Origin of the sequence: Pseudoalteromonas sp. CO325X (assembly GCF_004208955.1) — a bacterium.
GTDB classification, from domain to species: domain Bacteria; phylum Pseudomonadota; class Gammaproteobacteria; order Enterobacterales; family Alteromonadaceae; genus Pseudoalteromonas; species Pseudoalteromonas ruthenica.
Map to the genome: position 1 here is coordinate 1 of NZ_SGPG01000020.1, position 115,343 is coordinate 115,343.

At 47.3% G+C, this 115,343-nt stretch carries 111 protein-coding genes and 2 pseudogenes (1 of these 113 running past the window's edge); 85 read left to right on the forward strand and 28 right to left on the reverse strand.

Annotated features, from left to right (window positions below):
• On the forward strand, positions 1-93 hold a 93-nt coding region (locus tag EXT46_RS09900), incomplete at its 5' end, for a hypothetical protein (protein ID WP_130145475.1).
• A gap of 692 nt (positions 94-785) precedes the next feature.
• Here the strand turns inward: EXT46_RS09900 and lepB are convergent.
• Positions 786-1,859 (reverse strand): signal peptidase I, encoded by a 1,074-nt coding sequence (gene lepB / locus EXT46_RS09905; protein ID WP_130147014.1) that lies wholly within the window; start codon positions 1,857-1,859, stop codon positions 786-788.
• A gap of 358 nt (positions 1,860-2,217) precedes the next feature.
• Here lepB and EXT46_RS09910 point away from each other — a divergent pair, with 358 nt between their 5' ends.
• Positions 2,218-3,309: a hypothetical protein gene (locus EXT46_RS09910; protein ID WP_130147017.1), complete on the forward strand. Its 1,092-nt coding sequence runs from the start codon at positions 2,218-2,220 to the stop codon at positions 3,307-3,309.
• A gap of 455 nt (positions 3,310-3,764) precedes the next feature.
• Here EXT46_RS09910 and EXT46_RS09915 read toward each other — a convergent pair whose 3' ends face one another.
• The 3 genes from EXT46_RS09915 to grxB form a co-directional block, all read right to left on the reverse strand.
• Positions 3,765-4,166 carry a lysozyme inhibitor LprI family protein gene (locus tag EXT46_RS09915; RefSeq protein ID WP_130147019.1) on the reverse strand — a complete coding sequence of 134 codons (402 nt, stop codon included), beginning with the start codon at positions 4,164-4,166 and terminating at the stop codon, positions 3,765-3,767.
• A gap of 330 nt (positions 4,167-4,496) precedes the next feature.
• A complete protein-coding gene (locus EXT46_RS09920) occupies positions 4,497-4,955 on the reverse strand; it encodes a hotdog fold thioesterase (RefSeq protein ID WP_053909958.1) in 459 nt (152 codons plus the stop codon).
• 9 nt (positions 4,956-4,964) lie between these two features.
• Positions 4,965-5,600 carry a glutaredoxin 2 gene (gene grxB, locus EXT46_RS09925; RefSeq protein WP_130147021.1) on the reverse strand — a complete coding sequence of 212 codons (636 nt, stop codon included), beginning with the start codon at positions 5,598-5,600 and terminating at the stop codon, positions 4,965-4,967.
• Positions 5,601-5,698: 98 nt separating this feature from the next.
• Here grxB and EXT46_RS09930 point away from each other — a divergent pair, with 98 nt between their 5' ends.
• Positions 5,699-6,229 carry a DUF924 family protein gene (locus EXT46_RS09930; RefSeq protein ID WP_130147023.1) on the forward strand — a complete coding sequence of 177 codons (531 nt, stop codon included), beginning with the start codon at positions 5,699-5,701 and terminating at the stop codon, positions 6,227-6,229.
• Here EXT46_RS09930 and EXT46_RS09935 read toward each other — a convergent pair whose 3' ends face one another.
• Both EXT46_RS09935 and EXT46_RS09940 read right to left on the reverse strand, forming a co-directional pair.
• Entirely contained in the window at positions 6,230-6,595 is a 366-nt protein-coding gene (locus EXT46_RS09935) for an STAS/SEC14 domain-containing protein (RefSeq protein WP_130147025.1), read from the reverse strand.
• 65 nt (positions 6,596-6,660) lie between these two features.
• Positions 6,661-7,410, reverse strand: coding sequence for an HNH endonuclease family protein (locus tag EXT46_RS09940; protein WP_130147027.1), 750 nt, complete (start codon positions 7,408-7,410; stop codon positions 6,661-6,663).
• Positions 7,411-7,629: 219 nt separating this feature from the next.
• On the opposite strand from EXT46_RS09940, the gene lexA reads away from it, so the two are divergent.
• From lexA to EXT46_RS09965, 5 genes are all read left to right on the forward strand, one after another.
• Positions 7,630-8,247 (forward strand): transcriptional repressor LexA, encoded by a 618-nt coding sequence (lexA, locus tag EXT46_RS09945; RefSeq protein WP_022943698.1) that lies wholly within the window; start codon positions 7,630-7,632, stop codon positions 8,245-8,247.
• A gap of 318 nt (positions 8,248-8,565) precedes the next feature.
• Positions 8,566-9,699: a cytochrome c oxidase subunit II gene (gene coxB, locus EXT46_RS09950; RefSeq protein ID WP_130147029.1), complete on the forward strand. Its 1,134-nt coding sequence runs from the start codon at positions 8,566-8,568 to the stop codon at positions 9,697-9,699.
• Positions 9,696-11,270, forward strand: coding sequence for a cytochrome c oxidase subunit I (gene ctaD, locus EXT46_RS09955; RefSeq protein WP_022943700.1), 1,575 nt, complete (start codon positions 9,696-9,698; stop codon positions 11,268-11,270). Before coxB ends, ctaD begins: the two co-directional genes overlap by 4 nt.
• Positions 11,270-11,812, forward strand: a complete 543-nt coding sequence (locus tag EXT46_RS09960; protein ID WP_022943701.1) for a cytochrome c oxidase assembly protein — start codon at positions 11,270-11,272, stop codon at positions 11,810-11,812. The genes ctaD and EXT46_RS09960 overlap by 1 nt, the downstream gene beginning before the upstream one ends.
• A gap of 19 nt (positions 11,813-11,831) precedes the next feature.
• The gene (locus EXT46_RS09965; RefSeq protein ID WP_130147031.1) at positions 11,832-12,707 is read left to right on the forward strand and encodes a cytochrome c oxidase subunit 3; all 876 of its coding nucleotides are present in this window, start codon (positions 11,832-11,834) and stop codon (positions 12,705-12,707) included.
• Here EXT46_RS09965 and EXT46_RS09970 read toward each other — a convergent pair.
• Positions 12,607-12,909, reverse strand: a complete 303-nt coding sequence (locus EXT46_RS09970) for a DUF2909 domain-containing protein (RefSeq protein ID WP_081604362.1) — start codon at positions 12,907-12,909, stop codon at positions 12,607-12,609. The two genes, EXT46_RS09965 and EXT46_RS09970, sit on opposite strands and share 101 nt — an antisense overlap.
• 29 nt (positions 12,910-12,938) lie before the next feature.
• Here EXT46_RS09970 and EXT46_RS09975 point away from each other — a divergent pair, with 29 nt between their 5' ends.
• The 13 genes from EXT46_RS09975 to EXT46_RS10035 all read left to right on the forward strand — a co-directional run bounded on the left by EXT46_RS09975 (position 12,939) and on the right by EXT46_RS10035 (position 25,350).
• Entirely contained in the window at positions 12,939-13,673 is a 735-nt protein-coding gene (locus EXT46_RS09975; RefSeq protein ID WP_022943703.1) for an SURF1 family protein, read from the forward strand.
• Positions 13,660-14,163 carry a hypothetical protein gene (locus EXT46_RS09980; protein ID WP_045979081.1) on the forward strand — a complete coding sequence of 168 codons (504 nt, stop codon included), beginning with the start codon at positions 13,660-13,662 and terminating at the stop codon, positions 14,161-14,163. Before EXT46_RS09975 ends, EXT46_RS09980 begins: the two co-directional genes overlap by 14 nt.
• A gap of 10 nt (positions 14,164-14,173) precedes the next feature.
• A complete protein-coding gene (locus tag EXT46_RS09985) occupies positions 14,174-15,163 on the forward strand; it encodes a COX15/CtaA family protein (RefSeq protein WP_022943705.1) in 990 nt (329 codons plus the stop codon).
• Between the two features lie 14 nt (positions 15,164-15,177).
• A complete protein-coding gene (gene cyoE / locus EXT46_RS09990) occupies positions 15,178-16,086 on the forward strand; it encodes a heme o synthase (RefSeq protein WP_130147033.1) in 909 nt (302 codons plus the stop codon).
• Positions 16,076-16,681, forward strand: a complete 606-nt coding sequence (locus EXT46_RS09995; protein ID WP_130147035.1) for an SCO family protein — start codon at positions 16,076-16,078, stop codon at positions 16,679-16,681. Before cyoE ends, EXT46_RS09995 begins: the two co-directional genes overlap by 11 nt.
• 160 nt (positions 16,682-16,841) lie before the next feature.
• Positions 16,842-17,111 (forward strand): STAS domain-containing protein, encoded by a 270-nt coding sequence (locus tag EXT46_RS10000; protein ID WP_130147037.1) that lies wholly within the window; start codon positions 16,842-16,844, stop codon positions 17,109-17,111.
• 13 nt (positions 17,112-17,124) lie between these two features.
• Positions 17,125-17,487, forward strand: coding sequence for a response regulator (locus tag EXT46_RS10005; RefSeq protein WP_026110938.1), 363 nt, complete (start codon positions 17,125-17,127; stop codon positions 17,485-17,487).
• Positions 17,488-17,499: 12 nt separating this feature from the next.
• Complete coding sequence (locus tag EXT46_RS10010; protein ID WP_130147039.1) at positions 17,500-19,596, forward strand: chemotaxis protein CheA; 2,097 nt, start codon at positions 17,500-17,502, stop codon at positions 19,594-19,596.
• Positions 19,593-20,075, forward strand: a complete 483-nt coding sequence (locus EXT46_RS10015; protein ID WP_130147041.1) for a chemotaxis protein CheW — start codon at positions 19,593-19,595, stop codon at positions 20,073-20,075. The genes EXT46_RS10010 and EXT46_RS10015 overlap by 4 nt, the downstream gene beginning before the upstream one ends.
• A 31-nt stretch (positions 20,076-20,106) precedes the next feature.
• The gene (locus EXT46_RS10020) at positions 20,107-22,815 is read left to right on the forward strand and encodes a methyl-accepting chemotaxis protein (protein ID WP_130147043.1); all 2,709 of its coding nucleotides are present in this window, start codon (positions 20,107-20,109) and stop codon (positions 22,813-22,815) included.
• 59 nt (positions 22,816-22,874) lie between these two features.
• Complete coding sequence (locus EXT46_RS10025; protein ID WP_022943713.1) at positions 22,875-23,696, forward strand: protein-glutamate O-methyltransferase CheR; 822 nt, start codon at positions 22,875-22,877, stop codon at positions 23,694-23,696.
• Positions 23,693-24,310 (forward strand): chemoreceptor glutamine deamidase CheD, encoded by a 618-nt coding sequence (gene cheD, locus EXT46_RS10030; protein WP_022943714.1) that lies wholly within the window; start codon positions 23,693-23,695, stop codon positions 24,308-24,310. Before EXT46_RS10025 ends, cheD begins: the two co-directional genes overlap by 4 nt.
• An 8-nt stretch (positions 24,311-24,318) precedes the next feature.
• A complete protein-coding gene (locus EXT46_RS10035; RefSeq protein ID WP_045979087.1) occupies positions 24,319-25,350 on the forward strand; it encodes a chemotaxis response regulator protein-glutamate methylesterase in 1,032 nt (343 codons plus the stop codon).
• Here EXT46_RS10035 and EXT46_RS10040 read toward each other — a convergent pair.
• Positions 25,328-26,371 (reverse strand): polysaccharide deacetylase family protein, encoded by a 1,044-nt coding sequence (locus tag EXT46_RS10040; RefSeq protein ID WP_130147045.1) that lies wholly within the window; start codon positions 26,369-26,371, stop codon positions 25,328-25,330. The two genes, EXT46_RS10035 and EXT46_RS10040, sit on opposite strands and share 23 nt — an antisense overlap.
• A 39-nt stretch (positions 26,372-26,410) precedes the next feature.
• Here EXT46_RS10040 and dinF point away from each other — a divergent pair, with 39 nt between their 5' ends.
• Complete coding sequence (dinF, locus tag EXT46_RS10045; RefSeq protein ID WP_240701118.1) at positions 26,411-27,682, forward strand: MATE family efflux transporter DinF; 1,272 nt, start codon at positions 26,411-26,413, stop codon at positions 27,680-27,682.
• Here the strand turns inward: dinF and EXT46_RS10050 are convergent.
• The gene (locus EXT46_RS10050; RefSeq protein ID WP_130147049.1) at positions 27,627-27,923 is read right to left on the reverse strand and encodes a hypothetical protein; all 297 of its coding nucleotides are present in this window, start codon (positions 27,921-27,923) and stop codon (positions 27,627-27,629) included. The two genes, dinF and EXT46_RS10050, sit on opposite strands and share 56 nt — an antisense overlap.
• Positions 27,901-28,476, reverse strand: a complete 576-nt coding sequence (gene nfuA, locus EXT46_RS10055) for a Fe-S biogenesis protein NfuA (RefSeq protein WP_022943718.1) — start codon at positions 28,474-28,476, stop codon at positions 27,901-27,903. The genes EXT46_RS10050 and nfuA overlap by 23 nt, the downstream gene beginning before the upstream one ends.
• A 150-nt stretch (positions 28,477-28,626) precedes the next feature.
• Here nfuA and EXT46_RS10060 point away from each other — a divergent pair, with 150 nt between their 5' ends.
• Complete coding sequence (locus EXT46_RS10060) at positions 28,627-31,176, forward strand: M14 metallopeptidase family protein (protein WP_130147051.1); 2,550 nt, start codon at positions 28,627-28,629, stop codon at positions 31,174-31,176.
• A 29-nt stretch (positions 31,177-31,205) separates the two neighbouring features.
• Here the strand turns inward: EXT46_RS10060 and EXT46_RS10065 are convergent, their stop codons facing one another.
• A complete protein-coding gene (locus tag EXT46_RS10065) occupies positions 31,206-31,883 on the reverse strand; it encodes a ComF family protein (RefSeq protein ID WP_130147053.1) in 678 nt (225 codons plus the stop codon).
• A 95-nt stretch (positions 31,884-31,978) separates the two neighbouring features.
• On the opposite strand from EXT46_RS10065, the gene bioH reads away from it, so the two are divergent.
• From bioH to EXT46_RS10080, 3 genes are all read left to right on the forward strand, one after another.
• On the forward strand, positions 31,979-32,713 hold the full coding sequence (bioH, locus tag EXT46_RS10070) for a pimeloyl-ACP methyl ester esterase BioH (RefSeq protein ID WP_130147055.1): 735 nt from the start codon (positions 31,979-31,981) through the stop codon (positions 32,711-32,713).
• Between the two features lie 96 nt (positions 32,714-32,809).
• Positions 32,810-33,118 carry a hypothetical protein gene (locus EXT46_RS10075; protein WP_022943722.1) on the forward strand — a complete coding sequence of 103 codons (309 nt, stop codon included), beginning with the start codon at positions 32,810-32,812 and terminating at the stop codon, positions 33,116-33,118.
• A 2-nt stretch (positions 33,119-33,120) separates the two neighbouring features.
• Positions 33,121-33,924, forward strand: a complete 804-nt coding sequence (locus tag EXT46_RS10080; RefSeq protein ID WP_130147057.1) for a putative metalloprotease CJM1_0395 family protein — start codon at positions 33,121-33,123, stop codon at positions 33,922-33,924.
• Between the two features lie 161 nt (positions 33,925-34,085).
• Here the strand turns inward: EXT46_RS10080 and EXT46_RS10085 are convergent, their stop codons facing one another.
• The 3 genes from EXT46_RS10085 to EXT46_RS10095 form a co-directional block, all read right to left on the reverse strand.
• Entirely contained in the window at positions 34,086-36,410 is a 2,325-nt protein-coding gene (locus tag EXT46_RS10085) for a Tex family protein (RefSeq protein ID WP_130147059.1), read from the reverse strand.
• A gap of 133 nt (positions 36,411-36,543) precedes the next feature.
• Positions 36,544-37,122, reverse strand: a complete 579-nt coding sequence (locus EXT46_RS10090) for a hypothetical protein (protein WP_130147061.1) — start codon at positions 37,120-37,122, stop codon at positions 36,544-36,546.
• A gap of 34 nt (positions 37,123-37,156) precedes the next feature.
• Positions 37,157-37,471, reverse strand: a complete 315-nt coding sequence (locus EXT46_RS10095; protein WP_130147064.1) for a hypothetical protein — start codon at positions 37,469-37,471, stop codon at positions 37,157-37,159.
• 75 nt (positions 37,472-37,546) lie between these two features.
• Here EXT46_RS10095 and EXT46_RS10100 point away from each other — a divergent pair.
• Positions 37,547-37,663 (forward strand): annotated as a pseudogene (locus EXT46_RS10100) (transcription elongation factor GreAB); the annotation flags it as partial.
• Positions 37,664-37,853: 190 nt separating this feature from the next.
• On the opposite strand, the gene greB reads toward EXT46_RS10100, so the two are convergent.
• On the reverse strand, positions 37,854-38,333 hold the full coding sequence (gene greB, locus EXT46_RS10105) for a transcription elongation factor GreB (protein ID WP_130147066.1): 480 nt from the start codon (positions 38,331-38,333) through the stop codon (positions 37,854-37,856).
• A gap of 295 nt (positions 38,334-38,628) precedes the next feature.
• Between greB and EXT46_RS10110 the strand changes: the two genes are divergently transcribed.
• The 4 genes and pseudogenes from EXT46_RS10110 (at position 38,629) to envZ (ending at position 43,828) form a co-directional block, all read left to right on the forward strand.
• A complete protein-coding gene (locus EXT46_RS10110; RefSeq protein ID WP_130147068.1) occupies positions 38,629-41,289 on the forward strand; it encodes an insulinase family protein in 2,661 nt (886 codons plus the stop codon).
• 71 nt (positions 41,290-41,360) lie between these two features.
• Positions 41,361-41,702: pseudogene (locus tag EXT46_RS10115) on the forward strand (GreA/GreB family elongation factor); the annotation flags it as partial.
• A gap of 98 nt (positions 41,703-41,800) precedes the next feature.
• Positions 41,801-42,520 (forward strand): two-component system response regulator OmpR, encoded by a 720-nt coding sequence (ompR, locus tag EXT46_RS10120; RefSeq protein ID WP_022943728.1) that lies wholly within the window; start codon positions 41,801-41,803, stop codon positions 42,518-42,520.
• The gene (gene envZ, locus EXT46_RS10125) at positions 42,521-43,828 is read left to right on the forward strand and encodes a two-component system sensor histidine kinase EnvZ (RefSeq protein WP_022943729.1); all 1,308 of its coding nucleotides are present in this window, start codon (positions 42,521-42,523) and stop codon (positions 43,826-43,828) included. It abuts the gene before it with no gap.
• A 53-nt stretch (positions 43,829-43,881) separates the two neighbouring features.
• On the opposite strand, the gene EXT46_RS10130 is transcribed toward envZ, so the two are convergent.
• From EXT46_RS10130 to hslR, 3 genes are all read right to left on the reverse strand, one after another.
• Positions 43,882-45,420, reverse strand: coding sequence for a phosphoenolpyruvate carboxykinase (locus EXT46_RS10130; protein WP_130147072.1), 1,539 nt, complete (start codon positions 45,418-45,420; stop codon positions 43,882-43,884).
• A gap of 263 nt (positions 45,421-45,683) precedes the next feature.
• Positions 45,684-46,529 carry an Hsp33 family molecular chaperone HslO gene (hslO, locus tag EXT46_RS10135; RefSeq protein ID WP_130147074.1) on the reverse strand — a complete coding sequence of 282 codons (846 nt, stop codon included), beginning with the start codon at positions 46,527-46,529 and terminating at the stop codon, positions 45,684-45,686.
• An 8-nt stretch (positions 46,530-46,537) separates the two neighbouring features.
• Positions 46,538-46,942 carry a ribosome-associated heat shock protein Hsp15 gene (gene hslR / locus EXT46_RS10140; protein WP_022943732.1) on the reverse strand — a complete coding sequence of 135 codons (405 nt, stop codon included), beginning with the start codon at positions 46,940-46,942 and terminating at the stop codon, positions 46,538-46,540.
• Positions 46,943-47,154: 212 nt separating this feature from the next.
• Here hslR and gspC point away from each other — a divergent pair, with 212 nt between their 5' ends.
• Genes gspC through EXT46_RS10205 form a run of 13 tightly spaced genes read left to right on the forward strand, consistent with a single transcriptional unit; the run spans position 47,155 to position 59,069 of the window.
• On the forward strand, positions 47,155-48,081 hold the full coding sequence (gene gspC / locus EXT46_RS10145) for a type II secretion system protein GspC (RefSeq protein ID WP_022943733.1): 927 nt from the start codon (positions 47,155-47,157) through the stop codon (positions 48,079-48,081).
• 22 nt (positions 48,082-48,103) lie between these two features.
• A complete protein-coding gene (gspD, locus tag EXT46_RS10150) occupies positions 48,104-50,170 on the forward strand; it encodes a type II secretion system secretin GspD (RefSeq protein WP_130147076.1) in 2,067 nt (688 codons plus the stop codon).
• Between the two features lie 52 nt (positions 50,171-50,222).
• On the forward strand, positions 50,223-51,719 hold the full coding sequence (gspE, locus tag EXT46_RS10155; RefSeq protein ID WP_231658024.1) for a type II secretion system ATPase GspE: 1,497 nt from the start codon (positions 50,223-50,225) through the stop codon (positions 51,717-51,719).
• Complete coding sequence (gene gspF, locus EXT46_RS10160) at positions 51,719-52,951, forward strand: type II secretion system inner membrane protein GspF (RefSeq protein ID WP_045979098.1); 1,233 nt, start codon at positions 51,719-51,721, stop codon at positions 52,949-52,951. Before gspE ends, gspF begins: the two co-directional genes overlap by 1 nt.
• A 41-nt stretch (positions 52,952-52,992) precedes the next feature.
• Complete coding sequence (gene gspG / locus EXT46_RS10165) at positions 52,993-53,415, forward strand: type II secretion system major pseudopilin GspG (protein WP_026110940.1); 423 nt, start codon at positions 52,993-52,995, stop codon at positions 53,413-53,415.
• A gap of 5 nt (positions 53,416-53,420) precedes the next feature.
• Complete coding sequence (gene gspH / locus EXT46_RS10170; RefSeq protein WP_022943738.1) at positions 53,421-53,999, forward strand: type II secretion system minor pseudopilin GspH; 579 nt, start codon at positions 53,421-53,423, stop codon at positions 53,997-53,999.
• Positions 53,996-54,400, forward strand: coding sequence for a type II secretion system minor pseudopilin GspI (gene gspI, locus EXT46_RS10175; RefSeq protein ID WP_022943739.1), 405 nt, complete (start codon positions 53,996-53,998; stop codon positions 54,398-54,400). Before gspH ends, gspI begins: the two co-directional genes overlap by 4 nt.
• Entirely contained in the window at positions 54,387-55,043 is a 657-nt protein-coding gene (gene gspJ, locus EXT46_RS10180) for a type II secretion system minor pseudopilin GspJ (protein WP_130147078.1), read from the forward strand. The genes gspI and gspJ overlap by 14 nt, the downstream gene beginning before the upstream one ends.
• On the forward strand, positions 55,030-56,028 hold the full coding sequence (gene gspK / locus EXT46_RS10185) for a type II secretion system minor pseudopilin GspK (protein ID WP_022943741.1): 999 nt from the start codon (positions 55,030-55,032) through the stop codon (positions 56,026-56,028). Before gspJ ends, gspK begins: the two co-directional genes overlap by 14 nt.
• Positions 56,025-57,233 (forward strand): type II secretion system protein GspL, encoded by a 1,209-nt coding sequence (gene gspL, locus EXT46_RS10190; protein WP_053909915.1) that lies wholly within the window; start codon positions 56,025-56,027, stop codon positions 57,231-57,233. The genes gspK and gspL overlap by 4 nt, the downstream gene beginning before the upstream one ends.
• Positions 57,230-57,697 (forward strand): type II secretion system protein M, encoded by a 468-nt coding sequence (locus EXT46_RS10195; protein WP_130147080.1) that lies wholly within the window; start codon positions 57,230-57,232, stop codon positions 57,695-57,697. The genes gspL and EXT46_RS10195 overlap by 4 nt, the downstream gene beginning before the upstream one ends.
• A gap of 2 nt (positions 57,698-57,699) precedes the next feature.
• Positions 57,700-58,464 (forward strand): type II secretion system protein N, encoded by a 765-nt coding sequence (locus EXT46_RS10200; protein ID WP_130147082.1) that lies wholly within the window; start codon positions 57,700-57,702, stop codon positions 58,462-58,464.
• Positions 58,464-59,069: a UPF0149 family protein gene (locus tag EXT46_RS10205; RefSeq protein ID WP_130147084.1), complete on the forward strand. Its 606-nt coding sequence runs from the start codon at positions 58,464-58,466 to the stop codon at positions 59,067-59,069. The genes EXT46_RS10200 and EXT46_RS10205 overlap by 1 nt, the downstream gene beginning before the upstream one ends.
• On the opposite strand, the gene EXT46_RS10210 is transcribed toward EXT46_RS10205, so the two are convergent.
• Positions 59,066-59,221, reverse strand: coding sequence for a hypothetical protein (locus EXT46_RS10210; protein WP_240701119.1), 156 nt, complete (start codon positions 59,219-59,221; stop codon positions 59,066-59,068). The genes EXT46_RS10205 and EXT46_RS10210 overlap by 4 nt on opposite strands.
• Before the next feature lie 45 nt (positions 59,222-59,266).
• On the reverse strand, positions 59,267-59,608 hold the full coding sequence (locus tag EXT46_RS10215) for a hypothetical protein (RefSeq protein ID WP_130147088.1): 342 nt from the start codon (positions 59,606-59,608) through the stop codon (positions 59,267-59,269).
• A gap of 187 nt (positions 59,609-59,795) precedes the next feature.
• On the opposite strand from EXT46_RS10215, the gene ccoG reads away from it, so the two are divergent.
• The 4 genes from ccoG to EXT46_RS10235 are packed head-to-tail and all read left to right on the forward strand — an operon-like array spanning position 59,796 to position 63,514.
• Positions 59,796-61,229, forward strand: a complete 1,434-nt coding sequence (gene ccoG, locus EXT46_RS10220) for a cytochrome c oxidase accessory protein CcoG (RefSeq protein ID WP_130147090.1) — start codon at positions 59,796-59,798, stop codon at positions 61,227-61,229.
• A gap of 1 nt (position 61,230) precedes the next feature.
• Positions 61,231-62,208 carry a serine/threonine protein kinase gene (locus tag EXT46_RS10225; RefSeq protein ID WP_022943749.1) on the forward strand — a complete coding sequence of 326 codons (978 nt, stop codon included), beginning with the start codon at positions 61,231-61,233 and terminating at the stop codon, positions 62,206-62,208.
• A gap of 40 nt (positions 62,209-62,248) precedes the next feature.
• The gene (locus EXT46_RS10230) at positions 62,249-62,869 is read left to right on the forward strand and encodes a thiol:disulfide interchange protein DsbA/DsbL (protein WP_026110942.1); all 621 of its coding nucleotides are present in this window, start codon (positions 62,249-62,251) and stop codon (positions 62,867-62,869) included.
• A gap of 12 nt (positions 62,870-62,881) precedes the next feature.
• Positions 62,882-63,514, forward strand: coding sequence for a thiol:disulfide interchange protein DsbA/DsbL (locus tag EXT46_RS10235; protein WP_130147092.1), 633 nt, complete (start codon positions 62,882-62,884; stop codon positions 63,512-63,514).
• 66 nt (positions 63,515-63,580) lie between these two features.
• On the opposite strand, the gene trmA is transcribed toward EXT46_RS10235, so the two are convergent.
• The gene (gene trmA / locus EXT46_RS10240) at positions 63,581-64,678 is read right to left on the reverse strand and encodes a tRNA (uridine(54)-C5)-methyltransferase TrmA (RefSeq protein WP_130147094.1); all 1,098 of its coding nucleotides are present in this window, start codon (positions 64,676-64,678) and stop codon (positions 63,581-63,583) included.
• A gap of 195 nt (positions 64,679-64,873) precedes the next feature.
• Between trmA and EXT46_RS10245 the strand changes: the two genes are divergently transcribed.
• The 5 genes from EXT46_RS10245 to EXT46_RS10265 all read left to right on the forward strand — a co-directional run bounded on the left by EXT46_RS10245 (position 64,874) and on the right by EXT46_RS10265 (position 72,426).
• Positions 64,874-66,025: a DUF5610 domain-containing protein gene (locus EXT46_RS10245; RefSeq protein ID WP_130147096.1), complete on the forward strand. Its 1,152-nt coding sequence runs from the start codon at positions 64,874-64,876 to the stop codon at positions 66,023-66,025.
• A gap of 371 nt (positions 66,026-66,396) precedes the next feature.
• The gene (locus EXT46_RS10250) at positions 66,397-67,458 is read left to right on the forward strand and encodes an OmpA family protein (protein ID WP_045979110.1); all 1,062 of its coding nucleotides are present in this window, start codon (positions 66,397-66,399) and stop codon (positions 67,456-67,458) included.
• Positions 67,459-67,715: 257 nt separating this feature from the next.
• Positions 67,716-70,313, forward strand: coding sequence for a bifunctional aconitate hydratase 2/2-methylisocitrate dehydratase (gene acnB / locus EXT46_RS10255; RefSeq protein ID WP_130147098.1), 2,598 nt, complete (start codon positions 67,716-67,718; stop codon positions 70,311-70,313).
• 229 nt (positions 70,314-70,542) lie between these two features.
• Positions 70,543-71,175 (forward strand): 2OG-Fe dioxygenase family protein, encoded by a 633-nt coding sequence (locus tag EXT46_RS10260; RefSeq protein WP_022945502.1) that lies wholly within the window; start codon positions 70,543-70,545, stop codon positions 71,173-71,175.
• Positions 71,176-71,184: 9 nt separating this feature from the next.
• On the forward strand, positions 71,185-72,426 hold the full coding sequence (locus EXT46_RS10265) for a cysteine desulfurase-like protein (protein WP_053909908.1): 1,242 nt from the start codon (positions 71,185-71,187) through the stop codon (positions 72,424-72,426).
• 40 nt (positions 72,427-72,466) lie between these two features.
• On the opposite strand, the gene EXT46_RS10270 is transcribed toward EXT46_RS10265, so the two are convergent.
• Positions 72,467-73,171, reverse strand: a complete 705-nt coding sequence (locus tag EXT46_RS10270; protein ID WP_053909907.1) for a 2OG-Fe(II) oxygenase — start codon at positions 73,169-73,171, stop codon at positions 72,467-72,469.
• Between the two features lie 27 nt (positions 73,172-73,198).
• Here EXT46_RS10270 and EXT46_RS10275 point away from each other — a divergent pair, with 27 nt between their 5' ends.
• A complete protein-coding gene (locus EXT46_RS10275) occupies positions 73,199-73,591 on the forward strand; it encodes a thioesterase family protein (protein WP_053909906.1) in 393 nt (130 codons plus the stop codon).
• A 137-nt stretch (positions 73,592-73,728) separates the two neighbouring features.
• Here EXT46_RS10275 and EXT46_RS10280 read toward each other — a convergent pair whose 3' ends face one another.
• The 3 genes from EXT46_RS10280 to EXT46_RS10290 are packed head-to-tail and all read right to left on the reverse strand — an operon-like array spanning position 73,729 to position 74,461.
• Positions 73,729-73,956, reverse strand: coding sequence for a hypothetical protein (locus tag EXT46_RS10280; RefSeq protein WP_053909905.1), 228 nt, complete (start codon positions 73,954-73,956; stop codon positions 73,729-73,731).
• Positions 73,953-74,222, reverse strand: coding sequence for a hypothetical protein (locus EXT46_RS10285; protein ID WP_130147100.1), 270 nt, complete (start codon positions 74,220-74,222; stop codon positions 73,953-73,955). The genes EXT46_RS10280 and EXT46_RS10285 overlap by 4 nt, the downstream gene beginning before the upstream one ends.
• A gap of 11 nt (positions 74,223-74,233) precedes the next feature.
• Positions 74,234-74,461, reverse strand: coding sequence for a hypothetical protein (locus EXT46_RS10290; protein ID WP_130147102.1), 228 nt, complete (start codon positions 74,459-74,461; stop codon positions 74,234-74,236).
• Between the two features lie 266 nt (positions 74,462-74,727).
• Between EXT46_RS10290 and EXT46_RS10295 the strand changes: the two genes are divergently transcribed.
• A complete protein-coding gene (locus EXT46_RS10295) occupies positions 74,728-76,863 on the forward strand; it encodes a winged helix-turn-helix domain-containing protein (RefSeq protein WP_130147104.1) in 2,136 nt (711 codons plus the stop codon).
• Between the two features lie 45 nt (positions 76,864-76,908).
• On the opposite strand, the gene uvrA is transcribed toward EXT46_RS10295, so the two are convergent.
• Positions 76,909-79,731, reverse strand: coding sequence for an excinuclease ABC subunit UvrA (uvrA, locus tag EXT46_RS10300; RefSeq protein ID WP_130147106.1), 2,823 nt, complete (start codon positions 79,729-79,731; stop codon positions 76,909-76,911).
• A 242-nt stretch (positions 79,732-79,973) separates the two neighbouring features.
• Here uvrA and EXT46_RS10305 point away from each other — a divergent pair, with 242 nt between their 5' ends.
• From EXT46_RS10305 to EXT46_RS10315, 3 genes are all read left to right on the forward strand, one after another.
• Positions 79,974-81,341 carry an MFS transporter gene (locus EXT46_RS10305; RefSeq protein ID WP_130147108.1) on the forward strand — a complete coding sequence of 456 codons (1,368 nt, stop codon included), beginning with the start codon at positions 79,974-79,976 and terminating at the stop codon, positions 81,339-81,341.
• Positions 81,342-81,360: 19 nt separating this feature from the next.
• Positions 81,361-82,068, forward strand: a complete 708-nt coding sequence (gene ssb, locus EXT46_RS10310) for a single-stranded DNA-binding protein (protein WP_130147110.1) — start codon at positions 81,361-81,363, stop codon at positions 82,066-82,068.
• Positions 82,069-82,221: 153 nt separating this feature from the next.
• Positions 82,222-83,817 carry an EAL domain-containing protein gene (locus EXT46_RS10315; protein WP_130147112.1) on the forward strand — a complete coding sequence of 532 codons (1,596 nt, stop codon included), beginning with the start codon at positions 82,222-82,224 and terminating at the stop codon, positions 83,815-83,817.
• On the opposite strand, the gene EXT46_RS10320 is transcribed toward EXT46_RS10315, so the two are convergent.
• A complete protein-coding gene (locus EXT46_RS10320) occupies positions 83,804-84,712 on the reverse strand; it encodes a pyridoxal-phosphate dependent enzyme (RefSeq protein WP_130147114.1) in 909 nt (302 codons plus the stop codon). The genes EXT46_RS10315 and EXT46_RS10320 overlap by 14 nt on opposite strands.
• A gap of 91 nt (positions 84,713-84,803) precedes the next feature.
• Here EXT46_RS10320 and EXT46_RS10325 point away from each other — a divergent pair, with 91 nt between their 5' ends.
• The 26 genes from EXT46_RS10325 (at position 84,804) to tldD (ending at position 114,074) form a co-directional block, all read left to right on the forward strand.
• On the forward strand, positions 84,804-85,739 hold the full coding sequence (locus EXT46_RS10325) for an MSHA biogenesis protein MshI (protein ID WP_130147116.1): 936 nt from the start codon (positions 84,804-84,806) through the stop codon (positions 85,737-85,739).
• The gene (locus EXT46_RS10330) at positions 85,736-86,329 is read left to right on the forward strand and encodes a PilN domain-containing protein (protein ID WP_130147118.1); all 594 of its coding nucleotides are present in this window, start codon (positions 85,736-85,738) and stop codon (positions 86,327-86,329) included. The genes EXT46_RS10325 and EXT46_RS10330 overlap by 4 nt, the downstream gene beginning before the upstream one ends.
• A complete protein-coding gene (locus EXT46_RS10335; protein ID WP_130147120.1) occupies positions 86,326-86,982 on the forward strand; it encodes an agglutinin biogenesis protein MshJ in 657 nt (218 codons plus the stop codon). Before EXT46_RS10330 ends, EXT46_RS10335 begins: the two co-directional genes overlap by 4 nt.
• Positions 86,960-87,277 (forward strand): hypothetical protein, encoded by a 318-nt coding sequence (locus EXT46_RS10340; RefSeq protein ID WP_022945518.1) that lies wholly within the window; start codon positions 86,960-86,962, stop codon positions 87,275-87,277. The genes EXT46_RS10335 and EXT46_RS10340 overlap by 23 nt, the downstream gene beginning before the upstream one ends.
• Positions 87,261-88,952: a pilus (MSHA type) biogenesis protein MshL gene (mshL, locus tag EXT46_RS10345; RefSeq protein ID WP_130147122.1), complete on the forward strand. Its 1,692-nt coding sequence runs from the start codon at positions 87,261-87,263 to the stop codon at positions 88,950-88,952. The genes EXT46_RS10340 and mshL overlap by 17 nt, the downstream gene beginning before the upstream one ends.
• Positions 88,952-89,854, forward strand: coding sequence for an AAA family ATPase (locus EXT46_RS10350; RefSeq protein WP_130147124.1), 903 nt, complete (start codon positions 88,952-88,954; stop codon positions 89,852-89,854). Before mshL ends, EXT46_RS10350 begins: the two co-directional genes overlap by 1 nt.
• A complete protein-coding gene (locus EXT46_RS10355) occupies positions 89,851-91,062 on the forward strand; it encodes a tetratricopeptide repeat protein (RefSeq protein ID WP_130147126.1) in 1,212 nt (403 codons plus the stop codon). The genes EXT46_RS10350 and EXT46_RS10355 overlap by 4 nt, the downstream gene beginning before the upstream one ends.
• Positions 91,062-92,774: a type II/IV secretion system protein gene (locus tag EXT46_RS10360; RefSeq protein WP_269432182.1), complete on the forward strand. Its 1,713-nt coding sequence runs from the start codon at positions 91,062-91,064 to the stop codon at positions 92,772-92,774. The genes EXT46_RS10355 and EXT46_RS10360 overlap by 1 nt, the downstream gene beginning before the upstream one ends.
• On the forward strand, positions 92,774-94,000 hold the full coding sequence (locus EXT46_RS10365; RefSeq protein ID WP_053909890.1) for a type II secretion system F family protein: 1,227 nt from the start codon (positions 92,774-92,776) through the stop codon (positions 93,998-94,000). The genes EXT46_RS10360 and EXT46_RS10365 overlap by 1 nt, the downstream gene beginning before the upstream one ends.
• Before the next feature lies 1 nt (position 94,001).
• Positions 94,002-94,490: a hypothetical protein gene (locus EXT46_RS10370; RefSeq protein WP_053909889.1), complete on the forward strand. Its 489-nt coding sequence runs from the start codon at positions 94,002-94,004 to the stop codon at positions 94,488-94,490.
• A 78-nt stretch (positions 94,491-94,568) separates the two neighbouring features.
• Complete coding sequence (locus EXT46_RS10375) at positions 94,569-95,147, forward strand: prepilin-type N-terminal cleavage/methylation domain-containing protein (RefSeq protein ID WP_130147128.1); 579 nt, start codon at positions 94,569-94,571, stop codon at positions 95,145-95,147.
• A 24-nt stretch (positions 95,148-95,171) separates the two neighbouring features.
• Entirely contained in the window at positions 95,172-95,705 is a 534-nt protein-coding gene (locus tag EXT46_RS19105; RefSeq protein WP_130147130.1) for a prepilin-type N-terminal cleavage/methylation domain-containing protein, read from the forward strand.
• A 3-nt stretch (positions 95,706-95,708) separates the two neighbouring features.
• Positions 95,709-96,167, forward strand: a complete 459-nt coding sequence (locus tag EXT46_RS10385) for a type II secretion system protein (RefSeq protein ID WP_130147132.1) — start codon at positions 95,709-95,711, stop codon at positions 96,165-96,167.
• Positions 96,157-96,663, forward strand: a complete 507-nt coding sequence (locus EXT46_RS10390) for a prepilin-type N-terminal cleavage/methylation domain-containing protein (RefSeq protein WP_130147134.1) — start codon at positions 96,157-96,159, stop codon at positions 96,661-96,663. Before EXT46_RS10385 ends, EXT46_RS10390 begins: the two co-directional genes overlap by 11 nt.
• On the forward strand, positions 96,663-97,394 hold the full coding sequence (locus EXT46_RS10395; RefSeq protein WP_130147136.1) for a prepilin-type N-terminal cleavage/methylation domain-containing protein: 732 nt from the start codon (positions 96,663-96,665) through the stop codon (positions 97,392-97,394). Before EXT46_RS10390 ends, EXT46_RS10395 begins: the two co-directional genes overlap by 1 nt.
• The gene (locus tag EXT46_RS10400) at positions 97,366-97,821 is read left to right on the forward strand and encodes an agglutinin biogenesis protein MshP (RefSeq protein ID WP_130147138.1); all 456 of its coding nucleotides are present in this window, start codon (positions 97,366-97,368) and stop codon (positions 97,819-97,821) included. Before EXT46_RS10395 ends, EXT46_RS10400 begins: the two co-directional genes overlap by 29 nt.
• A 65-nt stretch (positions 97,822-97,886) precedes the next feature.
• Positions 97,887-102,101 (forward strand): DUF6701 domain-containing protein, encoded by a 4,215-nt coding sequence (locus tag EXT46_RS10405; RefSeq protein WP_165381104.1) that lies wholly within the window; start codon positions 97,887-97,889, stop codon positions 102,099-102,101.
• Between the two features lie 109 nt (positions 102,102-102,210).
• Positions 102,211-103,122, forward strand: coding sequence for a hypothetical protein (locus EXT46_RS10410; RefSeq protein ID WP_130147142.1), 912 nt, complete (start codon positions 102,211-102,213; stop codon positions 103,120-103,122).
• Between the two features lie 454 nt (positions 103,123-103,576).
• Positions 103,577-104,620 (forward strand): rod shape-determining protein, encoded by a 1,044-nt coding sequence (locus EXT46_RS10420; protein WP_022945533.1) that lies wholly within the window; start codon positions 103,577-103,579, stop codon positions 104,618-104,620.
• The gene (mreC, locus tag EXT46_RS10425; protein WP_022945534.1) at positions 104,620-105,465 is read left to right on the forward strand and encodes a rod shape-determining protein MreC; all 846 of its coding nucleotides are present in this window, start codon (positions 104,620-104,622) and stop codon (positions 105,463-105,465) included. Before EXT46_RS10420 ends, mreC begins: the two co-directional genes overlap by 1 nt.
• Complete coding sequence (mreD, locus tag EXT46_RS10430; RefSeq protein ID WP_022945535.1) at positions 105,458-105,937, forward strand: rod shape-determining protein MreD; 480 nt, start codon at positions 105,458-105,460, stop codon at positions 105,935-105,937. The genes mreC and mreD overlap by 8 nt, the downstream gene beginning before the upstream one ends.
• A 2-nt stretch (positions 105,938-105,939) precedes the next feature.
• Complete coding sequence (locus EXT46_RS10435) at positions 105,940-106,497, forward strand: Maf family protein (protein WP_130147144.1); 558 nt, start codon at positions 105,940-105,942, stop codon at positions 106,495-106,497.
• 2 nt (positions 106,498-106,499) lie between these two features.
• Complete coding sequence (gene rng / locus EXT46_RS10440) at positions 106,500-107,972, forward strand: ribonuclease G (protein ID WP_022945537.1); 1,473 nt, start codon at positions 106,500-106,502, stop codon at positions 107,970-107,972.
• Complete coding sequence (locus tag EXT46_RS10445) at positions 107,972-111,811, forward strand: YhdP family protein (protein WP_130147146.1); 3,840 nt, start codon at positions 107,972-107,974, stop codon at positions 111,809-111,811. Before rng ends, EXT46_RS10445 begins: the two co-directional genes overlap by 1 nt.
• Complete coding sequence (locus EXT46_RS10450) at positions 111,808-112,638, forward strand: carbon-nitrogen hydrolase family protein (protein WP_240701121.1); 831 nt, start codon at positions 111,808-111,810, stop codon at positions 112,636-112,638. Before EXT46_RS10445 ends, EXT46_RS10450 begins: the two co-directional genes overlap by 4 nt.
• The gene (tldD, locus tag EXT46_RS10455) at positions 112,635-114,074 is read left to right on the forward strand and encodes a metalloprotease TldD (protein WP_130147148.1); all 1,440 of its coding nucleotides are present in this window, start codon (positions 112,635-112,637) and stop codon (positions 114,072-114,074) included. The genes EXT46_RS10450 and tldD overlap by 4 nt, the downstream gene beginning before the upstream one ends.
• A 70-nt stretch (positions 114,075-114,144) precedes the next feature.
• Here tldD and yjgA read toward each other — a convergent pair whose 3' ends face one another.
• Complete coding sequence (gene yjgA / locus EXT46_RS10460; RefSeq protein ID WP_022945541.1) at positions 114,145-114,657, reverse strand: ribosome biogenesis factor YjgA; 513 nt, start codon at positions 114,655-114,657, stop codon at positions 114,145-114,147.
• A 100-nt stretch (positions 114,658-114,757) separates the two neighbouring features.
• On the opposite strand from yjgA, the gene pmbA reads away from it, so the two are divergent.
• Positions 114,758-115,343, forward strand: partial view of a metalloprotease PmbA gene (gene pmbA / locus EXT46_RS10465; protein ID WP_130147149.1) — the 5' end (the start) only. The gene runs 764 nt beyond the window's last position; 586 of the gene's 1,350 nt are visible here — the first part of the coding sequence; its start codon is at positions 114,758-114,760; the stop codon falls past the right edge of the window.

Below are 115,343 nucleotides of genomic sequence, written 5' to 3' on the forward strand. Positions count from 1 at the left end.
TGCCCAATCGCGATGGATGAAGGTCTACGCTTCGCAATCCGTGAAGGTGGCCGTACAGTTGGTGCTGGTGTTGTAGCTTCTATCGTTGAGTAATCAATGATATAGCTAAAACGCTAAAAAAGAGGTCGCTTAGGCGGCCTTTTTTTATGCCTGAAATTCGGGTGTTATTGAAGGTTAGGCTAAAGCCCAACCCACAGGGGTGATGTTGTAGGCAAGGCTTCAGCCTTGCAACCGCCAAAGGCGGTCACATTCCAGAGGCCAGTACCTAGACACAACCGTGTTTTTATATGTTTCTCACACATGGTTAGGCTAAAGCCCAACCTACAGGAGTCGATGTTGTAGGCTAAAGCCCAACCCACAGGGGTGATGATGTAGGCAAGGCTTTAGCCTTGCAACCGGCAAAGGCGGTCACATTCCAGAGGCCAGTACCTAATCACAACCGTGTTCCTTACCTGTTTCTCATACATGGTTAGGCTGAAGCCCACCCTACAAGGGTAGATGTGGTAGGCAAGGCTTTAGCCTTGCAACCGCAAAAGGCGGTCATATCCCAGAGACCGGGACCTAGTACACAATCAATAACTCCCCAAAATGGTTAGGCTAAAGCCCAACCTACAGGTGCTGATGTGGTAGGCAAGGTTTTAGCCTTGAAACCGCCAAAGACGGTCACATTCCAAAGGCCATTGCCTAGTCACAACCAATTATTCACAGCGTAGTGAGATTCAACTTTATCTGCGAATCTATACTCAATCATTTCTCCTGATATCATTGCGTTGCAATGAGAGCATCTACCAGCTCAATGCTACTTCACCTATGATGTTGTCTACCGGAACGAAGCCCCAATAGCGACTATCTAAGCTATTATCACGGTTATCTCCAAGCACAAAGTAGTGGTGATCCGGCACTTTCCACTTCGATTTTCCTTGATAATACCGCTCAGTTCGTGGGGAGGCATGTTTGTTTAGCCATATGTTATAAGTGTGTTCTCCTATCGACTCTGAATAACCCTGATACGGCGGCTCGCTTATTGCGCCTTGCTCAATTTGATGTAGAGCTCGCATAGGTGCACATTGAGCTTCGAGCGTGTCGCAGGCGGGTTGAATGAATACTTGCTTGCCCTTCAGCGCTATCGTATCCCCGGGCAGGCCAACAACGCGACTTATGTAGTTGATACTAAGCTGTTCTGGGAACTGAAAGACAATAAGACTACCTCGCTGAGGCCTTTTGGAAGGGGATTCTTTTTTTAGTTGAATGCCCGCTAAGCGATGATTTTCATAACCGAGCTTATTTACCACCACTACGCTATTAGGCGTTAACGTAGGGCTCATCGAAGAGGATGGTGCAGCAAACAATTCAAATGCATTGATTCGCGTAAAAAATATAAGTATCAGAAATAGGGTGAAACCTAACAGCGATGTCCACCAGTTAGCGTACCAACTACGGTGTTGGCTGCTGTCATAGGTTTTTGCGAGCCAAAGAGTGTGGATGAACATCAATACAAGTAATAAAAATGCGAGATCGATGTAGCTAGGTAAAAAAGGTGTCAGCTTGGAGCCTATTAGAGCGACCAGTGCAAAAAGGCTCAAATATGCGAAAAATAACCGTCCTCTGTTAACATAAAGGAACGCGAAAGGTTGCATAAAAACCCCTAAAATGACCGAAGCCCAAGTATTTGGTTTCCACAGCTGTTTTTGAGTTGTCATACTTATCCTTGTATATCTTGTTCTCCATGGTGGGAATCGTGACTCTACAACAATTCCCATTAAAGACCAAAGATTCGGTGTTTTTTCAGTCAGGTTGAAGCCCGGTGTTTCTATTAGCTGTTTACTGAATACCTTAAACTTTATTTTCCATGTATCCATGTCGATGCAGAGGAATTGGGCTGATACATTGATGCTTATAAAAAGAAGTGAGCATATGGTTGTAGGTCAGTCTTTAGCCCAGCCATATTTAGCATGTTCATACACTAGAAATAGAGGTGCAAATACGGATGCCATAAGCTCATTACTTCTGCAACTCCTTCTAATGCGTTAATAGCTTGGTTATGCTGCCTTTTTGTTTTTCCTTTGATGAATTGGAGCAGTATGAAAGCAAGGCGATCGAGTTACATGTTGCGACATGGGGTATGTCGAAAGGAAAGCTGCCATTACATTCTGTTAACCCTCAACGATCACTTACCTTTTCAGACTTTATGACTTATTACTATGGATTTGTGGCAGCATGATAAACCCCTTATTCCTAGCTCTTATTTTATGCTTTTTGTCATTTGGTCTCTCGGCGGGTCAGCTGACAATTAAGCATGAAATTGCGATGCCTAAAACTTTGGATGCAAAGGTGTCTTATTTAGGGTACAGCCCGAACGGAGGGGCTTTGCTGTTGTCCTCTTTTGTGCGAAAGGAGGCCTTTGTTATCGCTTCTGATGGAAGTTTAAAGGCACTCTCTTTAACGCCAGCAATAGATGAGCAAAGAATGGCTTACACTGATGAAGCCTTATATTTTTTTGCGGGCTCGCAACTGTATAAATTGTTGGATAATGGAGAGCTGGTATCTATTAGTCAGGCTGAGCCTGCTTTAGGTTATGATCTCGATGTCAGTCGCTCAGGCCGCTACGTACTTTCAGGTAATTATGAATTGTTGGGCATTAACTCCTTGGATGCAGCAGCTAGAATGCTTAATGTATCGGGAGTTCACCCCAGCGATGACTTTAATATGGAATATGAAGTGCTATCGATGCAACGTCAAGTATCAATATGGTTAAGTGATAAAACTTTGCTTAGGGCGTGGAAGTTAGCTGATGCCCAAACGATCAATGACATTGAAGTTAGAGGCAAAGTGCGGACACATATTATTCTGAATGAGGCAGAATCTATCATTGCATACATCGTAGGCGATACAGTACGCTTTTGGAATTACAAAACCAATACGCTATTAAAGCAACAACTGGAATTTGGTAATGATATCAGCTTAGGTAAATGGAATAGTAAAGTTTGGCTACTTAGCGGCAAAACGCTCTATAGGCTTATTTGGGAAGGAAATAGTGCCACTGCGCAGAAAGTATATCAAAGCAATGCTGATGAAATCATTGACACTTTCAGTCGGCATAATTTTTCTAGTGATGGTAAATATGCTGTGTTAACCGAGCGCAAGGGGGAGGAGTTTGACACTGCACTCTATCAGCAGGATCGCGATAGACAGTTTGTTAAGCTGAGTGAGCTTACTTTCGGACCTGGTCGTCTCAGCCTTCATCCAACAAAACGGGAGCTGGCATACTTCAGCTATGACGATAATACTCTGCGAATATACAGCTTTTAACGAGGTTGTATCTCACTCGTATCATAATTGAGATGAGTGTATTGCACTACCTTGTAGGCGATGCTTTCAGCCCTGCAATCGACAAAGGTGGTCATATTCATCAAAACTAGGACTTTAGCGTCGAACATGTTTTTCACATAACGGTTAGGCTAAAGCCCAACCTACAGGGAGAGGTTGCTCTATAGGCGAGGCTTTCAGCCTTGCAACCGGCAAAGGCGGTCACATTCCAGAGTTCGGGGCCTAGTACACAATCAATAACTCCCCAAAATGGTTAGGCTAAAGCCCAACCTACAAAAGAGGTTACTCTATAGGCAAGGCCTTCAGCCTCGACAAATACAATCCAGATTTCTGGGCTGAGAACACAAATGTGTTTTTCACATAAAGGTTAGGCTAAAGCCCAACCTACTGGGGAGGCCGCTCTGTAGGCAAGGCTTCAGCCTTGCTACTCCAAAGGGCTAATTAAGTATCTGGGAAAGAGCCTTTATCCTAGTTTGGTTCATACGCAACTCACAATTATTTATAGCGGTCTCATACGCACTTGTGCCTTGCTCAATCTCGAATGCCTCAAGTTGACAACTTTGAGCCTTAAAATCGCTCCATGCCAATTGAGTTTTTTCTACTTGGTCGATTAATGTGTTACCTAATTGAGTCTCTGCAGCATAAGCCATCTGAATTTGCTCCCGTAAAAGCCTTAACTCGTTTGTTAGGCGGTGTTCAGACTCGTCTTTTTTCTGCGCTATGCATTGCTCGAATTCAAGACTGTTGGTGGCATCTTCGCAAGGGAGCTTTGTATTACTGGAATTAGCAGCACAACTAAATGTAATCAGTGTCATGATAGCCAAGTATAATGCTTTCATTAGTTCACACCTCCGGTGGCTTTAGGTTTACGCTGTTCAAAATACTTCACACGATTTCTACCCGGTTCATAGAGCCTTAAAGTAGTGGAGTTGCGAATACAGTCGATGAGCTCATTAAAATCGTTATTCATCCCTGCTTTCATCGAGGGATCATAGTAGAGTCTTGGTATAAGAAGTTTACAAAGGCGTCTCTAATTAGAGGCTCTAAACGTTGCTCTCCGATCCTGAGAAACGTTCCGAAAAAGCTCAATTCAAAACACCTTTCGCAGGGCTAAAGCCTTGCCTATTTATTTTCAGACTGAAGTCTGACCTACAGGTGATCATCCCGCTTTAAAGCCCTGTGCCTTTTGAACGCTTCTCAACCACCGCAGCCGTCATCCTTGAAATACAACACAAATCGCCGGCGCTGTTGTAAATTTTTATCTCCCACACTGATGAGCGGCCGCCTAGATGCACGGGCTTGGTCACGGCTTTAAGTGTGCCGGTGCGTGAGGCTTTAAGGTGGTTGGCGTTGATCTCCTGGCCGACGCAGTAGTATTTGCGGGTATCGACCACAAAATTGGCGGCGTAGCTGGCCACGGTTTCGGCTAATGCCACGTAAACGCCGCCATGAACAATGCCCATGGGGTTATATAATTCGTTGCTCACAGGGAGGCAGGCGACCAGGTAATCGTCGCCTATCTCTGTGATCTCAATGCCGAGTTTAGTCATTAAGGTGCCTTTTTCACCTACACCTAAATCAAGCTTTTTACATAAGGCTAAATCAATCTCTTGGGCCCAAATACTCATCTGTATTCCTTAAACAGCAACGCGGGTAAAGGTTTTAATTCGGTGTTCAGTGGCTAATGTATCGACATAGTCGCGTACATGCTCTGGAAAGGTTAAGTCTTTGACCACAGTGAGGTTGCGCAGAAACGGAAACAACGCCACATCGGCCCAAGTAATATGTTCTGGGGTTTGCAGCCATGTTAACTCACTCAATGCGTGTTCCATTGTGGCGATATCAGCGTCGCTGTTGGCTAACACGCTATCGAAAGATTCGCCCAGGCGCTGCTCTTTCTTCTCGCGAAAATAGCTGATAGCGGTATCAATCGCGTATTCCGGTAGAGCCAGCTGCGGCCAGCGCACAAAGGTCAGCCGTAAAAAGGTTTCAAGATGCTTTTCAACCCACTGTTGGGCTTGATTAAAGTGCTCTCCCTGTGACAGCTCCTTGTTGGCAAGAGTGCAGAAATACTCGGCAATATCTAAGCTTTCGGCCATCGCGGTATCATCATCTTTGACCAAAATAGGCACTATTTTTTTGCCCACTAACTGGTTTGGGGTGGCCTCGTCATCGTTGAGGAGGAAGCGTACGTCCACCTCTAAGCCCAAGGCGCGTGCAACCAGTAACGACTTTATACAATAGGGGCAATGTTCAAATATAAACAGCTTCATAAAAAATACCTCAGAGCTTGCGAATTACTACCTTTTGGCCTTAGCTGTAACTAAACAATAGTTGCCGGACGAAAGCAAACTTTCGCCATTAGATCATCATGCAATATGAATCCGTTTACGAATTTTGGTTTACTCACAGCAGTCCACAGGATTGGTTTAAAAAAAGCGCCGACTTTGACGCCACAATAAAAAAGCAATTTTTACCTACTTACGAGGCAGCGCGCCAAGGCGAGCTTTATTCTTGGCGAAAATCTGCTCGAGGCGCGTTATGTGAAATTATAGTGCTGGATCAGTTTCCTCGTAATATGTTCCGCGATACGGCCCAAGCGTTTGCAACCGATACACTGGCTTTATGTTTGGCGCAGAATGCGGTGGAAAAAAAGTTTGCTTTGGAACTTGATGATACCGAGCGTAGTTTCTTATACATGCCCTATATGCACAGTGAGAGCCAGGCGATTCATGTGGTGGCCGAGCAGCTTTTTCGGCCCTTGAGTAATTATAAATATGAACTGGCTCACAAAGAAATCATTGACCGTTTTGGGCGTTATCCACATCGTAATGATATTCTCGGTCGGCAATCGAGCGACGCTGAGCAGGCGTTTTTAAATCAGCCCGGTAGCCGCTTTTAGTTAAGGGCTTTGTGCCCACTGCTTCGCTTGCTCACGTTGTTCATAACGAAAGGATTTAACCTCTGCATGAATAAAGTGTGCGCCTAGTTGCTGGGCAAAGTCACCAAGCAACGAATTGGTGGCAATGGCTACTTTGTTCACCTTTTTATGATGGTCACGCACAAATTGCAGATGAGAGAGTAACGCGGCAAATGAGTCCCACCCCGGAAAGTGTTCAGTAGCAATAATGAGAGCATGTAGCTTTGCATGCTGTTCAATGTAAGGGTCGATAATACGCACTGCTGCTGCAAAGTCTTCTGCTGTCAGCTGGCCTTGTGGTTCGAGTAGGGCAGTATTGTGTGTTTCGTTTATAGTGATATTGAGCATATATCCTCGCCAACGAGTTCATTGGATGCTCTATCAATATAGAATATTTACTTTCAAACGGTTGGTTATTGGTGCACGGTTGAGGGCAGTGCGCTGAGGTTTAAAGTTTCACCTACGCAGCTTTGCAGCAAACTCTGAACTTGGTCTTTTTCGCTTTGCGAGTAGCGAAGGTCATACTTGCTCATGATGTAATTAAAGCGCTGAATGTACTGACAACGGTAATCTTGGTGCGGCGGCAACCATTGCCAAGGACCTTTTGCTCCTTTGCTACGATTTAGGCCATCATCAACAGCAAGCAAGTTCTCCATATCGTTGGCAAATTGTGCCTTTTGCGAACGACTCCAGGTGGCAGCACCGTGTTCATAGGCAAATTTAAGCGGCACAATATGGTCTATATCTAAGTCATCGTCATTGCGTAGTATCTGCCCTGAATAAGGGTCATGCCACTGACCGCTGGTGACGGTGCAGCGCGCCTGGGTGGTGTAGCTTACATTAGTGTGTGATTGGGCAATCAGCACTTCAGCACGGGCGTCTTGGCAGTCGTGATCGGTGTCTAACCAATGTGGCCAGTTATCCCGATGATAACTATTTTCTGATGTGTGTTTAGTGTAGTTCTTTGGTAAACGTCCACCGTCTGCTAGACAGCTTTCTAAGTTCGCATAGGGAGTGAAAGATTGAGTGCGTTGATAATGAGCAGAGTCTTCAGGGTGACAAAGGCCGCTGCGCGACATCTTGACCGTATCGGCTTTGCACGCACCTATCGTCAGTGCCGAAATAAGTAAAAGGAACGCTGAAAATACACCTTGGCGAGTCATCTAACTGCTTAATAATATGACTAAAACAGCGCTACTTTAAAGCATTGTCGCGCATTCGTCACCTATCACTTTATGAGTATGAGGTGAGGTTGCATATGAACAAAAGCGAAGTTGCATTAATTAAGGTTGCAACAGTCAGCAAATTCCCTGATTTTATTTGCGATTTTCATTTAACTGTATATACTCACAGTTAAATGTACTGTATGGAAACCCAGTTGTATGCGCCCATTAACTAAACGCCAATCGCAAATTCTTGAGCTGATTAAAGTCTTTATTAAAGATACCGGCATGCCGCCGACGCGTGCAGAAATTGCACAAACACTGGGGTTTCGCAGTGCTAACGCCGCAGAAGAACATCTTAAGGCGTTGGCTAAGAAAGGCGTAATTAAAATGAAGCCTGGCGCGAGTCGAGGTATTCAATTGGTCGAGGAAGAAGAACCCGAACAATTGGGCCTGCCTTTAATTGGCCGCGTTGCTGCGGGCGAGCCTATTCTTGCCCAACAGCATATAGAGAGTCACTGCCAGATAGACCCATTGTTGTTCAAGCCTGCTGCAGATTACTTGCTGCGCGTAAATGGCATGAGTATGAAAGACATCGGCATCATGGATGGCGACTTATTAGCGGTACATCGCACTCAGGTGGCTGAAAACGGCCAAGTGGTGGTCGCGCGGGTTGATGAAGATGTCACCGTGAAGCGCTTAGAAAAAGCTGGGCGTAAGGTTCTGCTGCATGCAGAGAATGAAGAATTCACACCCATTGAAGTCGATTTAGAAAACGAATCCTTTAATATTGAAGGCTTAGCTGTAGGTGTGATCCGAAACGCCGACTGGATGTAATTAAATTTACTTATTTTGCCTCTAATAGGTCGGTTATTAGGGGCTTTCCCCACGTTCCCTCCTTAGCCACAGTGCTTTCTAACAGTTTGAATCTCCCTGTTAATTTATTAATAAAACGTAAACAAAAATAGTGTATTAACTTGCTATTAGCTCAATCTTTGACTAATTGGTTATATTACAGGCTTTGCTGGTCGGTTTTTCAACAGTTTGTTTAGGGTCAAAGTTGTCGACTGGTAAAAGCATAATAATAACGAAGATTGGGTATTAAGCTGTAACCGCCTCTTCCTTGCATTGCGCAACAATAAGGAGATGGTACACATGAAGAAGCTGAGCTCCCTCATGTTGCTATGTCTGTTATTCCCTCAATTGGTGTCCGCGAATAGCAAGTACAACTTGCGCCAAGGGGTAACTGACATTAGCGAAAATGTTTACCAACTACACATGACCATATTTATTATATGCTGTGTGATTGGTGTGGTTGTTTTCGCGGTGATGTTTTGGGCGCTGCTCAAACACCGCAAGTCAAAAGGGGTCACCCCCGCTACCTTTCATGAAAGCACCAAAGTAGAAATACTTTGGACAGCGATTCCATTTGTTATTCTCATAGCCATGGCTGTTCCGGCCACCAAAACCCTGATTGCTATGGAGGATACATCAAAGGCCGATATCACCATTAAGGTGACTGGATCACAATGGAAATGGCACTACGAGTATATGGGTCACGATGTGGGCTTTTACTCACTGCTGTCTACGCCTCAAGAGCAAATCAAAAATGCGCAAAATAAGGGCGACAATTACCTCCTCGAAGTAGATAAACCCTTGGTCATTCCCACTAATCAAAAAGTACGTTTTTTAATGACCTCGGATGACGTCATTCACTCTTGGTGGGTGCCCGATTTTGCAGTAAAGAAAGACGCTAACCCTGGGTTTATCAACGAAGCTTGGACGCGCGTAAACGAACCGGGTACGTATCGCGGCCAGTGCGCCGAGTTATGCGGCAAAGACCACGGCTTTATGCCGGTGGTCGTAGAAGCAAAACCCCCTGAAGAGTTTGACGCTTGGCTGGCAGAGCAGAAACAAGCGAAGCAAGCTCAGGCGCAGGCTGATGCTGAGCTGCTAGAACAAATCCTCTCAGAAGATGAGCTTATGGCATCGGGCGAGCAAGTGTACATCACTCGCTGCGCAGCTTGTCATCAGCCTACGGGGCTTGGTTTACCTGGAGTCTTCCCCGCCATTAAAGGCAGTCCCATAGCCACCGGCGATATTAACGACCATATCGATATTGTGCTGCACGGTAAGCCAGGGACTGCGATGCAGGCATTTGTCGGTCAACTTACGCTTAAAGAGTTGGCAGCGGTGGTTACTTACCAACGCAATGCCTTTGGTAATGAAACCGGTGACATCGTTCAACCAAGCGTGATTCAGGCCTATATTGATGGGGAGGAACAATGAGTACAGCAGCTGCAACACATGAACATCACGGGCCTGCAACCGGAATTAAACGCTGGCTTTTTACTACTAACCACAAAGACATCGGCACCTTGTACTTATTATTTTCGTTGTTGATGTTTTTAACCGGTGGCGCCATGGCAATGGTGATCCGAGCCGAGCTATTCCAACCAGGACTTCAGCTGGTTGACCCTCATTTTTTCAACCAAATGACCACAGTACACGGTTTGATTATGGTCTTCGGCGCCGTGATGCCTGCCTTTACGGGCTTAGCTAACTGGATGATCCCCATGATGATTGGCGCGCCAGATATGGCTTTGCCGCGAATGAATAACTGGAGCTTTTGGATTCTGCCATTCGCTTTTGCCATCTTATTGCTGTCGCTGTTTATGGAAGGCGGCGGTCCGGCCTTTGGGTGGACCTTCTATGCGCCCTTATCGACCACCTACAGCAACGACAATACTGCCCTGTTTGTATTTGCCATTCACATTATGGGGATAAGCTCCATCATGGGGGCCATTAATGTCATTGTGACTATCGTTAATATGCGTGCTCCAGGGATGAAGTGGATGAAATTACCGCTGTTTGTGTGGACCTGGTTGATCACTGCGTTTTTATTAATTGCAGTGATGCCGGTGTTGGCGGGTGCGGTGACCATGGTGCTCACTGATAAGTATTTTGGCACTGATTTCTTCAATGCCGCCGGTGGTGGCGACCCTGTGATGTTCCAGCATATCTTTTGGTTCTTTGGTCACCCGGAAGTGTACATTATGATTTTGCCAGCGTTTGGCATTATCTCCACCATAGTTCCTACCTTTTCACGCAAAAAACTGTTTGGCTATTCGTCCATGGTATATGCCACGGCCTCCATCGCCTTGCTGTCTTTCGTGGTGTGGGCCCACCATATGTTTACCACCGGTATGCCACTGGCCGGGGAATTGTTCTTTATGTACTCGACCATGTTGATATCGGTGCCAACGGGAGTAAAAGTATTTAACTGGGTAGCCACTATGTGGCGCGGTGCCATCAGCTTTGAAATACCAATGATGTTTGCTATCGCCTTTATTGTGTTGTTTACCCTCGGGGGCTTCTCAGGGTTGATGTTGGCAATTACCCCAGTGGATTTCCAGTACCATGACACCTACTTCGTGGTGGCGCACTTCCACTATGTTTTAGTGACCGGGGCGGTGTTCTCGATTATGGCCGCTGCTTATTACTGGCTGCCAAAATGGACTGGGCACATGTATAGCACCACGTTGGCGAAATGGCATTTCTGGCTGTCGTTAGTCAGCGTTAATGTGCTGTTCTTCCCCATGCATTTTGTAGGTTTGGCGGGTATGCCACGGCGTATTCCAGACTATGCGCTGCAGTTTGCTGATTTTAACGCCATTATCAGTATTGGTGGTTTCGCCTTTGGACTCTCTCAACTGCTGTTTGTTGCCGTGGTGTTCAAGTGCATCAAGGCTGGAGAGCAAGCACCAGCGAAAGTGTGGGATGGCGCAGAAGGCTTGGAGTGGGAGGTAGCATCTCCGGCACCCTACCACACCTTTGAAACGCCACCTAAGGTGCAGTAATGAACCACGCACCGTTATTAAAGAAACTAGTCATCAGCGTCATCGGCATGTTTGCGTTCGCCTTTGCCTTGGTGCCGCTTTACGACGTGTTCTGCGAAGTAACAGGGCTTAATGGTAAGCCCTCACTCGAACAGGCGCAGCAAAGCGAGCATGTGGATGACTCTCGCGAAGTGACGGTGAGCTTTACAACCCATGCGCAAAGTGGTGCCCCCTTTGAAGTGTTAGCGCAAAAGCAAGAAGTGGTGGTGAAACCCGGGGCGATGACAGTGGTGACATTTGCCGCAGCGAATACCAGTGGTGAGCCGCGAGTCATGCAGGCTATTCCATCTGTTTCTCCAGGGCTCGCAGCCAAGTATTTACACAAATTGGCGTGTTTTTGCTTTGACCAGCAGCCGCTACAAGCCAATGAACGGCTTGAATACCAATTGCGCTTTTATGTCGACCCTGCGTTGCCGCAGGAGTATGAGGAATTAACGCTGTCTTACACCCTCTTTGATATCAGCGCTAAGCGACAAGACTTACTCGCAGCGCAAGCGCGATAAACCGAGCGAGGTTAACGAAATGAGTAATCAATACGAAAAATATTATGTTCCGGAGCAAAGCCCCTGGCCGATAGTGGGAGCTGTTGCGTTGTTTTTTATCGCTGTGGGCGCGGGTCTTAGCGTTATGCAGTTAGAGCAAGGCGGTGGCTCTGGTACCTATTGGCTTATTGCTGGTATTGCGGTGCTGGTGTACATGCTGGTGGGGTGGTTTCGCAATGTGATTAATGAGTCACAAAGTGGCTTGTATTCGGCGCAAATGGATCGTTCTTTTAAACAAGGGATGAGCTGGTTCATTTTCTCAGAAGTCATGTTCTTTGGCGCTTTTTTTGGGGCACTATTTTATGCCCGTATGTTGGCTGTACCTTGGCTTGGTGGCGAAGGTAATAACTTGATGACCAACGAAGTGTTATGGCCTGAATTTAGCGCCTCATGGCCGCTAGAGTTAACACCAGGCGGTGATACAACTCAGGCTATGGGATGGCAAGGTTTGCCGCTAATTAATACCATTATTTTGCTAGTTTCTTCGGTGACTTTACAGTTTGCGCATACTGCAATTGAGAAAGACAACCGTAAACAGCTTACGGTATTTCTTGCCCTGACGGTGATACTCGGCGCGATATTTCTGTTTCTTCAAGGTGAAGAATATATTCACGCATATCAGGATTTAGGCCTTAAGTTAGACTCGGGTATTTATGGCAATACCTTCTTCTTGCTCACAGGCTTCCACGGTATGCATGTCACCTTAGGGGCGATCATGCTTACCGTGGTACTCATTCGCGTAATCAAAGGGCACTTTAGCAGTGAAAAGCACTTCGCATTTCAGGCTGCGGCTTGGTATTGGCACTTTGTTGATGTGGTGTGGTTGTGTCTATTCGTATTTGTGTATGTGTTGTGATCGGAGAAGGGTTAAAGCGCAGCAAGCCAGCTTGCTGTGCGAGCAGAATAATAATCAGGACGATGGCGCACAAGGCAACACGTTTGCCTAGGTAGTGCGACATCGGCACCTTGGAGTCAGACTTCAGCATAGCCAACATGGCACGGAATAAGGTGTATATGACAAAAAGTAGCAGCGCAACAATAATAATTTTTATAAGCACAGTGCAGTTTTCCTCTAATTGGTGTGCGAGTGAATACTCATAAGCTTAGCGCATTTTTGTGGAGTAGCATTGTCGTGTTAGTAGTAAGTACTTGTGTAGGCTTGGGTTTCTGGCAGTTAGATCGCGCCGAGCAAAAGCAAGAGCGCGAGCAGCTATTGCAGCAATGGGCCAGTAAAGGGCGCATTCCTTTTACCCAAGCTCAGCGCCTGATCAATTCAGATGTTGATGCCACAGGTATGCAAACCGCAGTGTCTGGTCGTGTGCTACAGCACTACTGGTTGCTTGATAACCAGGTTTATCAAGGCCGGGTTGGCTACGACGTATTGGTGTTGGTTATGCCTCAAGGAGCTAGTCGCTGGCTACTGGTCAACCTTGGCTTCATTGTTGCGCCAACAACACGTGAGCAACTGCCTCAGTTGCAGCTACCGACACAGATAACGCTTGATGATGTGCTCATTAAAGAAGGCCCGTTAGGGTCAATTACCTTGGCGCAAAGCTCACCATCAATGGGTTGGCCTAAGCGTGTACAGCAAATCGATATAACACAAATCGCGAATCAAGCGAGAGTCCCCGTTTATAATTTTATGGCGTATGCGCAAACGCCTTCGCCGTTAGTTGCTACCGAGCCACATTACCAGCCTGTGACCATGCCTGCAGAAAAGCATATAGCCTATGCATGGCAGTGGTTTCTCATCGCCTTAGCGGCGTTATTGATTGCGCTTACCGCCTTTTGGCGTGCAAGGAGAGGGTATGACAAATCGTAAACCATTAGTGATTTTTATTGCTTGTTTCATTATTCCCGTTGTTGCGGCTATTGCCGTTCTTAAAAGTGGCTGGCTACCAGCAAGTACCAGTAATAACGGCACTTTAATGAGTGAGCAGGTGGAACTTGAACAGTGGGGCCAGTACCCCGTGTCGCCCTGGACTATCGCGCTAGTGAATCAAGCTGATTGTGACCCTTGCCAAGCCCAGTGGCAAGACATGCAGTCGCTCTATGTAGCGCTCGGGAAAAACCAAAGTAAGGTGCGCATGGCAGTATTAGGGGAGAGGCCACGCAGCGCCGAGGTACCCGAGGTGTTGCATGTGGATTCAGTGCCCAGTGCATTAAAAGCAGGTCATCTGTACTTGATAGATCGCCATGGTTTGGTGGTATTGGAATATGACTACGCTGAGCAGGAGCAGCAAAACCGACTTATCCACAAAGGATTACTAAAAGACATTAAAAAACTACTTAACTATTCTCGCAGCAGCTAACGAGGCCAGTATGACAAAAAATTATAAAACTCTGGTGTTATGCACTGCCATTCTCGCAGTGTTGGTGGTGGGCTTGGGCGCTTATACACGTTTAAGTGATGCAGGACTAGGGTGCCCTGACTGGCCCGGTTGTTATGGCTTTCTCACCGTACCCGATCAAGCCCATGAAATACAAAAAGTGCAGCAGCACTTTCCTGGTGCGCAGGTAGATCAAGGTAAAGCCCTCAAAGAGATGGTGCATCGCTATTTTGCCGGCGGCCTAGGCTTATTGATCCTAGCTTTAGCAGTGTATGCATTACGCCATGCAAAGTTACCTCATGTCCCGTTGCGTCTACCAATGGTGTTGTTGTTACTGGTTATTTTCCAAGCCTTACTGGGCATGTGGACGGTGACCATGAATTTACAACCTTTGGTGGTGATGGGGCATCTTCTTGGTGGCTTTTCCATTGCTAGCTTACTGTGGTTACTTTACCTGCGAACCCATTCTCAGCCCGTATTTGGTGGCGACCCCGGAGCGCGAGCAAGTCTAGGTTGGAGCCTGTCCGCGTTAGTTGTGGTGGTGATACAGATTGCCTTAGGGGGATGGCTCGCGGCAAATTATGCAGCCACACATTGTATTGGTTTCCCGATGTGTGCGGGCAGTGAGGCGTTCTCACTCAGTAGTGTTTTCCAGCTACCTACCGAGCACAGTAATTATGAGTTTGGGGTGTTGTCGTTCGAATCGCGTATGTCTATTCATCTATTGCATCGCTTTGGCGCACTCATTACCGCCGTGGTGTTGCTCAGTGCCATGTGGCAGGTATTTCGCAGTGCGCAATCACAGATGATTAAACAGGCGTGTGGCTGGGTTGTGGCGGCCTTAGTGGCGCAAATAAGTTTAGGTATCGCGTTAGTACAGATGAGTATTCCGTTAAATGTGGCACTTGCCCATAACTTGATGGCGCTATTGCTATTACTGACCTTAGTGCGGTTGTGTTATCTACAAAAATCAAAAAGTTAATAAGGGAGCAGGCTATGAGCAAAGCGATTTATTGGCAGTACGGAGATAGTAAAGACACCACATGGCGTGATTATTTAGCCATGTGCAAAGCGAAGGTTGTGCTGATGTTGGTATTAACCGCTTGGGTTGGCGTAGCTTTAGCTCCCGACATGGGGCGCAGTTGGTTATTGCAAGCAGTGAGCTTACTGGGTATCGGCTTATTATCAGCAGCCGCAGCGGTGATTAACCATATTGTGGACCGAGAAATTGATATGAAAATGGCTCGCACTCGCCATCGCCCGGTGGCCCGTGGCAGAGTGAGTGAGCGCAATGGCTTTATGTTTGCAGCACTGATTGGTGGGCTTGGGTTTGCTGCTTTGGTTAGCGCTGCTAACTGGCTGTGTGCCATTTTAACGCTGATGGCACTGGTGGGTTACGCAGTTGTATATACATTATTTCTAAAGCGGGCGACGCCTCAAAATATTGTTATTGGTGGGCTTGCAGGGGCGATGCCTCCTTTGCTCGGTTGGGTTAGTGAAACGGGGCAACTTGCTGCAGCACCATGGCTCTTGGTGATGATCATTTTTACTTGGACCCCTCCGCATTTTTGGGCTTTAGCTATTGCTAGAGAGGCAGATTATCGTCGAGCGAATGTGCCTATGCTACCTGTGACGCACGGTATCGATTTTTGTAAAACATGTATATTGGCGTATACCGTGATTCTCGCCTTAGTGTGCATCTTGCCCTATTTAATTGGTATGTCAGGGCTATTTTACTTGTTATCAGCAGTTATTCTTAATGGTGTGTTTATTGCCTACGCTTGGCGTTTAAAGCGCGAACAGGACCATCGCAGTGCAATGGCCGTTTTTAAGTTTTCAATTGTGCATTTAATGGTACTCTTTGTCGCATTATTTATAGATAAGTGGATGTTTTATGTGGCGTAAATTAGGCACGGCCGCACTATTTTCTGTTCTGCTACAAGGGTGTTCAAAGCCGACATTAGAGGTTGATGCGCTGGTGTATGAGCCAGCCAAAGTCGTGAAGCCATTTAAGCTGAAAAATCAACACGGCAACGATGTCGGCGTTGATGACTTAAAATCGCAGTGGGATTTGCTGTTTTTAGGTTACACCAGTTGCCCTGATGTGTGTCCCATGACCTTGGCAAAGCTCCGGCAGGTAGAAAAAAAGCTTGCCATAGAAGATATAAACGTTTGGTTTATATCAGTAGATCCTAATCGCGATACTGCACAAAAGCGTCTACAGTATATTAATTACTTTAATCCTAATTATCAGGCCGTGTCGGGACCGCACAAGGCGCTTTACCCCTTTGTCCAGAATTTAGGGCTAATTTATGCAGTGACTGAAGAGCAAATAGGAGACTATTTAGTGGACCACAGTGCCTCGGTGGCACTGGTCGATCCGCATGGGAAAATACGGGCTATCTTCAAACCTGAATTTAAAGCTGGCAGTGTACCAACTATTAATACAGACACCATGATCAAGGACCTTAAATCTATACTCAGCTACTACGGTGGCTGAGCCTGTACCAGCGTGTCCCCCTTCGGTTGTCTATACATAGGCAGCCAACTCACCTAACTCTCTATTTATTTAAAGATTTTTTTACAAAAATGCGCTGGCAATCTAACTAACTAGGTCTAAGCTTTTGATATGAGAAATGTTAAATGCTCAAGCATAATTTATGTTTAGGTTGCCTAACGAATTAACCATTTCACAAGTTGAAAATTTACAGACAGAGCTACTGAAGCAGCTCCAGCAGGGCAGTGATCTCTGTTTGGATATGAGCGATGTAACTCGCGCCGATACTGCCTGTATTCAGCTCTTGTGTGCGTTACAAAAAGCATTACAACTTGGCGATCACAGCATTACATGGGAAGGCTCGAGTGAAGCGCTCATAAACGCTTGTCAAAGCTTGGGTGTAGCCAATTATTTAGCGCTAAATGGAAACTAAATTAGGGGTGGGTATGACGAAGATTCTAGCCGTGGATGACTCAGCTTCAATGCGTCAAATGGTGAGCTTTACCTTGAAAAAGGCAGGTTATGAAGTCACTGAAGCGAAAGATGGCAGTGAAGCGTTAGCGATCGCCAAAAAGGATAAGTTCGATGCCGTGATTTCAGACGTCAATATGCCGGTTATGGATGGCATCACCTTGATTCGAGAGCTAAGAACCTTAGGTGATTACAAATTTACCCCTTTGCTTATGCTTACTACCGAATCCGGGCTAGATAAAAAGTCTGAGGGCAAGGCTGCGGGGGCTACCGGCTGGATAGTTAAACCCTTTAATCCAGACCAACTACTTGCAGTAATGAAAAAAGTAATTCGCTAAGGCTGCGCGGCTATGAGTATCGATCTCAGCCAATTTTTCGAAGTCTTCTTTGAGGAGAGTTTCGAGGGCCTTGATGCCATGGAGAGTGAGCTGTTAAATCTTACTCCAGGCGAAGCCGATAGCGAAACGCTCAATACCATCTTCCGCGCAGCCCATTCAATCAAAGGCGGCAGTGGTACTTTTGGGTTCACTTCAGTGTCCGATTTTACCCACGTTTTAGAAACCTTGCTGGACCAAATACGCCAAGGTCAGCGTCAACTTGAAGCACAGCACGTAAACCTGCTATTGCGTTCGGTCGACTGCTTGCGAGAGATGTTGCAGGCACTGCAAAGCGAACAAGAGCCAGAGCTAGACACTGCCAAGGAGCTACAGCAACAATTTGAGGAAATTCTTGGTCTAAGTGAAGGGGAAGTGGCGGCCAACGAAAATGAAGCAAGCGCTTCACCGTCGCAGCAAGCAGAAACTAACACCTATCAAATTTTATTTAAACCGCACCATCATTTATTCAAAACAGGCAACGAACCTCTGTTTATGCTCAGTGACTTGGGGGATCTCGGATCCATTGAAGTTGAAGCTGATTTATCCGCCATCCCTGAAATTCAGAATCTTCAGGGTGATGAATGCTTCATGTCTTGGAAAGTATTTTTGCAAACTGAAGCAACACAAGAGCAAATTAAGGAAGTGTTTGAGTGGGTAGAAGATGATGCTGATATCGATATTAGTCTGTGCGGAGGCTTGTTCTCAGAGCAGGAATCATCCGCGCCGACTGAACCACTGGAGCGCGATGATGCTGCACAGCAATCAAGTGAAAACGAACCGGTGGCCCAAGCGACTCAAGCACCGGCAAGTAAAGGCAAAGCAAATAAAGCTAAATCTAATGAGTCGACTTCCATCCGTGTTGGCATAGATAAAATTGACTCGTTAATCAATATGGTGGGTGAACTGGTTATTACGCAATCCATGCTCAGCCAACTGGGTGAGCAGGAAGTGACCGAAAATACCCTGGCTGCGCTGCAGGAAGGGCTTGCACAGTTAGCGCATAATACCCGCGATTTACAAGAAAATGTCATGCGTATTCGCATGCTGCCAATTAGCTTTGTATTCAGCCGATTCCCACGTTTAGTTCGAGATATATCGCAAAAACTCGGTAAGCAGGTGGAGTTAAAGATTCTTGGCGAGGGTACCGAGCTTGATAAAACAGTGATGGAGAAGATCTCTGATCCCATGGTGCATTTAGTGCGCAATTCGTTAGATCACGGCCTAGAGACGCCAGAACAGCGTAAACAAAGTGGTAAACCTGAAATTGGCACGGTGACACTCAACGCCTTTCACCAAGGCGGCAATATTGTGATTGAAATAATGGACGATGGCCGAGGCCTAAATACCGAAAAAATCAGAGAAAAAGCCATCGCTAATGGCCTAATCGATGGCAATGAAGAGCTCAGTGACGACGACGTTAACGAGCTCATTTTCGAACCAGGGTTCTCCACAGCCGACGAAGTGAGTGACATCTCCGGGCGCGGTGTCGGGATGGATGTGGTGCGCCAGAACATTAGCTCCTTAAGCGGTTCTATCGAGGTGGTGTCGACACCCGGTACGGGGTCAACTTTTACCATCCGTTTGCCACTAACGCTCGCTATCTTAGATGGTCAACTGGTCCGCATTGCCGAACATACCTATATCGTGCCGCTCATTACCATCGTTGAGTCATTACAAATTGATACGAATAAGGTCAGCCGGGTCGGCAAAAGCTTGGAGGTACTGCGGCTGCGTGATGAATACATTCCCATTTTACGGTTATACCAATTGTTCAATCATCATGATGCCATTACCGAACTTGATAAAGCTCTTCTGGTCGTGGTCGAGTGTGATAACCAAAAAGTGGGTCTGCTGGTGGACGACTTACTGGCGCAACAGCAAGTGGTAATAAAAAGTTTAGAGGCGAACTATCAGAAGGTTGATGGTGTTTCCGGTGCAACTATTCTCGGAGATGGGCGGGTATCGCTGATCGTTGATATTGCCGGGTTAACCAAAATGGCCGGTTTGAAAAAGCCAGGTGCACAAGAGGTACTCATTGATGCTGCAGCCCTGCATGAGGAGCAGGTATGAAAGTAGAAGGCATTAACGAACATATTATCTTGCAGAATAATCAGGGTCACATTCAGCAATACCTGACATTCATGATGGCTGACGAAGAGTACGGCATGGATATCCTGAGTGTACAAGAAATACGTGGTTGGGAGGAAATAACCGCGATTCCTAATGCCCCAGATTATATCAAAGGGGTCATTAACCTCAGAGGAACTATTGTACCGATCATTGACTTGCGTTTGCGCTTTGGGATTAAAGCTCAGCCTTACGGGCCACTGACGGTCGTCATCGTGGTTAAAGAGCAAGTAAGAGAGAAAACTAAGGTAATGGGCTTGGTGGTTGACGCTGTGTCCGATGTTTACGCAATTAATCAACAGGATGCGAAAGGGATCCCGGAATTTAACGATTCAAGCGACAACGAATTGGTGGAGCGACTCGTTAATGTAGGGGAAGCCATGGTCATTCTTCTGGATTTGCCAAAAATACTCGATTGTTAATGGCGAACAAGTACTAACAGGGTGGAAAAGCATGGGCTGGTTTACTAAGGAATCTAACACTTCAAGCGAAGACACAATGCTATTAAAAGCATTAAACAGGTCTCAAGCAGTGATCGAATTCACCCCATCGGGGAACATCTTAACCGCTAATGATAACTTCCTGCGCGTGATGGGTTATAACCTTGAAGAAATCCAAGGTCAACATCACCGATTATTTGTCGACGCCAAGGAGGCTTCAAGCCCCGAATATAAACGTTTTTGGCAGCGCTTGAGCGCCGGCGAATATATTGCTAATGAGTTTCGGCGTGTAGGTAAATCCGGGGAAGATGTCTGGATCCAAGCATCGTATAACCCCGTCATGAATCAGCAGGGTGAGGTCGTTAAGGTGGTCAAGTTTGCCACTGATATTACCGAAATTAAGCTCAAGCGCGCTGAGCTAGAAGGACGGGCAAAAGCGATATCACGGGTTCAAGCAGTGATAGAGTTCGAGTTAGATGGCACCATTATCACTGCCAATGATAACTTCTTATCAACCTTGGGCTACCGCTTGGAAGAGATTAAAGGCCAGCATCATCGCATGTTTGTCCCCCCTGAGGAGGCGGCAAGCCCTGAGTATACCGTGTTTTGGCAGCGCTTAAGCCAAGGTGAGTATAATTCAGGACAATACAAACGTATCGGTAAGAATGGCGCAGAAATATGGATCCAAGCATCCTACAACCCTATTTTTGATATGAATGGTGACCCTGTAAAGGTAGTGAAATATGCCACTGACATCACCGAGCAGCGCCAACAAGAACGACAAGCACGGGAGTCAGCGCGCCTAGCAAGTGCATTAAAGGTTTGCCAAGCCAATGTCATGATGGCTGACAACGACCTTAATATTGTGTTTGTTAACGAACAAGTCAAAGCCATGCTGCGCAATCGCGAAAAACAAATTCAATCAGCATTGCCTAACTTTAAAGTGGATGACTTGATAGGAACGTGTGTGGATGACTTCCATGCTAAACCATCGCACCAGCGAGCAATGCTGGCAAAACTTGATGACCCCTACAACACTAACCTTAAACTTGCCGGGCTGACTTTCAACCTAATAGCATCGCCTTGGGTTGACGAAGATGGCAAGCGTTTAGGAACCATTGTTGAATGGCAGGATTTGACCGAAGAGCTTGCTCGTGAGGAGAAACAAAAACAGGCAGCACGAGAGAACCTACGTGTACGCCGTGCCTTAGATAATGTCTCGACCAATACCATGATTGCCGACAATGACCATAATATTGTGTATTTGAACGAGGCGGTGGTCAACATGATGCGCAATGCTGAGCGAGACTTACGCAAAGACTTACCCAACTTCGACAGTAGCAACTTGCTTGGTCAAAACATTGATGTATTCCATAAAAACCCAGCGCATCAACGCTCAATGTTAGAGAAACTCTCTACCACCTACAGTACAGAGATTGTCGTCGGTGGGCGGACCTTCGGATTAGTTGCCAACCCAATATTAACCGAGGAAGGTGAGCGTGCGGGAACCGTAGTCGAGTGGGACGATCGCACCGCCGAGGTCTCTATTGAGAAAGAAATTAATGACTTAGTAGGCGCTGCTCGCCGAGGGGAGCTGAACGCTCGCGTGAGTTTAGATGGCAAAGATGACTTCTTCCTGCGTTTATCTAAAGGCCTTAACCAACTGGTAGAGGTGGTAGATGAAGCAGTGGATGAAACGGCCACTATGCTGGATTCATTAGCTCATGGTGATTTAACGAAGCGTATTGATAGTGACTTCCAGGGGGCCTTCGAAAAGCTCAAGCGTGATGCCAACAGTACCGCTGATAAGCTCACCGAGATGATTGAGAAGATCACCAGCTCAGCCAACTTGGTGGCAACTGGAGCGGAGGAAATCTCGCAAGGGAACACCGATTTAAGCCAGCGTACCGAGGAACAAGCCTCATCGTTGGAAGAAACGGCATCAAGTATGGAAGAGATGACCAGCACGGTGAAGCAAAATGCCGATAATGCCAAGGTTGCTAGTGAGCTTGCAGAGAAAACATGCGACAAGGCCAAGCAAGGTGGCGACGTGGTTAATCGTGCCGTCTCAGGCATGGCAGAGATTAACGAAGCGAGTAAGAAAATTGCCGATATTATTGGTGTCATTGATGAGATTGCTTTTCAAACCAACTTACTTGCGCTTAATGCCGCCGTGGAAGCGGCCCGAGCTGGTGAGCAAGGTCGCGGCTTTGCGGTGGTTGCCGGTGAAGTGCGTAACTTAGCACAACGCTCAGCGGGTGCGGCCAAAGAAATTAAGGAGCTTATCCGTGACAGTGTCGGCAAGGTTGAGGATGGCACCGTATTAGTGAATGAATCAGGTGCAACGTTGCAGGACATTGTTGAGTCGGTGCAAAAAGTAACGCAAATGATCTCTGATATTTCAGAAGCCTCAATTGAGCAAAGTTCAGGTATTGAACAAGTAAATAAAGCCGTGGCGCAAATGGATGAGATGACTCAACAAAATGCAGCCTTGGTTGAACAAGCCTCTGCTGCTAGCGAATCGATGGCGGAGCAGGCCAATAGTATGCGCCAGCTACTGAGTTTTTTCTCCATCAATATGCAAGCAGCTCTTCCGGATATGAGTACGAGCCCAAGTAGTGCAGTGAAACGGTTGAACGGAGCTAAAACGCAAGCAAATAAATCACCTGCCCCCTCAGGGAATAACTTTGTTGACGATGGAGACGAGTGGGAAGAATTTTAATAGCGTAGTGGCTACATGACGTGCCCAACTAAAGTGCGTATTGGCGAGGAGGCCCAGCAATGTCGGAGTTTATTTTTACAGATAAAGACTTTAAAAGTATTGCTGGGCAAGTTTATCAAGCGTGCGGCATCGTGCTCGGACCGCATAAACGAGAAATGGTGTATTCGCGGCTGGCAAAACGGTTGCGCCAATACGGGTTTACCAAATTCAAGCAATATCTAGCGTTTTTGGAGCAGCATCCCGAGCAGGAGCTTAGCCACTTTATTAACGCATTGACCACCAATCTAACGTCATTTTACCGTGAGAAGCACCACTTCGATTACCTAGAAAAGGAGCTGCTCCCGCGAGCGTTAAAAGAAAATACTCGCGATCATAAAATTCGTATCTGGTCGGCAGGGTGTTCCACAGGCGAGGAACCATACTCCATTGCGATGTCGGTTGCCAAAGTTTGTCCGCGTGTTGGCTGGGATATCAAGATTCTCGCGACCGATTTAGATTCCAATGTGCTGCACAGCGCACAACAAGGAGTATACAACCAGCGACAGGTCACAGGGATCCCGGAGCCACTGTTGAAAACATGGTTTTTAAAAAGTCGCAGTGGCGAACAAATGAAAGTGAAGCAGGCACTACAAAAGTACATAACCTTTAAGCGCTTAAACTTACTCGAGCCTTGGCCTATGAAGGGCCAATTCGACGTTATTTTTTGCCGAAATGTAGTGATTTACTTCGACAAAGTGACCAAAGAGCACCTCTACAATTTATTTGCACAGCGGCTCAAACCCGGAGGGCACCTATTTTTAGGTCACTCCGAAACCATGGGTAAAGAGCAAACTCAGTTCAATAACCTAGGTCGCACTATGTATTCTAAGGTCGGTTCATGAACCCAGCATTCAAGCCAACCTTACGCGGGTTTGAGCAAATAAAACGGTTTTGGGACTCAGGCCGCAATAAAGTGATGGCTAAGGTGTTGCCCGGTGAGTTTTATGTCACCAAGCAAGATGAGTTGGTGTCAACGGTACTGGGGTCATGTATCGCCGCGTGTATCTACGACCCGGTAATGGGAATCGGTGGTATGAATCATTTTATGTTACCCAGCTCTTTGCAGCTGGAGCAAATAGATCCCGATAGCACCGACTGCCGCTATGGGAACTGGGCAATGGAATTTTTGATTAATGAAATTGTTAAAAATGGTGGATTGCGCAAGAACCTACAAGTGAAACTATTTGGTGGCGGTAAGATTATTCGCTCTATGACCGATGTCGGTATGGGCAATATCCGCTTTGCCAATGCATATCTAAAGGAGGAAGGGCTCAACTTGGTTGCACATGATGTAGGTGGCCCTTGGCCGAGAAAAGTGCTCTTTCACCCAGAGTCAGGCGCAGTGAAGGTGAAAAAGCTGCGCACAATGCACAACGACACCATTCAGAAACGAGAACTGAAATACCTGCGCGATCTTGAGCAGACAGACAGCAATACCGATATTGAGCTGTTTTAGGAGTGACCATGATCCGTGTATTAATTATCGATGACTCAGCGCTAATCCAGTCACTATTAAAGGAAATTATCACTGACGCCCATGATATGGAGGTGGTGGGCTGTGCCAGCGATCCCTACCAAGCAAGGGAGATGATAAAACAGCTCAACCCCGATGTGCTCACTCTCGATATTGAAATGCCAAAAATGGATGGCATCAGCTTTTTAAAAAACCTCATGCGCTTGCGACCAATGCCGGTGGTGATGATTTCGACACTGACCCAGCAGGGCGCACCTATTACACTCGAAGCGTTGGAGTTGGGAGCTGTAGACTTTGTTGCTAAGCCCACCAATAATGTTCGCGCCCAAATGCAAGCTTATGCAGGTTCAGTACAGCAAAAAGTGCGCACTGCGGCTAAGGCCAACATTCGTCGTCACTCCAGCAAAACACTTGCGCCGGTAACCGTTCAAAAAGACCAACAGTTTAAACTCAACCACCTCGTAGCCATAGGTGCATCTACCGGTGGTACAGAAGCTATTAAAGAAGTGATCACTCGCTTACCTGAAAACTTCCCTGCGGTGGTTATCACCCAACACATACCACCGGTATTCAGCCAGTCTTTTGCCATACGTATGAATAATGTTTGTGCGATGCAGGTGCATGAGGCAAGTGATGAGCAAGTCATTAAGGCGGGCAATATCTATATCGCGCCAGGTGGCGAGCACCTGATGGTGCAGCGTAAAGGCGGTAAACTGGTGTGTCGGTTGTCATCAAGCGAACCGGTTAATCGTCATCGTCCAGCGGTGGATGTGATGTTTTCGTCCATTGTTGAGCAACAACTAGCTAAGCACACCTGTGCACTATTACTAACGGGCATGGGGGCTGATGGTGCCAAGGGGCTGTTACAGTTAAAACAGGCAGGAGCAGTAACAGCGGCCCAGGATCAGGCAAGTTCAGTGGTTTGGGGCATGCCCAAGGCCGCCATTGACCTTGGGGCCGCACAGGTAACCTTGAGCTTAGCTAAATCTCCGCAATGGCTTATTGAGCAGGCGAAGAAGTGATCACCCAAGGTTGTGAAAACCAAAAGTAGCGCCCGCTCGCTTGTTGTGAAGGCGCAGTGCAGTTGTAACGGGCACGCCCGTCTCCCAACTCTTGTTTAGCGGTGATTTTAACCTGCTTAGCAGAGAGCCAGTTGAGTTCGGCCCGACCTTGACCAGACACATAGCAAGCGAATTGATTTTGATGAAAGCCTTTTTCTTTGAAAGAGATCGTCAGTTCAGGTTGGCGTTTTGTCGTGACTGTATCGTCATAGATTAAGGTATCGATATGAAACGGCAGGGATGCCAGTTTAGTAGACAGGGTATCCAAGTCTGCATAAAAACCAGATGCAGGAAAACGTGGTAAACGCGTAAAGTCGTTGTCTGGGCCTACGGCCCCTGAATGTTGTCCTATGCCAACATAACCCATGTCTTGCACCAGCTGTTGCAAGGCTCGGTCAAATTCGCCATAAGGGTAGGCTAAATACTTTAAGCTGTAACCCACCTCTTCCTCTATACGTTTTTCTGAATACTGTAAATCCGCGCGGATACGCTCTTGCCATTGGGCGTCAGTCTCGCCATCTAAGCGGTGGTGCAGATAGTCATGCTGAGCGCTATGATTGGCGATAAGGGCACCTTGCTGACTGAGTGTCTTGAGCTGCTCCCAGGTCATGACATAGCTGCGCTGCTCATCAATAAGTTTGGGGTTAACAAATATGGTATAGGGGTAGCCGAACTCGTTAAGAATAGGCGCTGCTTGCTCAATGTTGTTGTCGTAACCATCATCAAAGGTAATGGCCACGGTTTTATCATTATAGCTTTCGCCCTTTTTGAGTCCTTCAATCAGAGTGTCTAACGCAATGACTTCAAAATCATTTTTTTTAAGGTACTGCATATGAGCACGAAATGTACTGGCATCAACACTGGTGACCTTAGGCAAGGTTTTACTTACGTGATGATACTGTAGAATAACGGCAGCTTGAGCCGATGCGCACGCCAGTGCAAAGAAAGAGAAAATTACTACATGGGACACTTTTTTAAACATAATACCCACCATAAAAGCTTATTGATGCTTGCTGGGCCTATGATTCTATCGAATATCACCGTGCCATTACTAGGCTTGGTTGATACGGCGGTCATAGGTCACCTCGGGAGTGCCCATTATTTAGCAGGTATAGCCCTAGGTGCAACGGTTATTTCTATGTTGTTTTGGCTGGCGGGCTTTTTGCGCATGAGTACCACCGGGCTTATTGCCACGGCTTATGGCGAACAGAACAAGCGCCAGCTTGTGGCATCGCTACAGAAAAGTATCATGTTAGCGCTGCTGGTGGCGCTACTACTCATTGTTTGCCAGCATCCTTTAGCCTGGTTAATGGCACAACTCTCCGATGCCTCGGCGCAAACAATTGAGCAAGCCAATCATTACTTTTATATTCGTATTTACAGTGCCCCCGCAGCACTGAGTAACTTGGTGTTGTTGGGTTGGATGCTCGGTGTACAGTATGGTCGTGGCCCTTTTCTGCTGGTGTTATTAACCAATGTGGTCAATATAGCACTCGATCTTTACTTCGTATTGGGCCTAGAAATGGGAGTCAAAGGTGCGGCCTTAGCATCCGTGATGGCTGATTACTGTGCTCTCGTGTTTGCACTGTGGTTAGTGAGCCGTTTATTTAAACGCCATCAATTGCAATGGCACTGGTATTTATCCCCTAAACTACTGCAGTTAGGCGCCTTGCTGCGTCTCAATGGCGATATTTTCTTTCGTTCGCTGATGCTGCAGCTGTGCTTTAGCTTTATGACTTTTTACGGGGCGCGCCTTGGTGATGTGGTGTTGGCGGCGAACGCGGTGTTAATGAATTTCTTATTGCTAATCAGTTTTGCTATGGATGGTATTGCTTATGCAGCGGAGGCCAAAGTGGGACAGGCTAAAGGCGCTAAAGATGAGCAACGTGTGCGTATGTGGGTGCGTATCAGTATGCAGTGGGGCTTAGTTTTTGCGTTGCTATATGCACTTATCTTTCTACTCGGTGGTGCGCACATTATTCGTCTGCTGACCGATGTGCCCGCAGTTAACGCCATGGCGATTACTTATTTACCTTGGCTAATCGCCATGCCACTTATCGCTATGGGCTGTTTTCTATTCGATGGTGTTTTTGTGGGGCTAATGCGGGCCAAGGATATGCGCAATACCATGATCTTCTCAGCGGCTGTGGGCTTCTTTGGTGTTTTTGCCCTCACTCAAGGTTTAGGTAACCACGCATTGTGGGCGGCGATGACCGCTTTTATGGGCCTTAGAGGGGTTACTTTGGCGCTGCGTTATCATCGTCTGGCCAAGTCACATCAGTTGCTGATATAACCTGCGAAAAGCGATTAGCAAAAATTCCCAGATAGCCCCAAAAGGCAAAAAATAGGGCAACGGCGAGTAGAATAAGGCCAGGGATTTGTAACAGCGGTACATAAAAGTAGCCTGCCGCAATCAGGCCCATGGCGATGGCAAATAAGCCTAAACCGATAAAAAATCGCTTGAGGCTTAGCTTGGGCTCGCTGCCCAAGCTATATACTAGGCGTTTAAACTTAGTAGTATGAGTGTTCGCCACGGCTATGCTCGGTGATATCACGCACGCCAGAGATTTCGCTAAATTTAGCGACCATTTCCTTCTCGATCCCCTCTTTGAGGGTCACATCAATCATTGAACAACCATTACAGCCGCCGCCGAATTGTAAAATGGCAATGCCATCAGCGGTAATTTCTACTAGCTGTACTTGACCGCCGTGATTCGCAAGCTGTGGGTTCACATCAGTTTGCAACATGTGCTCTACACGCTCCTCTAATGAGGCATCGTCAGACAACTTACGTGCTTTAGCATTAGGGGCTTTGAGAGTGAGTTGTGTGCCCATTTGGTCGGTAACAAAGTCGATTTCGGCATCTTCCAAAAAGGGTGCACTCTCACTGTCGACAACAGCATCGAAGCCATTGAAGTTCAGACGAATGTCACCTTCCTCTACGGCATCGGCAGGGCAGTAAGACACCCCGCACTCAGCTTGAGATGTGCCAGGATTGACAACAAATACACGGATGTTGGTGCCTTCGGCTTGCTCACTAAGCAATTTGGCAAAGTGGCTTTGAGCAGATTCTGAAATTGTGATCATAGTAACAACGCTATACTTGACTATTTTACTCGGTTACTGCGTATCATACTCTGCTCATCGCGTTGTCGCCAGTGTTGACCGTAAAAAGTTGGCTTAATTTTAATCGGGTGGTAGCGTGAGGACTATGGTCCTCTAACAGCAATAAATTCCATGCGTCGAATACTTTTTCTAGTGGTGCTTTTATTTGCATCTTCACTGAGTGCTAAGCCACTCGATTACTACTTTAACAATGATATTCAGTTCGATCCTAATGTCCCAACACCACAGTCGGTGCTTGGGTATGAAGTCGGTGAATGGCATGTACGCCACGATCAACTGGTTTACTATATGCGTGCTTTGGCCGATGCCAGCGAACGAGTCAATATTGAAACCATTGGTTACACCCATGAGCAGCGACCACTGCTGATGTTAACGTTTGCCGCACCACAACGCCTAGCCGATATTGAACAAGTTCGCTCACAACATTTAGCGCGCTTAGAGGGTGAGCCAAGCACGAACGATGACCCAGCTGTGGTTTACATGGGTTATAGTGTTCATGGTAATGAATCTTCAGGCAGTAATGCGGCATTATTAGTGGCGTATTACTTGGCCGCAGCACAAGATCAGCGTGTTGAGAAGCTACTCAATGACACTGTGGTGCTGTTGGACCCGTCGCTGAACCCAGATGGCTTGGCACGTTTTGCAAACTGGGCAAACTCAAACCGAGCCATGACACCCAGTGCCGACCCTCACACACGCGAACACGATGAAAACTGGCCGAGTAGTCGCACTAACCATTATTGGTTTGACTTAAATCGCGACTGGTTACTACTACAACACCCTGAGTCTCGGGCACGTATTGCTCAGTTCCATAAGTGGCAGCCCAATGTGCTGACCGACTTTCATGAGATGGGGCCAAACAGCACTTATTTCTTTCAGCCAGGTATACCATCACGGAAAAACCCGCTGACACCCAATGGCAATGTTGATCTAACCAAAGCCATCGCGAAACATCATGCTCGCATCCTTGATAGTGAAGAGCGCTTATATTTTACCGAAGAAGCATTTGATGATTTTTATGTTGGTAAAGGCTCCACTTACCCAGATGTGAATGGCAGCATCGGTATTCTCTTTGAGCAGGCGAGTAGCCGAGGCCATGTTCAAGACACTGTTAATGGTCAAATGGACTTTGCTTTCACCATAAAAAACCAGCTCCTCACTAGCTTCTCTACTTTTGACGCGGTGCTTGAAAACCGTCAGCAGCTACTTGATTATCAGCAGGACTTTTACCAACAAGTAGGTAAGCTCGCAGATAAAGACAAGTTGAAAGGTTATGTGGTGAGCGCACCTAAGGATGCTACCCGTTTAGATTATTTCTTAGAGTTACTCGCGCAGCATCAAATTAAGGCTTATGCACTTGAAGAACAAACCACTGTTGATAAGCACACTTTTGCTGCGGCCAATAGCTACTTTGTGCCACTGGCGCAACGCCAATATCGACTGATTAAGTCAATTTTCTCTGAGCAGCAAAGTTTTAACGACAATACCTTTTATGACGTATCTGCTTGGACACTCGCCCATGCCTTTAACCTTGAGTTTGCGCCATTAAGTAGTACTTGGGGACTGGAGCTTGCAGAGCAGCCATGGCAACAGGAGGCAAAGCCATCAGCAGAAGAACTAACAAGGCACTATGCGTTCGCCTTTGAGTGGTTCGACTATGATGCACCTAAATTATTAAGCCACTTGCTGCGTGAGGGAGTCAACGCTCGCGTTGCCTTAGCACCACTGAGTGCAAAAAGTGGTAACGCGACAAAACAGTTTGCGGCGGGATCTATTGTTATTCCAGCAGGCATACAACAACACGAACATTGGCTAGATATTTTAAATGAGGCGCAACAACGCTTTGCTATACCTATCGTTGCCTTGGATTCAGGATTAACCAGTAAAGGCGTTGATTTAGGTTCGCGGCAGCTTGCTCCTGTGCACTTGCCAAAAGTCTTGCTGGTGGGCGGTAAGCAAACCAGCCAGTACGAGGTGGGCGAGCTGTGGTATTACTTAGATCGCCATGTGGGTATCACGCCAAGCATTATTGAGCTAGACAACCTAAGTGGTGTGAATCTAGATAATTACACCCATATCGTGCTCGCCAATGGTCGCTACTCGGCAATGAGTAAAGCGCAAAAAGTAGCACTACAAAAGTGGGTTAAACGCGGTGGTGTTATCTGGGGCCAAAAAGGTGGAGCTAAGTTCTTGGTTGATCAGCAATTACTAAAAGCCAGTTATGTATCGCGTAAAGATATGGCTGCAGTATTCGCAACCGAAGGTCTCAAATATGGTGACCAAGATATGCTTGCCGGTAAGCAGCGTATCGCCGGGGCTATTTTTAATACGGAAGTCGATTTAACGCACCCGCTGAGCTATTCGTTAACTCGTAAGCAGCTGCCAGTATTCAAAAACAGCACCTTTTTGCTGGAGCAATCCAGTGCTCCGTTTGTTAACGTAGCGAAATACACCGAGAAGCCGTTATTAGCTGGGTTTACCCATGATAATAACGTAACGCAAATCGCTAATGCGGGAGCCATTGTTGCGCACTCATATGGGCAAGGTACGGTGGTCGCGATGACAGATAACCCGGTTTTCCGAGGTTTCTGGTATGGCACTAGCCGTATCTTTAGTAATGCCTTATTCTTCGGTGAGCATATTCACGCTCGCGGTGAATAACCCAGAGAGCCGGCTTTAGCCGGCTCTTTTTACTTTGCGGTTAGGCACACAACCCAAGCTGATACCTCTTTTGCCCCAGCCTCTTTTAACTTACGAGCAGCACTGTCTGCGGTAGCGCCAGTGGTCATGACATCATCAACGATGGCAACGTGCATCCCCTGAACATGCCTTTTAACGGTAAAGGCGTTGGCTAAGTTTTTGCGTCGTGAACGCGCTCCCAGCTTGGCTTGTTGCTTTGTGCTCAATGGTCTGGCAAGAGCATTGGCTACAAATAAACCTTGTGGCACCGCCTGCTGCCAAAGCAGCACACATTGATTGAAGCCGCGCCAAACAAGCCGAGGATGAGCCAAAGGGATAGGCACGATACTATCAGGCCATTGCCAATCCTCAGCACGGCTAAGGGTATGTAAATGCTGCTGTAAAAGCTGTGACACGGCGACCTGGTAGTGCAACTGATGGGCGTACTTGTATTGTTTTAGCCAAATACTCACGGGTGGCCGATACCACTGCAAAGCCACTAAATGATCAACATAGCGCAATGGAAACAGTCGTTGAATATCGGCACGAACTAATAAGTCCGGCTCAGTGAAGGTGCTGAATGTCGCGCAACAGTGTTGACATAACTGTGCTCCCATAGGCAGAGACTGTGAACAAAGCTTGCAGTACTGCGGAAATAGCCAACTGCGCAGGTGTGATAGAGCATCCATTGCATAACCTTTAAATCCCGTTATTATTGCTACATTGCGCGCTTGGGCTCTTAGCCCAGGCGATCCGTTTTAATAGTGGGTGTGGTCGTTAGAAAATGCAAAAACAATTGGTGTTACTGCACGGTTGGGGAATGAATAATAAGGTATGGGAGCTTATTCGCCCAGAACTCAACTTTCTATTCGATGGCGAGGTACGTGCGTTGGACTTGCCAGGATATGGTGAGAGTCAGCAGTTACACACTTATGATTTACCGACTATGAGTGCGGTGCTTGCAGATCAACTGCAGGACAACAGCGTTATCGTGGGGTGGTCTTTAGGTGGGTTGATGGCGCTTTACCTTGCCTATTTTTACCCGCGTAAGGTCAGCAAAGTTATCCTTGTGGCATCAACTCCATTTTTTGCCCAACAAACCGACTGGCCGGGCATAAAAGCACAGGTTTTAGAAGATTTTAGCTCGCAACTGTTGAGCAACAGCGCAAAAACCATCGAACGCTTTTTGGCTATTCAAGCAATGGGTAGCGATACCGCCCGTGCCGATACAAAGCAATTAAAAGCGTTACTTAAGCGAGCACCACCGCCTCAGGCTGAGGCATTGCGCCAAGGCCTAGATGTTTTACAACACCATGACTTACGCCACGAGTTTGCCCATATTAAGCAACCAGTGGGTGCTATTTTTGGTCGTTTGGATGCCTTGGTTCCCTACAAAGCTATTGCACAAATGCAGGCGTTGCGTAGCGATTTAGATATCGCCGTGCTTGATAAGGCCTCTCATGCGCCTTTCATATCTCATAAAGATGAATTTTTAGCTACTTTAAAATCAATGCTTTGACCTAAAACCAGCGCGACAAAGCCGAAACACCTTTATTTAGTCTACTTTTTGCGCAATAATACTTATAAGTGTAATTGTAATGTAGGTGTGAAAGTTATGCCTGTAGGAGCTATTTTTAATGCCGGTGTAGAAGGCTTTAATCGCGCTCAACAAGATGTGGAGCAAGCGACCGCTAACATTAATCGCGCCACCATTGAGCGCCAAGACCAACAGCAAACTCAACAGGGGCGTCAACTTCAAGGTGCCAATGCTGATGAAGCGGTAACGGCCCCGGTTTCACAGGCTCCCCGCGTAGATGAGGAGCTGGTGAATCTTAAAGTAGCTGAATTCAACGCTAAAGCTAACACTGAGTCAATTCGTACTGCCGATGAAGTGTTAGGGACAATTATCGATATTCGTGCATAGACATGAACATAGTCACGCCAACGCCAACTATTAATTTTAATACCGCAAACGTTTACACCGAGAGTGTAAGGCGTGACAACCAGCTGCGCGAAGTGATCCCCGAGCCTAAGCAGCCAGCACAGAGCGCAACCGATAATAAAGCTGCATCAGACGCAGACAAGGCACGTAATCCCGGTCAGAGTAAAGATGCGCAAAGTAGCGAAAAAGAAACAGTTGCCCAGCAAAAAACGATTAACGAGCGCGACAGTGAGGGTTCTGAGGAGCAATCTAGCGAGCAGCAGCAACAGCAGCGCGAGCAGGAACAGCAACAAATCCAAGAGCTTGCAGATCGTGACCGTGAAGTTCGAACCCACGAACAGGCCCATGCATCGGTAGGGGGTCAATATGCCGGCTCACCGAGCTATGACTATCAACGTGGTCCAGATGGCAAAAATTACGCGGTGGGTGGAGAAGTACAAATAGATGTGGGCGAAGTTCCGGGCGACCCACAAGCAACCATCGAGAAGATGCAGCAGGTGCGATCAGCAGCGTTGGCGCCAGCAGAACCCTCCGGTGCTGATCGAGCCATAGCGAATGAAGCAACGCAAAAGCTGGCCCGGGCTCAGGCTGAGTTGGCTGGGCAACAGCTCAACGCCTCTGAAGAGGACGAAACGCCAACACCGCCAGCATTCGCAACCAATGAGCCTGCTCGTCGTTTCGAGCGTGACCAAGAGGTTGAATCAAGAGCCCTGCGTATTGCTGATTTTTATCAGCAAGTCAGTGCGCCGCAAGAGCGCAAGCAATCGGCTTTTATGGCGCAGGTGTAGCACTACTTTTCCCCTTACTCGTCATCCCTATACTAGACACACTTCCTATTTCTGCCTGAAATGGTTTCTTTAAAAGCAACGGCACCATCATAGCGACTGCTGATGCGTTAGTGAGGGCAAAAAAAACGCAGCGTTTGCTGCGTTTTCTATCTTAAAAAAGCTTACTTTTTAAGTTTGGCAAAGGCCTCAGCGAAAGCATTGCCCATAGCGGCGTTATTCGCTTCTTTAGGCTTGCGCGGTGCGCCTTTACCTTTGTTTGTAGCGCCTTGAGGCTTTCTCGTTTGTTTGCGCTCCGCTTTCGGGGCACCAGCAGCTGGTAGCTCATCGTTTAAGCGCATGGTGAAGCTGATGCGCTTACGCGACACATCCACTTCCATTACTTTTACTTTAACAATATCACCGGCTTTGACCACTTCGCGTGGATCGCTAATAAATTTGTCGGTTAACGCAGAAATATGAACTAAACCATCTTGATGGACGCCAACATCAACAAAGGCGCCAAAGTTGGCAACATTGGAAACGACTCCCTCAAGCACCATGCCCGGCTTTAAATCGGCTATGGTATCAACACCGGCTTTAAAGGCCGCAGTCTTAAACTCAGGGCGTGGGTCGCGGCCCGGTTTGTGTAGTTCTGCAATAATATCGGTGACCGTAGGCAGGCCAAACTTATCATCGATATATTCTTGTGGATTGACGTCTTTCAATGCTTCTGCATTGGCTATCAGGGCATCAATGGGCTTACCCGTTTTTGCGCAAATGGCCTTTACGACTGGGTAGGCTTCTGGGTGCACAGCTGAAGCGTCCAGAGCATCTTTACCACCGACAATACGCAAGAATCCGGCACTTTGTTCAAAGGCTTTAGGACCTAGGCGCTCTACTTTTTTCAGCTCAGAGCGACTTGCAAAGGCACCATGCTGGTCACGGTATTGAACGATGTTCTGCGCCAAGGTTTTATTCAGTCCGGAAACTCGAGTTAATAGGGGCGCAGATGCGGTATTTACGTCAACACCCACGGCATTTACACAGTCTTCAACAACTGAAGTCAGGGTTTGCCCAAGCTGACTTTGTGATACATCGTGCTGGTATTGGCCAACACCGATGGATTTTGGTTCAATTTTTACCAGCTCTGCTAGAGGGTCTTGCAAGCGACGGGCAATAGAAACCGCGCCACGTAATGAGACATCTAAATCCGGGAACTCTTGAGCTGCAAACTCAGACGCAGAATACACTGAAGCGCCCGCTTCACTGACCATCACTTTATTCAGTTTGAGCTCCGGTTGTGCCTTGATCAGTTCCGCGATGAGTTTATCGCTCTCACGGCTGGCGGTGCCATTACCAATGGCAATTAACTCGACTTTATGTTGACGACACAGTTGCTCAATCGTGCGTAGCGATTTATCCCATTGATTTTGTGGGGCATGAGGGAAGATGGTGGCGGTCGCTAAGACTTTGCCGGTGCTATCGACAACGGCCATTTTACACCCGGTACGCAAGCCAGGATCAAGGCCTAAAGTGACTTTCGCACCTGCTGGCGCAGCCATTAATAAATCTTTTAGGTTCTTGGCAAACACATCTATGGCACCGGTTTCTGCATGCTCACGCATCGCCGCTAAAAACTCATTCTCTAGATGCAGTGATAGCTTCACTTTCCATGTCCATTGCGCCACTTGTGCGAGCCAGGTACTGGCTGCTTTGCCTTCCAGCGGCAAATTGAAGTGCTCGGCTATCATCGACACACATAAAGCATGGCCATCAGCACTCTCGGCGTCTGGGTTAATACTCAGTGCTAGTACGCCCTCGTTGCGCGCACGAAGCATGGCTAAAGCGCGATGAGAGGGAACACTCGCCACACCTTCGCTGTGTTCAAAGTAATCTTGGTATTTGGTTCCTGACTGCTCTTGGCCAGCAATAACCTTACTTTCAATATGACCATGTTGCTTAATATGTGCACGCAACTTGGCAAGCAGCTTGGCATCTTCGGCAAAGCGCTCCATCAGAATAGCGCGGGCACCATCTAATGCAGCCTTATTATCTGCGACTCCTTTATCGGCATCGATATATTCTGAAGCTTGGCTTTGTGGGTCAAGATCAGGGTTCTCGAATAAGGCATCGGCCAAGGGCGCCAGACCCGCTTCGATAGCAATTTGCCCTTTTGTGCGGCGCTTGGGTTTGTAGGGAAGGTAGAGGTCTTCAAGCTCTGTTTTAGTCGTTGCTGCGGCGATGTCGGCTTGCAGTTCGCCAGTGAGCTTATCTTGCTCTGCAATGGTTTTAGTAATGAATTGACGACGCTCTTCGAGCTCACGCAGGTAACCTAATCGCTGCTCTAGGGTGCGTAATTGAGTGTCGTCTAATCCACCAGTAACTTCTTTTCGGTAACGTGCGATAAACGGTACTGTTGCCCCTTCATCAAGCAACTTGGTTGCTGCGATCACCTGTTGCTCTTGCGCTTGCAACTCTTGCGCAAGCAAAGTTGTGAGATTGCCCATTGAAAACCTTTACACTTGTTGCCCTAATACGGGCACATTAATCATAATTGCATTGGATAATATCACAGCCAACAGTGAACAGAAGGGCAAATTTCGCCGTCCCTGGCGAGGTGTTTCGCTTTGCAAAACTTTGTTAATGCGGATGCTCGACGCTGGCTACAACCTCTTGAAAAGATTGTGCGACAGGAGTGATATCTAATGCGATACCTAACTTTCTGGCAATAGCACGGGCGCAGAAAACTCCAGTTACTTGCTCTTTGTCAGTCACTAATAAATAGAAACTGCCACGATGTTCCATAGTGCTGAGTACATTACCCAAGGTGGTATTGCGTGCAGCAAGCATACTGATACAGGGCAGGGTATGCAGCGAACGCATAATATCATGAACCTGTAGCTCACTGGGGTTGATGCCCATCTGCGCTGCTTGAGTTGTGACTCGCGCGCTCTGTAATTCGACGCTAGAAGTAACGCCTAGCACGTTATTCTGTTCATCGACCACTAACAGTGCGTCGGTGGGGGTAGCGCTTGCAAGTTTTCGTGCAGCGTTCAAAGGGGTGTTAGCCAAAATGCGAATAGGCGCTTGGGCTGTAAAATCTTGCAGTAATGTCATGGCATTACTGTTGGTGTTTAACGCCTCTGGTACAACTTGGGGAGCAGTAAATTGGCTCGCATTTGTTACGTAATGAGTACGTAGGGTTTTAAAATCAGTCATGATCTTCTCCAAATAATTGTTAATAAAAAACAGCTTATTTAAAGAAAATAGGGGGTGCTCGTTGTTGTGGACGTAAATTGCATAGTGCACCTTTGCCCGGCTCAGCGTGAGCCGCTCTAAGTGCTAAGGATTGATATGTATTTGTTGAAATTGAAGCAGCGGTAAAGTCAAAATCTTTCTCGCTGTCTTTATCTTGAGCAGGGCTTGATGTAGCTTCTAACTCGAGGGCGACACTAAGCTGATCAGTGACGCTACAAGACTGCGAGTGAGCATTGGCAACACTCCAGCTGTTAAGCACAAGCAGGCTGAGTACCAATAATATTATGTGTTTTACACTGTATTTGTGCATCACTATACTCGCCTAAAAATACCGCTACATTTAACTATGGAATGTAGACTGTGAATTAAAACTGAACAAAAAGCAATGAAAACCAAATTAATTACACGCCGTGGATACCAGCAGTTGCAACGAGAGTTAGACCTCTTATGGCGCACCGAGCGCCCAGAAGTAACGAAAAAAGTCGCTTGGGCGGCGAGCTTAGCCCCTCTTTATCGCATGCTTCCATTAAATTAATGATGGTTACAGGAAAAAGCAGTACTTAAATGAGATGGTGTTACTTTTGCGGAAAATCGAACAGCGCATCACATCAGTTGATATGGACTCGAGGGGCCTTAATCTTGATAGAGTATTTACTCAATTTATAAAGTTGCATTATTTAATTTAATAGATTTCAGTTCTTATCATATTCAATAGAGTTCACATACCACTCTTTGTAGCCTTCAGGGGTTTTTACCTGAAATTCGTCATCCACTTGCTTGCCTAATAGAGCTCTCGCCATTGGAGAGTCGATAGAAATGTATTCCTTATTATCACCATAAATCTCTTCGGGGCCTACGATTCTGAAGCGTTTTACTTCGCCTTCGTCGTTTTCTATTTCTACCCATGCACCGAAGAATACTTTCCCTTCCTGCTCTGGTGAGTAATCTACAATTTTAAGATCTGGAAGTAACTTTCTTAGGTACCTTACGCGCCGATCAATTTGGCGTAGCAATCGTTTGTTGAAGGTGTAGTCAGCGTTTTCAGAGCGATCACCCAAGCTTGCAGCCCAGGAAACAATTTTTGTGACTTCAGGGCGTTTTTCAAACCATAAATGATCATGTTCTTGAGTGAGTCTCTGATACCCGGCTCGCGTGATTAGCTTTGTTTTCATCTAGCTTTCCAAGAGGAACTTATCATCTGGGGGGTAATTTAGAGATTTTCTAGAGCTTTTTCCAGAGCAATAAGGGTTGCTAATTGGAATATGTATTGCCAGTATCTTTGGCTAACTAAGTTTCTGTTCCTTACAAGGGCTCTTGTCAAAGATGGTTTGGAGCTTAGTTAGCGAATTAGAAGTAAATATTCGCATTGCTTGGTAAATATATAAGAGTATTTTTTGCTTTGCGAAGTACCAAAACCAATATCACGGATAGGTTAGTCGTTCAGATTAATAAAAAGGAATTAATGGCATGCAAATTATATTGAAGTCAGCTTTTGTATTAGCTTTTTTCTTCTGTAGTTATTGTATAGCTGACTCTATTCAAGAAAGCTTGGTAGAGTTGGATAATGGAATCGAGGTGCTTTTAATACATGCTCCTAAATCGAGTAAATCAGCTGCCTCCTTAATTGTGGAAACTGGCTCATATGATGACCCTGACACTATTCAAGGGCTTGCCCACTTACTGGAACACTCGGTTTTACTTGGTAGTAAGAGTTACAAAGAGATTGGCAGTTACAACAAATATTATAAATCTAATCATGGCTGGTCTAATGGCTCTACCAGAGGAGACAATACGCGCTATCACTTTCAAATGTTAAGTTCTTCTTTCGGTGAAGGTGTGAGCAGATTGGCAGATGCTATTTCTAACCCTTTACTGACTCGTGAGATCATCTCAAAAGCTGTCCTAGAGGTTGACTCAGAGTTTCAGGGAAAAATTAATGACGAGTGGAGAGGAACTTTAGAGATCGTCAGGGAGCAGATGAATTCGGGACACCCTTCTTCACAGTTTGATGTTGGAAACAAGCTTACATTTAATCTCGCCGATGATTCCTTGTATGAAGAGCTAAGGAAATTTCACAAAGCATATTATGTTAGTAGCAATATCAAAATAGTGCTGTATTCGAGCTTGCCTTTGGTAGAGCTTGAAAAAATTGCGATAGCAGAGTTTAGCGATATCCCGCGAGGTGAGGAAAGGAAATATCGGGAAAACCATTTAGTTTGGGGTGAACGCAAAAGCAACCTTGTAGAGATTAAGTCAAACAGCAGTGCTAAATCTTTAGATATTATGTTTCCATTCCCTTCGAAGTATTATGGTGAAACTGATGGGACGCTTACCTTTTTACTCAACTATTTGGGGGCAGAAACCAAAGGATCTTTGTTTAACAGACTTTCAGAAATGGGCTACATCACTTCATTAAATGTAAATATGATAGGGGATGCTCATTTTGGAATTTTGGATCTATATTTTAAACTTACACCTGACGGCGTAAAAAATATTCATCGAATAATTATTGAATTAAATACCTACATTGACCAGTTGTCAGTGACTAAAGAAACAAACAGGTATTACGCGGAGCTGCAACAAAAAAGCAAAATTGATTCACGTGTGGCAGCTAAATCTGAACCAGGAGATTGGATCTCAGATATCAATGAAAGAATGTTTAGACTACCGAGAGCAGCTTGGAAAGATCCGTCAACGTTGTTTTTGAAAAGTGGTCTAAATAAAGCTAGCTTAGATAGCTTTGTTCAGTTTCTTAACCCAGATAAAATGCTAATTGTTAAAGCAGATTCTGACACACAAAACGCGACCATTACCCCTACTTATTATCAGTTACCCTACAAGTTAGGGAGCCTAAACCTTAACGATGCAAAGTATTTAAGCGAAAGCCATTATCAGATACCACCGAGAAACCCTTTCATTGCCTTAGGTGGTCCTGATCAATCGCGTAATTTAGATTCTAATAAAAAGTTAATTCAAAGAAAAGAAGGTGGGCTTAGTGTCCTGATAGATAATAGACAGACCTTTTCCAGTCCTAGTGCTTACGCGACGATTTTTATAAATCAGCCAAGCTTACCCAAGAACATGCAGAGCTTCATGAATAGGCTGATTCATACAAGAGAAATCACGTTTCAGTTGTCCGATTTCACACACTTCGCGAAACAAGCAGGATATGCGATCAGGGTTGGAGCTGGGCAAAATGGCTATATATTGTCTATCGCTGGAGAACCTGAAAAATTTGAGGTGATTTTAGAAGAAGTTTTTCGAAAAATGTTTACAGGAAAGACAATGGAGCGTGACTTCGTCATTGCTGTAGAGGAGTCAAAGTCCACTATAAATCGTGTCCTTCAAGGGCAACTTCAACGACGAGTTAGATTAGCGGTTTCCTCGAATATTAATAATGGATACACAATAGATAAAGGGTCGCTTGTATATTTGAATGATATTGCGATTGATAATTTTGGCAAGTGGAAACAGCAAAACCTACAAGTCCTAAATGTTGAGGCTGTTTTTACTGGCAACTTCGAGCAAAAAAGGCTTTTTAATCAACTTAAAAGTTGGGTACCTGCCAATGTTTCTCTAAAACGAGAACAACAGGAAAAAATCGGAAATAGGGTTTTAAAAAGCGATTATAAAGATAGTTACGTGAGTTATGGCATCGATTTATCTGAAGATGTTGGTTTTTTGTATTTATTAGATAGTTTCATAAGCAAAGCGTTTTTCCAAACAATTCGGACTGACCGAGAGATTGGATATTTTGTAGACTCAAGAGTAGTACAATCAAATGGTAAGGCTGTTTTGGTGCTTTCTGTCCAGTCTGAAAAACACTCAGCTGAGTTCTTAGAGAATGAAATCATTAGCTTTTTAACAGAGTATAAAGTGAAGATAGAGCAGCTTGAAGGTGATGAGTATAAGGAACAGGTGGCTTCATTAGTCGCCGCCCAAAATGCTCCCTCTACATCTATTGTGGACTATGCTAGAAGCAAGGTAGATGAACTTTTGCATAACTCACTATCTGAAAATGAGCGCATTCAAAAGATAGAGAGTATTAATCATCGCGAATTTATAGCTCGTTACAACAAGATGATTTCAGCTTTAGAGGAAAACTCCTTCACAATCAGAGTCAATTAGCATTTATTTGATTAGCTACTTTATGTAACGCTATGAAAAGAGAAAAAGTATGAAATTGGTAGGGGTAATAATATCAGTATAATAAAAAGCGTCTGAGGGAAATAGACAGGCGCGTGCGCTACTTGCGTAAGCGCTTAGAAGACCTTCAAGTTGTTGATTACAGCCCTCAGCAAGAAGGAAAAGTATTTTTTGGCGCCTATGTCGAAGTGGAAGATGAACAAGGCGAAGTGTTACGCTTTCAAATTGTCGGTCCAGATGAAATTTATGAGAGCAAGACTGTCATCTCAATCGATGCACCAATGGCACGAGCGTTGTTAAAAAAGCAGGTTGACGATGAAGCCTGGGTATCTACCCCGACAGGGCGCAAACTTTGGTACATCAACGACATTCACTATCGCAGTGACGATAGTTAGGCCGACAACAAATGTAACAATCTAATTGGTGTTGTACATTTCCCCTGCCCGCTATTTCGAATATAGTTAATGGAGGAAAAACAACGAAAAGAAAAATAATGGGACAGGAAACAACAAAAATCCTCGTTGTCGATGATGACATGCGCTTACGCAGCCTTTTGGAGCGCTATCTAGTTGAGCAAGGATTTATCGTACGCAGCGCCGCCAATGCCGAACAAATGGATAAGCTATTAGAACGAGAAAACTTTCATTTGATGGTTTTAGACTTAATGTTGCCCGGCGAAGATGGCCTTTCAATTTGTCGTCGTTTGCGACAAAAAGAAAATGAAATCCCTATCGTGATGTTGACCGCCAAGGGTGATGAGGTTGACCGCATTATTGGCCTCGAGTTAGGTGCTGACGATTACATTCCTAAACCGTTTAACCCACGCGAACTATTGGCTCGAGTGAAGGCTATTTTGCGTCGTCGCGCTAAAGAAGTGCCTGGTGCGCCTTCATCAGAAGAAAACTTAGTTAAGTTCGGTGATTTTGCGCTAAATCTGGCGACGCGAGAAATGACTCAAGGGGATGAGGTTATTTCACTGACCAGTGGTGAGTTCGCGGTGCTGAAAGCCCTCGTTTCACACCCACGTGAACCACTGAGCCGCGATAAGCTTATGAACTTGGCTAGAGGCCGTGATTACAGCGCTTTGGAGCGCAGTATCGATGTGCAAGTATCACGTTTAAGACGGATGATCGAAGCCGATGCCGCGAACCCTCGTTATATTCAAACAGTATGGGGACTGGGCTATGTATTTGTGCCCGACGGCAACAAGTAAATGAGCTTATTTCCCAAAAGCGCATTTGGGCAAACGGTATTTTTAGTTGGTGCTTTGCTACTTATAAACCAAGTGGTGTCCTATGTTGCGGTGAGCTTCTACGTGGTCAAGCCGACCATCGAGCAAGTGAATATCATGCTCGCAAAGCAGGTGAAAACGGTATTCATTGGTGTCGATGATGGCGTCGAGGTCAGTGATGAAGTGTCGAAACGCTTCTTAGAAGAAACAGGAATCGAGTTACTCACCCAGCGCGAGGCTTACATTAACGGGCTAGGGCAAGCTCGTGAATATTCAATGCTCTCCAACATTATGTCGGAACAGCTTAATGGCTCGGCCCGTGTGCGTATTAGTCAAACTAATCCATTGGTGTATTGGATAGAACCGCCTCAGGCTCCAGGATACTGGGTGCGGGTGCCACTATCTGGCTTCACCGAAGCCAATATTGAGTTTTTAACCTTCTACCTAACCAGTATTGGCTTTCTCAGTGTGCTGGGAGGGTGGTTATTTGCGCGGCACCTAAACCGCCCACTCAAAGCACTCCAAGAAGCGGCGATGAAGGTGAGTAAAGGCGACTTTAGCACCGTTGTTGATGAGCAAGGTTCGACTGAAATGGTTGAGGTAACGCGAGCCTTCAATCAGATGTCGCGTAGCATTGCTGCGCTAGAGCAAGATCGGCGCTTATTAATGGCTGGGGTATCACATGACTTGCGAACGCCGTTGACCCGTATTCGCCTAGCCACTGAAATGATGTCTGATGATGAGGACTATCTGCGCGAAGGTATTATTCACGATATAGAAGATATGAACGCAATCATTGATCAGTTCATTGAATATCTACGCCACCATGACAAAGGGGATAACCAACCTGAAGATCTCAACGCTTTGGTTGAAGAGGTGGTCCATGCTGAGCAACAGCATGGCCGAGATATCACACTCACTTTGAACCCCAGCCTTCCCAATGTGCCGATAAGTTGTGTGGCAATCAAGCGTGTACTCACCAATATGATAGAGAATGCCTTGCGCTATTCTGATGACAGCATAGAGGTGAATACTCACTTTTGTGCGCGCAAGAAATACGTCTGTGTCAGTGTGTTAGATAAAGGGCCTGGCATCCCTGAATCTGAGCTGGAGAAGGTGTTCGCGCCTTTTACCCAAGGTGATCAGGCACGAGGCAGTGAAGGCAGCGGTTTAGGGCTGGCGATTATTAAGCGTATCGTTACTATGCACAATGGCAAGGTTGAGCTCAAGAACCGTGAACAGGGCGGCTTGTGTGCAACTATATACTTACCAATAAAAACGCCAGCGTAATGCTGGCGTGGGATTGAATTCTCAGCGCAATGGCTAAGTATAAACAGCAGCCCTTAGCTTTGCGGGCCGGCTTGTTTAATCGCATCAGAAACATCGTATTTAGCGAAGTTCTGATTAAAATCGTCTGCGAGTTTCTTCGCGTATTCGTTGTATTTGCCTTTATCAGCCCAGGTGTTGATAGGGTTCAGTACCTCAGTGTCGACACCAGGTACCGCCACCGGCACGTCTAGGTTTAATACATCGATATGTTGGGTCTCTACATCGGCTAAGTTGCCTGACACAATCGCATCAACTACAGCACGCGTGGTTGGGATATCAAAACGCTTACCAATACCGTAAGGACCGCCTGTCCAACCAGTGTTAACCAAGTATACTTTAGCGCCGAACTCACGCACGCGCTTCATTAATAGTTCCGCATAAACACCCGCTGGGCGAGGGAAGAATGGCGCGCCGAAACAGGTTGAGAAAGTAGATTCAATATCAGACGTTGAGCCAATTTCTGTTGAGCCTACTTTAGCGGTGTAGCCACTTAAGAAGTGGTATGCTGCAGCTTCTTCACTTAATACTGATACTGGTGGTAATACACCGCTCACATCACAAGTTAAAAACACCACGGCTTTTGGTTCGCCGGCGCGATTTTCTTCTTTGCGCTTGGCAATGTGCTCTAGTGGGTAAGCGGCACGGGTATTTTGCGTCAAGCTAGCATCGCTGTAATCAGGCGTACGGGTGTCGTCTAGTACCACGTTCTCTAAAATAGTACCAAAGCGAATAGCATCCCAAATAACCGGCTCGTTCTTTTGCGATAAGTCGATACACTTGGCGTAACAACCGCCTTCAATATTGAAGACGCTACCAGGCGCCCAACCGTGCTCATCATCGCCAATCAAGAAACGACTGGGATCGGCAGACAGGGTGGTTTTACCCGTGCCTGAAAGGCCAAAGAACAAGGCGGTATCGCCATTCTCACCCACGTTTGCAGAGCAGTGCATAGGTAAAACACCTTTCCCTGGCAGTAAGAAGTTCTGTACTGAGAACATCGACTTCTTCATTTCACCAGCATAGTGCATACCAGCAAGTAACACTTTTCGCTCAGCAAAGTTAATGATCACAGTACCGTCACTATTAGTGCCATCGCGCTCTGGATCGCATACGAATGAAGGTACATTCAAAATCTGCCATTGCGGTAAATTCGCGGCATTGAACTGCTTTGGCTCAATGAACATATTTTTCGCGAACACGTGGTGCCATGCAGTTTCTGTAGTGACAACAATAGGTAAATAATGCTCTGGATCAGCGCCTACTTCTAAGTGAGAGACAAAGTGATCGTTTTCAGCAACGTGGTTTTCCACACGTTCCCACAACGCATTAAATTTATCAGCATCGAATGGGCGGTTAACATTGCCCCACTGAATATCATTTTCAGTGCTTGATTCTTTTACGATAAAGCGATCTTGAGGAGAGCGACCAGTGCGACGGCCTGTTTTAGCAACAAATGCACCGTTAGCGGCTAGAGTACCTTCGCCGCGACGAACTGCCTGCTCGATCAGTTCTGCGGTTGTAAGATCAACAAAACGAGTAGCGCTTGAAGTCATTTTTTTACCTAAAATTGTGAGAGGTTGAACGGGTTAATCTAAAGCTGTGTGAGAGTGCTTTATGGATTTTATAGTAACAGAAGGTTTGCTTGTATACGAGCAGTGAAAGCCCTAAAAATGGCGGTTTTATATGAAAAAACGTGAATAATTTCAGTGATACCGGTGTCATAAAAAAGCAAAATTTTATGATACCGGTGTCATTATTTTACACAAAAAAGCTCGAGTTTTTCGTACTCGAGCTTTTTAAATGAATGAACGCTTAATTAATTGAAGATTGCTTTAATTTGCTCTTCGTTAAAGCGGTATTCACTGAGGCAATAATGACAGTTAATAACAATTTCGCCATTCGCCTGTACGTCAGCAAGTAATTCATCTTTGCCGACATTAACGAGTGCATCGATGGTTTTCTCGCGACTACAGGTACATTTAAACTGCACTGGCTGTGGCTCGAACAGTTTAGGGTTGTCTTCATGGTACAAGCGAGTCAATACGGTGTGTGCATCTAAATTTAATAACTCGTCTTCGGTTACTGTATCGCTGAGCGTCTCTAAATGACTAAAATCAGCAGTCGCTTTGTCTTGGTTGACGGGAAGCACTTGCAGGAAAAGGCCCGCTGCACGTTCTTGACCAGGGCTGATATCCGTGGCGAACCACATCCGTGTTTTTAGTTGCTCAGATTGAGCAAAATATTGTTCCACGCATTTAGCTAAGCTGTCATGCTCTAGCGGCACAATCCCTTGATAGCGTTCGCCTTTGATTGGGGTGATAGTAATAATCATATGACCTTTACCCATCAGCGCCAGTAACCCATCTCCTTTTACTTCACCTTGCATGCGAGCGACACCGCGCAGGTTTTGCTCATGATCGCCGTTGATGGCTGCAAACTTTACGGGTCCATCACCTTGGATTTGCACATTAATATGGCCTTGAAACTTGAGTGTCGCAGTCAACAACGAAGTGGTTACGAATAGCTCGCCCAAGAGCTTTTTTACGGCGTCAGGGTAGTCGCGGTCTTTGATCACTTGCGCGAAAGCATCGCTTACTTGAACGAGCTCACCACGAACATCGTGTTGCTCAAAAATATAACGGTGTAATAAATCGTTTTGCATGAGTTTCTCTATTTGGCTTTCATCTTAATCAGTTCACGGCGCTGCTTTTTGTCCGGTTTCTGATTAGGGTGTGGCGCAAAGAAGGCATTGTTTTTACGCGCAATGGCATTTTCTTCGCGTTTTAACTTACTTTGCTCGGTTTCTTCGTAGCAGGTCAGAGCAATGGGGGCACCCACACGCTTTTCAAGTAGTTTAAGCACTTTAATATGTTTTTCATCGAAGCCTTGAGCAAGGCGGATACTCGCTCCCACTTCGACCTGACGACTAGGCTTGCAACGTTGACCGTTATAATGGACCTTACCCCCTTGCACCATTTCTCGTGCTATGGCACGAGTTTTGTACAGGCGCACGGCCCACAACCATTTGTCTAAGCGCACAGATTCGCTGTGTTCGTTCGCTGCTGACTTGCTCACTTTACCTCGGTACTATTTTCTCTAAGTTAAGGGCGAAATTTAGCACAACACAACGACCAAAAAAAGCACAGAACGCTGTCATATTGCTGTCTTGCGCGGAGGTTATACTAGGCTACATGTTTTTACATTAATGCTACATGGTGTGCTTGTTGTCACTCAGTGATAGATGTACTATGTGGCGTTAACGACTACAATAATAATAGTATAGAGTTTTGGATTCAGCCCAACTACAACAATGGCTTAAGCAGCTTCCACAGAAAAAAATCGTGGCCACTATCGTGCTGGTTGCGGTGTTGTATTGTGGTTATCTAGCCGCTGGGTTGCTTTGGCTGGTATGGCCACAACCGCAAGCAAGCACGGTGATGCCGCCTGTGAGCCAAGCAAACAAAGGCGCAGAGCGAGCAAATATTGCCGCCATCCGTTCAGTTAATTTGTTCGGTGATGCCGCCGCTGTCGAGCAAGCTGAACCTAAACAGGAAGTTATCAGCGACGCCCCTGAAACACGTCTAAGCATAAACCTAACCGGCGTAGTAGCAGCTACCAACGACAAAACCGCCGGGCTCGCCATTATTGAATCCCAAGGGCGCCAAGAGACCTACGGTATTGATGATGTCATCAAAGGAACACGCGCTAAACTGGCAAAAGTACTTCCTGATCGAGCTATTTTGGATGTCGGTGGGCGCTTTGAAACACTGATGCTTGACGGCTTGAGCTTCACTAAAACCGTATCTATGCCTGTGCCAGCAAGTCGGCCACAAGCTGATAATGCCCCCAAAGCGAGTGCCGGTAAGGCGAAAACCATTAATGCCACAGCCAGTGCCGAGGCCAAGCAAGCTCTACAGCAAACACGCAAACAAATTCTTGCCGACCCAGGAAAGTTATCGGAGTATCTACGCATCACTCCGGCACGTAACCAAGGTCGTCTACAAGGGTATAAATTAAGCCCTGGAAAAGATCCGGCCCTATTTAAACAAATGGGCCTTGAAAATAATGACATCGCCATTGCTATAAATGGTTATCAGCTAACCGATATGAAACAAGCCATGGCAGCATTGCAAGAGCTGCGCAATAGCACCGACGCATCTATTACCGTGAACCGCAACGGGCAACTGTTCGATGTGCAATTTAGCCTGCAATAATCACACGTTTGGAGTAAGAACAATGGGCGCGAAATTTCGCACAAAAATAATAAAAGGGCTTGCCAAGTATGGCGCGCTACTTTTCGCCGCTGGGGTAAGTTTAAATCTATACGCAGTCGAATATGCGGCAAATTTTAAGGGCACAGATATCAACGAATTTATCAATATCGTTGGTAAAAACCTTAATAAGACGGTGATCATTGACCCCAATGTACGTGGCAAAATTAATGTGCGTAGCTACGAGCTCATGGATGAACAGCTGTACTATCAATTCTTCCTCAACGTTCTCGAAGTGCACGGCTATGCTGCTGTGGAAATGCCAAGTGGTATCATTAAAGTAGAGAAAAGCTCAGACGCGAAAAAGTCTAATGTGCCGGTCATCGGCGAAGATGACGGCATGGGCGGTGATATGCTGGTAACTCGGGTTGTGCGAGTGAAAAATGTAACCGTCCAAGAGTTGGGTCCACTGATCCGTCAGTTTAGTGACCAAAAAGATGGCGGCCATGTTACCAACTTTAACCCTTCTAACGTCATGATGCTGACCGGCCATGCCGAGTCGGTCAACCGCCTAGTAGAAATTATTCGTTTGGTTGACCAAGCCGGTGATAAACGTGTTGATATTGTGCGTCTGAAACACGCCACGGCCTCTGATGTGGTGTCTGTTGTCGATAATATTTTTAAAGACAATGGCAAAGGCAGCGTCCCCGACTTTTTGATCCCTCGGGTCGTTGCAGATGAGCGTACCAACAGTGTGATTGTTAGTGGTGAAGGGCAGGCCCGCACGCGCGCCATTGAATTAGTCAAGCGCTTAGATAACGAGCTAGAGACAACCGGAAATACCAAAGTATTCTACCTTAATTACGCTAAATCAGATGAGCTGGTTAAGGTATTACAGGGGGTTAGTAAGTCTTTAAAAGAAGAGCAGCAAGGCAATGGTAATGCTGCGCGCACCACACGTCGCGGCAGTGATGACATCAGCATTGAAGCGCACGAGGCGTCGAACTCCTTGGTGATTACCGCCCAACCCGACATGATGCGCTCACTTGAAAAAGTGATTGAACGATTAGATATTCGCCGTGCGCAAGTCTTGGTAGAAGCCATTATTGTTGAGGTTTCTGAAGGCGATGGTGTTAACTTTGGTTTGCAATGGATCACCGAACAAGGTGGCATGTTGCAGTTTAACAACGGCACTACCGTGCCCGTTGGCTCACTGGCAGTGGCAGCAGAGCAAGCCCGTGATAAAACCGTAAAACGCACTGTGGTAGGTGATGAAACCGGTAATGCCAGTGAGTTTGAAGAAACGATAGAAGGTGATTTAGGTCCTCTTGGTACCCTTTTAGGTGGAATCAATGGCTTAGCCATGGGTATCGTTAAGAATGACTGGGGCGCGATAGTCCAAGCCGTTTCTAATGACACGAATTCGAATATTTTGGCGACCCCTTCGATTACTACGATGGATAATGAAGAAGCGTCGATGATTGTCGGCCAAGAAGTACCCATTATTACCGGCTCGTCGACCGGCAGTAACAATGAAAACCCATTCCAGACTGTTGATCGTCAGGAAGTGGGTGTGAAGCTTAAAGTAACACCGCAAATAAACGATGGCTCGGCAGTGCAGCTAACCATTGAACAAGAAGTATCGAATGTCGCGGGTTCAACGGCGGTGGATATTTCCATTAACAAACGTGCCATTACCACCACAGTGCTAGCCGACGATGGTGGTATGGTTGTGCTCGGCGGTCTTATCGATGAAGATGTCCAAGAAAGTGTCTCTAAAGTACCGTTACTCGGTGATATTCCTGTGCTTGGCCACTTATTTAAATCCACCAGTACGTCAAAGCGTAAACGCAATCTTATCGTCTTTATTCGGCCCACAATTTTACGCGATATTGAGAGCATGAACCGTTTGAGCCACAGTAAATATAAATTTATCCGTGGTGAGCAGCTCAAACAAAGCGATGACGGTATCGACTTGATGCCAACCGAGCAAGTGCCATTACTCCCTGAGTGGAATGACGCGCTTGTATTGCCACCTACCTATGAAGAGTATCTGAAAGAGCAAAATAAGGCTGAGCGAGACAATGACTGAGCAAATCGCCGCCCAAAGCAGCGCCGAGGTGCCCGTCACTGACGAAGCGCTGATGGAGGTATCAGAAACCGTTGCCACAGCGCCGCTGCGACTGCCATTTGCCTTTGCGCGCCGCTTTCAAGTGCTATTGGTGGAGCATGATGAGACGTTACTGCTTTACCATAGCCATGATTTAGAGCCTCAGGTTATGTTGGAGGTGCGCCGCTTCGCAGGCCGAGGGTTTAGCGTAGAGCGGTTGCCGGAGGACAAATTCGAACTCGTCCTTGAGGCGGCCTATCAACGCGATAGTTCGGAAACCCAGCAGTTAATGGAAGATATCGGCAATGAGGCCGATTTATTCTCTCTCGCCGAGGAGCTACCGCAAACCGAAGACCTGCTTGCTGCTGACGATGATGCGCCGATTATCAAGCTGATTAACGCCATGTTGGGCGAGGCTATCAAAGAGGGTGCATCGGATATCCATATCGAAACCTTCGAGCAAGAGCTTGTGATTCGTTTTCGCGTCGATGGCGTGCTCAAAGAAGTGCTCAAGCCTAATCGCAAGCTAGCTTCGCTGCTCGTATCGCGTATTAAAGTTATGGCTAAACTGGATATTGCTGAAAAGCGTGTTCCTCAAGATGGTCGTATCAGCCTACGCATTGCTGGGCGCGCGGTTGACGTGCGGGTGTCAACGATGCCATCAAGCTTTGGTGAGCGGGTGGTGCTGCGTCTACTTGATAAAAACAATGCCCGCCTTGATTTACAAGACCTGGGAATGACGCGACGCAACCAAGAACTGTTTGCGGAGCTCATTCGTAAACCCCATGGCATTATTCTCGTAACCGGCCCAACAGGTTCGGGTAAAAGTACCACCCTGTATGCCGGAATGACGGCTATTAATAGCCGAGACCGCAATATCCTCACTGTTGAAGATCCTGTTGAGTACGAGATCCCCGGTATCGGCCAAACTCAGGTCAATCCGAAAGTGGATATGACGTTTGCGCGCGGTCTGCGAGCTATTTTGCGTCAAGATCCAGATGTGGTGATGGTAGGTGAAATCCGTGATTTAGAAACCGCGCAAATTGGTGTTCAGGCGTCACTCACCGGTCACTTAGTACTGTCAACTTTGCACACCAACACCGCAGCCGGGGCGATCACCCGTATGGAAGATATGGGGGTAGAACCTTTCTTATTGTCCTCGTCGCTGTTAGGAGTCTTGTCTCAACGTTTAGTGCGCACCTTGTGTAATAATTGTAAGCAGGCCCATGAAGCAGATGAAAGTGAATGCCAGCTATTGGGTGTGCCCGCTGAAAACCCACCCACTATCTATCGCGCCCAAGGCTGTGAAGAATGTAACTATAACGGTTATAAAGGGCGTACCGGTATTCATGAGTTATTAGTGGTGGACGACCATATTCGTGAGCTGATTCATAACGGCCATGGCGAGCAAATGGTTGAGAAATATGTGCGTCAGCACAGCCCAAGTATTCGCCAAGATGGCTGCTCTAGAGTTCTTGCTGGAAAAACGACTTTGGAAGAAGTGTTACGGGTTACCCGTGAGGAGCAATAGTGGCGGCATTTGAATATCGCGCGTTAGATGGGCGAGGCAAAGAAAAAAAAGGCCTTTTAGAGGCCGATACGGCAAAGCAAATACGTCAGCAATTGCGTGACAAAGGACTGATGCCTGTTGCCGTGGAACTAGCTGCTTCCCAAGAAAAGGCCAGTGCTGCCAATAAAGGCTTATTAGGCAACGTATTTAAAGCGAAAATATCGACGTCAGATCTTGCCCTTATTACCCGTCAGCTTGCCACCCTTATTCAATCCGCTTTGCCAGTTGAAGCTGCGGTCATGGCCGTGGCCGAGCAATGTGAGAAGCCGCGCCTGAAGAAAATGTTGATGGCGGTACGCTCGAAGGTAGTTGAGGGTTACACCCTAGCCGATGGCCTCGCGGAGTTTCCTCACGTGTTTGATAATCTGTATCGGGCGATGGTCTCAGCAGGTGAAAAATCAGGGCATCTAGACCAGGTTTTAAACCGCTTAGCGGATTACACCGAGCAACGTCAACACATGCGCTCACAGATTACCCAGGCCATGGTATACCCTATCATTTTGGTGATTTTTGCCGTGGCCATTGTTTCCATTCTTCTGGGAACTGTGGTGCCCAAGATATTGAAAACCTTTGAAAAGTCAAAGCAAGCTTTACCTTGGACCACCGAGTGGGTGATGGCCGCCAGCCACTTCGTGCAAAACTATTGGTTTGTGTGCATCGCAGTATTTGTGTTGCTTACAGTCGGTATTAAGCAAGCGCTGAAAAAGCCCAATATTCGCTTTTGGTATGACAGCAAGTTGCTGACCTTACCCGGTATCGGCAAAGTGAGTCGGGGCTTAAATACTGCGCGTTTTGCTCGTACCCTAAGCATTCTTTCTTCCAGTGCTGTGCCGCTGCTTGAGGGTATGAAAATTTCAGGTCATGTGCTTGCCAACGAGAAGATTAAAGCGGCCGTTGCCGAGGCGGCTACCCGAGTCAGTGAAGGGGCTAGCCTTCGTGCGGCGCTTGAGCAAACTAAGCTTTTCCCGCCCATGATGCTACATATGATAGCCAGTGGTGAGAAGTCAGGCGAGTTAGAGCAAATGTTAGAGCGCGCCGCCGACAACCAAGATCGTGAGTTTGAGACCATGGTCAATGTGTCACTTAAACTTTTGGAACCCGCGATGATAGCAACCATGGCTATTATCGTGTTATTTATCGTAATGGCCATATTGCAACCGATTATGGCGATGAACAAGGCCATTGGCTTATAAGCTAAGGCGCAGATGGATTTAAGCAATTAGAGGTAATGACAGTGAGAAAGCAATCTGGTTTTTCATTATTAGAAGTGATGGTAGTTCTGGTCATTATTGGCATGATCATGTCAATTGTGGCACCCAACATTATGGGGCAACAGGAAGAGGCCGCATTAGACAAAGCAAAGCTAGATATTCAACAGCTTGAAGATGCATTGAGCCTGTATAAATTAAAAAATAAGACCTATCCAACCACGGAGCAAGGTCTTGAAGCTTTGGTGACCAAAACAAGTATTGAACCGGTGCCAAAACGTTTCCCTGATGGTGGTTTCATAGAGAACTTACCAGAAGATCCATGGGGTAATCCGTATCAGCTTATTTACCCCGGAGAAGTCGGTAAGATTGACGTATTTTCAATGGGTCCGGACGGTGAAGCGGGTACTGAGGACGATATTGGTAACTGGGACGAAGAAGAGCGTTAATTTGTATGGCAGTTGCTCGTCATCGTGGCTTTAGTTTAATCGAGATTTTAGTGGTTTTAGCGATCATCGCTTTTACCGCTAACCTCGTGGTATACAGCATCGATGACTCACATGAGGATGAGCTCGAGCAACACGCCCTCGCGCTGCAAACCAGTATTAATTATGCCTCTGAGTACGCCATTTTAAATCAGCGTCAATTAGGGCTGTATGTTGCCGATAATGGCTATGAGTTTTTAACCTATGCTGAGCAGGAATGGCGGCCATTGGAAGATGCCGAAGGAGTACTGAAAGGCAAGCAATTCGAACCGCCTTTTGAGTTGACCCTGAATCAAGAAGATTTGCCATGGGCGCAAGATAGCCTGCTCAATGCCGTCGACTGGCAGCAGCTTTTAGGGGTCGATGAAGAGGACTTCCTTGAGCTGGAAAAAATGAAAATCCCGCAAGTGATGATCCTTTCCTCTGGAGAGGTCAGCCCGTTTGAGCTGGCGTTGGCCGTGGATAGCCGTGAAGAAGAGCTTATGCCCTACACTATTACCGGTGAGTTTATGGCTCCTGTTGCACTTGATAGAGAGCAGTGGCCATGAATCGAGGCAGAGGTTGGCGGTATCAGGGCTTTACGTTGTTGGAAGTGATGGTGGCCTTAAGTATATGCGCCATGGCTGGCATCGCGGCGATGCAAATCAGCGGCGAGCATATTAATCACTTAAGTACCATCGAAGAGCAAACCTATGCGTCTTGGGTGGCAGAAAACCAGTTAGTTGAAATTCGTGCTCAAGGTGACAAGTGGGCTGCTAAAAATAACCATAAAGGCAAAGTCGAGTTGGCTGGACAAACCTGGTATTGGCAGCAAAAAGTCACGCGCACGGCGGACAGTAGCTTTGTAAAAGTGGATATCGAGGTGTACACCGATGAGCAATACGAGCAGTTTGCTTACACCCTGTCCACCTATATCGATAAAGAGGCCAAAAGCAATGGCCGGCGCTAATGGCTGTCACAATGCGGGCGAAGGCGGTTTTACCTTAGTCGAGGTGTTGGTCGCGTTGGCTGTGATGGTGTTTATTATCGGCGCAACCCATCAGATTTTGGACGTAACCACACGCACCAAGGAAGCGTCAGAGCAAACCTTGGATGAGCTCTCACGGCTACAAAACGTATTTCGTATGCTAGAGCAAGACTTTAGCCAGATCACTAAACGTAAAGTGCGCAACGAGGCGGGTGATACGCAAGAGCAATTCCTGATGCACGAACGTTATTTATTCGATAGCGAGTTTGATGGTATCGGCTTTGTGCGCAGCGGCTGGACAAACCCCGGCTACCTATTACCGCGCAGTGAATTGCAAGCTGTGGCATATCGGGTACAAGAGGAGCGGCTAGAGCGGCTATATCGACTCTATGTCGATCAGTTAGATAGTACAGAGCCACGTGTGCAAGTGCTGTTGGAGGGGGTGCAAGAGCTCACTTTTGAATTTTATGACAGTAAAGGCGAGCAGCCATGGCTGCCACAGTGGCAACAAGAGGGATTACCCAAAGCGGTATCTATTGAGCTGACGCTAAAAGACCGGGAGCCAATTAAACGTTTGTTTTTACTTGCAGGGCAAGGCAAGGAGGCAAAAAGTGGCGAAAAGTAAACAGTCAGCTCGTGGTGCAGCGCTGGTTATCGTGTTGTTTATTGTCGCCTTGGCGACGACTATAGCGGCACAAATGAGCATCAATTTAATGGTGCAAGTGCAAAAGTCTACGAATTTAGACGATTTCCGCCAGGCGAAATGGTATGCCTATGCAGCGGAAGCGCTGGCACAAAAAGTGTTGCGGGAAAGTATTGAAAAAGAGCCCGATAAAATGCATTTACAACAACCTTGGGCACTCGCCGCTGACACTCCTTATCCGGTGGAAAACGGCACCATTAGTGGTGCGATAAGGGACTTACAAACGTGCTTAAACTTAAATGCTTTGCGCGCTGAGCCCAGTGCTGCTGAAGGCGGCTTTGTTAAATCAAATCCTGCGCACAAGGCGCTGCTAGCCTTGCTCAAAGAAGTTGAGGAGTTGCCTGCGCAAGAGTCGGAAGAGGCCATGGCTGACAGTGTCTTTGATTGGCTTGACGAAGACAGTATTACCATGCGTTCAGGTGCTGAAGAAGATGAGTATTTGTCACGTGATGTGCCTTACTTAACCGCCAATAACTTCTTCGCCGATATTTCAGAGCTGCGTTTAGTGAAGGGCTTTAACCCCTTAGTCATGCAGAAAATAGCGCCCTATGTGTGCGTTATTCCTGATGACGAGCTGTTTTCTATTAACGTCAATACCATTACTGAAGATCAGGCGCTGTTACTGGCAGCGATGGTCAATGGTCTCAGTGAGTCAGGTGCGCAGGCGGTGATTGCCGCTCGTCCCGACGAAGGATTCGATGAGCTCAATGAGTTCACCACAGAAGTAAAAAAACAAGGCGGACAGGATGTGAAGGCAGATGATGAGCGTTTTGTGTTGAAAAGCGAGTACTTTCAATTACAAACCACCGCTACCTTCGTTGATTTCGAGTTTACTATGACGTCATTACTACAAGCAGATAAAAACAACGTAACTATTTTGGCGCGAAAATTTGGAGGCGTGCAGTGAGAGAGTCCTTACTGATCCACGTGGGCGAGCGCCCCGATCAGCCCATACATTGGCTGGTCTATAACCGCAGTGAAAATGAAATTATTGGCAGTGGTCAACTACATGATGCCAATGAATTAGAGCAGCTAGCAACGAAAGCACATAACCGTGAGTGCACCTTAGTGTTACCCAGTGCTCAGGTGCAATGTCACCGCGTGCAATTGCCGACTAAGTGGAGCCGCAAGCTAGAGCAAGCGCTTCCTTATATGATTGAGGAGCAGGTTGCCGTTGATGTCGACAGCTTGTTTATCGCTCACGGCCAGGCGCACAGTGATGGCGAGCAGCACTTCATTCAGGTTGCTTTGGTGAACCGTCAATGGTTGCAAAATTGGCTATCAGTATTGAGCGATGCGCAATTGCTTGTTGAGCATATTCACACTGACGCCCTGTTATTACCAGAGCCTCAGCCACAGCGAGCTACAGCGATGGCTGTCAATGAGCATAGCTTTTTGGTGCGCTATGGAGCGTGGCATGGCGCACAGCTAGAGCCACAGTGGGCCGAAGCCTTTTTAAGTGCCGTTGGCGTACAAACCTTAGACTTGTATAGCCCGTTGCCTGGTTATCACAGTGAGCAGATAGCCACCGAAGTACATGAAGAGAAGTTTGAGTTACCTTTGGCGATGTTCGCCACAGCCTCGTCGCCAATCGATCTTCGCCAAGGCGAATTTGCTTATAAAAAGCAAAGCTATGGCTGGTTAAAAACTTGGCGCCCGGCGATGGTGGCAGCAGCGGTGACCTTGGTCTTTATGCTTGGGGTTAAAGGCGCGCAGCTTTATCACTATAGTAGCCAAGCTGAAGCAACCAAGGCTCAGGTGATCAGCACTTATGAACGTGCTTTCCCAGGCACTAAAGTGCGTCCTCATTTATTACGGAGCCAGATTAACGGTGCTTTGAAAGAAAGTGGCCAAGGTCCGAGCGCTCAATTTTTATTATTACTACAAGATTTTGCCGATGTGGTGCAACAAAGCAAACAGTTTGTGCCGCAAACATTACGCTTTGACCAACGTCGCAATGAGCTACGCGTAGGGGCTCGAGGGCAAGATTTCCAAAGTTTTGGGCAGGTAAAAGCCAAACTCGAGCAGCGCGGTTTAGATGTTGAGCAAGGCTCACTCAATAACGATGGAGAAAGTGTCATCGGCGAGTTAAGAATAAGGGGAGCACAATGAGCGCACTCACTAATTATTGGCAGTCCTTAAAGCCGCAAGAGCAGCGCTTACTCTTAATTGCTGGTGCGGTATTTGTGGTGTTCTTCTTTGTCATGGTGGTTTATCGGCCGTTGAATAATGCCATTGAAGACGCCAAGCAAGACCAGCTAAAACAACAAGAGTTGCTGCAATTTGTGCAGCAAAGTGTGGTCAAGCTCAAAGCAAAAGGTGCCGTTACCAACACCGGTGGCAAAAATGTGACGCAAATCGTCAACCGCACCCGGGGCCGATATCAAATTGCGATCAGCCGTATGCAGCCTAGCGGGGATGGCTTACGGGTAAACATCGACAGTGTGCCATTCAACCAGTTGTTAGCTTGGCTTGACGAGTTGGTGAACAATCACGGCGTTAGCATCGCCAATATTGAACTGTCGCAAGACCAAAAGCCTGGGCATGTGCGCGTTAGCCGCATTGTATTGGAGTAACTATGTCTGTGAAGAAAGCATTCGCTCTGGGAAGCTTATTTTTACTATCTTTTATTATCTTTGCTGTGGCTTTATTTCCCGCCTCTATCGCGCTTAATTTGGCGGCTAAGCAATTGCCGCCAGGATTACAGCTAGGGCCAGCGAGCGGAACCATCTGGCAAGGACAAATAAATGGTGTGCGCTATCAAGGTCAATACCTGAGCAAAGCGCAGTGGCAAGTAAATGCCTGGGCATTACTAACAGGTAAAGCGCAAGTGGATGTCACCTTAGGTAATAAACGTAACCCTGAAGAGCTCTCTGCGGGTGGAGTGATTAATTATGGGTTGTTTGAGAAGGACTTAACGGTTACTGACGCTAATGCCCGTATTCGTATAGAGCAGGCATTGGCACAAGTACAACTACCTATTCCCACTCAAGCGCGGGGGCGGATTTTTGTTGATATTGCACAATATCAATTGGGTCAGCCGCACTGCCAAGTTCTCGCTGGCGAAATTAGCTCACCAGATATCACTGTGAAAGGGCGCAATGGCTGGTTTAGTATTGGTGAATTAGAAGGGCAGTTAGCCTGTAAAAACGGCGGCATTAGCGTGAAGGTTGATAAAGAGAATCGCCTTGGGCTGCAAGTTGATGCGGGCCTTAACGAGCGTAGTCAACTTACAGCAAGTGGTTTTGTAAAACCGGATGCGAGTCTACCTAAGGATGTGCATGATGCTGTACAGTTCCTTGGCAACCAAACCAGTGATGGGCGTTATAGGATCAACTTCTAATGACCGACAGTGTGCAGCAACAACTGCAAAAATACTTGGATGAACATGACCACGCAATGGACTTTGTGCAGCTGCAAGGCTACTTGTTTGCCCTTGTGTGCGCCCCTCAACCTATCGAACCAGAGCAATGGTTGGTCGATGTATTGGGCGAGCAAGCCGCGAAGAGCGATGAGAGCGTGTTATTTGCGTTAATGAATACGCAGCAACAGGTGAGCGATCAAGTTTATAGTGAGGGGTTCAACCTGCGTAAGGTTGTACAACTGCGTCTGCCTTGGCAGCATAACTTTGCCAATGATGCACCTATACTTCTGTGGAGCCAAGGGTTTGCGATTGGGGTCAGCTACTATATTGAGCCGTTGCTAACGGCGCAGGCGGTGGATGATGACAGTCGCGAAATGTTGCTGCAAGCTGTGACCGTACTGAGTTTGTTCAGTGAGCAGCAAGCATTTTGCGCACAAGCGGCACAAAGTGGGCAGAGCGAGCAACAGTTTGCCGAAGTCTTGTTTGATATGATGGCTGACTTTAGCCTCGGCTTTGCTGAGCTGATTGAGCTTGTCGCGGTGCAAAGTGGCTTGTTTGATGATGAGCAAGAATGGGACGGCTAGGATAGCTGTAATAGCACGTCGGTACAGCCCTTTTCGCACCGTGCGCTCGCATAGCCCGGCTCACCCAGAGCGAGGGTGACTTTTCCATGGCAGTGCTCGCAGCGCACCTCTTGACCTTTAGACAGTTGCTGTAGCAATTTTTTTTGCTGCACAAACGACTGGGTTTGCTTTTTGGTCAGTGACGAGAAATCCATAACTTAGTGGGTGCTGGCGATGACCGAGCAGCTTTGGCGCAAAGCATCACCAAACAGATATTCATTAAGCTCGCGGTTTAAACAGTATTTACGCTCCCATGCGTACATGTCATTGACGGTATTCAAAGCAGAGGCTAAGTGTTGATCCTGTTTGTCTGTCAAGCGTACTTGTTGGCGAATTTGCTCTAGGGCTCGTTTGGCTTTGACTTCTTTGTTCACTTTACTGGCCGCGCTCAAATCGGACATGGTCTGATTAAACAGCTTGTCCCGGGGGCCTTTTACTATCGGGTGGTCTATGGTGAAAAAAGCCAACACCACAAAAATAATAACCAATAACTTCTTCATAACTAAACCTTGATCTAGGTAACTGCGAGCGCAGCCCTAGTTTAGTAAACTCTGTGTTTTAAAAGCAAGCAAAAGCCATCATATATGCCTGCAAAGGCATCATTTTTGTCGCTAAATTGATATACTTGCACTCTAAGCAGTTAAACTAACTGTCCCCTTCCTAAAAACGTGGCGTTGAGGAAAGACAATGGATAAAGAGCAGCGGATCAAGGTAAAAAATATCCCTACTGACGTGAAGATCGAAAAGCCCAGTGCGGCGCAAAGCGATCGATTTAATCCCCGTAACCGCATTTACGTTCGCGCTGTAACAGGCCTCCATCAATTGTTGCGTCAACGTATTGGTCTGGTAGGAATGTTGGCCTTTATGTTACTTCCTTGGATTAATTATAATGGCCAGCAAGCAGTGTTATTCGATTTAATGAACCAGCACTTCACCATTTTTGGGCTGACGTTTTTACCGCAAGACCTCACCATTCTCGCGTTTATTTTTATGATTGCTGCCTTTGCGCTGTTTTTGGTGACCACCTTTTACGGCCGGGTATGGTGTGGTTATACCTGCCCGCAAACCGTGTGGACGTTTATTTTTATTTGGTTCGAAGAGAAGATAGAGGGCACTGCAAATCAGCGTAAAAAGTTGGATCAGCGCCCCATGGACTTTGATAAGTTTTGGCGTAAAACAGCCAAGCATGGTAGCTGGCTGCTTTTCTCTCTCTATACCGCTATTACCTTCGTTGGCTACTTCACTCCTATTCGTGAGTTGTTGCCTGACTTTCTTACCTTTTCAGCCGGTGGTTATGCGGTATTAAGTATTGCTGTCTTTACGCTATGCACCTACGGTAATGCTGGGTGGATGCGCGAAATCATGTGTTTGCATATTTGTCCTTACTCACGTTTTCAATCAGCCATGTTTGATAAAGATACCTTCACAGTCAGTTACGATGCTAAGCGCGGTGAGAAACGTGGTCCACGTGGGCGTAAACAAGATCCCAAGGAACTGGGTTTAGGCGATTGCATCGACTGTAACTTGTGTGTGCAAGTGTGCCCGACCGGCATCGATATTCGTAACGGCCTGCAGTATGAGTGCATAAACTGTGGCGCCTGTATTGATGCCTGCGATGGCGTGATGGATAAAATGAATTATCCACGCGGGCTTATCTCCTACACCACCGAGCGCAACCTTGAAGCGTCGGCAGAGAAAACCAAACCCGTTCGTGGCAAGCTGATTGGCTATTCAGTCATTCTATTTATTCTTATTGGTGCGCTGGCGGCCAATATCATGATGCGCGTGCCGATGGACTTAGACATTATCCGCGATCGGAATCAGCTGTATCGGGTCAATATGGAAGGCTTGGTAGAGAATACCTATACCTTAAAGATTCTTAATAAAGCCCAACAAGAACAACGCTTTAGAGTCGAAGTGCAGGGATTGGAGCATTATCAAGTGATTGGTGAGCAGGAGTTCACCGTACAGCCGGGGCGCTCCCACAATGCACCGTTGTCGGTGATCATTGACCCTTATGACTTACGTAAGCCAATGACCGAATTTGAGTTTGTGCTTTACCCAGTGGATAGCCCTGACACTCAGCTTAAGCAATCCAGCAATTTCTTTAAAGGGCGCTAATGTGAGCGAGTTTAGTTTTGCATCTTTGACACCTGACACCATTTTAGATGCCCTTGACTCGGTTGAGGTGTATGCCGAGTCGGGGTTGTTAGCACTCAATAGCTATGAGAATCGGGTGTATCAATTTTTGGCGGAGGATAAGCGCCGCTATGTTGTAAAGTTCTATCGCCCAGAGCGTTGGAGCGATGCACAAATTTTGGAAGAGCACCGCTTCACTCAAGAATTAATGGATGCTGAGGTGCCAGTGGTGGCACCTTTGACAATCAACGGCAAGACCCTGTTTAAGCATCAAGGTTATCGTTTTACCTTGTTCCCAAGTGTGGGTGGTCGGCAGTTTGAAATGGACAATCTGGATCAGTTGGAGCAACTCGGGCGCTTAATCGGGCGGATGCACCAAACGGCTAAAGCGTCTGCTTTTGAGCAGCGACCAACGCTTGGGTGCGACGAGTATTTGCATCAAGCTAAGGTTCATTTACAGCAAAGTAACTTGGTGAGCACAGCCATGTCGCTGCCATTTTATACGGTACTGCAACAGGTTATTGATAAAACGGTACAACTTTATGATTGTTCGCAGAGTATTCGCTTGCATGGTGACTGCCACGCTGGCAACATTCTATGGTCTGCGGACAACACCCTGACATTCGTTGACCTTGATGACAGCCGACAAGGCCCTGCGATTCAAGATTTATGGATGATGCTCAGTGGTGACAGGCAAAATCAGTTACTGCAGCTTGATACATTGGTTCTGGCATATGAAGAGTTTGCCGACTTCGACCATTCTCAGTTGCGATTGATTGAGCCATTGCGAGCCATGCGCATGGTGCATTATATGGGCTGGATAGCAAAACGTTGGTCAGATCCGGCGTTTGAACGGAACTTTTCTTGGTTCGCTGAAGACAAATACTGGGAACAGCAAACTCTGGCTTTAAAAGAGCAGTTGGCGGCGTTAGATGAGCCACCATTAAAACTTTTACCTTAAGCACCTGCTTTTGATGTTTAATGTATACATTGAGATGACTATGATAAAAACTTTAAAATATTCACTACTACTACTTTGCCTACCTGTTGCCGCTTGGGCAGCTGACTTTAAAGCGGGCGAGCACTATCAAGTACTTGAAGCTGAAGCGTCTGAAGCTGATAAAGTAACCGAATTTTTCTCTTTCTACTGCCCTCATTGCTTCAAGCTTGAGCCTATTGTTGGGGCACTTGAAGAGTCACTGCCTGAAGGCGTGCCTTTAGTTAAGAGCCATGTAAACTTCTTACGTATTGATAAAGATGCGCAAAACCGCTTAACTCGGGCTTACCTCGTTGCCAAAGAAGAAGGTAAAGATGCCGAAGTAGCGCAGGCGATTTTCGATAGCATTCACCGTCAACGCGAGCCATTACAAACGCAAGAGTCTGTGGAAGCGTTGCTCGCAGAGCAAGGCATTGATGCCCAACGTTTCGCTATGCTTGCTGCGAGCGAACCTGTTGTAAATGGTGAGAAAGAAGCCGTGGATGACCAAACAACTTACTCAAAACTAGGTGCTTTGACCGGTGTGCCAACACTCATCGTTAACGATAAGTACAAAGTACATGTGCATAAAGTGGCATCGCAACAAGAGCTAAACGAGCTCGTAAACTATTTATTAGAAAAATAATCGGAGTACTCGATGAAGAAGTTCATTGCTTTAGCCATGATGGCATTAGCGCTGCCTATCAGTGCAATTGCGGCACAGTTTGAAGAAGGCACGCACTATGAAGTGGTTTCGGACAGAGCTAGCCGTAAGCCGGAAGTGAAAGAGTTTTTCTCTTTCTATTGCCCCGCATGTAACGCGTACGAAGGCTTGCTTATGGATGTAAAACCAAAGCTCAGCAAAGATGTTGATTTTAAGAAAAGCCACGTTAACTTCATGGGCGGCCGCAGCACCGAGAATCAAGATATGCTGTCACAAGCACTCGCGACTGCTGAAGTGCTGCCGCAAAAAGATAAGCTGATTGCAGCCATCTTCAGTCATATCCACACCAAGCGCGCTAAGTTTAACGAAGTCGCTGATGTGAAAGATATTTTTGTTGCCAACGGCGTAGATGGCGACAAGTTTGACAAGCTATTCAAAGGCTTTGCTATTCGCACTAAAGCCTCGAAGATGCAGCGCGATCAAGAATACTTTAAAGAAAAAGGGGCCCTACGCGGTGTTCCTACCTTTATTGTTAATGGTAAATATCGCCTACTATTAGGTCGTGAGTCAGGTGTTACCGATCCTGAAGATATTGCCGCACTGATTAACTTTCTTGCGAAAAAATAAGTTAAGAAAGACATAAAAAAACCGCATTTAATGATGCGGTTTTTTTTATTCTGCAAACAATGTCAGTTACTTGCGAGTGAGGAACACACCGGATTCAATATGATGGGTGTAAGGGAACTGATCAAAAATCGCGAATCGCGTTACCTTATGAGTACTTGCTAGCCTATCTAAGTCGCGCTCTAAGGTATCTGGGTTACAGGAGATGTAGACAATATTGTCATACTCACTCACCAACTTGCAGGTTAGCTCATCCATACCAGCACGCGGCGGATCAACCAAGATGGTCTGGCAGTTATACTCTTGTAAGTCGATGTCTTTTAAGCGGCTAAAGCTGCGTTCTTGACGCATAGCTTGGGTAAATTCCTCGCTACTCATACGAATAATATCGAGGTTAGTCACCTTATTAGCAGCGATGTTGTATTGTGCCGATTTAACCGATGACTTCGAAATTTCTGTGGCCAATACGCGATTGAAAGACCCTGCTAAGGCGACAGAGAAGTTACCATTACCGCAATAAAGCTCGAGCAAATCATTATTCAAGGGGGCGCACACATCTTGAGCCCAGCCCAGCATTAGCTCGTTCACCTTGGCATTGGGTTGGGTAAAGCTGTTTTCTACTTGCTGATAAACGTACTGCTGGCCATTTACCTGCAAGCGCTCAATAACATAGTCATTCCCTAACACTTCTTTTTGTTTGCGAGCACGGCCAATGAGTTCAACATTAAAGCGTTTTTGTAATCTTGCTTGTAATTCCTTGGCACCAGCTAGCCATTGCTCGTTGAGTGGCTTGTGGTAAAGCAGGCTCACCAATGCCTCACCGCTTAGCGTCGTGAGGTAATCGATTTGAAACAGTTTACGGCGCATCAACTCATCATCTTTGAGCTCGTTGATAAGTGCGCTCATAAGGTCATTGATTAGCGGCGCACCCGGGTCAAAGTGATCAACGCGGATCTTCTCTTTGCTCACGGGGTCAAACATAATGTGGTAGAGCTCGTCCTGATCATGCCATACTCTAAACTCAGCACGTTGACGGTAATGCTTCGGCGGCGAAGCAAACACTTCAAGCTGTTGCACACCAAAGCGCGAAAACTGTGTCGTGATTCGTTGTTGTTTTTCTGTTAGCTGCGCGTCATAGGTGCTGGTATCGATATCAATTACTGGCATGCAAACCTCTCGTTATTAAGTGCGCCGCTATTGTAGGCAGTTGCCACGGTTTGTCCAGTATCGGTCATTATAAAGTGCACAAAATTTCTACAGTTTCTGTGCGTGCTGCCGATAATAGCGGTAGTAGTATATTAATTGACTCATGAATGTGTGCTGCCAAGGCTTGGCAACCACTGCAGAGGAGGGCCTTAGCTCATGAAAATTAGCGATTTAAATCATATCTTTAACCAAAGCAATCGTTCTGGTTTAAAAAATAAAGGTGATGCGCCGGCACAGCCCGCGATTAACTCTCCGAGGTTTGATAGTTACTCATCGGGTTATGGCCAAGTGGGTGCCAAGGTATTGAATGATAAATTGGCGCAAGCGTTAGGGCTCGAACAACCAAAACAGCAAAGCAAGCCGTTATTTGACTTCGAAGAGGTTGTGAAAAATGTGCTGCAGTTTGTCACAGGTGCGGTGAAAAAAGCCAAAGCTGATGGCGCCAATGACGACAAGTTACAAGAAATGCTGGCGCAAGCGCGCGAAGGCGTGCAAACCGGTATTGATGATGCCTACGGTGAGCTTGAAGATGCTGGGCTACTCAATGACGAAATTAAAACCGGCATTGAGCAGTCACAAAAAGGTATTGAGGAAGGGCTCAATGAGTTTGAGCAATCGCTTTTTGGCGAACAAAGTATTGGTAATGGTGTAGCGGTAAGCCAAGCCCAGTATATGCAGCTACAAAATAATGCCGAGTATCGCTTTACTACCGCTGAAGGCGATGAAGTGATCGTTAGTTTAGCGCAAAACTACCAAGCTGGTGCGGCAGCCAGTTTATTTGCCCCCGGCGAAAAGCAAGGGGCTGGCTATGCATCTGAACAGTTTGAGAAGCAGGAATTAAACTTCACGTTATCGGTTAATGGCGAATTAAATGAAGATGAGCAGCAAGCTGTAAATGATTTCATGGCACAACTGCAAGGCGTAAGTGAAGACTTCTTTAGCGGCCAATATGATGAGGCGTTCAATAAAGCCAGTGAGTTGCAGCTAGATAACCCAGAGCTAGTCGCCTTCTCTATGGATCTGACACAAACTAAAACTCGTGCTGCAATAAGAGAGTATGAGCGCACGGCTCCAGGTAAGGAGGTTGCCAAAGAGCTGCAACCTTTCAATGAGTCGCTGAAAGAGGCATACAAGCAGGCCGGTGACTTAGGGCTGCAAAATGAACTATCGGGGTTGATGCTTTGGCTCAATCAAGATAAAGAGCAAGAGAAAGTGCAGGAGTTTATTGACTACAGCAAAGCGATGTTCTCGCAGCTGGAGCAGCTGTTAAAGGACTCACCATCGACCCCCAGCGATGACAGCGAGTAATAAACAAAAAGCACCATTCGGTGCTTTTTTAATGCCTTGGTTACATTCAGTTCATAGTACTTTAATATGGTGCTCAGCAGCTATTCAGCAAACCTGTGTTTAAATTTGAAGTACAAAGTGGGGCTAAGCTTTTGTTTTTGCTTCACTGCGGTCTACACTTTGGGTGTGGAAATGAACAGTTGGCTTGGACCACGACGTAGAGCACATCGATTAATGTGGCTACGATAAGAGCAAGAAATGCCAGCTAATAAAGTTAATAACAATCGAATGAGCTCAGATTTATGAAGCAGTATTCGCCGCTTTTTCAATCTGGTGTGTGACGCACAACTGCTAAGCGCGTGCTCGATAATCGTTAACATGGGATGGATACAATGAAAATCAAATCACTCTCTGCAGCTATTGTACTGGCTTTCGCAACTCAAGGCGTTATGGCTGACGAACAAACAAACCCGCAAGAAGGCCTCCATATTGGTGTTTTTGGGGATTATTTCTGGGCCGATTGGGATCGTATTGATGGTGCGCCTGTAGGCACTGAAATTGGCGAATCTTTTGGCTCAGGTGTTGAAGTGGGTTATCGCTTTAACGAATATTGGACTGCACGCCTAGAGTTCGCTGCACTTGAGCTTGATATTGAAAATACCGACAATCATAAAACCGGCGAGCGTTATGGTGCTGACGTACTATACCACTTTAACGATACCGTTTATGGTGTGTTGGGTGCTAAGAAGTTTGATGTTTATAACGACTTCAATGCGGCAAATCTAGGTGTGGGTTTTCGCCATCACCTAACTTATAACTGGGCTGCCTATGGTGAAGCAAATTACTACGAAGGCTTGAACCAAAATCACTCAGACTTCGGCCTTAAACTCGGTCTTAGCTATCACTTTGGTGATAAGCCGCAGCCGAAAAAAGTAGAGCCGGCGCCAGAGCCTGTTGTTGCTCCAGTAGTTAAAGAAGAGCCGAAAGACAGCGATAAAGATGGCGTTATTGACGCGCGAGATAATTGCGCAAATACACCTATGACCGATGCGGTGGATGAGAACGGTTGTACTCGTTACATGGAAAAAGGCGATAAAGTGAGCTTGTTAGTGCGCTTCCCGCATGATAACTCAGACGTAAACCAGCGTTACTTTGATGATATTCAAGAAGTGGCTGACTTTATGAAAGAGTATCCAAAAACCACTGTGCTGTTGGAAGGTCACGCTTCTGCAGTGGGTGATGCCGCTTATAACAAAACGCTCTCTAAAAAGCGTGCCGATCACGTAGCGAACCAGCTTATCGACGACGGCATTGCCGAGTCGCGCATCAATACGGTGGGCTTCGGTGAAGAGCGCTTGTTAAACGATGCAAACACTGCACAAGCACATGCGCAAAACCGTCGCGTTGAAGCACATATCTCTGTAACTGAACGCGTAAAAGTAAATCGCAACTAAGTATCAACTGATGAGAAAGCCCAGCGCGATGCTGGGCTTTTTTGTTGCAAATAATTATTACTCAATATTCACCACTTTATATCTTCTCTTAATTGATATTCATCAAATTTATAGTGACTATTTCCTTACTGGGCAATGGCAGCAATTTTCTTCTATCTTTAAAGCCTTTATAATTGTATTTGTGTCAAAATTTTATAAATAGCACGTAAGCGCTTTGGCGATACGCGCTGTTTTCACGTCACCAAGAGGGCAAAATTGTGCTTCAAGAATATCGTAAACATGTTGAAGAGCGTGCAGCCCAAGGTATTGTGCCTGCACCACTAGATGCTCAGCAAACAGCTGACTTAATCGAACTTATTAAAAACCCACCAGCCGGTGAAGAAGAATTCATTTTAGACTTACTTGTAAACCGTGTACCACCTGGTGTGGATGACGCGGCTTACGTAAAAGCAGGTTTCCTTGCTGCAGTTGCTAAAGGCGAAACGCAAACGCCACTTATTGATAAAGAAAAAGCAGCAGAGCTACTAGGCACTATGCTTGGCGGTTACAATATTGCGCCAATGGTAGACCTTCTTGATGACGACGCTTTAGCACCGATTGCTGTAAAGGGCTTGTCACACACTTTACTTATGTTCGACGCGTTTTATGACGTGGAAGAAAAAGCCAAAGCAGGTAATAAGTACGCGCAGCAAGTTATCGAATCATGGGCAAATGCTGAGTGGTTTGAGAAAAAGCCAGCAGTACCAGAGAAAATCTCTGTTACCGTGTTCAAGGTAACCGGTGAGACTAACACCGATGACCTTTCTCCAGCCCCTGATGCGTGGTCACGTCCTGACATTCCATTGCATGCTTTGGCAATGCTGAAAAATGAGCGTGATGGCATTAACCCTGATAAAAACGGTGAAGTAGGTCCTATTTCACAGCTAGAAGAGCTAAAAACAAAAGGCTTACCACTTGCCTATGTAGGTGATGTTGTAGGTACTGGTTCTTCACGTAAATCAGCGACTAACTCAGTACTTTGGTTTATGGGTGAAGACATTCCACACGTACCGAATAAGCGTGTTGGCGGTGTTTGTCTTGGCGGTAAAATTGCCCCTATTTTCTTCAACACCATGGAAGATTCTGGCGCGCTACCAATCGAGTTAAATGTTGATGACATGAATATGGGCGATCAAATTGATATCTACCCATATGAAGGTGTGGTGAAGCGTCACGGCACCGATGAGGTGATCAGCACTTTCGAACTTAAATCTGACGTGATTCTTGACGAAGTGCGTGCTGGCGGTCGTATCCCTCTGATTGTGGGTCGTGGCCTTACCGATAAAGCGCGTGCCTCCTTGGGTATGGAACCGGAAGATATTTTCCGTAAGCCAAAGATCATTACCGACTCAGGTAAGGGCTTCACGCTAGCGCAGAAGATGGTTGGTCGCGCTTGTAACATGCCAGGTGTTCGCCCAGGCCAATACTGCGAGCCTAAGATGACTACCGTGGGTTCACAAGACACCACCGGTCCAATGACTCGTGATGAGCTTAAAGACTTAGCTTGCCTTGGTTTCTCTGCTGATTTAACCATGCAGTCTTTCTGCCACACTTCAGCCTACCCGAAACCAATCGATGTGAAAACGCACCACACGCTGCCTGATTTCATCATGAACCGTGGCGGTGTATCACTGCGCCCAGGCGATGGTGTTATTCACTCTTGGCTTAACCGTATGCTACTTCCAGATACAGTAGGTACGGGTGGTGACTCACACACCCGTTTCCCTCTAGGTATTTCATTCCCAGCAGGTTCTGGTGCGGTTGCGTTTGCAGCGGCGACCGGGGTTATGCCTCTGGATATGCCTGAGTCTGTATTGGTGCGCTTTAAAGGTGAAATGCAGCCAGGTATCACGCTTCGTGACCTAGTCCATGCTATTCCTTATTACGGCATCAAAGAAGGTCTGCTTACCGTTGAGAAGAAAGGTAAGATCAACGAATTCTCTGGCCGCATTCTTGAAATTGAAGGTGTTGAGCACCTTACTGTTGAGCAAGCATTCGAGCTCTCTGATGCATCAGCGGAGCGTAGTGCCGCCGGTTGTACCGTCAAGCTGAGCCGAGAATCAATCGCTGAATACCTAGAGTCAAACATTGTCATGTTGAAGTGGATGATCTCTGAAGGTTACGGCGATGTACGTACTATTGAGCGTCGTATTAAAGCGATGGAAGAATGGCTTGCCAACCCAGAGCTAATGGAAGCGGACAAAGACGCAGAGTACAAGCACGTGATTGAAATTGATCTTGCAGAGATCAAAGAGCCAATCTTGTGTGCGCCAAACGACCCAGATGATGCGCGTTTACTCTCTGATGTAACCGGTGAGAAAATCGACGAAGTATTCATCGGTTCATGTATGACTAACATCGGTCACTTCCGTGCCGCTGGTAAGCTTCTTGATAACTACGGCGGTCGTTTGCCAACTCAACTTTGGGTTGCGCCACCAACGAAGATGGACCGTGACCAGCTAACAGACGAAGGTTACTACGGTATCTTTGGCCGTGTCGGCGCTCGTATTGAAACACCAGGGTGTTCACTGTGTATGGGTAACCAAGCTCGTGTTGCTGATAAAGCGACTGTGGTGTCTACCTCAACGCGTAACTTCCCGAACCGTTTAGGTACTGGTGCTAATGTATTCTTGGCTTCTGCTGAGCTTGCAGCGGTTGCAGCGATTTTGGGTAAACTACCTACGCCTCAGGAATACCAAGAGTATGCCGAGAAGATCAATGCGACAGCGGCTGATACGTATCGTTACTTGAACTTCCATAAAATGCCTCAGTACACCAAAAAAGCGGATGAGGTCATCATCCAGCAAGCGGTGTAATGCAGCGTTAAATAAAAAAGCCCACGCAAGTGGGCTTTTTTATGCTCAAAACAAAGTTGATTAGGTGTTTATTTTTTCACTATATAAAAATGTTGGATTATTTACCTGTTATATTTCTATGTATGCATTTTTGATGCAAAAACATATAAACTAACTGGGTAAATAAAATCAAACCACCACCGAAAATAGCTTAAGATCCCCGCAAATTTGCATAAAAGGCAGGATCTTTATGACAACGTTAAATAATCAGAACCTTCTCCAGCTTCGTTTTATCGACCAAGCTCATATCGACGCAGTAAAGCCTTCGTTTGATAATCTTCCCGACAACCCGTATGCCGATGGTGCATTTCGTAAGCGTCGCTACTCAGTGGTTAAAATGCAGCAAGGCGAGCTTACGCTACAGCCAACTAAAGCCTTTGTTCAGGACGACTCCATCAATAACTTCCAAGGCAATATTGAGCGTACCTACGAGAATCTAGAACAGTCGCTGTTGGCCAGTGCAGGCATGAAGCGCATTGTGGAAGAGTTTCGCACCATGACCGGCATCAGTGATGACCGTGATATTGAAATTCATCAGTTCCGCATGTTGGCGATTGAAAGTGATACGCCGCCGGCACCTGAAGGCGTGCATCAAGACGGCTTTGACCATGTCTGTGTATGTGGCGTATCGCACGAAAACCTAGAAGGCGGAGAGCTGCTGGTGTATGAGCATAAAGAAGCGAAACCGTGTTTTAAAATGGAGATCAAAGACGGCATGTTTGCGCTGATTGACGATCGCCAAGTTTGGCACAACGCCACGCCGATGAATAAAATTGATGATAGCAAGCCAGGTTACTTGGATTGCTTCGTGCTGACAGCTTAAGGGACAGCCATGAACTTAACCGAATTACGCCAGCAGTTTCCGGCGTTAATGCAGCAGGTGGATGGTCAATCTCCGACCTTTTTTGATGGTCCAGGTGGGGCGCAGGTTCCGCAGTCTGTTTTAGACGCGATGAGCAGTTACCTTGGCCACTACAATGCTAATTTGGGCGGCGCGTTTTTCTCCAGTGACAAAACCGTGGCGGTGATGAGTGCCGCGCGTCAAGCAGTGGCTGATTTACTTAATAGCCCAAGCCCTGAGCAAATTGTCTTTGGCGCCAACATGACCAGCCTGACATTCAGTTTCAGCCGCGCTTTGGCAAGAGACTGGCAAGCGAGCGATGAGATCATTGTCACCAATGCTGATCATTATTCAAATGTATCATCATGGGTGCAGGCTGCTGAAGACAAGGGGGCGCGAGTGCATGCGCTACGCGTCAACGAGCAGGATTGTACCTTGGATATGGCTCATTTCGAGCAGCTTCTTAATGGCAATACTAAGCTGGTGGCAGTGACCTATGCTTCCAATACCACAGGCTCTATCAATGATATTAAGCGCATTATTGAGCTTGCTCACCAGCACGGTGCGTTAGTCTATGTGGATGCCGTGCACTACGCACCACATGAGCTTATCGATGTACAAGCCTTAGACTGTGACTTCCTTGCTTGCTCAGCTTATAAGTTCTTTGGTCCGCACGTAGGCATCGTTTACGGTAAGCGCGCTCATTTGGAGCATTTTACTCCCTACAAAGTCGCGCCGGCGAAAGATGTGGTTCCGGGGCGTTGGGAAACGGGCACACAAAGCTTTGAAGGGTTGGCCGGTGTCACCGCCGCAATTGAATATATCGCCAGTTTAAGTGGTCTTGATGCCAGCACGCCACGTCGTCAGCGCTTGCAAGCTGCCTTTGCTAATAGTAAAGAGCATGAAATGGCGCTCAGTCGCCACTTCTTAACGCGTTTGGCGGAGTTTCCACAGATCACTCTGTATGGCATTAGCGATGTTGAACGAGTGCAACAGCGTACACCCACCTTTGCACTGACCATTGCCGGCTTCGAACCGCGCCAAGTTTCGGAGTTTTTAGGCCAGCACCACCTCTGTGTATGGGATGGTAACTTTTATGCGCAAGGCCTGTGTGAGCAGCTCGGCGTGATGGATAAAGGCGGAGTCGTGCGTATCGGTTGCATGCACTACAACAGCATCGCCGAAATAGACCGCTTATTCGAGCTCTTGGCAACGCTCATTAACAACGCGTAATCATGTTTATAAAAAGGCGGCGTAACAGCCGCCTTTTTTGTTAGCTACTAGGCTGTCCGTAAATTTGCTCGGCGCGGTTAAACAACACCCAAGAAGTGAGAATGTATTTGTCATTGGATATAGGCTTGTTGCCTCGGTGGGTGTGGGTGAAATAACCCGGAGCAACCACCATGGTGCCACGTTTGGGTGCTATTTTACGATTCTGATAATAAAACTCGGTTTCTCCCCCCTCGCTGACATCATTGAGATAAAACATAAACAGCAATACCCGATGCAGCGCTTCGTTGTGGCCTTGCTGGGGGTATACTTCGCTGTGCCAATAGGGGTAGCCGCCCTTATTCACTTCATACTTTTGCGCTTGAATATTCCCCAGACGAAACAGTTGCTGTAGTAAGGTGCCGATCTGCGGCTTTGCCACTTCATCAAAGTTTTCCACTGTAACATCAACTGGCTGTCCGGTTTTTGGGTGATAAACTTTAAGGCCAAAGGCGCCAATCATCATAAAAAAGTGTTCTTGCACGTAGTCCATCACGTGTCGCGCTGTTACCTGCTGGATATGTTGTAGCGCTTGAGCATACTCGGGATGGGCATTGAGGTATAAATCGCGGCTATCTTTTTTCGCTAAATCAATACCGCCAGAGGTACGCCCTGGCTGGGTATGCGGGCTTTGCTCAAAAAGGTCGATAAACTGACTACAAAACTCGTCACTAAGCGCGTTATCATAAACGCCAATAAAGTCTGACATGACTCAACCTTACCTTTTGGAATTATTATGCTTATTGAGAAGGTTCAGCCCCGTTTTAGCGAAACTGATGTCCTTGGACACATTAACAATACCGTACTCCCTGTATGGTTTGAAGCCGCCCGTACCCCTATTTTTAAAATCTTTACCCCCGATCTCAATCCCCACCAATGGCGGTTAATCGTCGCTAAAGTGGAAGTGACTTTTATGGGGGAGTTATTTTACGGCCAAGAGGTCGAGGTAAAAACCATGATAGAGCGTATCGGGTCAAGCTCCTTCGTCATTAAACAACAAGCTTGGCAGCATGGTGAATGTTGCGCCGAGGGAAAAACGGTGATGGTGCGCTACAATTTCAGTGATAAAACCTCTCAGCCCCTGAGCGATGAAGAGCGCACGGCGCTCAGTGAGTATTTATCAGACTGACTACGCAGGCCGACATAAAGGGCCGCAGAGGCGGCGGCTGATACGATGGCAATGGCCTCTTTATGGTTTTAGTTAGCGTGCCATTGCTTATGTTCCAGCGCTCGCCCCTGCGGTCGCCCCTGCAGTCGCCCCATTATTTAATCGATGGATTGTGGTTGCTGCTGAGGGGTGGTCGCGACCATGTAATTATAAGCATTGGCACTGTCCTGTTCGCGCCACCATGACAGTTGCAACTGCTTACTATGGCGCTGTACTAGCGCGCTGCTCTCTCGCAATTGTTGCCAATCAATGCTGCTCAATTGCGCCAACGCCAACGTGCCAAAGAGCAACAGGTAAGGAAGTGCTTGCTTGGTTGTTTTGGTCATTTTTCTTTTTGCTCCAATTGCTGCTCAATACGTGCTCTCAGCGCGCGTTCTAATGCTTTGTTATCAACCTCGATCACTAAGCCCTGCTCTAAACGGCGCTGCATCTTGCGCTCAAGTGTAGCCAGCGAGCGCTGCTGTTGTGTATGCGCTGGGTTTTCAATCACCACCGTGGCTGTATTAAGGCTCATGAGTACTTGAGCACCGCCGGCATGCGCCGAGCTCAACGTCAGCGCTAATAGGGGGACGGATAAACTGCTGGCTTTCATCACCGTGCTCCTTAGTTGCCTTGCTGCGCGGTAATGCGCTTGGCGACATCTTGGTTAATACGGCCAATAGACTCATGTAACTGCATATCAAGTTGTTGTTCTAATTTATTGTTTAATTGCGTCAAACTGGTGCTTGGCATAGTCGCCGTGGGCTGTGTATTTACTTGTGGCTCGCCAGCCTGTGCTGCTGTCGCCAGAAGAGTGCTCAATAGTAATACTGCTTGTAGTGGCTTGTTCATAATTTAATCCTCGTTATGGGTGTTGTTTGCAGAGCCGCTAGGCTGTGCCGTTTTGTTGTTATCCATATTAGGCCGAGGTTTTCGCCGTGTCGCTTATCTACATCTTACGGATTTTTCATAACTTCATATTATTTAAAATAAATGTTTAAAATCATAAAGATAACCTCAATTATTATATTTAAATATAACCTTTTATAAGGTTTTGATTCACTTTTTGTTCACCTGTGTTAGCATTGCGTTGGCTTTAATCAAGGGACTTTTTTCGAGTGCAGTACAGAGTTGGACCATGGACATTACTTGAGCAGCGAGGAGTGTTGCTTAGCGGGGATATTGAGCGAGAATTAGACCCGTTGCTGATTAAGCTGATCACTTTTTTTCTCCAACGGCCGCAGCAGATTGTTACCCGTGAACAATTAATTGAGCATGTTTGGCAGCAAGGCTATGTTGATAATAATGCCATAAATCGCGCCATTTCTGAGTTGCGGAAAAAGTTAAAACACCCTGACGATCCAGCCATTTTTATAAAAACCCACTATCGCCAAGGCTATAGTTTGGTCCGTGAAGTGGCGACATTGGATAACGCTGCCAGTGCAGCTACACCACAAACTGCGGCGCCAGAGCCGCTTGCGCACACTCAAGTTAACACCCACGAGGGCAAGCAGCCGATAACACCTACGCGCTCAAAGCCCAGTTATGCTTGGTGGAAGTATGTGGCTGCGGTGGTGTTTATCGCTGTGCTTGCTAGTGCCGCTTACACGCTGAACGGGTCTGAGTTCTTTGCATCGTCACAAACAACCGCTGTTATCGCTGAGCAAAAGCCAATGAGTCGCCACAAAGTGACCTGGAAAGTGGGCAGTGAATATGTGCCTCTTATCAACGATAGCGGACGCTTACTGGCTTACAGCAATGAAAAAGACGCATCAGGGAAAGAAGGCGCCTTTGTGCTCGATGTGATCACTCGGGACGAAGTCGCCATAACCTATAAAGATGCTGAAGTGGCCGCCCTGTCTTGGCAACATAATAGTGATACCTTGGTGATACGCGCCAGAAACGCGACTGATAGCAGTTGCCAATATTTAGCCATAGATTTCAACAACTTCCCTGAATTAGGCGAACCTGAGCCGCTCATGGAATGTGATCATCGTTTTGATTACAGTGGCCAATTAAGTAATGATGGTCGCTATTTCTATTTTATCCGTGGTGAGTTGTACTCGCATTATATTGGCCTATTTAGGTACGATGTATACTCGGGCACGACTTCTCAGCTGATTGCGCCTATGGCGGACAAGGTCGGTCCAGGGTCCTTGTCGTTATCTCCAGATGGAAAGCACATCGCCTATTTACAGCTGGATCTCGACTTTCAGGTAGAGGTTTATGTATACAGCTTGGACACCGGTGAAATAAAACGCATGAACTCACCGCCCGCTAGTTTTTACAGAAACTCGGCATTGGATTGGTATAACAATGAGACCTTACTCTATGGTGACGAAAAAGGGCGGCTATTATTTATAGACATTCACAGTGCTGAAATCGCCGAGGCCTATGCCTTACCTGATGATATCAAGATGTCAGATATCAGCTATTACGACAACTCGGTGTATTACTCACCGCTTAGTCGCATAACCTATCAAGTGGTCGCTTTGGAAAGTTTTACCGAGGCGGCTCAATATCAGCAGCTTTATGCCTCCGATAGCAGTGAATATGGGTTAGTCGCTCATAGTACTGGGCACTATTTTATTTCGCTACGCTCTGGCCGTCCTCAGGTATGGCACGCCCGAGATGGACAGGTGAAGCAGATATCATTTCTAGATCACCCAGACCATGCTCTTTTGGACAACTTAAGGGTATCGCCTAGTGGTGAAAACATCGTGCTGACAGAGCAGAAAAAACCTTTCTTACTCGATGTTGAAACCGCAAAGGCAACGGCTATTAGTGAGCTTACACACATTCCGATAATGGATTGGGCGTGGCATGAAAGTGGCCAATCGTTGTATGTGTTAAGCAAATCATCGTCACCACGGACTCTTTATCAGTTTGATTTTATCACTCGAGAGCTTAACAAGGTGCGCGAGACGGATGCCTTACAGCTAGTCACCGGTGCTAACGGCGAGGTCTTTTTGTTCAAAGATAAGACCTTAATATCATTAACGGATAATGCCCAGTACAGTGTGCCCTGTGAGCTATCAATGTCTTCTCATGTGCCTATCCATGTGCGCGATGGCTACGCCTATTCCATGGACTATACATACAACGTGTATCGTTGGGCTTTGACTGGAGAGCGGTGTGAGCAGGTGCAGCTGCCATTTGAGATACTAAGCGCGGTCCCCGATGCTGATGGGCGGATCATTATCACTCGCAAAATGAGTGAAGATAGCTCAATCAACCGCCTTATGTGGGAATAATAAGGCCTGAGTTTAAACGATTAAACTCAGGCCCGAGAGTGGGTGCTACTTGAGCATAGGTTTTAAGTATTTACCGGTATGCGAGCGCTCACACTCGGCTACCTGTTCTGGCGTGCCAGCAACGAGAATTTCGCCCCCGCCGCTGCCTCCTTCAGGGCCTAAATCAACGATCCAGTCTGCGGTTTTGATGACATCCAGGTTATGCTCAATCACTACTATGGTATTACCATGGTCGCGCAAACGGTGTAATACCGCCAGCAGCTGCTGAATATCATGGAAGTGCAGACCAGTCGTTGGCTCATCAAGTATATATAAGGTTTTGCCGGTATCGCGCTTGGATAATTCACGGGCGAGTTTTACCCGTTGCGCCTCACCACCGGAGAGGGTGGTTGCGGCTTGGCCAAGTCGAATATAGGACAAACCGACATCCATCAGCGTTTGCAGCTTGCGTTTTATCGCGGGGATGGCATCAAAGAACTGTCGCGCATCTTCTACCGTCATCTCTAACACTTGGTGAATATTCATGCCCTTGTAAAGCACTTCCAGGGTTTCGCGGTTATAGCGTTTGCCCTGGCAGACGTCACACGGCACGTATACATCAGGTAAAAAGTGCATTTCTACTTTAATTACGCCATCGCCTTGGCATGCCTCACACCGGCCGCCTTTAACATTGAAGCTAAAGCGGCCCACTTTGTAACCCCGTGAACGCGCCTCTTGCGTGCCTGCAAACAGCTCGCGAATGGCGGTAAAAATACCGGTGTAAGTGGCGGGGTTGGAGCGTGGCGTGCGCCCGATTGGGCTTTGATCAATATCGATAACCTTGTCGAAATGATCTAAACCTTGAATATCCTTGTACGGCGCAGGTTCAACGGCGGTTGCGCCGTTAAGTTCGGTGTGCGCCACCTTAAACAAGGTATCGTTAATAAGGGTCGATTTTCCGGAACCGGAGACCCCGGTGATACAGGTCATCAAACCAAAAGGAATACGTATATCGACGGCTTTAAGGTTGTTGCCGGTGGCACCGAATAGCTCCAGCCATTTATCAGAGGCTGCATGGCGCTCTTTGGGCACGGCGATTTCTTTGCTGCCACTGAGATACTGCCCGGTTAATGAATCAGGGTTGGCCATTATTTCATCTCGGGTGCCTTCAGCAACCACATAACCACCATGTACCCCAGCGCCGGGGCCGATATCAATAACATAGTCGGCGGCGCGAATAGCATCTTCATCGTGTTCCACCACGAGAACGGTGTTGCCTAAGTCGCGCAGACGAGTCAGCGTTTGTAGCAGGCGATCGTTATCGCGTTGATGCAGGCCAATCGAGGGCTCATCAAGCACATACATCACCCCCACCAATCCCGCACCTATCTGGCTGGCGAGACGAATACGCTGCGCTTCACCCCCGGAGAGGGTATCGGCGCTGCGCTCAAGCGACAGATAATTTAGACCCACATTGACGAGAAAAGACAAGCGGTCGCGAATTTCTTTGAGGATCTTATCGGCAATTTGCGCTTTTTGGCCGCTAAAATCGAGCTGCTCAAAATAGTCATAGGCTTGACCGATACTCATCAGGGTGACGGCAGGTAAGTTGGTGTCACCGATAAATACATTACGGGCCTCTTGGCGCAGTCGTGAGCCATGGCAGCTCGGACAGGCTTGCGAGGTTTGATACTTAGCCAGCTCTTCACGTACCGAGTTTGACTCGGTCTCATGGTAGCGGCGCTGCATATTGTTAAGAACGCCTTCAAACTCATGATTGCGGGTAATTAAATCGCCACGGTCATTGCGGTAGCTAAAGGCTATTTTCTCCCCTCCTGAACCTTCTAGAACCACTTTTTGTGCTTGCTCATCAAGGTCTTGAAAGGGGGTGTTAAGATCAAATTGATAGTGCTCGGCGACCGATTGCAGCATTTGGAAATAGTAGAAGCTGCGTTTATCCCAGCCTTTGATAGCGCCGCCAGCAAGGCTGAGCTCACTGTTGTGAACAACGCGGCTCGGGTCAAAGTACTGGCGTACCCCTAAGCCATCACAGCTTTGACAAGCCCCAGCGGGGTTGTTGAAGGAAAATAACCGTGGCTCCAGCTCGCTCATGGCATAGCCACAGGTTGGGCAAGCAAAATTGGCGGAAAACACCATCTCTTCCTGTAAGGAGTCATCCATAGCGGCAACCTGAGCAACACCCCCTGAAAGCTCAAGGGCGGTTTCAAAGGATTCGGCTAAGCGCTGTTGCTGACCCTCTTTCACCTTAAGGCGATCGACAACCACTTCAATGGTGTGTTTTTTATGTAACTCAAGCGGCGGTGGATCGGACAAGTCACAGACCTCGCCATCAATACGGGCACGGATATAGCCTTGGGCGGCGAGTTGCTCGAGCAGCTTTACATGCTCCCCTTTACGGTTTTTGACCACCGGGGCGAGCAGCATCAACTTACTGCCCTCAGGTAACGCCAAGACTTGGTCCACCATTTGGCTAATGGTTTGCGCCGCTAAGGGTAAATTGTGGGTTGGGCAACGTGGCTCACCAACACGCGCAAACAGCAATCGCAGGTAGTCGTATATTTCAGTGATGGTACCCACCGTCGAGCGCGGGTTGTGTGATGTCGACTTTTGCTCAATGGAAATGGCGGGGGAGAGGCCCTCAATATGATCAACATCGGGCTTTTCCATAAGTGATAAAAACTGTCTGGCGTATGCGGAAAGCGACTCAACATAACGGCGCTGACCCTCGGCATATAACGTATCAAAAGCGAGGGAGGATTTGCCGGAGCCTGATAAGCCGGTGATGACAATCAGCTTATCGCGAGGGATTGTGAGGTTGATGTCTTTGAGGTTGTGGGTGCGTGCACCGCGAACTTCGATATTTTCCATTCTTCGCCTTTTACCCGTGCAATTTAATAGCCCGTAAGTATCGCATATTTGTACAGGATTTAGCGATGCCTTATTGACCTAAAGAGTGAATACTGTAACAACGAAAAACACATTACGAAGCACAGCAGGGCAGGCGATCAGTGTAAGATTAATGGCGCTGGGCATGTCATATTGGCGCGTGGATATGCTATCATCGCCGGCCAATAAATTTAATTTGCTTTATGGCTGCTTAGTACTTCGTCATGTCCGCATCTCAACTTAATACTGTCGAAAAACGTGCAGCGGTATCGCTAGCCAGTGTCTTTGCATTTCGTATGCTTGGGCTGTTTATGCTGATGCCGGTGTTGGCTGTCTATGGACAAAGCCTCAGTGGCTTTTCTCCCTTGTGGATCGGCCTCGCGATTGGTGCTTATGGTCTTACCCAAGCGCTGTTGCAAATTCCTATGGGGTGGTTATCTGACCGCATTGGTCGTAAGCGGGTGATCATCGGTGGTTTGGTATTGTTTACCTTAGGCTCGGTGGTCGCCGCCTGTGCCGAATCCATGTATACCCTAACATTAGGGCGGGCGTTACAAGGGATGGGAGCGATTGCCAGTGCGCTGTTGGCGCTTGCAGCCGACCTCAGTCGTGATGAACAGCGCCCTAAGGTGATGGCCGTGATCGGCATGTGCATCGGCATGAGTTTTGCCGTTGCCATGCTGTTAGGGCCCATGGTTGCCGCCAGCTTCGGAGTCTCCGGAATTTTCTGGCTGACCGCTGCGCTGGCGGTGTTAGGCATGGCTATTGTTACTTGGATGGTGCCTACGGCGGTTAATCGTGCGCCTAGGGGCGAAACCAGTGTTACCCTTGCTGATGTGGGTAAGTTGGTGCGTCACCCAGACTTAGCCCGCTTAGATTTAGGGGTGCTGTTTTTGCACCTGTCACTGACGACTGTATTCGTGTCGTTACCGACGCAACTGATTGCCGATGGACTTGAAGCCGCCAAACACTGGCAGTTATATATCCCCGTATTTGTGCTTTCTTTTGTGCTTATGGTACCGATGATGATCGTCGCCGTAGCTAAGCAAAAAGAAAAACCCTTGTTTTTAGTCGCTATCGTGATGCTCATTGTGAGTATGCTTGGGCTGGTTGCCGGTGCGCATTCTGTGTATGTCATCGCGGCATGTATGATGCTGTACTTCGTGGCTTTTAATTTTCTTGAAGCCACTATGCCGGCCTTGGTATCGCGACTGTCTCCAGCGAATCAAAAAGGCTCAGCAATGGGCGTTTTTTCCTCATCGCAATTCTTGGGCGCGTTTTTAGGTGGCATTTTAGGCGGTTATGTGGCCCAAACCGGCAGCCCTGAGATGGTGTTTGCGGCGGCTGCTGTGGTTGGGGTAATATGGCTTGTCATAGCCGCGAAAATGCGAGTGCCGCCGCGTAGCAAAATTATTAGTTTGCTTAGTGCTGTTGATTCAGAGCAGGATGCACAGCAGTTGGCGGGTCGTTTAGTGGCATTACCTGGGGTGTTAGAGGCCACGGTGGTGTGTGATGAAAATCGCAGCTATCTTAAAGTAGACGACAAAAAATTTGATTTAGAGGCGGCGCAAAGACTCGTCGCCGCAGTGTAATTTATAGGAGTAAAAATCCATGGCGCGCGGTGTTAATAAAGTAATTTTGGTGGGTAATCTGGGTCAAGATCCAGAAGTTCGCTATATGCCAAACGGCAATGGCGTAGCAAATATCAGCATTGCTACCACAGATAGCTGGAAAGATAAAAATACTGGGCAAATGCAAGAGCGCACAGAATGGCATCGCGTGGTGCTATTTGGCAAGCTGGCAGAAGTGGCGGGTGAATATCTGCGCAAGGGCTCGCAGGTTTATATTGAAGGTCGCCTACAGACCCGTAAATGGACCGACCAAAGCGGTCAAGATAAATACACCACTGAGATTGTTGTCGATATGGGCGGGCAAATGCAAATGCTTGGTGGTCGTGGCGATAACCAGGGTGCTGCCTCAGGCGGTTATCAAGGTGCTCAGCAACAAGGCGGTTTTGGTGGCAATAACCAAGCACAAAGTAACCCACAGCAGGGAGCTCCTCAACAGGGGGCTGCGCAGCAAGGTGGTTACGGGCAGCAACAAAGCAATAATTATGGCCAGCAACAAGGCAACCAAGGTATGCAGCAAGGCAATCAACAGCAAGGTGGCTTTGGCTCTCAGCAGAATCATCAGAGCAATCAGCATGGTGGCGGCCAGCAAGGTGGTGGCTTTGCCCCTAAACCACAAAATGCTCCCCAGGGTGGTGCTTCAAACCCTATGGAACCCCCCATTGATTTTGACGACGATATCCCGTTCTAACAACTAAAAAGTTGTGCGAAAAGCTTATTGATATCTCGCTATTTTATTCCACAAGCCCCATTCTATGGGGCTTTTTTATGGGTTCTTGCTTGAGCTTCCCCCTTTCATGGACAACACTTTAGGCATGAGAATGATTATTCGTCGGCCTGTATTTTGTCTTTATTTCGTCCATACCGTACATGGATCGCTGTTGGTTTAGCGGCTATTACACTCGCTATATTGTGCAATGCTGTACTTGCGTATGCCTTGCATATGCAGCGCCAAGCCGATATCCACCAGCTATCACATCAGCTAGATCGGGTTACTGATGTAGATGATGCGTTATTAACGACCTTACTCGAACCTTATGGCTTTTTCCTTGAGCCTCCTCAGCATGCTTATGTTGACCCTGTGTCTGTGGTTATCTCCACCGGGAATGAACATCAGGAGATATTTGGCTCGCCGTTGTGGTTGTCGAAAAGTCACTGGTTTATCATCGGTAATGCGCTGCTGGCGTACATGTGTTGGCAGGTGGTCAACCTTCTTAGGCGAAAGCGTATATCGCAAAAGAGCAAAGTACCATCGTTAGAAAAAACAGAACAAGCACCGATGAGTGCGAGTATTTTAGGCTTAAATCACTTGTATCAGAGTGTGTTTGCAATCGCCCATTGCACTAAACTGAGTGTTGCTGCAAACGGGGTTGCGAGTTTGCTCGAGACCTTGTTGCAAGAAAGCTTAAGCTACCAACAACAGCTGTCGGTGAAGGTGCTTAATACCGGCAGCTTCGCTATTACCATCCATGATATTCATTACCAACACCTCGACAAGCAACTTGAGGCACTCAGCGACACCATATTACAAAGCTGCCGAGCTTTACTCCCTGAATTGCGGGCTGCAGAGGTTAAAGTGGGCATTTGTAACTACCGAAGCGGTGCTGACCAAGCCATTGTTTATCAATTAACGCAATCGGCGTTGGCATTGGCAAAGCAAAGTGAAGACAAACATTGCTACCGTATCCCCTTTAGCCATAACCACTCTATGTTGTTGGCAGCGAAGTCATGCTCGTTGAGTGAAAGTGTACAAAAAGCTCACTTTATTTGCTTTTTCCAGCCCGTATTTGATTTGCATAGCGAGCAAATACTGCATCACGAAACCTTGCTACGTGTTCGCCACCAGCAGTTGGGCCTGATTTCACCAGAGTACCTCGAAGAGCCGCAAACACGCAAAGCAGAAAGCAGTGTGGATAGCGCCGTTTTAGCCCGATTGGATAAAATGCTTGCCACCGAGGTGCAACAAGGTGATGTCAGCATCAACTTGCAACAATCAAGCTGGTTCGATGGTGAATTTTGGCAACGTCTTACGCTCTTTCTCGAGCAGCATCGCAATGTTCTTATCGAATGTAAGGCCGAACTTTTAGAGCAGCATCAATATATCGTGCGTAGGCGGGTGCGCCGAACTAAGGCATGCCAACGCGGAATTATTATTGACCAGTTACGAACATGGCCGAATGTGGATCTCGATAAATTGGCGGTGCCGGTACAAGCGATAAAACTGGCACCCGAACTTATTGCCCACATTGAAGTAGATAAAAATGTGCAAAAGCGTGTGCTAGCTTACGTTGCAAAGGCTCAACAGCACAGTATTCCAATAATTGCCGTAGGCGTTGAAAGGCAACAACAAGTTTTGGTGTTACAGCAGCTCGGGGTTAGGGCTGCACAAGGGGCATACTTCTCTGGTGCACTGCAACTGTCAACCTTCAAGTCGTTTTGAGTAGGCCGCGATAACGCAGGCCATTGAGCCCTTGCAAGCCCCCGGTATGTACGCCAATAATGCGACTGCCGGCAGGAAAATACCCTTGTGCAACCAGTTGCCACAGTGCGTACATCATTTTCCCTGTGTAAATAGGCTCCAGTGGCACTTGATAGGTGGCTCTGAAATCTTGGCAAAAGCGCCATTGTTTGTCACTAAAGCGGCCATAACCGCCATCATGAAAGTGCTGCATCAATTGCCAGTCACAGTGGTGTGTGGAGGTTAGTTGGCTTATTTCATGATTCAGGTAATCTGCATTTTTGAGCACGGCAATACCAAGTACTTTTCGCTGCGTATGGCCTGCGCATAACCCTGCTAAGGTACCGCCACTTCCTGTAGCGCACACTAGATAATCGTGTTCTGGTAAGGTTTGGGCTAGCTCCGCTACACCGCGTAGCGCCGCGTGGTTGGTTCCGCCCTCAGGGAGAATGTAGACATTACCAAAGCGTTGCTTAAGCTCATTGAGGTAATCTTTTTGCTGGCGCAAGCGATAGTCTTTACGCGCGACCGCCACTAACTTCATACCGCAGGCGTGGGCAAAGCGCAGTGTGGGGTTGTGCATATCAAGTTCAGGGCCGCGTACGATGCCAATAGTGCTTAGACCAAATAGTTTTCCAGCGGCAGCCGTTGCATATAAGTGATTGGAGAAAGGACCGCCAAAAGTGAGCAACTGCCTACATTCAGAAGCCTGAAAAGCCGCTAAGTTGTACTTTAATTTTCGCCATTTATTACCTTGGATCAGAGGGTGATACAAATCGTCGCGTTTGATGCTTAGTTGCACGTTGTGATGCCGCAGCAGCGGATGGTGAATTTGCTGCATTGGCGACTCTTTGATGGATGTAATGATTGAGCTCATAGTTTTGCCCTATTTTTCCCCCTAATTAACTTGCTAAATTCCGCAAATTATTGATACTTTGTATATTCTTATAGGTGATACTGCAGACTATATGGCATTTAAACTCTTGACCCGTGTTCCTTGGCTAAACTCAAAGAAAAAGTCCGAAGCAATAGTGGGCGTTGCCTTGTACGCAGACGTGTTACGCGCGGTGCAGTTAAAGCAAAAAAAGCAACAATGGTTTGTCAGTGATACCGAAGAGCTGCCGCTCAACGATTTAGCTAACTATTCGAAAGCATTACTTAAATTGCTACGCAAGATCTCCTCTGACGCTTGCGACTTGTACGTGGTGTTACCACAATCCTATTATCAGATAGTACAGGCCGAGAAGCCAGAGCTGAGCGAGCAAGAAATCACTCAGTCACTGCCGTGGACATTAAAAGACTTGGTGAGCATAAGCGCCGAGAATATCATTGCTGATTATATCGATTACCCGATTCAAAGCACCGGTCAAAAGGCCAAGATTAATGTGTTTGCTACCGATAAACAGCAATTGCGGCCGCTGGTCTCTGAGCTCGATAAGCTCAATGACTGCCACCTTCAGCAGCTATCGGTGAAAGAAACCACCCTCGCGGCGATGACCGCCAAAGATAACTATGCCCGCTTGGTGGTGTATCAGGAGCCTGGTGATGAACCCAGTGTGTTAATCATTCGCGATCAACAATTGCTGCTTAATCGCAGGCTACGAGGGTTTAGCGCGTTACAGCAACAGCCCGATGAAACCACTTTGTCGCACTTAAGTGATTCGTTAGGGCTTGAGATTCAGCGCTCCATGGACTTTTATGAGAGCCAGCTCAAACAGCCACCAATAAAGGAAATTCTTATTCAAGGCATTGATGATGCTCAGGCGGTGATCTCGCGTTTGCAAGCGTTTCAAACTACCTCTATTGTGGAGTTTAAACCGGTTATGGATTTGGCTGATGTGATTGACCCTAAATTCCATATGGCTTTGGCGGGCGCCTATTTTCCGATGTTGGAGCAGGCATGAAAAGCAGCATAAATTTTTACCAAGAAAGCTTGAAGCCGCGTCATGATCCGCTGCCGCTAGTTCTAGTTGTAAAAATATTCATCGCTGCATTTGTCGTGTTGGCTGTGGTTATCGCACTGCAAGTATGGCGTAATAATCATCAACAACAGCAGTTGCAGGAGCTTACACAGCAACATAGCCACCTAAAAGCTGAAGTGGCAGAGCTCAACAAGCAATTAGCGCAGCGGCGCGATACCAAGAACTTGCAGCAGCAACTAGAACAGCAACAGCGCGCAGAGCAGCATCGCCTTAGTTTACTCGCATATTTACAAGGGAAGGGCAGCGGTGCACCGCTTACTTACAGCGACTTGATGAATGACTTGGCGCGCTATCACAACCCACAAGTGTGGCTAACAGAAATTAATATTAGTCAGCGTCATGTGCAGTTACAGGGCAAAACGGCGGCACCCAGTGAAATAGCTCCATGGCTTAAACAATTAAGAAATTCCAACTACTTTTTAGGTAAAGAGTTTTCGGTTTTGGAATTCGATCAAAGTGATGAGCTAAGACAGTTTAATGTGTCTACTCGCATTGATGGGGAGCAGCCATGAAGCGTTGGCAACATATAAGTAACCAGTTTAGTCAGCTACAACAGCGGGAAAAGATGCTGGTGCTGACAGTGGGGCTGTTCTGTATTCTGTACTTAGGTGGGTGGTTTATAAGCATGCCATTGATGGAAAATCACGACCAAGCAGCCACGCAAATTGCCGGTTACCAGAGTGAGAATGCATCACTGCGCACACAGCGACAGGCACTCACTCAAGCTTTGGCTATTGATTATAAAGCTAATCTCAAGTTGCAGCTTCAAGAGCTGCACCAGCGTAACCGCGATTTAGACCAACAATTACAACAGCTCAGTGATGGTTTTGTGTCCGGCGACCGTATGCCTGATGTTCTCGGCGATTTGCTAGCTCAGCAACAAGGGGTGCAGTTACTGGGTTTTAAAGTGATGGGTGTGGAAGCGGTGCAAACAGGCCAGCAAAGTGAGTCATCGTCACCACAATTACAGTTTTATCAGCACAATATGCAGATGACCTTGCAAGGTAATTACTTTGCTTTGCGAGATTATATGGCACGAATTGAGCAAGCAGCCACTCGGGTACTCATCACTGGCTTTCATTATCGGGTACAGGAGCATCCGAGAGCGCAACTCACCTTGAACTTAGCAACGGTAAGTAACAATGAAACATTTATTAGCCTGTAGCCTGTTCATGGTCGCAAGTGTGCCAATAGCGGCACAAGTTTTACAAGACCCAACACGCCCCGCCGTGCAGGCGCAGACCTCACGTAGTACTGAGTCGGTACAGCAGCAATGGGTATTGGAGTCGGTAGTGAGTAAAAAAGGTCAACATAAGGCCATTATTTCTGGGCAGTTATACGCTCAGGGGGATAAGTTAGCCGATTACACTGTCACCAATATTAGCGCCCATGCTGTGCTCCTTGTTCAAGGTGCAAAGCAATTGAAGTTAGAGTTATATAGCAATGAAATTAAACAATAAGTTATTAGTCCACTGGTTTATAGTTGGTACCTCTTCGTTGCTGGTTAGCGCCTGTGCGACCTTCGGCACCGGAGAGCGAGTGCAACCTCATATTGCCAAGGAACTAGAACCCGCAAAACAGTCTAAGGTTAGTGAGGCGCCGCAACCCCCGAAAGATTTTGAGCAAGAATTGCTGAGCTCGGTATCAGCACACACTAAGGTGCAGCCGAGCACGGCTATTGAGCGCTTCGATGTGGTCGCCAATGAAGTTGCACTGCGGCCATTTTTCAACGCCCTGGTAGACGATACCCCCTTTAGTGTCGCTATTCATCCTGAGGTGTCCGGCGCTATTAGTTTGAACCTTAAGCAGGTCAGTATGGATGAAGTGCTTAAGATCATCACCCGCATGTATCCACTTGATGTGTTTCTTGAAGGCCAGGTAGTGCAAGTCTTACCAGCAAAAATGCGCACCGAGTCTATAGCGGTAAACTATCTGATGATGCGTCGCTTTGGTGTATCGAATGTCAGCGTCATCTCTGGCGGCGTGAGCGATTACGATCAGAATAACAACGGCAACAGTGGCAACGGAAATAACAACTTTAGTGGCAATAACGGCGGTAATAACAACGCCATTAATAACAATAATGGCAACAACAGTGGCTCTGGTAATATTCAACAGCTTAATGGCTCTAATATTCAAACCAGTAGCGAGAGTGATTTTTGGGCCGACTTGAAAGAGGCGTTGCAATCGCTAGTGGGCACACACGGTGGTCGTTATGTCATTGTTAGTCCACAAGCAAGCTTGGTAACAGTGCATGCACTACCGAGTGAAATTGCTGCCATGAAAGAGTTCTTGCGCCACAGTGAGGAAAGCTTGCAGCGGCAAGTGATTTTAGAGGCGCGCATCATCGAGGTGACACTCAAAGATGAGTATCAGCAGGGAGTCAATTGGTCTGAAATAGCGGCAAATATTGGCAGTACATCACTGTCATTCTCCTCGACAGCAGCGCAGCTCGGTAATCAAATTTCTGCGGAATTAGGGGGGGCTGCTAGTTTGGTCTTCTCTAATCCTGATTTTGCTGGGGTGATCAATCTATTGCAAACCCAAGGTGATGTGCAAATGCTCTCAAACCCTCGGGTGACTGCAACTAACAACCAAAAAGCAGTGATTAAAGTAGGGGAAGATGAATACTTTGTAACCGATGTGTCTAGCAGCGAAGACATCGGCAATGTCACCCAACAAAATAACAATGACATTGAGCTTACGCCGTTTTTCTCTGGCATAGCCTTGGATGTAACGCCTCAAATAGACAAATATGGCTCGGTTATTTTGCACGTACACCCGTCAGTGACGCAAACCGAGGAGCAAACCAAGTCAATTAAATTAGGGAGCGAAAGTATCGAGCTGCCTTTGGCCCAAAGCAATATTCGTGAGTCTGATACGGTAATCAGGGCATCGAGCGGTGAAATTGTGGTTATCGGAGGTCTAATGCAAACCATTACCTCTGACGAGGTTTCGAAAACCCCGGTGTTAGGCGATATTCCTCTCGTTGGTAATTTGTTTAAAAGTATTCGTAAGAAGCAGAATAAAAAAGAGTTGGTCATCTTACTGCGCCCGACCGTGGTTATGCCAGACACATGGAAGAAACAACAACAACGCTCACGTAAATTGTTAGAGACCTGGTACCGCAATTAATGTATCTCAGCTTTTTTAACCTAACGGAAATGCCGTTTTCGCTCACCCCGAACACGCAGTTCTACTGTGCTCTTGAGCCTCATAACGAAGCGCTGAAAGTGCTGCTCAGTGCTCTGAGTATGTCCGAAGGGTTTATAAAAGTTACCGGGGAAGTAGGTACAGGCAAAACGCTGATTTGTCGGAAGTTGATAAACCACCTTGAGGATAATTATGTGGTTGTCTATTTGCCCAACCCTTATTTGACCCCAGATGAATTGCGATGGGCGGTGGCGGCTGAACTGGGGCTGGAACTTGCGCCCGAGCAAGATCAACAAACATTGAGCCAATCCATAGAGAAGCGCCTGTTAACCCTGAGTCAAGAAGGGAAAAAGGTGGTTATGATTGTTGATGAGGCACAATGTTTTAGTTGGGAAGCGCTGGAGGCGTTGCGGTTATTAACCAACCTAGAAACGGAGCAAAAAAAGCTGCTCCAAGTAGTCCTCTTTGGACAACCAGAACTAGATACTAAGCTGGCCAATCCGCAAGTAAGGCAATTGCGTCAACGTATCGGTTTTTCCTATCAGCTGAGGCCGATGACAGCTGCGGAGGTGGACTACTACATTAATCATCGCCTTCGCCGCGCAGGCGCGCAGTCACCCCTCTTTTCACCGCGTCTGAACCACCATATAGCACGGGCTTGTCGCGGTATTCCTCGGTTAGTAAATACGGTATGCCACAAAGCGCTGCTATTGGCTTATGGGGAAGGGCAAACAGCACTCAATAAGCGCTATATTCGTGCGGCAATTGCCGATACCGAAGATTGCTACGCACCAACATCTATGCGGCGCTGGTGGTTGTTTGCAGTGCTCAGTGCGACAGTGTTAGGCGTGGCGGGTATTTGGTTGTGGAGACAAGTACTGTGAGTCTACTAAACAAGGCCCTCAAAGACATTGAGCAGCGCGATGGCAAACATGAACTGGCGTTAGAGCCGACCGTGCAACTGCCGCAGGCGCGGCCTTGGCGAAATGTCATCACCATTGTTGCGGTGTTAGTGAGCGCCATGGTCGTCATCGCCCTTGCTTATTTACTGATCCCCGCAGCTCCTAAAAGCACAAGTGACAGCTTTGAAGAAGCGACAGTCGCTGGCCCCTCGCACCAGGCAAACGCGCCAACGCTCGTTATCGAAGAGACTGCATCGCAGCCCAAGCAAACGAACAGTGTGGCTTTAACGGCACCTAAAGATGATAACAGTCGGCCTGTGTCAGCCATCAATGCCGAGCTCAACAGCCCGCAGCATGCCAATGTGGTAGAGAACGAGCAAACTGAGCCCCCGACATCATCACAGCAGCTACCTAGCAGCACCAAGCCGGTCGAGGCAGCACAAGCAATGGTGACCTCTACTACTGAGGACGAGCCAAGTGATAAGCCATTAGCAACGCAGCCAAAAGCACCTCAAGTTGAGCCACCAACGAGAGCGACTAACGCCTCGCAGCCAGTGGCGTCATCCAGTGATACCGCCGTGAAGGTCGTCAAGGCGCTAAGTGTTCAGCAGCGCGCGCAGCGCTGGTTTGAGCAAGGACAACAGTCGCTGCGCTTTGCAATGACGAACGAGGCTATAAAGCAGTTTGAACAAGCTGTTATTCTTGTACCCGAACATGAACAAGCCCGGTCATCACTCGCTGCGACCTTATATGGACAACAGCGCTTAGAAGAGGCATACAGTGTGCTTATTAATGGCTTAAAAGTGGCGCCAGAAACCCTTTCATGGCGTGTCATGATTGCCAAAATGGCCATTGAACAACAGCAATATCAGCGAGTGCTTGAGGTGTTAGGAGATGGCCAGAATGCGCGCACAACGCAACTGGGTAACAACGACTATTGGATTTTAAAAGGATCGGCAGCGCGCCAGCTAAAGCAGCACGATATTGCCAAGGTCTGCTTTACTGAATTAGTAAGGCGTCAACCCAATGTAGCGAAATGGTGGTTGGCGTTGGCCACATCAGAAGACGCACTAGGCCAATACCATAGCGCTCGAGGGCATTATGCTACCGCCTTACAATTAGGTGGCTTATCAGGGCCGTCACAACAATACGCTCTAGCTCGCTATGATAGTTTACAGGACACGCCATGATTAGACCTCGCTTAAAAATGCGCTTAGGGGACCTCTTAGTCCACGAGCAAATAATTACCGAAGAACAGCTTGAGCAAGCGCTGGCGGCGCAAAAAAGCTCAGGGCGGAAACTTGGCGCGACCCTAGTTGATTTAGGCGTGATTGCCGAGCCACAGTTACTGCGCTTTTTGGCTCAGCAACTGAATGTTCCCTTTTTAGATATTTCGCAACGTCGCATCGCGCCAGAAACCGCCACCCTCTTACCTGAGGTTTATGCGCGCCGTTACCGTGCGCTAGTTATTGAGGATAACGGCGACAGCGTGTTATTGGGTATGAGTGACCCTGCTGATTTAAGTGGTCTCGACCAGTTAGGGCCTATTCTGGGTTCGAAGCGTATTGACCTTGCGGTGGTGCAAGAGTCACAAATGTTAGAGGCGTTCGATACCGTATACCGACGCACCCAAGATATTGCTAACTTTGCTGAACAACTTGATGAGGAATATCAAGAAGGGGAAGAGTTCGAACTCAACGCCCTTGATGACAGCACCTCAGATGCAACGGTTGTTAAGCTACTGCAATCCATTTTTGAGGATGCGGTACAGGTTCGTGCCTCGGATATCCATATTGAGCCCGATGAAAAGATGCTACGCATTCGTCAGCGGGTGGATGGTGTGTTGCAAGAGAATATCTTAGATCACGTTAAGATTGCCTCAGCCTTAGTGCTACGTCTTAAGTTAATGTCTGGCTTGGATATATCAGAAAAGCGCATTCCCCAAGACGGGCGCTTTAATATCAAAGTAAAAGGCCACAGCATAGATGTGCGGCTCTCGACCATGCCGGTGCAAAATGGTGAATCGGTGGTGATGCGTTTGCTGGATCAATCCGCCGGGCTGCTCACCTTAGATCAAACCGGTATGCCAGCACCTTTGCTACATAAGTTACGGGAAACGCTGAAGCGTCCGCACGGCATGATCCTTGTTACCGGCCCCACCGGCTCGGGTAAAACGACGACCCTGTATGGGGCCTTGAGCGAACTTAATCAGGCTCAGAATAAAATAATCACTGTGGAAGATCCTGTTGAATACCGTATCAGCCGTATAAATCAGGTCCAGGTGAACAGTAAAATAGGCTTGAGCTTTGCGAATGTGTTACGTACAACCTTGCGCCAAGACCCTGATATTATCATGGTCGGCGAGATGCGAGACCAAGAAACCGTGGAGATAGGGCTGCGAGGTGCACTAACGGGACACTTGGTATTGAGTACTTTGCACACCAATGATGCCATCACCAGCGCCATGCGTCTTATCGATATGGGCGCGCCACCTTATTTGGTTGCCAGCTCCTTGCGAGCGATTATCGCTCAGCGCTTAGTGCGTCGTATTTGTCAAAACTGTCAGCAACCCTATGAAGCCGACGAGCAAGAACGTGCCTGGGTACGTTATTTACAGCCTCACCTAGCGGATGCGCAATTCTACCAAGGGCGAGGCTGCAACAGCTGCAATCACACTGGTTATAAAGGCCGTATCGGGGTGTTTGAGCTACTAGAAATGAACGAAGATATGATGGATGCGCTGCGCCAAAGTGATACCCAAGCCTTTGCACAAGCAGCGAAGAATAACCCAGATTTCTCACCTTTATCACATATGGCAATGGACTACGCTCAGCAAGGGATCACCACCTTGGATGAAGTATTCAAAGTAGCTGAATATGTACCTGAGGTGGTAAACAACTAGTGGCGCATTTTCGTTATCAGGCCAAAGATAGCCAGGGCAAACTAATTAAAGGCGTGGTTGAGGCTAATAACGCACAAGCGGCTGCGGATCAGTTATTGGCGCGTCAAAGTGTGCCAATTAAGATAGATGAAACACAGGTCGTAAAAAGCGCCGATAACAAACCGCTTATGGCCTGGCTTCAGCCCAAGGTCGGCCTTGATGAGATGATTATCTTTTCACGGCAAATGTATTCACTGCTCAAAGCGGGGATCCCGATTATCCGCGCTATTAACGGCCTGGCTGAAACCACCACAAATCCGCGTTTTCGCGAGGTATTAAAAGAAATTACCACTCAGCTTGAGCAGGGGCGCAATTTATCCGCTGCTATGGCGAGCCACAAGGAGGTTTTTCATCGTTTAATGATCTCTATCGTGGTGGTGGGTGAAAACACCGGTAAGCTTGAGGATGCCTTTTTACAGTTGGCTGAATATTTTGAACGCGAGCAAGAAACGCGAAAACGAATAAAAGCGGCATTGCGCTACCCTACGTTTGTGATCATCGCTCTCATCGCGGCCATGTTTATCTTAAATATTTTTGTGATCCCCGTGTTCGCGCAAATGTTCTCTAAATTCGATGCTGAGTTGCCGCTGATGACGCGCATTCTCATTGGCACGTCTAATTTCTTTGTTCATTACTGGTGGTTGTTGCTGGCATTGATGGCGGCAAGCTATTACGGGATACGGCGTTACTTAGGTACCGAGCTAGGGCGATTGAAATGGGATCGCGTGAAATTACGTTTACCCATTATTGGCAGTATCATTGAACGTTCTTTGTTATCTCGATACAGCCGCAGTTTTGCCATGGTGTTACGTTCTGGTGTACCAATGACCACCGGGCTATCCCTTACGGCTGATGCCGTTGATAATGCCTATATGCATCAGCGTATTGTCGAGATGCGACGCGGCATAGAAAAAGGCGACAGCCTGTTGCGGGTTTCCCGACAGAGTGAGCTCTTCTCGCAATTGGTGTTACAAATGGTTGCAGTCGGGGAGGAAACCGGTCGCGTTGATGAACTGTTGCAAGAAAGTGCCGACTATTATGAACGCGAAGTGGATTTTGATTTAAAGAGCCTGACTGCGAAGATAGAGCCCATTTTAATTGCTTTGGTGGCGGTAATGGTGCTAATACTGGCATTGGGTATTTTTACTCCTATGTGGAACCTGATGTCTGCGATTAAAGGGGGCTAAAGTGCGTAATCAGCAGCAGGTGAGCCGGCGTTTGAGCCGGGTTTATCAACTGCTTATTAGTGGATTGCTGATTTGTGTGTTTATTGGCTTTTTTATTTACTATATCAGCCAGTTATTTAATAATGTCAATGACGTGAACTTGCATAAAGCGGTGGCGGAGTTCCATCACAGTGCCGTTGCTATTCATGGTAAGTGGCTAGCCCATAAACAAGATATCATTACCTTAGAGCAGGTGAGCGCGCAAATGCAGGTGGTGGGTCAACAACAGTTTGTGGTTAATCGCTTTGGCTGGCCGACAGGCCTTGAGGGCGATGGGGCTCCCTGTCAGGGCTTATTTGCCCGAATGCAAGGGCAGGGCAACCTGGCTGGGGTCAGTGTTAAGCCGATATGGGCAGGGCAAGCCTTAGTCGGGTGTGAGTTTCTTTTTAATGAGCGAGCCTGGTTTCGCTTTGATGTACACACCGGTCAAGTGGCTGTTACACTCAAATAAACAAAACATAATGATTTTTGAGTAATTCAGCCTTTGGTCTAGAATGAATTTAGGTACTTAACTCTGTTGGAGTAGGCAATGAAACGCAAACAACAAGGTGGCTTTACACTCATAGAGCTTATTATAGTAATCATTATTTTAGGGCTTTTGGCTGCAACCGCATTGCCGCGCTTTATCGACGTTACCGATGATGCTCGCGAAGCATCGGTTGAAGGCGTGGCTGGTGGATTTGCAGCGGCGATAGGATTAGTGCGCTCACAATGGGAAGTTGACGGTCGCTTAGTCGATAATGGTGGCGCTGATATTACCACTGTGGTGTATGACCAAGTTACCTTAGGTGTTGATGGCGATATTGGCTACCCCACCAACGATGGCAGCTCCGATACCACTGTTGGCGCTATGGCTCGCCAAGATTGCAAAGATGTGTTTGATCTTATTTTACAATCAGCCCCTATTAATACTATTGACCCAAATCAGGCCGCGCAAAGCCGTTATTACGTACAATTTAACGCGGGCAATTCGCAGTGTATTTACTATCTTTCAGATTCGCTCGATACCACCAATGTCGCGAATCTGCCTGACGACTCTGTGCCGGACGGTACAGCCACTGATGGTTTTTCTTACTTCCCCGCAACGGGGCAGGTAACCGTATTTTAATTTTGCTATAACGAGGTAAAGACGATGAAAGCAACAAAACAACAAGGTTTCACCTTAATCGAATTGATTATTGTGATTGTTATTCTAGGGATTCTTGCAGTCACAGCGGCGCCACGCTTTTTAAACTTGCAGGGTGATGCCAATGCGGCAACGGTACAAGGTGTGAAAGGCGCGATGAACTCTGCCAAAGATATCGTTTACGGAAAAGCTATTATTGAAGGTCTTCAAGACGATGCAGGTGATGGCACCATAGGGGTTGACTTAGGCACCGATGGAACCGTTGATGTAACAACTTCCTTTGGTTACCCGCAAGCTGCAGCTACAGGTATTGCCGCAGCGATGGATATTGATTTAACCAACGACTTTGCAAGCAATGTTATTACCGGGACACCGGCTATTTTTGTGGTAAGAGCTGATGGCAGTGCAGAACCGACTGCGGTAGTGGCAGGCAATGGCACCGGTGGTGAAGCTAATGATGGCTGTTATGTGGCCTACACAGAAGCAGCTGATGCTAATACACCGCCAGTGATCACATTAAACCTCGACGATTGTCAGTAAACAATGAACAACCGTGGTTTTACGCTCGTTGAGCTCATAATCACGATTATCCTTATTGGGGTATTGGCGGTGACTGCCATACCCCGATTTCTCGGCTCCAATAATGAAGATGCCTACACTTTAAGAGACCGCACGCTGGCGATGATCCGCAGTATCCAGTTGCAGGCGATGCACAATCTTAATAGTAATAATTGCGTTAAAATTACCACCACGTTAATCGCGCCCCCCGCTAATCAAAATTGCGCAAATGCCATTTCTACAGCCTATGACGACTATCTCGTTGTTGATAGCACCGGCACGGATATCATTTTTACCACCACCGATAACAACGGTGGCAGCTTTAGTTCCTTGTCTTTTAACCATCTAGGGAAACCAGATATTAATTGCGGCAATACCTGCCGTGTACAGGCGGGGAATCAAGCCGTGTGCATTAGCGGCGAAGGGGCTGTATATGGCTGTTAAGCGCCCGCGAGCGGGAGGCTTTACGCTAGTCGAATTGATTCTTGGCATTGTGATTTTTGCCATCTCGATGGTTATTGTATTCACCTTGATTGCTCCGCAAGCAAGGCAAAGCGCTGAACCGCTGGTGCAAGTAAAAGCAGCCAAGCTTGGGCAGTCGTTGATGAATGAAATTCTGGGTAAAGCCTATGACGAAAACAGCGATCGTAGTCCGCCCTTTCAGCGCTGCGATGAAAAACCAGTTGGTTGTAGCACCACCATGGGCCCAGAGGAGGGCAGTCGTGATCTGTATGATGATGTTGACGACTACAATGGGTTAAGTATTACTGATGTCGGCGGCACTTATTCTGGGTTTGCGGCCTCAGTGTTGGTCGCGATTGACGGTGATTACGACCAATCCAGCAATGATAACATTGAACAGGCAAAGCGCATTGAGGTAACCATCACCGCCCCCAATGGTGAGCGTTACCGTTTTGATGCCTATCGAGGCAATTATTGATGCGTGGATTTAGTCGCAATCAGGGCTTTACCTTAATAGAGCTGATCATAGTGATTGTTATCCTAGGGATACTTGCAGTCGGGGTGACCCAGTTTATTCGCTTTGCTATGCAAATTTACAGTGAGGGTAATCAACGTTCAGGGCTGGTAGCGCAATCGCGATTTGTCATTTTGCGATTAGAAAAAGAGTTACGTAATAGTGTTCCTAACTCCATCGCGGTGGATGGCACAAACGGATGTTTAAGCTTTTACCCCATCAAGAGCAGTGGCTCTTATCTGGGGGAGATAGGCCAAGCTCCTTTGCCAGTGGTTGACTTTGACGGCAGTGCTGTTGAAAACGTTGATAAGATTGTTATCTTCCCTACTAGTGTGAATGATATTGAAAATAACGCGTTGACTATTACTGATATTGACGATCAGGGTAATAACGACAATATTTATGATTGGCAGCTTAGCGCCCAGCCACAGCGCAGTTCACCCGGTAAGCGCTTTTATGTGATTGGCCCCCAAGTTGAACTATGCGCCGAAGTGGTCGATGGCCGGGCATCTTTGGTGCGCAAGCAAAATGCAGCGACCAACCTATTGGCTGTGGGAGTCAGTGACTGGCAACCACGCTATGAACCGGGCACATTGGAGCGTAATGCCCTAGTTACCCTTGATTTAACTTTTAGTTCTGAGCAAGGTGAACAGCTTAGGCTAACGCATGAGGTACATATTCCTAATGTTCCCTAGCAGCTCTTTTCGTCAGCAGCGTGGCTCAATGTTGGTTGTAGCGGTCGTAGTGGCGGTGCTGCTATTGGCGCTTGGCCTCGCGCTCTCTCGCGTGATTAACGCGGGTATCAATCAAAACGCCCTAGAATATTATGGGGCGCGCAGTTACATGGCTGCGCAAAGTGGCATAGAGCGCAGCCTGCAACGGTTGATTACTGACAGCACCCCCAGTTGTGCGCTCATAGCTGGGGCGAATTATAGCTTTGCTAGTCGTGCCTTGGAGAATTGCACCGTGGAAATGAGCTGTGCCAGTGAAGAAGATGTTCCTGAGCCGACAGTGGCCAGTGGCGCAGTTAATTTTTATCAAATAACCAGTGCTGCGCAATGTAGCACTGGCAGTATCGATGTACAGCGCAGTATCGCTGTGGAAGTGAGGCTAGAAGGGTGAAGCTAGGCACAAAGATAATGTTTTCTGCGTACATATTTAGCATGTGGATGCTGCTATGTGTCGTCATGTCACCATATGCTTATGGACAAACTGTTGCTTTTTGGTTGATGAATGAAGCCCAGTGGACGGGTGTAAGCGATGAAGTTCGCGATATAAGTGGTAACGGCTTTCACGGTACGGCAATAAACGGGGCGAGCACAACTGAGGCAATCGCTTGTCGTGGCGGCTGGTTTCGTGGTGAAGGCTACTTAGGGCCGCCAAATGGTCAGTATTATTCGGCACAATACTATGTTTCAGTGGCTGATTCGGTGTCTCTTTCACCACTACTGCGTGCAAACCGCGCATTTGCTCTTAGTGGCTGGTTTCGTATTGATAACCTAGCAGCGACAGGCACAATTGTTCACAAAGGAGAGGGAGGTAATTCACAGGAGTATCGTTTGCACACTAAGGATGGGCGGGTGACGTTTACGCTCTGGGATCGCTATGGAAGCCCAGAGCAATATACTTCCAATGCCCTCTTAAGCGAGGGAAATTGGTATTTTTTTGTGGCTCAAGCCTATGTACTTCGCAATGCTCGAACGCAAATGTCGTTACAACTGTTCAATGAAGGCGGAGATACGGTTGCCGGATCTCAACGCGTATATATTGATTACACTAATAAGAACACAGCGGGAAACTTATACCTAGGAGCAACAAATTGGGGTAACTTGACCAACTATTTTGATGGTGTGTTAGATAATATTCAGGTTCATGATGATACCTTAAGTGAGACTGATATTGCCCAGCTAATGGCAGATAGAGGATCATGCCTAACGTTGCTAGCAAATTACCCGCTTGATCTGTGTACTGACTTAGACTCGGGCATATTGGAAGATTTAACCGGCAACTACCCAGCGAATGGTTATTTGCTTAGCGCTGAGCCGGGGCAGGTTAATAATGGTGCGGGTTTAAACCGCAGTGGCAATGATTATATTGCTTTACCAGCGGCCCTTCTCAATGGCCGAAATGACTTTTCTTTATCTTTGTGGGCGCAAGTTGACGATACTGGGCGCTTTAATGAGTTGCTCTCTGCCAGTAACAATCAAACCAATACTGAGATTGAGTTATATGTACGCTCAGGGGGCGAGGTACGAGTTGGCTTTAAAGGGCAATATTATGCCTTCTCTAATCCAGCGCCTTTAATTACCAGCGGCACATGGAATCACATTGCTTTGACCCGTTCGGGACGTGATATCTGTTTATATATTAACGGGGTTAGCTTTGGTTGCCGTCAGGCTGCTTCGGGTAGTCTCAATGTGCTGCGCACGGCATTGGGAGTATGGTGGCGAAGTAATGGCTCATTTGCCGACGAGCTCAATGGTGTGCTGGATGAAGTGCTTGTCTATGAAGGGGCGCTATCCATTGAGCAAATAACCACTATTTATACTAACCAGCTTGCAGGGCTGACCAAAGATGGCAATGTGCGTCCAGACACCTGCTTAAGTTGTATCAGCGATGACTTCAGTGGTTCATCGCTCAGTGAGCAATGGATCCCGTTTCGTAGTCGCGGTAACTTTACCCCACAACCGGTGAATGGTCGCCTACGCCTTACTGAGGCGCGTACCAACCAGGCAACTTCGGTGAATTTTCAGCGCTTGTTTCCGGCAGAGAATAACTTAGTTCAGGTTGAGTTTGATTACTTTGCTTATGGTGGCAGTGGCGCTGATGGTGCTGCGTTGGTTTTCTCTGATGCTGCCGTCACTCCGCAGCCAGGCTCTTTCGGGGGTCCTCTTGGCTATGGCTATAAACCAGGGGTGTCTGGTTTTGCTGGCGGCTGGCTAGGGATTGGGCTGGATGAGTTTGGAAACTTCTCTAATGAGGGTGGGGATGGTTCCATCGGTCGGCGGCGACAATCAGTTGTGGTGCGCGGCTCTGGTGATGGTCAATCGGGATACCGCTATTTACGCGGCACCTGTAACAACGGCACCACGAACACCAACGGCGATTGTTTATCACCGGGAGTGGATGAGGCAACCTCCTCGCAACCCCATCGTTATCGCATTACTATCGACTCGCGTATAGCTAATCAGAGCATTGTAAAAGTAGAGCGTAATACCGGTAGCGGCTATGAAGTGCTCATTGATAGCTTTAATGCGCTAGATAGCAGTTTTGGTCAGGCGCCGGTACCGGAAAACTTTTTATTATCTTTTACCGGCTCGACGGGCGGCTCTACTAATATCCATGAGCTCGATAACATCGAAATTTGTGCATTGCGCTCTGAGCCTGTTGGTGTCACCGTCGATCATTTTCGCTTATCGCATCCGCAGCAAACCGTGCGCTGTTATAGTGCCGACATACAGGTGCAGGCCTGTGCCGATGAAGACTGTACAGCGTTAGTTGAGCAAGATGTTGAAGTGCAAATGAGTAGCACTGCTGGGACATTTGTCGGTGGAAACCCGTTTACATTGATTAATGGCGTTGGCACGACGAAGTTACAGCTACCACAAGGAGGCAGTGCGCAAATAGGTGTGGCAAGTTCCACACCGCCAGCTAAACCATTTAGTCAAGATCGCTGCTTTATTGGCGGTACATTATCGAATTGCACCATCGATTTCGTCGATGCAGGACTGGCATTTTTTGCCAGTGACGGCGTGTCTGCACCGCCAACCCTACGTGCAGGAGAATCTAATAACCTGATATTAAAAGCGGTTGCCGCCAATGCCGTAACCGGAGCTTGTGAAGCACGGGTGGCAGGCGAACAGCAGGTGCAGTTAGGCCTTTCTTGTGAAAACCCGGGGGTATGCCAAAGTGGCCAGCAAGCTCAAATCAATGGCACTGCTATTGGCCTCAACAACCAAGGGCAACAAGCGAATAAACAGAGCGTCGCGCTAACCTTTAATAACCAGGGTGCGGCGCCGTTAGAGTTCAACTACAGCGATGTAGGTCAGCTGCAATTACATGGGGCTATGACTGTAGCGGCTACCCCCACCGAGCCAGAATTCACCCTGCAGGGTAGTAGCGCCGCTTTTGTGAGCCAACCTTACCAGCTGGAGGTCATAGCGGTAGCTGCCAGTGATGGCCGCATAAATCCAGCAACTCAAGGCTCAGGGGCTGGGTTTGTGGCCGCAGGCGAGGCGTTCCAAGTGCAAGTGGCAAGTGTGAATAAGCAGGGAAATGTGACCCCCAACTTTGGTTTAGAGTCACCTTCGCAGCGCGCTCAAGTCAACTTATTCGACCGTGTCTATCCACAGCCCGGGTTTGGTGATGGCAGCCTATTAAGCTCAGGGTCGTTTGCGCTGACGAATACCTCAGGTGTACAACAAAGCCAACAAGTGATGTGGGATGAAGCAGGAAGTATTCGCTTAGACGCAGCTCCGGTGAATGATCAGTATTTAGCGACCTCATACTTAGGTGAGCAAGTGGCCAGTGCCGTGATTGGTCGTTTTTACCCCGAGCATTTTGCCATGAACTCCTCACAGCTACTTGATAGCTGCACTGACTTTACCTATATGGACCAGCCGCAGATTAGTCTGAGTTGGCAGGCACACGCTTTAAGCGCCACCGGCAGAGTATTGCAAAACTATGGTGAACATTACCAAGGCCGCGCCGAGTTTAATTATGTAGCACGCAGTTTAGAGCCACAGCAGGCAAGTTTGGCGTCGCGCTTTAGTGCCGCTGTGGGCGCATGGCAGCAAGGAGTCTACAGCGTAAATGTCAGCAATGGCATGTTTGCACGCTTGGCAAATGCGCAGCCTGATGGCCCCTTTAATCGATTGCAGCTAGGGGCTGAAATCTCCAGCGAAATTGATAATCGCCCATGGCGCAGCGCCGATATGGTAGGAGACTCGGTGGCCAGCTGCACTAACTGTACCGCTAAAGCCTTTAGCGGTTTGCTGGATATGCGCTACGGTAGACTGCGCTTAGAAAACAACTTTGGCAGTGAGTTCGAACCACTGTTGGTGCCAATGCAAGCTCAGTACTGGCAAGGGCAGCGCTGGGCGGTGAATAGCAAAGATCATTGCAGTGCGTATACGCATAACGATTTAATCGACAGCAGTGGTGAGCTAAGTACAACGGGTAGTGGAGCGTTGGTCTCGGGGGATTACGTGGTTGACCAAGGGATTTTTGCCGACTCTGAGGAAAACCCTGGTACCTATCCGGTGAGTTATCCTGCGCCTGATTGGTTGCTTTGGGATTGGAGCGGTGATGGTGCGGCTGATGAAAACCCCAGTGCGACACTCAAGTTTGGTACTTTCCGTGGCAATGACCGCATCATCTATTGGCGCGAGCAGCTCAACTAACTGACCTTTTTTAGGTAATGTGCTGGTTTTTATTCATTTTCTAGTAGAAATGGTTTTTTAGACTACCCTTAACAAAACAAGATGATGCTTATTTGTTAGGAAGGAAACCATGCGACTAGCTCTGTCATCACTACTACTATGCGCCCTTGCAGTATTCAGTATGGCGACTAACGCACAAGATACCTCAAAAGTAGCGGAAATCGCCGCGCAACTCAGCCAGAATCAACAGCAATTCGAGCGCGATCAGCTGCAAATAAAAGCACACCAAGATGAGCTTACTTTATTGCACACTCAGTTGCAGCGTATGCAAGCGCAGGTCAAGCAGGCTGAACGTCAACAACAGCTCGCCAAGCAGGCCTTAGATGAGGGGTATCAGGCTTTTCTGAAAGACCCAAACACGCCTTTGAATAGCTTACAAAAAGACTATCAACAGGCCACTCAAACTCTGCATGATAAGCAAGCGCAAATTCACGCTCAACAAGCGGCAATCAATGGTCAGCGTGAAAGTATTAGCGCACTGAATACTGCTGTGGCGCAAAACCGAAAAAGTAAACTGGCATTGCAGCAATCGCTTGACCAAGCTCGCGTTGAGCGTTTACGCACCGAATTTGCCCGCAAAGGAACCTTGGAAGTGGTGCATACTATTAACTGCCAGCGCGATGAAACCTTAGGGCAATGCGAGCGCCGAGGGCAGCAACAAGGGCTTAGCAAAGCGACCTCTCGCTTTTTAGATCAAGTGTACAACAATTTATCCGAGTACCGTTTAGTCAGTGCCAAGCGTGATTTGGCCAACGCTCGGGTCAAAGTGGTATCCAGCCATGTAGTTGACAGCGCCTTTAGCGGCCAAGGTAATTTTAATGTCAATTTGAGTGTGGCCATGGCTGGCGAAATTGATAATTCGCAATTGTGTTCGTTGCTCGAAGTTGACCCAGGTTATTGCCAAAGTCGCACAATCACCGTGAACCGATTACAAAATCACAACATCGATAATAAGGTGAGTCAGGGGCAGTTAAGTGAGTAAAGCGATAATACCGGCTCGGCAATCGAGGTTGGTCGCATAGCCGCTTTAGGAGACTTCCAAGAACACGCTAAAGACGCTAATCCGGTAACGTTAACGGTACGCTCTAACGTTGTTGATGACACCGTATTTATCAATGGTGAACCATACGGGCAAACTAAATTGGATGTCACATTGCCACTGGGTGAGTATCAAGTGGAAGTGCGCAAACCGGGGTACAAAAGTTACCAAGTAAAGGTGGTGCTCGAAAAGCCCCAGGTGGTATACGCTCAACTCAGCAAAAGCGCCGTAAAATTAGCCAGTAAATAAGCGTTATTGTGGCGATTTATTAAACAGTTTTGTCCTTGACGCTGTTTTTTCGTGCTAGCGCAAGCTTTATGTTGCCGCGAGGGGGATGCATTGGTAAAGTGTCTCAAGCTTTCAGATAATAAGAATTTTTCAAAGGTCAACCAGTTCCATGTTTAAGAAACTCCGTGGTCTCTTCTCCAACGATCTTTCGATCGATTTGGGTACTGCCAATACCCTAATTTATGTAAAAGAAGAAGGTATCGTGCTTAACGAGCCTTCGGTTGTAGCTATTCGACAAGAACGTGCTGGTGGACCAAAGAGTGTGGCCTCGGTAGGTACAGAAGCAAAGCAAATGCTGGGCCGTACGCCAGGCAATATAAAAGCGATTCGGCCGATGAAGGACGGCGTAATTGCTGATTTCTATGTTACCGAAAAAATGCTGCAGCACTTCATTAAGCAAGTCCATAACAACAATTTCTTGCGCCCGAGTCCGCGCGTGTTGATTTGTGTTCCTTGTGGTGCAACTCAAGTTGAGAAGCGTGCTATTCGTGAGTCAGCAATGGGTGCGGGAGCTCGCGAAGTGTACCTTATTGAAGAGCCTATGGCGGCCGCAATTGGTGCCGGCTTACCCGTGTCTGAAGCAACGGGTTCAATGGTTGTTGATATTGGCGGCGGTACCACTGAAGTGGCCATCATTTCACTTAACGGAGTCGTATACTCCTCTTCTGTACGTATTGGTGGTGATAAGTTCGATGAAGCCATTATTAACTATGTACGCCGTAACTTTGGTAGCTTGATTGGTGAAGCTACGGCTGAGCAAATTAAACATGAAATCGGTTCGGCATTTAAAACCGATGATGCAAAAGAAATTGAGGTCCGTGGTCGTAACCTAGCTGAAGGGGTGCCGCGTTCGTTCACTCTGAACTCACATGAAATTTTAGAGGCGCTGCAAGAGCCGCTTATGGGTATTGTTAGCGCAGTCATGGTTGCTCTAGAGCAATCTCCTCCCGAGTTGGCCTCTGATATCTCTGCTCATGGCATGGTATTAACCGGTGGCGGAGCACTATTAAAAGATTTAGACCGCTTGTTGATGGAAGAAACAGGTATCCCCGTCGTGGTTGCTGATGATCCATTAACTTGTGTTGCTAGAGGCGGCGGTAAAGCCTTAGAAATGATAGATATGCACGGCGGTGATGTATTTAGCTACGACTAATGAAGCTATTATTTGGTCGTACTGTCTCAATGCAACTGCGGTTGACCATCGCAGTTGTGCTGAGTGTTATCTTGATTGTTGGCGATCGCTACACCAGCGGTGGCACCGCTGTTCGTACTTCGCTTAATACGCTAGTAAGCCCTTTACTTTACCTAGCAAACCTTCCTTATGAGCTGATCTCCACCAGTGCCAAAAATCTCACCTCTCGAGAGCAATTACTGCGAGAGAACCAAGCGCTGAAGACCAAGCAACTATTGCAAAGTGAACAGCTGCAGCAATTTGAATTCTTAGCTCGTGAGAATGACAAGTTACGGGCGCTATTGGGTTCGGACCCGAGGCAACAGAATAACAAGCTAGTTGCGCAAGTGCTGTCGGTGCACTCTAACCCTTATAGCCACCAAGTGGTTATCAATAAGGGTACCTCCGATGGTCTAAAAGAAGGCCTGGCGGTCATTGATGAGCTCGGCGTGGTGGGGCAAGTGGTGCAGGTGGGCGCGAATACCAGTCGTGTCTTGTTGATCACAGACACAACTCATGCCACCCCCGTGCGCGTATTGCGCAACGATGTGCGAACTGTGGTTGAAGGCATCGGTAAAATTACCCGAGTTAAACTCTCACATGTGCCCCACAGTTTAGATATTCGTATTGGCGATGTGTTGTTAAGTTCAGGTTTAGGGGAGCGCTTTCCAGAGGGTTACCCGGTGGCGGTAGTTACGGAAATTAATCGTGATGAAGGACGACCGTTCGCGCAGATTTATGCGGAGCCCGTAGCGCAACTTGATCGCATTCGTTTGTTAGTGGTCTTGAACAGTGCAGCGGCGACGCCTGAGGTAAATAATGATTAATCGTCAATTTTGGCTCATTATCGTTACCATCTTTTTTGCATTGGTGCTGGCGCTGATGCCGTTGCCTATCTCTTTTGAACCCTTTCGCCCTGACTGGGTGTTACTGGTGCTCATGTATTGGTCCCTTGCGGTCCCTCATCGTCTTAATATTGGCAGTGCGTGGTTAACCGGGCTAGTGATAGACCTCGCAACGGGCTCACCTCTGGGAGTGCATTCGTTGACTTATGCCATTACTATTTACATTACCGCGAGTAATTACCAAAAGCTGCGTAATTTTTCTATTTGGCAACAAGGGTTGCTTGTGGCAGTGTTTTTGGCTTTGCATCATTTATTGCAATTCTGGCTGCACCACTTTTTGCTTGAAGTCTATTTTGCACCGCAATTTTTATGGCCGGCAGCGACCGGTGCTATTTGTTGGCCATGGCTATTTTTATTATTACGTAAATATCGCCGCCATTTTCGGATCCGTTAGTTATGTCTGCTATATATCTTGCTTCGCAATCGCCGCGTCGGCGTGAGCTATTGCAGCAATTAGGCATTGAGTTTGAGCAATTTGCTGTTGATGCCGATGAAACGCCACTCGCACACGAAACACCAAGGCAGTTGGTAGAACGTCTCGCACGCTTAAAAGCTGAATCAGCGGTGGCTATGGGTTATACCGACCGCCCTGTTTTGGGTAGCGATACGGTGGTGGTATACGACCACCGAGCTTTAGGTAAACCTAAAGACTATAACGATTTTGTCGCTACTATGAACAAACTCAGTGGCCGTACGCATCAAGTGATGACGGCAGTCGCTTTGGCAAATGAGACTAAAACCAGCTCCTTAGTCGTCACCACTGACGTACAGTTTAAAACCTTGACTGCGTCAGAAATCGAGGCGTATTGGCTCACCGGTGAGCCACTCGATAAAGCCGGCGGCTACGGAATTCAAGGACGCGCAGGTGCCTTTGTCACCCACCTCAGCGGTAGCTATTTCGCCGTGATGGGGTTACCTTTGTATGAAACACAGAAACTAATAGCTGAATTTTAGCCATGAGCTCAGAATTACTTATTAATGTAACGCCCAGTGAAAGCCGTGTAGCACTGATTGAAAACGGCGTATTGCAAGAGGTGCAGGTTGAGCGCATAGGCAACCTAGGCATCGTCGGCAATATTTATTTAGGCAAAGTAAGCCGCGTGTTACCTGGTATGCAGGCCGCTTTTGTTGATATTGGTCTAGAAAAGGCAGCGTTTCTACATGCCTCAGACATCGTCAATAGTGCCTCTTTTGAAGAAGGGGTGGACGACCAGCACATCAAAAAGGTGCAGGATATACGTGAATTGGTGCGCCAAGGTCAGCACATTATGGTGCAGGTGGTCAAAGATCCCATCGGCACTAAAGGAGCGCGCTTAACCACGGATATTACGATTCCATCACGTTATTTAGTGTTTATGCCAGATGCCACTCATGTAGGGGTTAGTCAGCGTATAGAAGGCGACGAAGAGCGTCAGCGCCTGAAGGATATTGTTGCCCAGTACAATGACGAAAACGGCGGCTTTATAGTTCGTACCGCAGCGGAAGGTGCCAGCGAGCATGAGCTGAAACATGATGCAGAATTTCTTAAGAAACTGTGGTTGAAAATTGTCGACAGGCGGAAGAAAACCCGCAAAGAAAACATCCTCCACGAGGATTTAAAGCTTGCTTTTCGTACTTTGCGTGATTACGTAGGCGAAGACATGGAACGCATTCGTGTGGATTCAAAGCTTACCTACCAAGAGCTGACAACCTTTACAGAAGAGTTCGTACCACACCTTGCGAAGGTATTAGAATATTACCCGGGCGAGCGCCCTATTTTTGATTTATTCGATGTAGAGAACGAAATACAAAAAGCACTGCATCGTAAAGTGGAGCTCAAATCCGGCGGCTATTTGATCATCGATCAAACCGAGGCCATGACCACGGTGGATGTTAATACCGGTGCCTTTGTTGGCCACCGTAATCTAGAAGAGACAATTTTTAATACCAATATTGAAGCCACCAGTGCCATCGCCCGACAGTTAAGACTGCGTAATTTAGGCGGTATTATCATTATCGACTTCATCGATATGGTGTCTGAGGAGCATAAACGCCGAGTATTGCACTCTTTGGAGCAAGCGTTGTCCAAAGACAGAGCGAAAGCGAATATTAACAGCCTTTCTGCACTCGGGCTTGTGGAAATGACGCGCAAGCGTACCCGGGAGAGCTTAGAGCATATTCTCTGTGGGGTGTGTCCGTCTTGTGCTGGTCGTGGTTCGTTGAAAACGGTTGAGACCGTGTGTTACGAGATTCTGCGAGAGATTGTTCGAGTTAATCGAGCCTATGATGCAGATAAATTTATGGTGTATGCTTCTGCAGCGGTTAGCGAAGCGCTAATTAATGATGAATATCATAACCTTGCAGAGCTAGAGCTCTTTATTGGTAAACAGGTGATGATTCAAACAGAAAACCTATATAGCCAAGAGCAGTTCGATGTGGTGATGATGTAGTGAACGCCAAGTCGGTTTGCTTTTTTTGTTTGCGGAAAATTTGGCAAATCAGCGCAGTTACCCTAGTGTTGCTTGCTGTGCTGGTGTCGCTGGTCAAATACAGCTTACCTTATGCCAATGATTATCGTGCTGAGGTCGAGCAGTTCCTCGGTGAGCAGTTAAATGCCGATATCTCCATTGGCTCATTAAGTGCAAGCTGGCAGGGTAATGGCCCAGCGCTTGTCATAAACCAAGTAGGGTTCGCCGACAATGCTAAGGCCCCTATTAGCGTCAGCATTGAACAAACCCGGTTGCATATTAATTTATGGCAATCATTACTGGATAGACAGCTGCACTCCAATTACTTTGTACTGCAAGGGTTTGACGCTGAAATCGATGCTCGCGCCCTACTTAGCAGTGAGTCAAAAACCAGCAGCTCGCAGCAGCAAGCCTTAATCGAAAGCCTGTTTTTGGGTGAGCAAGGGCATTTTGCTATCGAAGATAGCGAACTGAACATCATTAGCCTCGATAACCGCCATCACCGTATTTTTTTAGAAAACTTGGTGTGGCAAAACCGTGCTAAAGACCATTTTGCCGAAGGTCAGGTGAGCCTCCCGGGCATCGAGCAAAACACTCTTGAAGCTCGCCTTAAACTCTCCGGCGCGCGCTTAAATAATATTTATGGCGATTTATATCTGCAAGCACAGAGTTTGAACATCTCTGGTTGGTTACAAGAGTTTGTTCGCCCGGAATTAAGCCAATTACAATCGAACCTCAATTTTGAATCTTGGCTGCACTTTGCTGAAGGTCGCCTAACCGATGTGCAATTGGCGATGCAACCGAGCCAACTCAATTGGCAATACCAGCAACAACCTCAATACCTCGAGTTGCAACAGGGTATGGTGCGTATTCATCCTCAAGCAAAAGGCTGGCGAGTGCGTACATCTGGGCTGCAGTTTAGCGATGAACAATACCAGTGGGCACCGATTATTTTTGATGCACTCATCAGCGAACAGCAACAAGTGTGGGTGCAAGACTTAGATATTTCCATGTTCTCCACCTTTGCACGGTTAGGAAAATCACAGTTATTACAAGAGTTGCTGACGGTGCAACCGCAAGGGTTTATCAACGAGGGCTATTTTCACTGGCAAGGCGATAAGCAATGGCGAGTATGGTTTGAAGCCGAACACTTAGGGTGGTCGGGATTTCATGGTATTCCTGGTGCGCAAGACCTCAGTGCCAGCGCGCATATTAACAATCGTAAAGGTTTACTGAGTATTGCTGGTAGCGACAACCACCTATTGACCGGCAAGACGTTTAGCGAGCCGCTCGCTTATCAACAACTTGCCGCAGAAGTCGCATTTTTTAATGATGGCGAGCATTGGTCCATCGAAAGTGATGAAGTCACTTTAAGCAATGATGATTTAGACTTAGTTGCCGAATTTGCGCTGACTCTTGATTCGCAGCCAGATATGAACCTATACGCAGAAATCAGTGGCGGCAGTGCAGCCAATGCCGGGCGCTACTTCCCTGAACCTTATATGCATAAAAACCTGATTGACTACCTCAATGGGGCAATAAAAAGTGGCGATATGCACTTTGCTCAGGTGTTGTTACAGGGACCGCTCGATCAGTTTCCCTTTACCGAACAGCAGGGGCGGTTCGCGGTCAATGCCCAAGTAGAAGATACGGAGTTCGCTTTTGCCCCTGACTGGCCGACGATAAAAAATGCCGCTGTTGACTTAGCATTTAACAATCAGCGCATGGATATTTATAGCCGCAGTGGCGAGTTACTCAATTTAGCGCTGGGTGACAGCGTCCATGTGTATTTGCAGGACTTGCTCAATGCTGACACTTTAGCCATTGATATTACAGCTAATATTGAAGCGCCCAAGCTACAGCCTTTTTTTGCGCAAACACCATTAGCTGAGCCGCTTGCCACCGTCTTTGATGTGATACAGGCACAAGACCGCCTAGATGGCGAGCTGCAGCTGCTTATCGACCTCAAAGACAGTGGAGTGCGTGCTTCAGGCGAGGTGTTATTCGCTGGCAATGCCGTTCACCTAGCGCAGCCCGGCATCGACTTAAGTGAACTGCGGGGCAGGTTGTCGTTTGTGAACGATCGTATTGAGATAAATGAAGCCCAGGCCTATTGGCAAGGGATGCCGCTCACTGTGAGCTTACTAGGCGAAAGCCAAGGCGAAAACTATCACGCTGACGTTAACATTGGTTTGCAAGCTGATGTGGCGCAGTTACAAAAGCGGCTGAATGGCTTGTTAGATGCGCAGTTGAGTGGTACCACTGCGCTCAATGCGCAGTTGGCTCTAAACTTTGATAACCAAGGGTTTAGTTACGAGGCGCATGTGCAAAGTGATATGCTCGGGGTAACCAGTACTCTGCCGACGCCGTATAACAAAGCCGCAGACGATGCGTGGCCGCTTAATGCCTTAATTCAGGGGGATGACATTTCTAACCTGATCATGGTCGAGTTGGACGAGCAATTATATTTTAACGGCATTCTCAACAACGGCGAGCAGCAAATGAGTAATGCTCACCTTATTGTCGGCAAGCAAAATTTAGGGCTTAACAAGCAAGGGTTTGAGGTGAGCGTTAATCTCCCCGAAGCCGATATCCTCGCTTGGCAGCCTGTGCTTAATAACATTATTGATGTGGCTGCACGCAGCAGTGGAGAGCCTTCGGTAATGCCACCGTTAACCAAGGTGGTGGGGCAAGTACGCACAGCTTATGTTGATGTGGTGCCCTTTAATGAGCTGGAATTTACGTTAATTAATCAACCCGCAGCAATGGATTTAAAATTGCTAGCCAAAGAGCTGCGAGCCCGAGTAGACATTCCCACCGGTAGCCAAGCACAGCGCCGCGATATTCGCGCCCATGCTGACTATCTACGCGTGAACATCCCCACTAATGATAGTGGCGGTGATGACGTTAGACACCGCAGCGAAACGGATTTAAATTGGTTAACGCAGCTACCGAGTGTAGCGTTTACCTGCGGTGATTGTCGCATTAACCATTATCAACTTGATCAGGTCGAGCTTCATTTTGCGGGTGCTGGCGAGCAACTGACTATTAGTGAGTTGGTGGTCGATAAGCGCGAACATGTGCTGCGTGCCGATGGCTATTGGCGTGATGGGCAAACCCATGTCCAAGGCCAATTTAATAGTGATGATATTGGTTCGCTGTTTGATGAGTTTGATATCACTTCAACAGTGCAAGACTCTGAAGCAAATATGGATTTTGCGCTGCATTGGCAGGCGGCCCCTTACGATATTGATATCGCCAGCTTGGGCGGTGAAATTAGTTGGCAACTCGGTGAAGGGCACTTAAGTGAAATTAGCGATGGCGGAGCGCGTGTCTTCTCGTTACTGAGCCTGGACTCTCTGGTGCGCAAGCTCAAGTTGGATTTTCGCGATGTGTTTGCGAAAGGCTTTTTCTACAACAGTATGCAAGGCAGTATGCAGTTGGCCCAAGGGATTGCTTACACTAAAGATACCAAAATGGATGGCGTGCCTGCTGATCTTACTATCAAGGGTTATGCCGATTTAAATACGCAAACCATTAATTATGATTTAGCCGTGGCACCACAGGTTACTTCTAGCTTACCCGTGATTGTTGCTTGGATGGTCAACCCAGTAACAGGGTTAGCTGCACTGGCCTTGGATAAGGTCATCCACTCAGCGCGAGTTATTTCTGAGATTAAATTTAAGGTCAGTGGGGCAATGGATAACCCTGAGGTGGTTGAACTCGATCGTAGCAGCCGAGAAGTCACCTTGCCGCAAGCTGCGCAAAATCAACCACCGGCATCGCAACCCGAACAACCACTGGAGAAACCTTTACTATGATGTTGTATGCGTTACAGTTTTGCGCCCAGCAAGACAGTGAATATAACTTTCAGCGTGTGCAGCAATTTTTATCTCAGTTACAGCCACAGCGGCCTTGCTTAGTGTGTTTGCCGGAAAGCTGGCTATGCTTTGCAAAAAGCAGTGAGCAGGTATTGGCTGTGGCCGAAAAACACTTATATTGGCGCCAGCGTTTAGCTGCGCTGTGTAAGCGTTACGGTATATGGCTTGCGGCAGGGACTCTGCCGGTCGCCACCTCAGAAGGGCATTACCTCGCGGCATCCTTGGTCTTTGATGACCAAGGTCAAGAGCGAGCGCAATACAATAAAATTCACCTGTTTGATGTGACCGTAGCGGATGGCACAGGCACTTATCACGAGTCCAAACATACCGAAGCCGGTGAGCAGGTGGTGGTACTCGATTCGCCCTTTGGGCGGCTAGGGTTAAGTGTGTGTTATGATATGCGCTTTAGCGAACTCTATCGTCAGCAAGTGCAACTGGGGGCTGATATACTGCTTGTTCCTAGTGCTTTTACAGTACCCACCGGTCGAGCGCATTGGCACACCTTGTTGCGTGCACGAGCGATAGAAAGTCAATGTTATGTGGTCGCTGCCGGGCTGTACGGTCGTAATAATAGTGACTGCGCTCACAACAATGGCCGTGAGACCTATGGCCATAGCCTAATTGTTTCGCCATGGGGTGAAGTGCAAGCTGAACTGAGCCATGGCGAGGGCTGGATAGCCCAGCCAGTAAACAGCGAAGAATTAAATCAACGCCGTGAGTCCATGCCCATGCATGCTCACCGCCAAGCGAGAAAAGTAAGTTTATGAGTCAAGTTGAGCACAACCTTTTAACGCAAAGCCGATTGGACCGCGATGATCTCGCCAACGCCTTGCAATACATCCATCAGCATAAGGTGGACTATGCGGACTTATACTTCCAATCGAGCTACAACGAGTCGTGGGTGTTAGAGGACGGTTTAGTCAAAGAAGGGAGCTATAACATCGAGCGCGGTGTCGGTGTGCGCGCGATCAGTGGCGAGAAAACCGGTTTTTCCTATTCTGATGCCATTAATCTCGAAGCGATTAATAATGCCGCGATGGCCGCACGCAGTATCGCTGATGCGGATCAACATGGTCAGGTTAAAATATTCAGTGAGCAAGATGTGAAACGTCAATTTGCGCCGCTGCAACCGATTCAGAGCATGAGCGATGACGATAAGGTGGCGCTTCTGCGTGAAGTTGAAGAGTATATCCGTCAATTGGCACCTGAAGCTGAGCAGGTAGTAAGCTCGATGTCCGCCGTCTATGAAGAAGTGCTCGTGGCGGCGAGTGATGGTACCTTTGCAACCGATATTCGCCCGCTAGTGAGATTGAACTGCTCAGTGCTGTTGAAAAAGGGTGATCGTCGCGAGCGTGGGGGTGCCGGTGGTGGAGCCAGACTCGATTTCAACTATTTCAAAGAATTAGTCGGCGGAAAACCGCGTTGGATGCACTACGCTGAAGACGCTGTACGTATGGCTAAGGTCAACTTAGAAGCTATTGACGCTCCAGCGGGAACCATGCCTGTGGTGCTGGGTGCGGGTTGGCCTGGGGTGTTGCTGCATGAGGCCGTAGGTCATGGTCTTGAGGGCGACTTTAATCGCAAAGGCGCTTCTGCGTTTAGTGGCAAAATTGGTCAGCAGGTGGCGTCAGAGCTGTGTACTGTGGTTGATGATGGCACCATGGCGAATCGTCGTGGGTCATTAAATATCGATGATGAAGGCACTCCGGGTGGTTACAACGTACTTATTGAGCAGGGTATCCTAAAGGGCTATATGCAAGATAAGCACAACGCTAAATTGATGGGAGTAGCGCCTACTGGAAACGGTCGTCGCGAATCTTATGCACACTTGCCTATGCCACGTATGACTAATACCTATATGCTCGGTGGCGAGCATAGCCAAGAAGAGATCATCGGCTCAGTAGACAAAGGCATTTACGCGCCAAACTTTGGCGGTGGTCAAGTGGATATCACCTCTGGCAAATTTGTGTTCTCTGCCTCGGAAGCCTACTTAATTGAAAATGGCAAAATCACCACGCCTATCAAAGGCGCCACGCTGATTGGTAATGGCCCAGAGGTAATGAAGCAAATATCTATGGTAGGCAATGATCTCGCGCTAGATAAAGGCGTGGGTATTTGTGGTAAGGATGGACAGAGTGTCCCGGTAGGAGTGGGGCAGCCCTCTTTGAAAATCGACCAACTCACCGTCGGTGGTACCGCTTAAACATCCGCAAAAGAAAAACAGCGCAAGAGCGCTGTTTTTTTCTAACTTAAAGCTGGTAACCGAGACTCTGCTAGAGCATTAACTCTTTGAGGATTTGAAATAGCTCTTTGTGAGACTTCCCGGGTTTCTCTTGCTTTACCTCTTTGCCTGCTTGGCGAATAATTTGTCGCATGCGCTGGCGATCAAGCTGCGGATATTGCTCAAGCAGAGGGTTTAAGCGACTATCACCTTCAGCGATTAGCTCATCTCGAATTTGCTCTATTTGGTTTATCACCACATCTTTTTGATTGTTCTTATTGGTGATAATGGCCATAGCTTGATGAATGTCTTCGACATTATCGGTGCCGCGCAAGGTTTTGGCGATGTAATTGAGGTGGCGACGATAGGCGTCTTTTTTCTCTTTCAGGCGGTCGGCTAAGTTCATCGCCTCCACAAGCTCGTTACTCAATGGTAGTTTTTCACGCGCTTTTTTTGAGAGGTTGGCGATTTCTACACCCAGCTCATGAAACTCCATGGCATCGCGTTTTAGCTCGCTTTTGGAAACGTAAATAATCTCTTCTTCAGGTTGTTTGCTCTTAGCCATAACATGCTCGATTAATGCTCTTTGCAGCCATTATATCACTAAAATGCGCAGATGCTTTGTGGTACGCTTAGATCAATATTCACCAACTGTGAAAGCCATTATGCAAGAAAATGAATCGGCAGCGATTTATAGCCAAATCGATGAAGTCAAAGAGGCCGTAAGCGAGGTGCTTGCCCAAGCCAAAAAGCTCGGTGCAACGGCTGCGGAAGCCGCTATGTCACGTACTTCAGGACTCTCTGTAGGCACTCGTCTCGGTGAGGTAGAAACCATCGAGTTTAACCAAGACGGTGGTTTGGGTGTGAGCATTTATGTAGGTAATAAAAAAGGCTCAGCATCAACCACAGATTTAAGCCCCAGTGCGCTACGTTCGGTGGTGGAAAAAGCTATTGAAATCGCCAAGTACACCTCAGAAGACCCATGTAATGGCCTTGCTGATGCTGAGTTATTAGAGCAAAACCCGCCGGATTTAGATTTGTACCACCCGTGGCAGGTGACCCCAGAGCAGGGCATTGAAATTTGTCAAGAGGCAGAGCAGGCGGCGTTGAACCTTGATGAACGCATCGTCAACTCTGATGGTGCCAGCTTTAGTAGCCACCAGGGGTTGCGTGTGTACGGTAACAGTCACGGTATGTTGGCAGGCTACCCCCGCACTCGCCATAGCATCAGTACTATGGTCATTGGCCAAC

What these genes read in the sequence shown, in the direction of transcription:
- lepB (WP_130147014.1), bottom strand. Translation starts at nt 1,859, where the DNA reads ATGGATACATGGAAAATAAAGTTTAAGGTATTCAGTAAACAGCTAATA.
- EXT46_RS09910 (WP_130147017.1), top strand. Translation starts at nt 2,218, where the DNA reads ATGATAAACCCCTTATTCCTAGCTCTTATTTTATGCTTTTTGTCATTT.
- EXT46_RS09915 (WP_130147019.1), bottom strand. Translation starts at nt 4,166, where the DNA reads ATGAAAGCATTATACTTGGCTATCATGACACTGATTACATTTAGTTGT.
- EXT46_RS09920 (WP_053909958.1), bottom strand. Translation starts at nt 4,955, where the DNA reads ATGAGTATTTGGGCCCAAGAGATTGATTTAGCCTTATGTAAAAAGCTT.
- grxB (WP_130147021.1), bottom strand. Translation starts at nt 5,600, where the DNA reads ATGAAGCTGTTTATATTTGAACATTGCCCCTATTGTATAAAGTCGTTA.
- EXT46_RS09930 (WP_130147023.1), top strand. Translation starts at nt 5,699, where the DNA reads ATGCAATATGAATCCGTTTACGAATTTTGGTTTACTCACAGCAGTCCA.
- EXT46_RS09935 (WP_130147025.1), bottom strand. Translation starts at nt 6,595, where the DNA reads ATGCTCAATATCACTATAAACGAAACACACAATACTGCCCTACTCGAA.
- EXT46_RS09940 (WP_130147027.1), bottom strand. Translation starts at nt 7,410, where the DNA reads ATGACTCGCCAAGGTGTATTTTCAGCGTTCCTTTTACTTATTTCGGCA.
- lexA (WP_022943698.1), top strand. Translation starts at nt 7,630, where the DNA reads ATGCGCCCATTAACTAAACGCCAATCGCAAATTCTTGAGCTGATTAAA.
- coxB (WP_130147029.1), top strand. Translation starts at nt 8,566, where the DNA reads ATGAAGAAGCTGAGCTCCCTCATGTTGCTATGTCTGTTATTCCCTCAA.
- ctaD (WP_022943700.1), top strand. Translation starts at nt 9,696, where the DNA reads ATGAGTACAGCAGCTGCAACACATGAACATCACGGGCCTGCAACCGGA.
- EXT46_RS09960 (WP_022943701.1), top strand. Translation starts at nt 11,270, where the DNA reads ATGAACCACGCACCGTTATTAAAGAAACTAGTCATCAGCGTCATCGGC.
- EXT46_RS09965 (WP_130147031.1), top strand. Translation starts at nt 11,832, where the DNA reads ATGAGTAATCAATACGAAAAATATTATGTTCCGGAGCAAAGCCCCTGG.
- EXT46_RS09980 (WP_045979081.1), top strand. Translation starts at nt 13,660, where the DNA reads ATGACAAATCGTAAACCATTAGTGATTTTTATTGCTTGTTTCATTATT.
- EXT46_RS09985 (WP_022943705.1), top strand. Translation starts at nt 14,174, where the DNA reads ATGACAAAAAATTATAAAACTCTGGTGTTATGCACTGCCATTCTCGCA.
- cyoE (WP_130147033.1), top strand. Translation starts at nt 15,178, where the DNA reads ATGAGCAAAGCGATTTATTGGCAGTACGGAGATAGTAAAGACACCACA.
- EXT46_RS09995 (WP_130147035.1), top strand. Translation starts at nt 16,076, where the DNA reads ATGTGGCGTAAATTAGGCACGGCCGCACTATTTTCTGTTCTGCTACAA.
- EXT46_RS10000 (WP_130147037.1), top strand. Translation starts at nt 16,842, where the DNA reads ATGTTTAGGTTGCCTAACGAATTAACCATTTCACAAGTTGAAAATTTA.
- EXT46_RS10005 (WP_026110938.1), top strand. Translation starts at nt 17,125, where the DNA reads ATGACGAAGATTCTAGCCGTGGATGACTCAGCTTCAATGCGTCAAATG.
- EXT46_RS10010 (WP_130147039.1), top strand. Translation starts at nt 17,500, where the DNA reads ATGAGTATCGATCTCAGCCAATTTTTCGAAGTCTTCTTTGAGGAGAGT.
- EXT46_RS10015 (WP_130147041.1), top strand. Translation starts at nt 19,593, where the DNA reads ATGAAAGTAGAAGGCATTAACGAACATATTATCTTGCAGAATAATCAG.
- EXT46_RS10020 (WP_130147043.1), top strand. Translation starts at nt 20,107, where the DNA reads ATGGGCTGGTTTACTAAGGAATCTAACACTTCAAGCGAAGACACAATG.
- EXT46_RS10025 (WP_022943713.1), top strand. Translation starts at nt 22,875, where the DNA reads ATGTCGGAGTTTATTTTTACAGATAAAGACTTTAAAAGTATTGCTGGG.
- cheD (WP_022943714.1), top strand. Translation starts at nt 23,693, where the DNA reads ATGAACCCAGCATTCAAGCCAACCTTACGCGGGTTTGAGCAAATAAAA.
- EXT46_RS10035 (WP_045979087.1), top strand. Translation starts at nt 24,319, where the DNA reads ATGATCCGTGTATTAATTATCGATGACTCAGCGCTAATCCAGTCACTA.
- EXT46_RS10040 (WP_130147045.1), bottom strand. Translation starts at nt 26,371, where the DNA reads ATGTTTAAAAAAGTGTCCCATGTAGTAATTTTCTCTTTCTTTGCACTG.
- dinF (WP_240701118.1), top strand. Translation starts at nt 26,411, where the DNA reads ATGATTCTATCGAATATCACCGTGCCATTACTAGGCTTGGTTGATACG.
- nfuA (WP_022943718.1), bottom strand. Translation starts at nt 28,476, where the DNA reads ATGATCACAATTTCAGAATCTGCTCAAAGCCACTTTGCCAAATTGCTT.
- EXT46_RS10060 (WP_130147051.1), top strand. Translation starts at nt 28,627, where the DNA reads ATGCGTCGAATACTTTTTCTAGTGGTGCTTTTATTTGCATCTTCACTG.
- EXT46_RS10065 (WP_130147053.1), bottom strand. Translation starts at nt 31,883, where the DNA reads ATGGATGCTCTATCACACCTGCGCAGTTGGCTATTTCCGCAGTACTGC.
- bioH (WP_130147055.1), top strand. Translation starts at nt 31,979, where the DNA reads ATGCAAAAACAATTGGTGTTACTGCACGGTTGGGGAATGAATAATAAG.
- EXT46_RS10075 (WP_022943722.1), top strand. Translation starts at nt 32,810, where the DNA reads ATGCCTGTAGGAGCTATTTTTAATGCCGGTGTAGAAGGCTTTAATCGC.
- EXT46_RS10080 (WP_130147057.1), top strand. Translation starts at nt 33,121, where the DNA reads ATGAACATAGTCACGCCAACGCCAACTATTAATTTTAATACCGCAAAC.
- EXT46_RS10085 (WP_130147059.1), bottom strand. Translation starts at nt 36,410, where the DNA reads ATGGGCAATCTCACAACTTTGCTTGCGCAAGAGTTGCAAGCGCAAGAG.
- EXT46_RS10090 (WP_130147061.1), bottom strand. Translation starts at nt 37,122, where the DNA reads ATGACTGATTTTAAAACCCTACGTACTCATTACGTAACAAATGCGAGC.
- EXT46_RS10095 (WP_130147064.1), bottom strand. Translation starts at nt 37,471, where the DNA reads ATGCACAAATACAGTGTAAAACACATAATATTATTGGTACTCAGCCTG.
- greB (WP_130147066.1), bottom strand. Translation starts at nt 38,333, where the DNA reads ATGAAAACAAAGCTAATCACGCGAGCCGGGTATCAGAGACTCACTCAA.
- EXT46_RS10110 (WP_130147068.1), top strand. Translation starts at nt 38,629, where the DNA reads ATGCAAATTATATTGAAGTCAGCTTTTGTATTAGCTTTTTTCTTCTGT.
- ompR (WP_022943728.1), top strand. Translation starts at nt 41,801, where the DNA reads ATGGGACAGGAAACAACAAAAATCCTCGTTGTCGATGATGACATGCGC.
- envZ (WP_022943729.1), top strand. Translation starts at nt 42,521, where the DNA reads ATGAGCTTATTTCCCAAAAGCGCATTTGGGCAAACGGTATTTTTAGTT.
- EXT46_RS10130 (WP_130147072.1), bottom strand. Translation starts at nt 45,420, where the DNA reads ATGACTTCAAGCGCTACTCGTTTTGTTGATCTTACAACCGCAGAACTG.
- hslO (WP_130147074.1), bottom strand. Translation starts at nt 46,529, where the DNA reads ATGCAAAACGATTTATTACACCGTTATATTTTTGAGCAACACGATGTT.
- gspD (WP_130147076.1), top strand. Translation starts at nt 48,104, where the DNA reads ATGGGCGCGAAATTTCGCACAAAAATAATAAAAGGGCTTGCCAAGTAT.
- gspE (WP_231658024.1), top strand. Translation starts at nt 50,223, where the DNA reads ATGGAGGTATCAGAAACCGTTGCCACAGCGCCGCTGCGACTGCCATTT.
- gspH (WP_022943738.1), top strand. Translation starts at nt 53,421, where the DNA reads ATGGCAGTTGCTCGTCATCGTGGCTTTAGTTTAATCGAGATTTTAGTG.
- gspI (WP_022943739.1), top strand. Translation starts at nt 53,996, where the DNA reads ATGAATCGAGGCAGAGGTTGGCGGTATCAGGGCTTTACGTTGTTGGAA.
- gspJ (WP_130147078.1), top strand. Translation starts at nt 54,387, where the DNA reads ATGGCCGGCGCTAATGGCTGTCACAATGCGGGCGAAGGCGGTTTTACC.
- EXT46_RS10195 (WP_130147080.1), top strand. Translation starts at nt 57,230, where the DNA reads ATGAGCGCACTCACTAATTATTGGCAGTCCTTAAAGCCGCAAGAGCAG.
- EXT46_RS10200 (WP_130147082.1), top strand. Translation starts at nt 57,700, where the DNA reads ATGTCTGTGAAGAAAGCATTCGCTCTGGGAAGCTTATTTTTACTATCT.
- EXT46_RS10205 (WP_130147084.1), top strand. Translation starts at nt 58,464, where the DNA reads ATGACCGACAGTGTGCAGCAACAACTGCAAAAATACTTGGATGAACAT.
- EXT46_RS10215 (WP_130147088.1), bottom strand. Translation starts at nt 59,608, where the DNA reads ATGAAGAAGTTATTGGTTATTATTTTTGTGGTGTTGGCTTTTTTCACC.
- ccoG (WP_130147090.1), top strand. Translation starts at nt 59,796, where the DNA reads ATGGATAAAGAGCAGCGGATCAAGGTAAAAAATATCCCTACTGACGTG.
- EXT46_RS10230 (WP_026110942.1), top strand. Translation starts at nt 62,249, where the DNA reads ATGATAAAAACTTTAAAATATTCACTACTACTACTTTGCCTACCTGTT.
- EXT46_RS10235 (WP_130147092.1), top strand. Translation starts at nt 62,882, where the DNA reads ATGAAGAAGTTCATTGCTTTAGCCATGATGGCATTAGCGCTGCCTATC.
- trmA (WP_130147094.1), bottom strand. Translation starts at nt 64,678, where the DNA reads ATGCCAGTAATTGATATCGATACCAGCACCTATGACGCGCAGCTAACA.
- EXT46_RS10245 (WP_130147096.1), top strand. Translation starts at nt 64,874, where the DNA reads ATGAAAATTAGCGATTTAAATCATATCTTTAACCAAAGCAATCGTTCT.
- EXT46_RS10250 (WP_045979110.1), top strand. Translation starts at nt 66,397, where the DNA reads ATGAAAATCAAATCACTCTCTGCAGCTATTGTACTGGCTTTCGCAACT.
- EXT46_RS10260 (WP_022945502.1), top strand. Translation starts at nt 70,543, where the DNA reads ATGACAACGTTAAATAATCAGAACCTTCTCCAGCTTCGTTTTATCGAC.
- EXT46_RS10265 (WP_053909908.1), top strand. Translation starts at nt 71,185, where the DNA reads ATGAACTTAACCGAATTACGCCAGCAGTTTCCGGCGTTAATGCAGCAG.
- EXT46_RS10270 (WP_053909907.1), bottom strand. Translation starts at nt 73,171, where the DNA reads ATGTCAGACTTTATTGGCGTTTATGATAACGCGCTTAGTGACGAGTTT.
- EXT46_RS10275 (WP_053909906.1), top strand. Translation starts at nt 73,199, where the DNA reads ATGCTTATTGAGAAGGTTCAGCCCCGTTTTAGCGAAACTGATGTCCTT.
- EXT46_RS10280 (WP_053909905.1), bottom strand. Translation starts at nt 73,956, where the DNA reads ATGACCAAAACAACCAAGCAAGCACTTCCTTACCTGTTGCTCTTTGGC.
- EXT46_RS10285 (WP_130147100.1), bottom strand. Translation starts at nt 74,222, where the DNA reads ATGAAAGCCAGCAGTTTATCCGTCCCCCTATTAGCGCTGACGTTGAGC.
- EXT46_RS10290 (WP_130147102.1), bottom strand. Translation starts at nt 74,461, where the DNA reads ATGAACAAGCCACTACAAGCAGTATTACTATTGAGCACTCTTCTGGCG.
- uvrA (WP_130147106.1), bottom strand. Translation starts at nt 79,731, where the DNA reads ATGGAAAATATCGAAGTTCGCGGTGCACGCACCCACAACCTCAAAGAC.
- EXT46_RS10305 (WP_130147108.1), top strand. Translation starts at nt 79,974, where the DNA reads ATGTCCGCATCTCAACTTAATACTGTCGAAAAACGTGCAGCGGTATCG.
- ssb (WP_130147110.1), top strand. Translation starts at nt 81,361, where the DNA reads ATGGCGCGCGGTGTTAATAAAGTAATTTTGGTGGGTAATCTGGGTCAA.
- EXT46_RS10320 (WP_130147114.1), bottom strand. Translation starts at nt 84,712, where the DNA reads ATGAGCTCAATCATTACATCCATCAAAGAGTCGCCAATGCAGCAAATT.
- EXT46_RS10325 (WP_130147116.1), top strand. Translation starts at nt 84,804, where the DNA reads ATGGCATTTAAACTCTTGACCCGTGTTCCTTGGCTAAACTCAAAGAAA.
- EXT46_RS10330 (WP_130147118.1), top strand. Translation starts at nt 85,736, where the DNA reads ATGAAAAGCAGCATAAATTTTTACCAAGAAAGCTTGAAGCCGCGTCAT.
- EXT46_RS10335 (WP_130147120.1), top strand. Translation starts at nt 86,326, where the DNA reads ATGAAGCGTTGGCAACATATAAGTAACCAGTTTAGTCAGCTACAACAG.
- EXT46_RS10340 (WP_022945518.1), top strand. Translation starts at nt 86,960, where the DNA reads ATGAAACATTTATTAGCCTGTAGCCTGTTCATGGTCGCAAGTGTGCCA.
- mshL (WP_130147122.1), top strand. Translation starts at nt 87,261, where the DNA reads ATGAAATTAAACAATAAGTTATTAGTCCACTGGTTTATAGTTGGTACC.
- EXT46_RS10350 (WP_130147124.1), top strand. Translation starts at nt 88,952, where the DNA reads ATGTATCTCAGCTTTTTTAACCTAACGGAAATGCCGTTTTCGCTCACC.
- EXT46_RS10375 (WP_130147128.1), top strand. Translation starts at nt 94,569, where the DNA reads ATGAAACGCAAACAACAAGGTGGCTTTACACTCATAGAGCTTATTATA.
- EXT46_RS19105 (WP_130147130.1), top strand. Translation starts at nt 95,172, where the DNA reads ATGAAAGCAACAAAACAACAAGGTTTCACCTTAATCGAATTGATTATT.
- EXT46_RS10385 (WP_130147132.1), top strand. Translation starts at nt 95,709, where the DNA reads ATGAACAACCGTGGTTTTACGCTCGTTGAGCTCATAATCACGATTATC.
- EXT46_RS10390 (WP_130147134.1), top strand. Translation starts at nt 96,157, where the DNA reads ATGGCTGTTAAGCGCCCGCGAGCGGGAGGCTTTACGCTAGTCGAATTG.
- EXT46_RS10395 (WP_130147136.1), top strand. Translation starts at nt 96,663, where the DNA reads ATGCGTGGATTTAGTCGCAATCAGGGCTTTACCTTAATAGAGCTGATC.
- EXT46_RS10400 (WP_130147138.1), top strand. Translation starts at nt 97,366, where the DNA reads ATGAGGTACATATTCCTAATGTTCCCTAGCAGCTCTTTTCGTCAGCAG.
- EXT46_RS10405 (WP_165381104.1), top strand. Translation starts at nt 97,887, where the DNA reads ATGTCACCATATGCTTATGGACAAACTGTTGCTTTTTGGTTGATGAAT.
- EXT46_RS10410 (WP_130147142.1), top strand. Translation starts at nt 102,211, where the DNA reads ATGCGACTAGCTCTGTCATCACTACTACTATGCGCCCTTGCAGTATTC.
- EXT46_RS10420 (WP_022945533.1), top strand. Translation starts at nt 103,577, where the DNA reads ATGTTTAAGAAACTCCGTGGTCTCTTCTCCAACGATCTTTCGATCGAT.
- mreC (WP_022945534.1), top strand. Translation starts at nt 104,620, where the DNA reads ATGAAGCTATTATTTGGTCGTACTGTCTCAATGCAACTGCGGTTGACC.
- mreD (WP_022945535.1), top strand. Translation starts at nt 105,458, where the DNA reads ATGATTAATCGTCAATTTTGGCTCATTATCGTTACCATCTTTTTTGCA.
- EXT46_RS10435 (WP_130147144.1), top strand. Translation starts at nt 105,940, where the DNA reads ATGTCTGCTATATATCTTGCTTCGCAATCGCCGCGTCGGCGTGAGCTA.
- rng (WP_022945537.1), top strand. Translation starts at nt 106,500, where the DNA reads ATGAGCTCAGAATTACTTATTAATGTAACGCCCAGTGAAAGCCGTGTA.
- EXT46_RS10450 (WP_240701121.1), top strand. Translation starts at nt 111,808, where the DNA reads ATGATGTTGTATGCGTTACAGTTTTGCGCCCAGCAAGACAGTGAATAT.
- tldD (WP_130147148.1), top strand. Translation starts at nt 112,635, where the DNA reads ATGAGTCAAGTTGAGCACAACCTTTTAACGCAAAGCCGATTGGACCGC.
- yjgA (WP_022945541.1), bottom strand. Translation starts at nt 114,657, where the DNA reads ATGGCTAAGAGCAAACAACCTGAAGAAGAGATTATTTACGTTTCCAAA.